This is a genomic window from Bradyrhizobium iriomotense (assembly GCF_030160715.1).
In the GTDB taxonomy this organism is placed as follows: Bacteria; Pseudomonadota; Alphaproteobacteria; order Rhizobiales; family Xanthobacteraceae; genus Bradyrhizobium; species Bradyrhizobium iriomotense.
Genome location: NZ_BSOW01000009.1, coordinates 115,344 through 229,396, shown reverse-complemented (window position 1 = coordinate 229,396; position 114,053 = coordinate 115,344). Strand labels below are relative to the sequence as shown.

The window sequence follows — 114,053 nt, the reverse complement described above, 5'->3', positions numbered from 1 at the left end:
ATCCAGGACGTGATCGACGCGCTGCCGTTCGAGCCGGCCGATCAGCTCAACGCCGATCCGAACACCACCGGCTTCCAGCAATTTTTGGCCGGCATCGGCTCGATGATCCCCTGGTGGGGCGACATCGGCCAGGTGGCGAAGGCGAGCGACACCTCGGTGATCGGCGATGTCGTCGGCTTCGACATCCTGCCGGGCTCGGACGACGTCTACAATTCCAAGACCGGGCAATGGGACAAGCTTGCGAGCGGCCCGAACCATGCGCCGAACTGCGCCTATCTCGGCTGGGGCGTCTATGTGATGGCCCGCGTCAATGGCGACGAGAAGAAGCACAAGGCGGCCTGGAGCGCGGCAGCGCATCTCGGCGGCAAGGACCTGTCGCTCTGGATGGTGATGTATCCGTCGGGCTTCCAGGCTCACCGGATCAGCCACTTCCAGTTCGACGAGTGGGTCGCAGCGGGCTATGACAAGAAGTACATCACCTCGTACCTGAACTCGCAGCTCGCCTCCTACAACCACCCCAACCGGGCGGTCGAGCCGCGCATCCCCGGCATCTTCCAGTATTACAGCATCGCGGAAGACGAGCTGACGAAGATCTTCGCCGGCAAGGTCGACGCGCAGGCCGGGGCGAACAACATCGCAGCGGCCTGGGAGAAGCTGACCGACCAGATCGGCCGCGAGCGGCAGATCGGGCTCTATAAGGCCTCGCTCGGCGTGTAGCGCGCCCACGCGAGATCATCTACCCTCGGCTGGCGCTCCCGGCGCCAGCCGAAAACTTGCCCGGCGATAGAACCGGCACTGACTGCGGCTCATCTCGATGCAGAATTCCGTACCCATCAGCGACGATGCGCACCACCAGCCGGTGGCGAAGCGCGCACCCGGCAGCAGGAAGGCCGTGGGCCGCGCGCTTGTTCTGCTGGCTTCGCTAGGCTTCCTGCTCGTTCTCCTCATTCAGGTCTTGCGCACGACGGGCACGATCACCGCCGGATTTTCCGATTGGCGACCGATCCTCATCGCCTACCTCGTCTGGGCCGCTGCATTTGGCGTCGGACAAGTTCTGACCCGCGGCGAGCGTGGCCAGCGCGCGCTGTTCCTGCTGCCGGCGGTGTTCTTCACCGTCGCCGTCGTGATCTTCCCGACGATCTTCGGAATCTACATCGCCTCGCTCGACTGGAATCTCAGCTCGATCGAAGGCCCGCGCTTCAGCGGCTTCGACAATGTCAGGGGCATGCTGAACGACACCTATTACTGGAATGCGCTCGGCAACATGGTCTTTTACACGGTCGCGGTGCTCGGCGAGTACGCGATCGCGTTCGGACTGGCGCTGCTCCTCAGCGCCGAGATCCGCGCGCGAAAATTCTTCCGCGTGGTCTTCCTGCTGCCGATGATGCTCAGCCCCGTCGCCGTGAGCTGGATGATCGGCAAGTCACTGCTGGAATATCGCTTCGGCCCAGCGGCGACGCTGGCGCGCTATCTCGGCTGGGACAACCCGGCATTCTTCGCCTCGCCGTGGATGGCGCGCTTCAGCATCCAGGCGATGGACGCCTGGGTCTCGATTCCCTTCATCATGATCATCCTGCTCGCAGGTCTGCAAGCGATGCCGAAGGAGGTGCAGGAAGCGGCCAAGGTCGACGGCGCGAACGGCTGGCAGTCGTTCTGGCACGTCACCTTCCCGATCATGCTGCCGGTCAGCATCACGGTCCTGATCATCCGCATCATCTTCAAGCTGAAGCTCGCCGACATCGTGATCAACGTGACGGCCGGCGGCCCCGGCGGCGCGACCGACACGGTGTCCAGCTTCATCTACCGCGTCTACCGCGACCGCTCGAACGTCGGATACGGCACGGCGCTCGCCATGGTCTATCTGCTGCTGATCATCGTGCTGCTGACGCTAATGTTGCGCGCCTCGAAGCGCTGGACGCAGAAGGTCGAATAGGTCGGAAAAGGAGTTTGAGCGCTTGGTTATCTCGACGGTGGCATCGAACCCGATCCGAAAACGGCCTGCAGCGCCGCGCGCCAGGCGGATGCTGGGCCGCGCGCTGATCTACGCCGCATTGCTGCTCTGGACCTTCATCTGCCTGTTCCCGATCTACTGGACCGTCACGACCTCGTTCAAATCGGCGGTCGATGTGACGCAGGCGCACCTGATCCCCTGGGTCGATTTCCAGCCGGACTGGAAGGGCTGGCGCTCGCTCGGCCTGTCGCCCGATACGCTGTTCGGGACCTCGACGGCGCGTTCCGAATTCATGAACCGCTTCGTCAACAGCATTATCACGTCGGTCGGCGCATCGCTGCTCGCGCTCGTCCTCGGATCGCTCGCCGCCTACGGCTTGAGCCGCTTCCGCTACAAATTCGCCTGGATGCGCAATGACGACATCCTGTTCTTCTTCATGTCGCAGCTGATCCTGCCGCCGGTTGTGCTCGCGCTGCCGTTCCTCGTGCTCTACAAGGCCCTGGCGCTGCTCGACACGACGTTTGGCCTGATCCTGCTCTACACGCTGACGGTGCTGCCGATCGTCATCTGGATCATGCGCGACCAGTTCAACGCGATTCCGATCGAGCTCGATGAGGCCGCCTTCGTGGACGGCCTGTCGACCTGGGGCGCGTTCCTGCGCATCATCCTGCCGCTCGCAGTGCCCGGCATGGTCGCTGCGTTCATCCTCTCGCTGGTGCTGTGCTGGAACGAATATTTCTTTGCCGCCCTCCTCACCAGCACCGACGCCAAGACGCTGCCGGTGATGGTGGCGAGCCAGACCGGCTCGCAGGGCATCAACTGGTGGTCGATGGCGGCGCTGTCGACGGCGGCGATCGCGCCGCTCGTCGTGGTCGGCATCTTCCTCGAGCGCTACATCGTCAGCGGCCTGACGACGGGCGCCGGAAAATAACAGCGATCGCCCTGCTCAGGCGGGCACGGGCGCATCCGCATCCATGCTCTAGGCCGCGGAGCGGACCGTTTGGAGGAAGTCGTCAACATTCGACTTCATCAGATCCGCCTGCTGCTTCAGCGCCGCCGCCGCCGAAAGGGCAGCTTCGGCGCCGGCATCAGTCTCGCCCGCGACTGCGCGCACCTGACCGATTTCCTGAGTCACGGCCGTGGTGCCATTGGCCGCCTGTTCGACGTTGCGCGCGATTTCACTCGTTGCAGCGCCCTGCTCCTCGACCGCCGCGGCGATCGCGGTGGCGATGTCAGCCATTTCCCTGACGGTGGCGCCGAACTGCGTGATCGCATGGACCGATTGGCCGGTCGCGTTCTGGATCGTCGCGATTTGGCTGGCGATCTGCTCGGTCGCCTGCGCCGTCTGGGTAGCGAGATTCTTCACCTCGCTCGCGACGATTGCAAAACCCTTGCCAGCGTCACCGGCCCGCGCCGCTTCGATGGTCGCGTTCAGCGCCAGCAGGTTGGTCTGGCTGGCGATGGCCTGAATCAAGTGAATGATGTTGCCGATCTTTTCAGCCGCGTCCGACAGTCCATTGATCAAATCCGACGTCCGGTTGGTCTCGCCGGTCGCCCGGTTTGATATCGCGACCGAGCGTTGCACTTGGCTCGAGATCTCACGGATCGAGGCTGCGAGTTGTTGGGTGGCGGCGGCGACGGTCTGCACGTTCATCGACGCCTGCTCAGCGCGAGTCGCAACAGCTTCGGCGAGCCCACGACCGCGCTCAGCGACTCTTGCCAACTCCGAGGCGCTCCGGCCCATGTCGTCGGCACGGCCGCCAACACCGGAAATGACGCCCTGCATGCCCTGCTCGAACCGGCCGGCGAGGTCCGACATCATGCGGGCGCGATCGGCCTCGGTCGCCTCGCGCTGCGAAGCAGCCTCGCGTTCCATGCGGCGAACAGCCAGCGCATTTTCGCGGAACACCTCGACGGCACGTGCCATGCGGCCGATTTCATCGCGGGATTCGCCGCCCGGGATCGGTTCATCGAGTTCACCTGCCGCCAGTGACTGCATCCGGTCGGTCATGCCGCGAATCGGGCCGGACACACTGGCGCCGATCAGCCATGCCAGGACGGCGCCCAGCAGCAGCGCACCGGCGGCAGTCGCGATGACGGTCTGCCTGGTTTGATCGACCGCGGCGGCGGTCCTGTCACCCTGCTCGGCGCGCACGGTTCCGAGCTTCGCATTGATCTTATTGACCTGGTCGTCGATCTCGGCACTTGCCTTCTTCAATTCGGCTTGCCGCGTGCGCAGGTCGCCGGCGATCTTGATGACCTCCTCGAGCGCGGCCGCGTCGGCTGCGATCGCGGTCTTGAGCGCCGCGACCAGCGCCTTCAATTTGGCGTCGCCCGCGCCCGCGATTTCGGCCTCGGTGTCCGCGATCGCCAGCTGGACGTAGGACAATGCCTGCTTGGCATCGTCGGCGTCGCTCGTCGACAGGGTGGCGCCGTAGCGCATCACGGTGATGCGAAGCGCGTCGACGACACTAGCCAGGCGCATCGGATTGACCAGCCGTTCCGCATCATCGGAGCGGTTGGCAAGAGCGACCTGAATGCCGCCGACATTCAGTCCTGCGATTGCGCCCTGGACGTCGGTTTTCGTAGTGGCCGCGCGCAGCCGATCCGCAGCATCGGCCGCGGCGATGAACGACGAACGATAGGTTTCCAGCGCGCTCTTGACCGGGCCGATGCCGTCCGCGATCGCCGGCAACTTGCCGAACTGCTGATCGACCTGATCGGCCAGCTTGCCGACGCCGTCGATCGCCTTGGCCGCGGCGTCTTTGTCACCGACGTTCCAGGTCCGGATGAATTTCTCGACCGCGGAGTTCGCGCTCAACAGCGCGGCGCGCACCTGCGACATGCCGGCATCGCCGGCGGCGCTGGTGACCAGCTCATTGACCGTTCCGCCGATCCGCTCGACCTGGATCGTGGCGAATCCCGCGAGCAGGACCAGGAAGCTCAGGACCAGCGCGAAGCCACCAAACACACGCGGGCGGACGCCGACCCAGGACATCATGTACGACAATTTCATGGGAGTTCCGAAATGCATCAGGGAGTGGACCGGATGGCGGCGAGCAGATCCTTGCCGAACCGCTTCTCGAATTCCGGATCGAGCGATTTGACGGCATCGACGAAGGGTTGGCGATCGAACTTCTCGATCACATCCATGCCGCCGCTGCGCACCTGTTCGAGCGAGGCGGCATCGAGCTGAGCCTGCCAGGTCGCCTCCGCACCGGCCTTTGCGGCCGCCATCAGCACGGCCTGATCGGCCGGGGAGAGCTGCTCAAACATGGCGCGGTTTGCGATGAAGGCGACCGGCGCGAAGAAGTGACCGGTCAATGTCAGGTACTTCTGCACTTCATAGAGGCGCGAGCCCGCAATGGTCGGCACCGGGTTTTCCTGCCCGTCAATCCGGCCATCCTTCAGCGCGGTATAGACCAGCGGAAATTCCAGCGGGACCACTTCGGCGCCGAGCGCCTTGAACGTCATCTGGTAGATCGGGTTGGGGATGACACGAATCTTCAGGCCCTTGATATCGTCGGGCGAGCGAATCGGCCGTTTGGAGTTCGTGACGTTTCGGAAGCCCTGGCGGCCGATCGCCAGCAGCGTCAGGCCCTTGTCGGCGAATTTAGCGGCGATCGCCGCGCCGACCGGACCTTGAGCCACGGCCTTGGCGTGAGCCGTGTCGCGAAACAGGAAGGGAATGTCGAACACACCAAGTTCGGGGACAACCGCACTGACCACTGAACCCGACAGCACCGCCATATCGACGGAGCCCGTCTGTGCCGCCGCGAGAATGGTGTTCTCGCTACCGAGTGCGTTGGTGGCGCGCTCGTCCAGCACGATGCGCTTGCCAGCAGCCGCCGTCAGCCTCGAACGAAGCTCATCGGCCCCGATTTGCTGCGGGCTCCCCAACTGGGAATTGAAGGCCAGAGAGACCAATCGAGGTGAGGCGGCAACCGGATGCAGGACCTGCAGCGATAAGGCCGCGACGATCGATCCGGCCTTGCAAAATCCCAGGACTTGACTGCGCATTCAACACCATGGCGTGAAGATAGTCGTAACCATAGTGGCGAGTGATGATTGATTTCTTAAAGGGAACCCCGGCGATCATTCGACCCGATCCCGCCGGCGAAGGGATTTGGAGTTCAGGCAAGTTGCAGACGGTTTCGCCTCGCTGAGGCTCGATCTGACCTCCACCCTTGCCATCGTCGAACTCACCCGGGCACCGGCGCATCCGCGTCGAGCAGGCGCGCGGCTTTCAGGTCGGCCCAGAGTGCGCCCGGCACCTTGGTGGTGAGCGCGGCCACGTTGCGCTCGACCTCCTCCGGACTATGCGCCCCCAGCACCACGCTCGCCACCGCCTGATGGCCGAGCGCGAAGTGCACGGCGGCCGTCGGCAGCGCGACGCGATGGGCCTCGCAGACGCGCTGGATCTCGGCGACCTTCGCCAAAATCTCCGGCGGCGCGTCCTGATAATTGTATTTGGCGCCCTTGACCGCACCTGTGGCGAGAATGCCCGAATTGAAGACGCCGCCGAGCAGCACGGCAATGCCCTGCTGCACCGCCAGCGGCAAGAATTCCTTCAACGCCGGCTGCTCCAGCAGCGAATAGCGCCCGGCCAGCAGCATGACGTCGAACGTGCCGGCTTTGGCAAAGCGCACGCACATGTCGGCCTCGTTCACGCCGATCCCGATGCCTGCGACCACGCCCTCCGAGCGGAGCTTGTCGAGCGCCACATAGGCGCCGGACATCGCCTCGCGAAACCGGTCTTCGATCGCGGCAGCACCGTGCGTCCAGACGTCGACATCGTGGATCAGCAATAGGTCGATCCGGTCGGTGCCGAGCCGCAGCAGCGACTGCTCCACCGAGCGCATCGTGCCGTCATAGGAATAGTCGACCACGGCCTTGTGCGGCTGGCCGCCGACAAAGCCCGACCGGTTCTCCGGGGCGTGAAACGCGTCCATCCAGCGGCCGACCTTGGTGCAGAGGACGACATCCTCGCGGGCCACGCGCCGCAGCGCGGTGCCGCAGCGGTGCTCCGACAGGCCGTAGCCATAGAGCGGGGAGGTGTCGAGCAGATTGACGCCAAGCTCGAACGCCCGCTCCGCGGCGGCGATCGCCGTCTGGTCGTCAAGCCTGAGGAAAAGGTCGCCGAGCGGGGCGGTCCCGAAGCCGAGGACCGAGGCCTGAAGCCCGGTCCGGCCAAGTGTGCGGCGCGGCAGTTGTGATTGTGAAGTCATGATGAATGCTGCTCTTCTCTGCGCGGCTTGCCCGCCGGTCTCGTTTTAGATCGCGCGCAGCGTAGGTCTTTGCCGCCGCGTGTCAACGGGCAAGCCTGCGTCGCCATGCTGCGGAGGCCAGGCCTCACAAGGCTTCGAACACCATCGGGCGTGGCCCGGAATCCGGACGCCTCGGAGGCGTATCAGTTTGTGCGACAGCAAAGATCTCCAAGGGTTGATCGTATCCCTTGATGATCTGCTTTCCGACCGAAGCAAGGGGAATGGTGTCTCTCACTCCCTCGGCGACGACCGGATCGGTCAGGATTTGCCCATCCTTTGCGAGGCCGCACAGCCGGGACGCCAGGTTAACGACGTTGCCCAAAGCGGTGTAGTCGAGCCGACCTTCATAGCCGACGGTACCGACCGTTGCCATTCCCATCGCGATACCCACACCGAAACCGATGGCGTGGCCGGCGGCGCACCACTTTCCGGCAACCGACTGCACAGCGACCTGCAGGTCGATCGCGAGCCGAACAGCGTGGTTCGCCGGGTCGTCGCAGGCAACGGGCGCGTTGACGAGCAGCATCACTCCGTCGCCGGCAAAGCGGATCAGCGTCGCCTCATAGCGGGTCGTGACGGCCCCGACCGCTGCGTAGTACTCCCGCAGGACTGCCATGATGGCGTCCGGCTCGGCGCGTGCCGAGAAGGCGGTGAAGCCACGCAAATCACCGAACACCGCGACGACTTCCCGGCGCTGCCCCTCGAGCAGCTCGTCGGAATGCTCGACGAGTTCTGCGACTTGCGGCGCGAGGAATTGTTTCAATCGGTCGATGCGGACAGTTTTCTGATGCGAGATCGCCAGCTCCGAAGCCATCTCGTTGAATCGGACGGCCAGCTGCTCCAATTCGTCGCGACTGGAGATCTTGATGCGATGGTCGAAATGTCCGGTACCGATCCTCTCAACTCCCTCCTCCAACTGCTTGATCGGGCCGGACATTCGGTTCGCCCGCCAATAGGCCAGCGCGAGCGCGGTCAGCACGCCGAGAGCGATAAGAAACGCCGACCGCCACAACGCGGCGCGGATCGATGCGAACGCCTCCAGGACGGGCTGCATCGCAATCACCGTCCAGCCGACATCGGCAACGTGCACCGACAGCGCAACCACCGGACTGCCCCTGTCTCCGGTCAGGACCGCGCGCCCACTCGTGGTGCCCAAGAGATGCTTGATCCGACCGAAGTCCTCGGAGCCGCTACGTCCGCGCAGGACCAGGCTGATGTCGGGATGGGCGATCAGGCGACCGTAATCGTCGACCACGATGGCGTGGCCGGTGTTGCCGATTCTGATCGCGGCAATGACATCCCAGATCAGCTTCAGATTCACCTCGGCAACGGCAACTCCAGCCGACGGAAGATTTCCGGCAACCGCGATCCTCATATAGGGCTCGGACTCGTGCTGATACTGTACCGGACCGTACCAGACCTTATTGGCGCGCGCGCCGATGACCGCGGGATCCGCAGACATATCGACGCCCCGGCCCGTCCTGTTCAGACGCAGCCTGGACACGAAGACGCGCTCGGTTCCTGTTTCGTCAAGCAGCGAAACGGAGACGATTGCCGGGACCTGCTGCAACAGGCGTAACGCGTCGACCCGGTGCAGGTCATCATCTCCCTGCACCCAGGGAAACTGCACGACCCAGCCCAGCTGGTCGCGTATTTCATCCGTGAAGGCCTCTATTCTGCCCGCGGCCCCGCGAGCCTCGGCCTGGAGAACCTCGCTGATGTGGCGGCGCTGGTCGCGATAGCCGAACGATGCTTCGATCGCCGCGCCCAGGATGAGGGGCACGACAGCTGCGACGAACAGGGTGACGAAGTACTTGTAAAAGAGGGAGCGACGCGGGTTCGTTCTCCCACGGTAGCCAGGCCAGGATTTTTGCGCAGACCCTTTCGACATCTCGATCTTAGGCGATGACCTTGTTGGCGCGAAACAGTATGGCGGACGTATCCAACTCAATGCCCAGGAGCCGAGCTGTCTTGAGATTAATCACCAGTTCGAATTTTTCCGGCCGCATCACGGGAAGAACGGCAGGATCCTCGCCGCGCAGGATCCGGTCGGCATAACTCGCCAGCCAACGGTAGGTCGCACGCTGATTGGCGCCGTAGCTCAGGAGACCACCGGCTTCGCAATACTCGGACCAGCCGAACATCAAAGGCAGCTGGTGCGCCAGCGCGAACTCCGCGAGTTTCGCCCGGTCGACCATCGTCACGACATCAGGAAAAACGAGCATGGCATCGGCGTCCTCACCGCTCGCCTCTTCGAGCGCATTGTCCAGCTCGCCTGCACCGGCGAAAGGAATATAGGTGGGCTTGATGCCGAGTCCGGTGCACGTCTGCAGCGTGGCGCGCCATTCCGACGGTTCCCCGGGATGGTCGGTGTTCGAGAGCACTGCGAGCTTACGCAGCCCTGGATAGATGTCCTTGAGCAATTCGACGCGCTTGCCCGCCAATTCGAGTGAAAGAAACGTACTGCCGGTGAAATTAGTGCCGGGTTGTGCGAGGCTCTTGACCACGCCCAACGCGACGGGGTCCCCGCTCAAGGCAAACAGGACGGGGATGTCCTTGACCGTCTTCATTGCGCGCGTCGCGGGACCGCTGGACACAGCAAGGTCTACGTCCCCGCGTCTCAATTCAGAGATGACCGAGCGCAATGCCGCCGGATTTCCATAATGTTTCTCGAGAGCGACATTCTTGCCCTCGACATATCCCAGCGCGCTCAGCCCCTCGCGGAATCCGTCCAGGAACGGATCCGGTTCGGAGCCCGTGGACAACCAATGGATATGATAGACCTTTCGTGCTTCTTGCGCGCGCGCAACGGCAGGCCAAGCCGTGGCGCCGGCGACAAAGCGTAAGAAATCCCGTCGTCTCATATGAGCACCATCGTGATGACCAAGCTGCACAGAACAGGCCCATTCTGTCGCCGCCTTGGACCACCGAGGCCCGCCGAGTTCTCATTGGCGGCTCGATACGAGGCTTGATCTTGGTTCTTTCGCTCGTTCGATACCGAGCCTGTCGAAGGAGCTGCCTCCATCATTGGTCGGCGGAACAGCGCCAAAAGACGGCAACCCGATCAGATATTTGCTTTAGACCAGCTTGTTTTTTTCTTGAGACCGCCACGACAACACGTCAATGACACTTACCGAATGCGGGAACTTCCTGCCGATCGCACCACGGCGGATGATCCGGCCGCGAGAGCTTTGTGACCGGAATTTGTTGGACCAAATCATATCGTCCTGCGCTGCACGCTTTTTTTCCGCGTGCTGAAGGGGCGGTCGCTCTCGAAACGGGCCGCGGACCGGACTAACCTGAAGTTGCTCGGCCGGGATCAACCGGCCGGCGAACCCCACCGGGAGGAAGCGATGACACGCCAACAGTGCGATTCCGAACAACGCGATCCGGACACCACGCTTTCACGACGATCACTCGTCCACGGCCTTGCGATCGCTGCAGGCGCCACAATGGCTGGCGCCGGTGCCGCGCTGGCGCAGAATGCGCCGGCGGCGCCGCCGACCACGATCACGACGCCGCCGCGCGACTTCGGCCCGAACGGCGCACCGACTACCTATTTCTGGGACCCGGACATCATCGCGGTCGATCCGTCGTTCGAAAATCTCGCGCAGCCCAACACCGCGATCAAGCGGCTTCACACCGGACTGTTGTGGGCCGAGGGCCCGGCGTGGAGCGGACAGGGCCGCTATCTCCTGTGGAGCGACATTCCCAACAACAGGCAGATGCGCTGGACCGAGGACGACGGCCGCGTCAGCGTGTTCCGCATGCCGTCCAACAACTCCAACGGCAACTCCTTCGACTTCCAGGGCCGACAGCTCTCCTGCGAGCATCTCACCCGCCGTGTCACGCGCTACGAGCACGACGGCACCGCCACGGTGCTCGCCGACTCCTATCAGGGCAAGAAGCTGAACTCGCCGAACGACGTCGTCGCGCATCCCGACGGCAGCTACTGGTTCACCGACCCGCCCTATGGCGGCCAGCTCTATGAGGGCGAGCCCGATGGCCCGGGCGGCCCGAGCAATGCCGGCGGCAAGCTCAATCCGCGGATCGGCCAGCCGGCCGGCTTCGTACCGGGCAAGCGCGAGTTGCCGACCAATTGCTATCGCATCGATCCATCCGGCCGCGTCGACCTCGTGGTCACCGAGGATCAGGTGCCCGATCCCAACGGTCTCTGCTTCTCGCAAGACTTCAAGAAGCTCTACGTCGTCTCGACCGGCAAGGGACCGGGCGATACCGGCGCGGGCGGCAAGGGCGACATCCACGTGTTCGACGTCGGCAGCGACAACAAGCTTTCCAACCAGAAGCTCTTCACCGATTGCATGATCGACGGGGTGAAGTGCGGTCCTGATGGTGTGCGCTGCGACGTCAACGGCAATGTCTGGTCCTCCAGCAATGCCGGGCGCGCCGTCGGCTATAGCGGCGTGACGGTGTGGTCGCCGGAGGGCAAGCTGCTCGGCCGCATCCGCCTGCCGGAAGTCTGCGGCAACGTCTGCTTCGGCGGCCCCAAGCGCAACCGCCTGTTCATGGCCGCGAGCCAGTCGCTCTATGCCGTGTACACCGCGACACAGGGCGCAGGGCCGGGCTGAAACGGCGCGAGTCGGATCACGACGAGGCGCCGGCGTGCCCCGCCGGCGCCGAATTGTTTGGCGAGACGTGCAATCACAAATCAGCTTACTCGGTCCGCGCGGCTTAGCGCGATGACCACGGCCATGCCAATACCGATTGCGGCTTCTTGGCTTGCGACCGCTCCGGGGTTCGCGCCGGCTTTTGCATCTGGGCGACATTGGCCGCCTGCCGCGGACGTGGCAGCGGTATGTTGGGCATCACCTTTGGCTCCTCGGGACTCACCTTTGGTGGCGCTTCGGACATCGCCTCTCGCTCCGAAGGCTTGGGCTCTAAAGCCTTGGGCTCTGAAGCCTTGGGCTCTGAAGCTTTGGGCTCTGAAGCTTTGGCGATGACGCGGTCGAGTTGTTCCTGACTTGCGTTGAGCCGCTCGGTAAGCGTCGCGCTTTCGCGCGCCATCTGGATCTGGTTGGCGTTGATCTGATCGATGATACTTTTGTTGCTTGTCGCTTCGTCTCGACTCGCCTTGAGTTGGCTCGCCAGATCGTCATTGTCGCGGATCAATTGTTCTTGCCTCGCCTTGAGCTGTTCGACCGTTTGGCTCAAGGCCGCGAGATCGCGCGCCATCGGCTGGAGCTGCTGCGACGACTCGGAACGCAGGGCAACGGCAGCAGGCGCGACCGCGTCCGGCGCCCCGCGTGTCAGGAGCGCTGGGTCTGGGGGAGTCTTCATTGCCGGATCAACGGAGGACGACCACGACAAGCCGGCCACGCCAATGGATGCCGCCAACAAAGACCCGACCAAAGCCACATAGCGCCAATCCACCTCGAGCATTGCCTGGGTGATTGGAAACCACTTCATGCTGGCCGGCCGGGCCGAAGGACTAACTCCCGCTTCGCGTTCAAGGTTTGACAGCTGCTCCTCCAAGCTTGCGAGCCCTTCCGCGAGCCTGTCGTCCAGCGTAACACTCATCCGGTGCTCCGTATTAAAATGCGATCCGCCCTGCGGCGAGCTGACACTCAACGGCACGCATTGGCTCTCGAGCCTGCGAGGCTTTCCACGGATTGGCAGCAGCTGCACGTCAATGATTTTTTTCTGCCAGCTGCTCAGCACTGCGCACTTTTAACGCGGCTGAGGAGGCGGAACTATGTTCACGTCCGGAGAACTACGGAAGTACCGCTGACCCTTCAGAGGGAACTTCTCCGGCCTTGTCGATGCCTGGGGATCTATCCAAGGGAGAGAGACCATGCGCGTTATCGTTTGCGGCGGCGGTGTGATCGGCGCCTGCACCGCTTATTTTCTCAGCCGCGGCGATATCGACGTCACCGTCGTCGAACGGAGCGAAATAGCCGCGGCCGCATCCGGCAAGGCCGGCGGTTTCCTTGCACGCGACTGGTGCGCCGGGACGCCGCTCGATGCGCTGGCGCGGCGCAGCTTTACCCTTCACGCGCAACTGCCTCACGAGGTCGCCGGCGATTGGGCCTACCGCCGCATGACCGCCTATGGCGGCTACGTTGCCGGCGATGACGCGCAGCGCGACGCGCCCTCCGCGCTCGGCTGGCTGTCCAACGGCGTCGTCATCGCGCACCGGCTCGGCACGACGGATACGACGGCCATCGTTCATCCGCGCAAATTCACCTCGGCCATGATGAACGCGGCGCTCGCGCAAGGCACCAGGCTGCGCCAGGGACGTGTCACCGGCATCGTGCGCGATGCCGATGGAATGACCGTGACGGGTGTCGAGATCGAGGGCAGCGTCATCGAGGCGGATGCCGTCGTCATCGCCATGGGGCCATGGTCGCTGCTCGCGGCCCAATGGATGACGCTGCCTGCCGTATACGGCCAGCGAAGCCCGAGCATCGTGTACGACACGGGCACGGACGTTCCGGCCGATGCGTTGTTCCTGGAGCATGAGAGTGGCGGCGAGACGGTTTCGATCGAGGTCTTCCCGCGAGCGGACGGCAGCACGCACATCACGGCGTTCTCGGACATCGCTCCGCTGCCGCTGGACCCGGCCGCTGTGGTGCCCGAGCAGGACGCAATCGCGCGCCTTCAGGCAGTTTCCGAGAGGCTGTCGCCAGCATTCCGCGCCGACAGGATCATCGCGCGGCAGGCCTGCTTCCGTCCGGTCACGCAAGACGGCTTGCCGCTAATCGGCAGAGTACCGAACAGCGAAGGCCTTTACGTTGCGACCGGGCACAATGTCTGGGGCATCCTCAATGCGCCCGCGACCGGCGAAGCACTGGCGGAACTGGTCACTGAAGGCGCAGCAAGCAGCGTCGATCTGACGCCGTTCGATCCTGCCCGGCTTCGGCCGCTCGATCCGTCGTTGCTGCAAGCGCGTTGATCCTGAGCCCCGACGCCGCTCAGGCCGGCTGCGCAGATTGGCCGGCAAACGCGGCCTCCGCCTCATCTCGCAGCCGGTCCGGCGTCTCCAGATAACGCGGAGAATAGTGAAACGTGGTCATCCGCTTCACGCCCGCTTCGCGCGCGAGATATCCGGCCTGCGCGGCCGTCAGATGACGGCGCTCGGATGCAAGTTGCGCATCGTCCCCAGCAAACGCCGCTTCGATGAAGAGATGATCGGCGCCGCGTGCGAGCGCGACGATCTTCTCCGCGTTGTCAGAGGTGAAGACGACGTCGGTCACGTAGGCGACGCGCTGTCCGGGCGCGACCTTGAGTGCGCGCCGGGTCAATTCTCCAAGCGGGACCGCCCGGCCGCCGTCGATCTCGATCAACGTGCCCTCGTGTGCGCCCATCCGTACCGCGCGCTTGGCCGCATTGAGCCACGGGCCCACCTCAAGGCCGAGCTGCGCGAGACCGGCTGTCCAGACGTTGACTCGCTGGGTCTCCTGCAACGCAAATCCAAGGCAGGGAATCCCGTGATCGAGGGTCGCAGCCTCGATCCGGAGATCGCCATCCGCAAACACCAGCCCCGGTGCAACGAGTGGCTCTTCGATCGGCGAGCTATGAAACTGCCGTCTCGCGGAGAAGCCGGTCCACTCGCCGAGCCGGCCATCACGGAATTCAGCGGCGGCGATCGCGAAGTCCGGAGACTCCTCGTTGAGCAGATTCCAGCTATAGGACGCCAGCTTGCCGGCGATGCCCGCGATGAGACCGGGCGGCCCGATCACGCGTAAACGGCCCGGCTGATGATGCCTGACCCGCAGCAACTGATCGAAGCCGGCAAAGTGATCCATGTGACGGTGGCTGACGAAGACGTTGCTGACGCGCAGCAATTCCCGATTGGCCAGGGAAGACAGATCGCCAAGGTCGAACAACATGGCGCGCCGTCCGAACCTGAAATCAGCCAGCAGTCCGGGATCGGCGAACGGCTCGTTGACGAGGCGGCATTGAACGAGTTGAGCCATCAATAGGACCTTCCTCCGCAGCGCGACGTTATCCCGACAATTTCGGCGGACGAGAACGCATGCCCGCCAACGAATTCTGCATGACTGCAACGATCATGCTGCACTCTATTTGCGCAGCGCTAGACTTTAGTCCGGCTCTCACAATCCTGAATGCAGTTTCGCTTGCCGAGATTGCCCTCGCCGTTATAGTCGCGCCCAATAGCTCAAAAGAGGCTTGTTTAAGAGGAGAGAAACAACATGAAAAACATACTCCCTGGTGCATTGCGGATATTCCTCGGTGCGGCAGCGTTCGGTGCACTGATGACCGGATCAGGCGCGGCACTTGCAGCAGATTCCATCAAGATCGGCGTGATCGCGGAGGCGCAGGCGATCGCCGGCGCATCGATCCCACAGGCCGCGCAGCTCGCGGCCGACGAGATCAACGCCAAGGGCGGCGTCGACGGTCGCAAGATCGAGATCATCTCTTACGACAATCACTCCTCCTCGGCCGATTCAGTGCGCGCATTCCAGCGCGCGGTCAACGAAGACAAGGTCAATGCCGTCATCGCAAGCTATATCAGCGAAGTGGTTCTGGCGCTGGAGCCCTGGGCCTCGCGCCTGAAGACGCCCTTCGTCACACCGGGCGCCGCCTCCAACGAGATCAGCAAGAGCGTTCACGCCGACTACGAGAAGAACAAGTACACCTTCCACGGCTACCTGACCTCGGCCGCGCTGGCGCTCTCGGTCTGCGACGCCGCCAAGGACCTGCTGGTCGAGAAGATGCACATGAAGACCGCGGTCATCATGAGCGAGGACGCCGCCTGGACCAAGCCGCTCGACGTCGGCTACGAGGAATGCCTGCCCAAGATCGGGCTGAAGGTGCTCGACCACATCCGCTTCTCGCCCGACACCACCGACTTCACGCCGATCTTCAACAAGATCGAGGGCGCGAAGCCCGACGTGATCATCACCGGCATCTCGCATGTCGGCGTGCAGCCGACGGTGCAGTGGAAGAACCAGCAGGTGCCGATCCCGATGTTCGGCATCGCTTCGCAGGCGACCAACGAGACGTTCGGCAAGGACACCAACCAGGCGGCCGAAGGCGTGCTCTACCAGGGCGTCTCCGGTCCCGGCGTCGCGGTGACGCCGAAGTCGGTGCCGTTCGCGGAAGGCTTCCGGAAGAAGTACGGCAACTATCCATCCTATGCCGGCTACACCGCCTATGACGAGGTCTACTACATCGCCGACGCCGTGAAGCGAGCGGGCTCGACCGATGCCGACAAGCTGGTCGACGCGCTGGAAAAGACCGATTGGGAAGGTACCATCGGCCGCGTCCAGTTCTACGGCAAGGACGATCCGTTCACCCATTCGATCAAATATGGCAAGGGCCTGATCACCGGGCTGATGCTGCAATGGCAGGACGGCAAGCAGATCGCGGTCTGGCCCAAGGACGTCGCCAAGGTCGACATCAAGTTCCCGAGCTTCATCAAGCTCTCGAACTAGCCGGAACAGCTCCCGGGACCGCCTCCCGGGAGCTTCCACATGCACCTCCCCGCAGCACCTTCCCTCAAAGCGGCAGCCAGGCTGCCACCTGGCCAATCATAGATGCGAGCATTCCAGATCCTGATCGATGGCTTTGCCATCAGCGCCCTCTACGCCCTCGGTGCCACCGGCTTCACGCTGATCTTCGGCGTCTCCGGCGTGCTCAACCTCTCCCACGGGGCCATCATGGTGGCCGCAGCGGTGGCGGCCTGGGCCGCCGCCAGCATCCTGCACGTCGACACCTATTTTGGCGCGCTGATCGGGGTGGCGGTCGCCGTCGTCACCGCCTTTGCCACCTACTTCGCGGTGGTGAAGCCGATCCAGGATTCCCGCCGCATCCCCAATGAGGAGAAGGAGATCTTCGTCCTCACCGGCACGCTGCTCTGGGGCATCATGATCCAGGAGCTGATCGCCTATTTCTTCACCAACAACGCCAAGACCGTGCTGCCGATCGTCGAAGGCGTCGTCGACATTCTCGGCGTGCGCACGCCGCGCAACGAGATCTTCACCGCGGTGGTGTGCTGCCTCGTCATCGCGCTCTTGTGGCTGCTGGTGAACCGCACCCGCACCGGCAAGGCGGTGCTGGCAGCCTCGATGAATCCGCGCGGTGTCACCCTGCTCGGCCTCGAGCTCACCAACATCTACATCGTGGTCTGGGCGATCTACGGCGTGCTCGCCGGCATCGCGGGCGTGCTGCTCGGGATGTTCTTGGGGGTCAGCTCCTACAGCGTGGGGCCGCTGACGGCGAGCGCGTTCTCGATCGTCGTGCTCGGCGGCCTCGGCAGCGTCTCCGGCTCGCTGATCGCGGCCTTTGTCGTCGGCTATCTCGAAACCATCACGGCCTATCTGGTCTCGCCGGCGTATCGCACCATTCCGGCGCTGCTGCTTCTGGTGGTCGTCATGTACATCCGGCCCCAGGGCCTGCTGGGGAGGCGCTGAGATGTCCGGATTCTTCACCTCGCGCCTGTTCTTTGTCTCGCTCGCGCTCGTCGTGGTCGCAGCGACACTGCCGCTCTACGTCTCCGGCTATGTCCTTGGCCTGCTCACGGTCGCGTTCTATTTCGGCGTCTTCGCCATGGCCTGGGATCTGTTGTTCGGCTTCGCCGGCGAGGTCAATTTCGGGCCGACCTTCCTGATCGGCGTCGGCGCCTACACGGCGGGCATCCTCAACAACCAGTTCGGCTGGTCGGTTTATCTCTGCATCGTGTTGGGGGCGCTCGCCTCGGTCATCGCCGGCCTCGTGCTGGCCCTACCGGCGCTCAGGGTGCGGGGGCCGTATTTCGGCCTGACGACGCTGGTTGCGGTGCTCATGCTCCAGAACTTCATCGTGGTGTTCGCCGATCTCACCGGCGGCGAGATCGGGCTCACCATCCCTGACGTCATCACCATCGAGGCCGGCGCCAACTACTGGATCGCGCTCGGCTTCATGACGATCTCGGCGGCGATCCTCTACGGCCTGTCACAATCACCGATCGGGCTCGTGCTGCAAGCAAGTGGCCAGGACCCGGTGCAGGCCGGCGCGCTCGGCTTCAACATCGTCAAGCACAAGCTGGCTGCGTTCATCGTCAGCGCATTTTTCTCGGGATTGTCAGGCGCGTTGCTGGTGTTTTATTTCGGCACCGCCTCGGTCGGCACCGTCGTCGACGTCGCGGTCGGCGTCAACGTCATCGTCTCGGCCGTGCTCGGCGGCCGGCGGACCGTGCTCGGCGCGGCGCTGGGCGCGATCTTCCTTATCGTCGCCGGCGAATTCCTGAGGCCGACCGGCGAACTCGCAACCTTCATCGTCTCCGCGGTCGCCCTCCTCGTCGTGCTGTTCTTCCCCGGCGGCTTCCTCGGAGCGGCCCTCTCGCGTGAGGCGCGCTCGTGATGGATCAGAGGCTTTCAAACAGGCCCGTGCTCGAAGTTCGCGGCCTGACCAAACGCTTCGGCGGATTGACGGCGGTGAAGAATCTGGGGTTCGAGGTGAACGGCGGCGAGATCTTTGGCCTGATCGGGCCGAACGGCTCGGGCAAGTCGACCGCGATGAAGAGCGTGATGGGCATCGAGCGCCCGACCGCGGGCGAAGTGATCTTCGAGGGCGAGAACGTCGCTGGCCTTCCCGCACACAAGATCGCGCGCAAGGGATTTGGCATGGTGTTCCAGCACTCGCGGCCGCTGAACCGGCAGACCGTGCTGGAGAACATCATGGTGGCGCTGCTGCCGGACAGCCTGTTCATGCTGTTTCCCGACAAGGCGCTGGTCGAGCGTGCCAAGTGGATCGCCGACCGCGTCGGGCTTGGCGCCGTGATGAACCGCCGTCCGCCGACGCTGCCCTTTGCCGATCTGCGCCGGCTCGAGCTTGCCAAGGCGATCGCGCGCGATCCCAAAGTCGTGCTGGTCGACGAGCCCTTCGCCGGCCTGACACGCGCCGAAGTCGACGTCTTCTCCGACCTGATCCGCAGCTTTCGCGACGACGGCCGCGCGGTGATGCTGGTCGACCACAACGTCAAGAGCGTCGCGGCCCTCGTCGACCGCGTGCTCGCGATGTATCTCGGCGAGGAGATCGTGACCGGTAAGGCCGACGACGTCATGAAGAACGAGACCGTGCGGCGGGTCTATCTTGGCGGCGCAATCGAGACCCATGCGCGGCCCGAGACCAGCTTCAAGGACAAGGTCCCGCTGCTCCAGGTCGAGAACGTCAGCGTCTATTACGGCAAGGCCCAGGCGTTGGAGAATGTCTCGATTCACGTCCATGAGGGCGAGTTCGTCTCCATCGTCGGTCTGAACGGTGCCGGCAAGACCACGCTGTTCAACACCATCTCCGGCTTCCTGCCCTATGGCGGCGAGATCCTGCGCAGCGGGGAAAAGCTGCGCGGCACGAGCGCGGCGAAAATCGCGCGCAGCGGGCTGGTGCAATGCCCGGAATCGCGCGAGCTGTTCGGCGAGATGACGGTGCGCGAAAACCTCGATCTCGGCGGCCAGCATTTGACCGACGAGGCACGCGCGGCGCAGCTCGCCTGGCTCTTCGAGTTGTTCCCGATCCTGAAAGAGCGCCAGGGCCAACTGGCGCAGACGCTGTCCGGCGGCGAGCAGCAGATGCTGGCGATCGGCCGCGCGCTGATGATGCAGCCGCAAATCCTGATCCTGGATGAGCCGACGCTGGGGCTTGCACCGGTCATCCTCGAGCAATTGTCTAAGGCGCTGGAGAAGCTGCGGCAGACCACGTCGATCACGGTGCTGCTCGGCGAGCAGAACGTGACCTTCGCCCTTCCCCACGCCGACCGCGTCTATGTGCTCGAGCACGCACGGATCGTCTGGGAAGGCGATCCCGGGCGGTTCGCAGCGGAGGCCGGCGCCGGATATCTCTGACGATCGCCATAACGACAACAAGCAAGGGAGACGACCATGCGACCATCGACGTGCCCCAGTAGTGCCCTCTTCGCCTCCGCCCTGGCGCTGTGCCTCGCCGCGCCCGCCTATGCGCAATCGAACGATCCGATCAAGATTGGCGTCATCGCCGAGGTGCAGTCGATCGCGGGCGCGGCGACGCCGGGTGGCGCGCAGATCGCCGCCGACGAGATCAACGCCAAGGGCGGCGTGCTTGGCCGCAAGATCGAGATCGTCACCTATGACAACAAGAGCTCATCGGCGGATTCGGTACGCGCCTTCCAGCGTGCGGTCAGCGAGGATAAGGTCTCCGCGGTGATCGCGAGCTATATCAGCGAGGTCGTGCTGGCGCTGGAGCCCTGGGCGGCGCGACTGAAGATGCCGCTGATCACGCCGGGCGCTGCGTCGAACGAGATCACCAAGGCGATCCACCACGATTACGAGAAGAACAAGTACACATTCCACGGCTACCTGACCTCGGCCGCGCAGGCGCAGCTCGTCTGCGATGCCGCAAAGGACCTGCTCGTCGACCAGCTCAAGTTCAAGACGGTCGCGATCATGAGCGAGGACGCCGCCTGGACCAAGCCGCTCGACGTCGGCTACGAAGCCTGCCTGCCCAAGGCCGGTCTGAAGGTCGTCGAGCATGTGCGCTTCTCGCCCGATACCACCGACTTCACGCCGATCTTCAACAACATGGAGAGCAAGAAGCCGGACGTGATCGTCACCGGCATCTCCCATGTCGGCGTGCAGCCGACGGTGCAGTGGAAGAACCAGCAGGTGCCGATCCCGATGTTCGGCATCAGCGCGCAAGCCTTGAGCCCGAGCTTCTGGAACGACACCAACGGCGCGGCCGACGGCGTGCCGTCGCTGGCGGTGGCAACGCCCGACGTCGCGGTGACGCCGAAGACGAAACCGTTCGCGGCCGCCTTCAAGGCCAAGTTCGGCACGCCGCCGGCCTATACCGGCTATACCGCCTATGACGAGGTCTACATCATCACCGATGCAATCAAGCGCGCGGGCTCGACCGACCCGGACAAGCTGGTTGCCGAGCTCGAGAAGACCGATTTCGAGGGCACGATCGGCCGCATCCAGTTCTACGGCAAGAACGACGAGTTCACCCACGGCATCAAGTCCGGTCCCGGCGCCGTGACCGGTCTCGTCTTCCAATGGCAGGACGGCAGGCAGATCACCGTCTGGCCCAAGGCGATCGCGGAGGGGAAGCTCAAGTTTCCCAATTTCGTGAAGCTGTCGCAATAAGGGCGCAGGACGCAGTCCACAAAAGCAGATGCCCGGGCTTGCCCCCGGGCATTCACTTTTGCGCCACTGCACTCTTCGATGAAGCACCACTTGCAAATTTGGCGGGGGCGATCAGAGTGACGGAAAGCGGCACGCGGGCAATTTTCAGAACCTGCGGCTCATGCGGAGGACCCATGCTCCCTTATGTTACCCACGACCCGCGCTTCGAGCGGCTGGTCATCGGTCATGTCAATCTCGAGAAGCTCTTCACCGGCTGCCGCTGGGCCGAAGGCCCCGCCTATTTCCCGGCCGGCCGCTACCTCGTCTGGTCCGACATTCCCAACAACCGAATGATGCGGTTTGACGAGACCGATGCATCGGTGTCGGTGTTCCGCTCGCCCAGCTTCAATTCCAACGGCAATACGGTCGACCGCCAGGGGCGGCTGATCAGTTGCGAGCATTTCATGCGGCGCGTCACCCGCACCGAGCATGACGGCTCGATCACCGTGCTGGCCGACCAGTTCGACGGCCGCCGGCTGAACTCGCCCAACGACGTCGTGGTCAAGTCCGACGATTCGATCTGGTTCTCCGATCCGACCTACGGCATCGACAGCGATTACGAGGGACAGCAGAGCCCGTCCGAGATCGGTGCCAGCAACGTCTACCGGATCGACGGCAGCACCGGAAAGATCACGCGCGTCGTGTCCGGCCGGGTGCAGCCCAATGGCCTCGCCTTCTCGCCCGACGAGAAGCTACTCTATCTGGCCGACACAGGCGCCACGCACGTCCCCGGGCTGCCTGCAACGATCTGGTCCTACAAGGTGGAGGGACAGCAAACTACCGGCGACGCCACACTGTTTGCCACCTGTCCCGAGGGTCTCTACGACGGCTTCCGCTGCGACATCCATGGCAACATCTGGACGTCGGCAGGCCGCAGCGTGTTCTGCTACGCCCCTGATGGCAAGCACATCGGCACGATCCCGATCGGGGAAATCGTCGCCAACGTCTGCTTCGGCGGCCCCCGCCGCAACCGGCTCTACATCTGCGGCCAGACCTCGCTGTATTCGATCTTTCTCAATACAACGGCGGCGGTGTAGTGAAAGGCGTGTCGCTCAGCTCGTCACGCGCTCCCCGCGGCCATAGACCAGCAGCATGAAGATGATCACGAGGCCGTAGATCACCTGCCGGCCGGCTTCGGGCATGTCCATGATCGACAGAACGCTGTTGAGCAGCACGATCAGCACGACGCCGATCAGCGTGCCGAGATAGCGGCCGCGGCCGCCCAGGATATTGGTGCCGCCGATCACCACCGCCGCGATCGACGGCAGCAGATAGGCGTCGCCCATGCCCTGATAGGCCTTTGTGGAATAGCCGGCGAGCAGGACGCCTGCGAGTGCGGCCGCAACGCCGCAGATGACGAAGCAGATCACCGTGACGCGGCGGGTGTCGACGCCGGCCAGGTACGCCGCCGCCTCCTTGTTGCCGATGGCATAGATGTAACGGCCGAGCGCCGTGCGCTGGAGCATGACGGCGACCAGCACGGACACCACTGCCCAGACGAACAAGGCATTGGGAATGCCGAGCGTACGGTCGGCAGCGAGCGACCGCATCAAATCGGTGGCGGCCGTCTGCGGCGCATAGCCGCCGGTATGGGCAACCATCAAGCCGCGCATCACCGCATTGACGCCGAGCGTGAAGATCATCGAGGGCACGCGCAGATACGCAACGCCGATGCCGTTGACGAGCCCGACCAGAAGCCCGATCCCGAGCCCGACGGGAATGGCGAGCGGTCCGCCGATCGACGTCGCCATCATCGCCGCGGCTGCAAGCGTCCATGGCACCGACAGATCGATCTGGGCGATCAGGATCACGACCATCATGCCGGCCGCTACGATGCCAAGGAAGGCGCCGATCTGGAGCTGCTGCAACAGATAGGTCGGTGACAGCAGCGGCGCGCTGCCGAAACGCGCGAACGTATAGACGGTACCCGCCACCAGGATGACGAGGATGAACAGCGCCGCAATCAGGATCGGGCGGTCGTCGCGCGAGAGGCTGAGAGAGGCCGACGTCATCGGAAGAGCTCCAGCGTGTTCCTGACGCGCAGGACGCCGAGCGCGCCGATGCTGACCGCCGCCAGCAGGATCAGGCCCTCGAACAGCGGTTGCAGCAGGGGCGCAATATCGAAGATGCGGAAGAAGAAGGAGATCACGCGCAGGATCATGGCCCCGAAGATCGAGCCGATCGCACTGCCGGTGCCGCCGAGCAACGACGTGCCGCCGATCACGACGGAGGCGATGGAGTTGAGCGTATAGGCGCCGGCCTGCGGAATGTCCGCATTGCCCGAGGAGGTCTGGATGGCCAGAAAAAGGCCGCCGCAGCCGGCGAAGAAGCCGGCAAGCGTGAAGGCCGCGATTTTGGCGCGGTCAATGGGCAGTCCCGACATGTAGGCCGCGCCTTCGGCCGAGCCGACCGCATAGACGGCGCGACCGAGCACGGAGCGGCGGAACGGCACCCAGACGAGGAGCGCGATCAGGACCAGCAGCACGAAAGGCACCGGGATCCAGGCCACCGGCGCAAACCAGCTTGCGGCGCCGTCGTCGAAGATGTGCACGGTCGCGGCGAAATCGCCGAGCGAATTGGTCAGCGCCCAGTTGAGATCCTCGTCGATCTTTCCGCCCGGCGTCGGCCGCAGGAACAGCGCGATGCCGATATAGACCGCGCCGGTCGCGAGCGTCGCAATGATCGGCTGGATCCGTCCATAGACGACGACGCAGCCGTTGATGAGGCCGGCCAGTGCGCCGATGGCGAGGCACACCACGATCCCGAGCAGAATGCCGCTGATGCCGCCGGGAAAGGTACCGAGGGAAAGATGCAGGCCGAAGATATCGAGATGCAGCGGCGCGCCTCCCGCCGTTCCCGTGAGCAGATAGCTCGCAAAGCATCCCACCATGGTCATGACTGCGCCGACCGAGAGATCGAGCCCCGACGCCAGCACTGGGACGGTCTGGGCCATGGCCAGCATGGCTAGCGCAAAAATCTCGTCGCCGTTCTGCACCAGAACGGCCGAGGAGAAGCCCTTGGGATGCGCAAGGTTGTAGAGGACATAGAGGACGCAGAACAAAAGGACGGCGGTGACGATGCCGACGTTCTGGCGGACGCGGATGGCAACGTCGTCAAGCATGGACGGCCCCAGTGCCAGCCGGCGCTGCCGCATCGATGTTCAGCGCGCTCGCAATGATATTGGTCTCGGTAAGCTCGTCGCCCTCGAGCTCGCGCACGATACGGCCGTCGTACATGATCGCCACCCGGTCGCAGCAGCCGATCAGCTCGTCATAGTCGGTCGAGTAGAACAGGATGGCGGCGCCCTGGTCGGCAAGCTCGCGCATCAGACGGTAGAGCTCCTGCTTGGTACCGACGTCGATCCCGCGCGTGGGATCGTTGAGCAGGATGATCCGCGGCTCGGTCATCAGCCATTTGGCGAGCACCACCTTCTGCTGGTTGCCGCCCGAGAGCGTCGAGACTGCATCGCTCGCCGCACCGATCTTGATCTGGAGCCGCGCAATGGCGCGCTTGACGGCTTCGCTCTCCTTGGCACGGTCGACCAGAGGTCCGGTCGAGATTGCGTCGAGCGAGGCGACCACCAGATTGTCTGATATCGACATCGGCAGCATCAGGCCTTCAGTCTTGCGATCCTCAGGCACCAGCGCAATACCGGCCGACTTCGCGACTGCCGGGGAGCCTGGCCGCACCTCGCGGTCTTCGACCGTGACGCGCCCGGAGATGCCGCGCAGCACTCCAAAAAGCGCGAGCAGGAGGGATTTCTGGCCCTGGCCGTCGAGGCCGCCGAGGCCGACGATCTCGCCGGCGCCGACGCGGAGCGAGATGCGGTCGAGACGGCCCTCCCAGGACAGGTTGTCGAGCGCAAGCATCGGCTTCACCGAGGTGCGGGCCGGTTTAGGAGGATATTGAGTAGCGATGTCGCGACCGATCATGAGCTGAACAATTTCCGCGGTCGAGCGCCTGCCCTTGTCGAAGGTTTCGATATGGCGTCCGTTGCGGAACACCGAGGCACGGTCGGCGAGCGCCTCGACCTCATGCATGCGGTGCGAGATGTAGAGAATGGCAACGCCCTCGGATTTGAGCCGCGCCAGCATCGCATAGACCTTCTCCACGTCGGCGCTGGTGAGCGCCGATGTCGCCTCATCGAGGATCAAGAGCTGCGGCTTCTTGCCGAGCGCCTTGGCGATCTCGACGATCTGGCGGCGCGACAACGGCAGGTCGCGAACGCGCATCAGCGGGTTGACGTCCTCGCACCCGATCTCGGCCAGCAGCTGCTCGGCGCGGCGGCGCTGCGCCCGCGCGTCGATCAGGCCGAACCGGCGCGGTGGCGAGGCGATCGAGACGTTGTCCGCGACCGAGAGGTCGGGCATCAGCGACAGTTCCTGGAAGATGCAGACGACGCCCGCGGCATTGGCGGCCGAGGGAGTCGCGAAGCTCACGTCGCTCCCAGCGAGGCGCATGCTGCCGGCGTCGGGCTGCACCACGCCGGCGATGATCTTGATCAGCGTCGATTTGCCGGCGCCGTTCTCGCCCAGCACGGCGTGGATCTTGCCGCGTTCACAGGCGAAGTCGACGCCCTCCAGCGCCCGGACGCCGGCGTAGCGTTTGGAAATGCCGGACAGTTCGAGAAAGGCTCCTTGCGTCACGACGGCCCCCGGCATGGCGCTTCCCTTACGCAGCGGCGGCCCGGCAGTTGCCGGGCCGCAACCGAGACATCTCCAGCTCCGTCACTGGGTATTCTTTTCGCTTTGCGACATGATCTCCGGCGCGGTGAAATTCACGCCGCAGGGCGTGAACTGGTTCGGCGCGAAGAAGTTCGCGTTGAGATCGGGCCAGTAATTGGTGCCGGGCTTGAGATCCTTGTAGGTCGCAACCGGAATCGGGATCGAGATCAGCTGCGGCATGGGATTGCCCTGGAGCGCCGAGATCGCCGCCTTCATGGCGATGGCGACCAGCGCCGGCGACTGACCGTAGGACATGCCCTTGAGGCCGTCCTTGGCGTGATCGGCGATCTGCTTGCGAAACTCGTTCTCGCCCTCGCCCGACATCGGCACGAAGGGATGCTTGGCCGACATCATCGCCTGCACGGTGCCGTCGGAGCCGCCCTGCGTGAACACGCCGTCGAAATGACCGTGCACCGCAAGCGCGTCCGCCGTCACCTTCTGCGAGGTGCCGGTATCCCAATTGCCGACCACTTCGGTGATCTTGAAGCTGTTGCCGGGCGCTTCCATCACCTCGCGGAAGCCGATATGGCGATCGCGGTCGACGGAATTGCCGGGCAGACCGCGGACCTCGAGGATGTCGCCGGACTTCTTGCCGCTCTCATCCATGATCCATTTCGCCGACATGCGGCCCATTTCCTTCTGGTCCTCGTTGACCATCATCACCTTGTCGGTGTCGAGGATGTTGTCGAAGGGAACGACCACCACGTTGTTCTTGTCGGCGAGGCGGATGATGCGGTCGAAGCCGTCGGGCGCCACCGCGATGGTGACGATGCCGTCAAAGCCCTGATTGATGAAGTCCTCCATCGCGCCGAGTTGCGCTGCAACATCGGTGCCGGTCGAGACCACCTTGAACTCCTTGATGTTCTCCTTGATGCCCGGCTGCTCGGCAAACGCCTTCGCCGTCTTCACCATCTGGATGCGCCAGGTGTTGCCGACGAAGCCGTTGACGAGGGCAATCTTGTACGGCCCCGGCTTCTTATCCCACTGGAATATCTTGGTCTGGCTGGACCAAGGCTTGAAACATCCGGGATCGGCGCCCGGACCGGACACCACCTTGGGGCCTGCCAAAGCACTGACCGGGGATAGCAGGAGACCGGCGCAAGCCAGCCCTGCAAGACGATGCGTCCATTCCATGTCCCTTCTCCTTGAGCGTTTTGCGTTCCAACCCTTAAAACTGGCGCGATGGCCATGCCGGGAATTGGGCTTCCCATGCAATTTGCCAGGCTAGGATGGCACGCAACCTCCGACACGCACAAGCCGAATGCCGGTCGGAGCGCACGGCGCGCTGCGTATGCATCACGGCAAACCATCACAATCGCCGGAGGCATTATGGCCTCGTCCGCCGCAGCCGAAAATGTACGGCCGACAAGCGGATGTTCGCAGCAGGCTTGATGCGCGGCGAGCAGGCAAGCCGCAGCGGCGATGGGCCAGTCGGCTTTCGGCGACCTCGTCGCGAGGCACGGCGTAAAAAGAATGAGACTCAGGGAAAAGTGCGACTTTGGCGGTCGAGCGAGGTGTGCGCCGATCATGCCGGCAAGAACGACCTCGATCCTGGTAGCGGCACGTCCGAATTACCTACTGCCACGCATGTTGACTTTCCGACCACCCCTCCAAATACTCCGCGAAAACAAGCGTAAAACCCGTCTCACACGACGGTTCAAAGGGAGGATAGGATGCCGACTTCACGCAGGACGCTGCTGAAGACCTCAGCGGCTGCCGCCGCCGCGCTCAGCTTCGATTGGACACGCGCCCAGGCACAGGCTGAAACATTGCGCATCGGCGTGATCTACGATCTGACCGGCCCGTTCGCGGCGGGCGGCTCGGTCGCCTCCTCGATCGGCGCACAGATCGCGATCGACCTCGTCAACGAGAAGGGCGGCATCGGCGGCAAGACCAAGATCGTCCCTGTCGCCGCCGATTCACAGAGCAAGCCCGATGTTGCGATCAACGAGGCAACACGCCTGATCGACCAGGAGAAGGTCGACATCATCAACGGCGTCTATGCGAGCGCGCACGCGGTCCCGCTCGCGGCCAAGGTGGAGCAGCAGAAGAAGATCCTCTGGATCACGACCGCGGTCTCGACCGCCGTATTCAAGGACAAGAACCTGCAATACGTTTTTCGCGCGCAGATTCACTCCGACCAGTATGGCCAGGCCTTCGCGGGCTTCCTCGCCGAGCATGCGAAAGGCAAGCTCGGCATGGATCCGAAGGACGTCAAGGTCGCGCTGATCCATGAGGACGGGCCCTATGGCGTGGGCGTTGCCGCCGCCGACGAAGCCTATGCCAAGGAGGCCGGAGTTCAGGTGGTGCTGCGCGAGGGCTATTCGGCGTCAGCGCCCGACCTCTCGGTGCTCGTGACCAAGATCAAGCGCGCCAAGGCCGACGTCATCTCGCATGCCGGCTACAACCCCGACATCACGCTGTTCCTGCGCCAGGCGCGCGAGAGCGGGCTGCGCTTCAAGATGCTGTTCGGCGCCGGAGCCGGCTACAGCCAGCTCGACAAGCTGCGCGCCACCTTCGGCCCCGACATCGACAATTTCTGCAACATCGATCCGGTGCCGGCGCAGCTGCTCGATCCGTCGAAGCTCGCCCCCGGCATGGGCGATCTCATCAAGACCATGGTTTCGCGCTATCAGACGAAGACCGGCGCGACCGACGTGCCGCCGCACTGTTCGATGGGCTTCAACCAGACCTGGGTGCTGCTCAATAACGTGCTGCCGGTGGCGAAGGAAAAATACGGCAGCTTCGAACCCGATGCGATCCGCAAGGCCGCGCTCGACGTCGATATCCCCGCGGGCGGCACCATCCAGGGCTATGGCGTGAAATTCTTCCCGCCGGGCACGCCGCTCTCCGGCCAGAACGAGCGCTCGACACCGGTCGTGATGCAAAATGCCGGCGAGCACATCTCGGTGGTGTGGCCGACGAATATCCGAACGCAGGACCCGGTGTTTCCGCTGCCGAAGGGTTCGACCTACGCGGCGTAAGCACTGCGCTGACAGTGCACCCTCTCCCCTTATGGGGAAGGTGGCTTCGCGAAGCGAAGCCGGGTGAGGGGTTCTCTCCGCGCGTGAACCTCTCGCGATTTGAGTTTGCGGAGAGAGACCCCTCATCCGGCGCTTCGCGCCACCTTCTCCCACAAGGGGAGAAGGATGAGCACGGTGCTTCGTGGACGATCACCACGACTAAGATACACTACAACACCACCCGCCGCCCCTCCTCCGCGGCCCAGTAGCCCGCATAGTTCACCTTGATGGTCTCGAACGCCAGGGCCAGATCCGACAGCGGCTGCCGGCCGGTCGCGACGCACTCCATGAAATCCTGGATCTCCTGCAAATAGCCGCGTGTCCATTCCTCTTCGAGGCAGACATATTGCCAGCCGGTTTTGCGATCGACCTTTTCGGTGATGTAGACGGAGGCGAGCTTTTCCTCGCTGGTCTGGTAGCTCATCAGATGCGTGTTCGGCGTGATGTTGGCGAACAGTGAGCCGCCGCTGGTGTAGGTCTCGATCAGATTGCGCACGCCGCCCATGATCATGTCGCCGGAGAACACCGTCGCCTTGGTACCATCGGAGAAGGTGATGGTGAGCGTGCCCCAGTCCTCGACGTCGACCGGGTTGGCCTGGATGTAGGTGCGCTCCTCCGGCTTGAGACCGGCGGTGACGTTGCCGACATCGCAGGTGACGCTCGCGACACCGATCGTCTCGCCACGCGCTTTCGCCTCGACCTGTTTAAGGTACAGCACCGCGGAGAGCGGGTGGCAGCCCATGCGGATCAGCGAGCCACCGCCGGCCATCGCCCATTGCGCGGCGTGCGCGGCATGCGAACCGGAATGGCTCTCTTCGCCCTTCATGAACAGGATCTTGTCCTTGGTCGCCCGGATGATTTCCGCGGTCTTGGTCACCGCCGGCGCGTAGACCCAGTCCTCGGCATACATGAAGAGCTTGCCGGTGCGTTCGATGGCCGCGCGAGTCACCTCCATCTCCTCCAGCACGCGCTCATACATCAGCGCCTTCGGCACGTGCTTGCCGATCGGCTGCTTGTCGCCCTCGCGCCCGAAATACCCCGCAAACGGCTTTTCGCAGATCACGTGCTTGCCCGCCCGCATGGCCTCGACGATCATCGTCGCATGCAGATTGGGCGGCGTGCAGATATCCACGACATCGATATCGGCATCTGCAACCAGGTCGGAGAAGCTGCGATAGCTGCGCGGGATCTGGTGGCGGCGGGCGAATTCGATGACGTGGTCACCGCGCGCGGCCACCGCCGCAACCTCGACATCGACGCCATAGACGCGCCGAAACGCATACATATGCAGCTCCGACACGAAGCCGCAGCCGACGAGCCCCACCCTGATCTTTGCCATTACGACGCCCCCTCGCCATTTGGTCTGGGGGCATTATAGCCAGCTTGCCGGCAGACGCATGCCTATTGCACGGAGACCCGTACCACACCCGCGCTCATCATGCCGAGCGCGCGAGCGGCAGGGACGGATAGATCAACGATGCGACCACGGATGAACGGACCGCGATCGTTGACGCGGCATTGAATCGAGCGCCCGCCGTACGACACCGTGAGCACGCTGCCGAACGGGCGCGTTTTGTGGGCACAGGTCAGCTCGCCGTTCCTGGCGGCTTTTCCGTATCCGTAATATGAGGCAAGTCCGTTTTCAGCATGCGCTAGGGAAAAGGTGGCAAGACAGAACAATAAAGTCGTCAGCGCTCGCACGGCACCCCTCCGGGTTCGCCCTGCCCGGCGCTGCAAACGCGGATCTGTTCCCGGAAGTTCCAGAAGCACTGCCGGTCCGAGCCCGGCAGTGCCATCACACATTGTTACTGTTTGTGAAAAACCAGCGTGCGCAGCTCGATGCTTTCGCGCGGCGGCGCATCGGCCGGCGTGGTCGGATCGATGCTTGAGTGTTTGTGAGGTCTCGTGCCCCGGACGTAGCGCATCACGCAGTGGTGCGCTGCTGAGCCGGGGCCCATGTTGCCGAAAGCCGACGTGCGACATGGGTCCCGGCTCTGCGCCGCAGCGTTGCACGCTGCGCCGCGTCCGGGACACGAGACCTACAATCCCGCCTTGGCGATCGCGTCCGAGAAGGAACGATCGACGATCTCGGCGGCGTCGAGCTTCTGCTTGATCAGACCCCAGCGGAAATAGAGATCGATCGTGGCCTGCTCGTCCACGACCACGCTGTCATCGATCGGCGTGATGCGGATTCTTGCGCGCGAGAGCCAGTTTTGCGGGACCGCGGTCGGGATGTTCATCAGCCTGCCCCACGTCTCGGCATAGCCGTTCACGTTGTCCAGAGACCAGGCCCGCGCTGCGGTGAGGCGCCGGATGAAATCGGTCAGCTCGGCGCGCTTGTCGCGGATGGCCTCGGGCCGCGCCACCTGAAAGCTGAGGCCCGGCGTCAGGCCTTCCGAGGTGATGATACGGCGCGACTTGAACAGCACCTCCTCCTGGCTGACATAGGGCTCCCAGGTCGACCACGCATCGACCGATCCCTGGCTGTAGGCGATCTTGGCATCGGACGGAGCGAGGAATGCGATCTGCACGTCGCTCGCAGCCCAGCCGTTCTTTTCCAGCGCCGCGAGAACGAGCTGATGGCCTATCGAGCCGCGCCCCGTTGCGATCTTCTTGCCGCGCAGATCGTCGAAGCTCTTGATGGGCGAGTTCTCGGGCACGAGGATCGCAAGCCCCTCGCGCGTCTGCCGGATCGCCGCGATCGCCTTCACCGGCCCGCCCGAGGCCGCGGCAAAGGTGAATGGCGCATCGCCCACGAGGCCGGTCTCGATCGCGCCGGCGCTGAGCGCCTCGAGCAGCGGCGCCGCCGCCGGAAACTCCTTCCACTCGATCCTGTAGGGCACGTCGTTGAGCTGCCCCGCCGCTTCCATCACGGCCCGTGCATTGCCCTTCTGGTCGCCGACGCGCAGGGTGGTTTGCGCTGCTGCAAGCTCGATCGAACCGAGCAGCAGCGCGCCGGCGAGCATAAGCCGGATCATTCCGCGGCCTCACCGCGGGCGACCTGACGCTTGGCAATCAGCTCGCGCGTCAGCGGAATCAGCTCGCGGCCATATTCGATAGTGTCGATCAGGGGATCGAAGCCGCGGATCAGGAAGTGCGAGATGCCGAGATCGTAGTAGTCGCCGAAGACCTCGGCGACCTGCTCGGGCGTGCCGACGAGCGCGGTGGTGTTGCTGTTCGCACCCGTGAGCTTTGCGATCTCGGTCCAGAGGCGCTTGTCGATGCGGCTGCCCTGGTCGGCGAGGCTGAGCAGACGGCGCGCGCCGGCGGTGGCATGGCCGTCGGCCGGCTTGCGATAGCCGGTCTTGTCCTGAAGCGCAGTTGCGCGCGCCAGGATCGCTTCGGCCTTTTCCCACGCCTGCTTCTCGGTCGGCGCAACAATCGGCCGGACCGACAAGCTGAAGCGCGGCGTCGGCCGCCCCTGCCTGACGGCTGCGTTATGCACGCGCGAGGTGACGTCGCGCACCTGGGCGTAGGACTCACCCCAAAGGGCGAAGGTGTCGGCGTGCTTGCCGGCGACGTCGATCGCGGCATCCGAGGCGCCGCCGAAATAGATGCGGATGCCCTCCGGGTGATATGGTTTTACTTGCGAGAAGGCATTCTCGACCTGGTAATACTTGCCCTTGTAGGTGAACGGCTTGTCGCTGGTCCATTCCAGGCGGACGACGTCGAGGAATTCGGAGGTGCGGGCGTAGCGCGCGTCCTTGTCGTCGAGCGTGTTGCCGTCCTGCCGAAGCTCGGTCGCATTGCCGCCGGTGATGACGTGCAGCGCGACGCGACCGCGGGAGAACTGATCCAGCACGGCGAACTGCCGCGCCAGCAGCGTCGGCGCGGTGAAACCGGGACGCTGCGCGATCAGCACGTTGAGTCGGTCCGTGACATTGAGAACGTGCTGGGCCACTTGCAGGCTGTCCGGCGTCGTCGAATGAAACGCCAGCAGCGCACGATCGAAGCCGGCATTCTCATGCGCCTTGGCGACCGTCTCGATATGAACCGGATTGAGGATCGGCCCCTCGCGGACGACGGTCTCGGACGAATTGTTGTTGCTGATGTAACCGATGAACTCGATCGACATTGATCGTCTCCCTGTTGATCTCAAAGTCCGAGCGCGGCACGGCCAAGCGTGAGGCGCGTTGAATCGTCCTGCGGCGTATGCACACGGCCGCACAGCACGTCGCGATAATGCCGCTCCAGCGGATTGGCGCGGGTGAGCCCGTGGTTACCGGTGAGCGAAAGCGCGTCCTCGACCACGGCGACGGCGTTACTGGTCACCGTCAGCTTGATGACGTTGGATTCGGCAGCGGAGAGCGCGACACCATCGTCGAAATCGCCGGCAAACGTGGCGATCAGCCGGGCGTTCACCGCGAGCCGCGCCTCGATGGCGCCGAGGATCTCCTGGGCGCGCGGCAGCGTCGACAGCGGCGCACCGAGACTGACGGGGACGCGATGCTTCAAGAATTCGATCAGCCAGTCGCGTGCGGCGCGCGCGACGCCGTGATAGATCGCCGCGACGAACACGGTATGGACGGTCGCCTGCGTGACATCCGGTGCGCGCCAATCGGCCGGCCTGCGGACATCAAGTTCGGAATCCAGGGGAATGACGACGTCGTCGAAGATGACGTCATGGCTGCCGCTCGCGCGCAGGCCATGGTGATCCCAGGTCTCGACGATGCGCGTGCCCGGCAAGCCCGCTGGCACGAGGAACTGCCCGACGCGCGGCTCCGCCTCGTCGGTCCTCGCCCAGACCAGGTACCATTTCAGGATCGGCGATCCCGTCGAATAGATCTTGTGACCAGTCAGTCGCCAGCCGGTTTCGGTGCGCCGCGCGATGGTCGCCGGTAGGCCGCCGCGCGCCGGCGAGCCGAGCTCGGGCTCGACGCGTAGCGCATTGATCAGCGCAAGCCCCTCGACGCTCTCGCGTGCGAGCTTGCGCGACAGCCGCGCTGGCCACGTCGTGCTTCTCGCCATGACGAGGTGATTGATGTAGTGCATCGACAGCACCAGCGCGGTCGACGGATCGGCCTTGCCGACGATGCCAAGGATACGTGCGGCGTAGCGCGCGCCGGCTCCGGCCCCGCCGTGCGCGGCCGGCACCGTCAGCGACAGCAGACCGGCTTCCGACAGCTCCCTGAAATTCTCGAAGGGGAAGCTGGCGGTGCGGTCGTGCTCGGCCGCGCGCTCGGCGAAGCCTGCGGCAAGGACCTGGGCACGCTCGACATAGTCCGGCTCACCTTGCGCCACACGAGATTTTGCGACGGAGTTTCCCTGTGGCGTCACCATGTGGCATCGAGCCCTAAGAGGCCGAGGATCTGGCGGCGCAGATCGGCAAGATACGGATCGCCACGATGTCGCGGATGGGGCCGATCGACGCGAATGTCCGCCTTGACGCGCGCCGGACGCTCGCTGAACACGATGACGCGGTTGGCGAGCACCAGCGCCTCCTCGGCGTCATGGGTCACGAGCAGCGTGGTAAAGCCCTTGCGCTGCCAGAGCGAGACGAGCTCGGCCTGCATCGTGATGCGGGTGAGCGAGTCGAGCTTGCCCAGCGGCTCGTCGAGAATGAGGATCTTGGGATCGTTGACGAGCGCGCGTGCGAGCGCAACGCGCTGCGCCATGCCGCCGGAGAGCTGGTGCGGATAGGCGTTGCGGAACGCCGACAGCCCGACGAGCTCGAGCGCAGCATCGACGCGCGAACGCTGGCTCTTCAGGATGCCCTGAGCCTCGAGGCCGAGCGCGACGTTGTCCCAGACCGTGCGCCAGGGAAACAGCGTCGGGTCCTGGAACACGACGACGCGCGAGGGATGCGGGTGCGTGATACGGCTCTCGTCCTCGCGCAAGGAGCCCGCCCGCGGCTTCTCGAGGCCCGCGACCAGCCGCAGCAGCGTGGACTTGCCGCAGCCGGACGGACCAAGCAGCGCAACGAACTCGCCGGGCTCGACGGCGATGCTGACATCGCTGAGCACCGGAAGCTCCGTGCCGTCGATGTCGAAGGCGTGGCTGACCTGCTCGATGTCGAGCGCGGCGCCGGCGGCGGGATAGGCGATGATCTCGGCAGTCGCTACCATTTGACGGTCCCCTTCTGCCAGACCAGCAGGCGATCGCGGATCGCAAACAGCAGCGTGATCGCGCCGGAGCAGAGCAGCGACATCACGATCAGCGCCGCATACATGTTGGCGTAGGCTGCCCAGCCCTGCGCCCATTGCAGGTACCAGCCGAGCCCCGCCTTGACGCCAATCATCTCGGCGACGACGAGCACGGCAAAGGACGCGCCGAGCCCCATGAACAGGCCGACAAAGACGTGCGGCAGTGCTGCGGGGATCGCAACCTTCAGCACCAGGAAGGACGGCTTCGCGCCGAGCGTGCGCGCCACGTCGTAATAGGCGTTGCTGACGCTCGCGACGCCCGACCAGGTCAGCACCGTGACGGGAAAGCCGGTCGCAAGCGCAATCAGGAAGGTCGAGGCACTCCAGCTCGACGGGAACGTGAAGAAGGCGATCGGCAGCCATGCGGTGGCCGGCAGCGGGCCGATGAAGCGCAATACCGGATGCACCCAATAACCGACCACGCGCGACCAGCCGATCGAAACGCCGGTGACGAAGCCGACGGCTGCACCGATGACATAGCCGCCGAGCTGGAGCCTGACGGAAGCAAAGACGCTGTCGAGCAGCTTTGGCAGATCGTCGGTATAGATCTCGATGATCGCCTGCGGTGGCGGGAAGAACGGTAGCGGCAGCCACGCGAATTTTGCAGTCGCGACCTCCCACAGCGTCAGGATCAGGCCGAGTGCCAGCAGCCACGGTGCGCGCTTGCGCAAGGCGCGTCCGGCAGAACCGAGGTAATCGGCACCGACCGTCCCGAACAGGGCGAAGGCGGCGATGATGAAGGCGGCGATCCCAAGTGAATGCGTCCGCGACCAGTCGCCGACGTCATCCCAGAGCAGGCAGGACAGACCGAAGGCGATCCAGGCGAGGCTCGCCACGACACCGGAACCGGACTCCTTCAGCCAGCCAGCAAGCGCAAGCTCGCGCGGCGCGGCCGACGGCAGGCCGTCAGACAGCGAATACGTCGACATAGATGCGCTCCGCGAATTTGGCGGTATCCGTGCTCGGCTTGAATACCGAGACGCTCTTCAGATCATCCGCATAGGCCTTGAGCTCGCGTTTCAACACTTCGCCGACCGGATGGTGATGGTGGGTGTGGTAGCGCACCATGCCTTCGAGGTCGGCAAGCGTCGCCGCCTTCGGCGCATAGGGCTGGAACGATTTTGCCGCCTTCTCCGGGTTCTGCGAGGAAAACATCGCAGCATCGAGCAGTGCCTGCGTGATGGCGCGTGCAACCTGCGGCTCCTCGCGCACCAGGCTGCCGCGCAGCCCCAAGATGCAGCAGCTCTTGTCGCGATATTCACCGTCGAGATTGGAGGCGACCTCCTGGTACTGGGTGTCCTTGAGCCAGAGATAGGCGAGCGGATCGGACGACAAGAAGGCCTGCACCTCGCCCTTCTCGACTGCGACGTTGAGCAGGTTGCCGGGATAGGCGCGCCAGTCGACATCCTTGATCGAATCGATGCCGAGCTTGGAGAGCTGAATCGAGAAGAAGTTCTTGTCGGGACCGGCGAGATCCCCGACAGCGACGATCTTGCCCTTGAGATCGGCAAGCTTGCTCACGCCGGAGTCGGCGCGCGAGAGGACGCGCATGCAGCCGCCATGGGTACCGGCAGCGATCTTGACGTCGAAGCCCTGCTCCAGCGGCTTCAGCCAGCGCAGCGCCATGCCGAGACCGGCGTCGCTCTTGCCTGTTGCGATGGCTTCCAGGAGCTGATCCGTCGAGCCGGAATAGTTGACGAGCTCGACGTCGAGATTTTGCTTTTGGAAAAAGCCATGCTCGATCGCCACCGGGACCGGCGCGAGGCAGACGGCACCTGCGTTCCACGACAGTTTCAGCTTGCGCGGCGCGCCGGTGGGCGCCGGCGCATCGGAGGCTGTCTGGCAGAGCGGAAACTGCGAGAAATCGATCGCCGGCGCAGCTGCGCGCGGCGTGAATGCTTGCGCGCCGAGAGCCCCGAGCGGCGCAGAAAATGCCGCCGCAAGGCCCGCCCGCAGCATATAGCGCCGGTCGAAGTCCGACCCGCCGCGCTTGTCCTCGTCGTTGCTCATCGGCACCTCATTGCCCCAACACTCCGCCGTTTACGCAACGCGTCGCGTTGCGCATGTTCCGTGCGGAGCTGCGATAAGAGAAAAACCTTCTCGAGGCGAACACGCCGCCTCTTGATTGCGATGCGCAAATGATGCGGCGCGTCGGCCGCATCGTCAATGAAATGGAATTTCGAATGTTGCGAGCAGCGCAGACATTCTCTCCACCAGCGCGCGCATCAACGACGAAAGGATTTTTCCGCCTTCACCGCATCGCGATGATGCGTCGCGACTCCGTCGTTTGCACAATCTCCGCGCAGATCAGACGTCGGACATATCGCGTTCTGGCAGACACTTGTTTCGAGAAACGTCCTTCTGGCAAGCGCACGCAATTCGGTTAGCCGTTTCATTGACTGCATGTCGCGCGTTCATAGACTTGATCGTCTCGCAGCATCGTTCGCTCACGCGTCGTGAGCAAGGACAACAAGAAGCATCACATGAGCATCAACTCCCACTCTCACGATCGTTCTCTCACGCGCCGACTCGCGACATCGCTGTTCGCCGCCGCAATCACACTGTCGACGGCGGCTGCGTCGTTCGCAGCGGATACGATCGTGCTGCGCGTCGGGGACCAGAAAGGCGGCAACCGTTCGCTGCTCGACATCTCCGGCTATGCCAAGGACCTGCCCTACAAGATCGAATGGTCGGAATTTCCCGCGGCGGCACCGATCCTCGAGGCACTGAACGCAGGCGCGCTCGACGTCGGCTATACCGGCGATCTTTCCTTCCTGTCGGTCTATGCCGCCGGCGCGCCGATCAAGGCGATCGGCGGCACCAGATCGGACGCGAAGACGCAAGCCATCCTCGTGCGGCAGGATTCACCGATCAGGTCGGCCGCCGACCTCAAAGGCAAGCGTCTCGCCGGCACCCGCGGCGGCTGGGGCCAATTCCTGATCGACGCGACACTCGAGAAGGCGCAGATCAAGCTCGACGACGCGACGTTCGCGCCGCTCGGACCGGTCGACGCCAAGATCGCGCTGCTCGCCGGCTCGATCGATGCTTGGGCGGTGTGGGAGCCCTACGTGTCCTTTGCAACGCTGAAGGACAAGGCGCGCGTCATCGCCGACGGCGAAGGATTGACGCCGACCATCACCTTCATCGTCGCCTCCGACAGCGCCATCGCCAGCAAGCGCGCCGCCGTGCAGGATCTGGTGCAACGCCTGAACAAGGCGCGGCTGTGGTCGCTCGATCACCTCGGCGATTATGCGAAGAACACCGCGGAGCTGACCAAACTCCCAGAAGACGTGCTGTTCAGCGCCTACACCGCGCAGCGCACCAGCCCGATCGTGATTGACGAGAACGTGGTGAAGGAGGTGCAGGAGGCCTCCGACCGCGCCACCCGCTACGGCATCCTGCCGAAGAAGCTCGACGTCAGCCAGGCCGTCGACCGCAGCTTCACCGCGGCCGCCGCAGGATCGAACTGAGGCAGCCCGAAGGATGAGCGGTCCGTCTCTCAAGGCCGGACCGCTTCACCTCGCGGCGATCGTGCTGCTGCACCTCGCCCGCATGGCGGCGATGCTCTGGCTCTCATTGTGAGGGCGACCGCGTTTAAGAGAAAGATGAGAAGAAGATAAGCCGCGCTTAAGGACTCCCGGCCTGCCTCCGCCCTAGCATCGCGTCCGGTGACGTCCATGCCTCATCTCCGCATCAATCGGGAGACCGCGTGGCGCCGTATTTCAGGAGGACTTGATCATGACCATTTCAGCACGCAAACCTTCTCCCTCGCATTCGGACAACAACACTGTCAGGAGCCGCTACCGGATCGCCGCCCTCTATGCCTTCCTGACGACCTGCGTCTCCGCGACCAGCCCCGCAATGGCGGCGATGGAATGCGCCCCCGGTTATGTCTGGCGCGTCGCCGTTCCAAGCGACCTCGTCTGCGTCACGCCGGAGTCCAGGAGCGTCGTCGCAAGCGAGAATGCAAGGGCCGCCAGCCGGCATCTGCCCGCCAGCGACACATGCCAGTCGGGATATGTCTGGCGCGAGGCGTATTACGGCGACAAGGTCTGCACCACGCCTGAGCGCCGCAGCGAGGTTCGCCAGGAGAACATCGTTGCATCGCAGCGCGTCGCGCAATAGCGGCGACTGAAAAGTTGCGACGGAAGGGGGCGTCAGAGCAGCCGGAATTCGTCTTCCGGTTGCTCGCGCGGCGCGCGCGCGTCTACAATGGAACTCGCCCAGCGGCCGCCACCGTTCGCGACGGGCAGGCGACCCGCGGGCTGGAGATCAGCGCCATGTCAGCCGATCAATATCTTCGCTACGACCCCTCTATCGAACAACCGAGTCCCGAAGAGACCGATGCGGTCCGGGCCATCGTCGCCTCGATCGAGCGGACCAGCGACGCCACCTTCAAGCGATTTAGCCACGGCATTCGCCAGCAACACGCCAAAGGCGTCGGCTTCCTGCGCGGCGAACTGACCGTCTACGACAATCTGCCGGCGCATTTGCGCCAGGGCCTGTTCGCAAAGCCCGCCCGTTATCCGATCATCGTCCGTCTCTCCACCGCCTTCGGGCTCAAGAGCGATCGCGTTCGGGCACCCCGCGGCATAGCGATCAAGGTCCTGGGTGTGTCCGGCGACAAGGCGCTGGCGGACGACACTTCGACCAACCAGGATTTCCTTCTCGTCAATCACCCGAGCTACATGGCCGATGCCAAGGCTTATTTGGCGGCCCAGCGCAACGTCGAGCGCAACCTGAATACCCCCGACATCGGGTTCAGGGTCGTGGGGTTCTTCTCCCGCATCGCTCTCACGGTTTCGAACGCGACTGGCGCCCCGATTCCATTGCTTGCGAAGGCGCTTGGCGACCCCGGCAACAACATCCTCGGCGAAACCTTTCACACCGAGGGCACACTCCGCTTCGGAGACTATATCGCGAGGATCCGGGCGGTGCCGGTTTCGGATGCCGTGCGCAGGCTCACGGGTCAGCCCTGCCATGACGGCGACGAAATCGTGCGGGACTCGGTCACATCGTTCTTTAAGGACAATTTTGCGGAATATGAGCTGCGTGCCCAGCTCTGCACCGACCTGAAACGCACGCCGGTCGAGGATTCCTCGATCGACTGGCCAGAGGGTGTTGCGGTACCGCAGCCGCTGGGCAAGATCGCCATTCCTTCGCAGGCCGCCAATACCTCTACACGCCGCGACTACGCCAACGACGTCCTGTCGTTCGATCCCTGGCGTTGCCTGGCCGCTCATCAGCCGCTCGGCTCGATCATGCGGCTGCGCAGGGATGCCTATCGTGCGTCTCGCGAGCGCCGGCACAAGCAGAACGGACCGATCCCGCCGCCCAGAGAACCGCAGGACATCAGCGAGTTTCCCGATTGATGTCGGGCCGGCGGACACAAGTGTCCGCTGCACCGGCGATCTCGCCGCTGGTGAAGAATGACAGCGAGCGCAGCGGATCATCGGGCGCGAGCGAACACGCAAGCGAATTCACGACCTTATCTGAGTGACCTCTCCAGTTCGCTGCCTTCCGTGCCTCTCCACGGCTCGCGTAAAACTCCGCGAGCGAGGCGTAGACCCGCCATGCCGCGTAGGGCAGCCCTGCATGGTGAACCGTCGAGACGGCCTCGGACAGGTGCCGCCGGGCGATCTCCGCATCGCCGCTCAGCAGCGCTATTCTCGCCATCACCTCCTGACACAGCGCGAGGAACGGCCGATCGGGAGCCGCGCTCGTCACCTCGTGAAGCCGGCTGGACGCCGCCCTTGCCTGGTCGAGGTCGCCGGCCTCGATCCAGTACTCGCAGCAGTTCAGCAAGTATTGCGGCATGACCAGCGACTCGATCGGCACACCATCGACCGCCATCCGCCGCTCGACGGCATCGAGATGCTGCCGCGCCGAAGCGAGATCGCCCATCCCGAGATGGGCGCGCACCAGCAAATTCCTGCCGAGGAAGAAGGTGAACGGGTTTGCCTCGAGCATCGGCCCGACGACTTCCTCCGCATGTCTCGCCGCCGTCTCATGGTCCTGCACCGCGGCGTGGAGCCACCCGATCGTGAGTTGGCACAGGGCGCGTGCCTGCGGGTTCGCGTTCCGCTCCGCGATGGCGAGCGCTGAGCGAACGCCCTGCTGCAACGCCCCCCATTCGCCCGTATAGAGGGACGCGAACGCTTCGACTGACTCATAGAGCACGAAGAGGTAGACATCGCCGAGCGCGCGGGCGAGTTGCTTGCCTCTGCCCGTCGCATCCATGCAGGCCGGATAGTTCGACCTCAGGAACTCGAGCACCATTTCCATGGAGCAGCGCCGCAGCCGCATGCTAAGGTCCTGCGCTTCCGAGATCAGCGCCGACGCCTGCTCGGAGAACTCGGCGTCCTCGCGGCTCCAGCCGCGCAACATCAGCTTCAGATTCGCGACGTTGCCCCGAACCAGGGCAGCGAATGCGGCATCATCGATTGCCCGGCTCTTCGCCAGCGCCTGCTCGGCGAAGGGCAGGCATCGTCGCCGATCGATATAGAGGCAGAACCTGCTGAGATCGACCAGCGCGTTCACCTCCTCCCGAACAAGGCCGTTCTCCGCTGCATGGGCCACGATCGCGCCGAGATCCTGCAGCGAGTTCAGGAAGTCGCCGCCGGCTCGCCAGGCCCAGGCGCGCTGCAGCAGCAGCTTCAGGCGCGTCGGCACCTGCATGTCCGTCGGCAGATGCGGCACGAGATCCAAGGCACGCGTGAGGTAGTTCGCGGCCTCGCGCGTGCTGAAGCGCCGCGCCGAACCTTCGGCCGCCATGGTGAGATAGCGCATTGCCTTTGCGAAATCGCGCCCCAGCTCGAAGTGACGCGCGAGCACCGAGGCAACCTCCGCGCCTTGCGATCCATAACCGCGCTCGAGACTGACACCGAGCCGCATGTGGGTATTCACGCGGCGCGCGGGCGCCAGCCTCTGGTAGAGCATCTCCTGGTACAACGCGTGCTGAAACGCGTAGCGGCCCGAGACCTCTCCGCTCGGCCATTCGGTCGAGCCGGCCACGAGGATGATGCGGCCGGCGCGCGCCAGCTCCTCGCACATCTGCTCCACGTCCAGCACGTTCCGATCGAGTGCGCCGGCAATGTGCAGCGCCGAGAACTCGGCTCCCGCCGCGCTTGCGACCTCGAGCAGGCTGCGCTCCTCGGCCGTGAGGTGATCGATCTGCCGCTCGATCATGCCCTGCAAATCGCCCGGCATGCTGTCATGCGAGGCCGCCTCCTCGCGCTCCAGCCGCCACTCCCCGCCATCCTCGACGAGCACGCCCTGGGCAACGAGATGATCGAGGAGCGACGTCACGAACAAGGGCTGTCCCTCGGTTCGCGCGAAGATGCGCTCGACCAGCTCGCCGGCGAATTCGGCCGAGTTGAAGCGCAGGGCAAGGTATCGCTCGACGTCGCTCCCCGTCAGCCGATCGAGCGCGAGCTCGGTTGCATGTCCGTGAATCTGGAGGTCCTGGTGGACGGTCTTGACCGGATGTCCGCCGACGGCGACTTCCATCGGCCGATAGGTGGCGAGAACGAGGATGGCCGCCTTCCGGTCCCGCCGCGCCAGGCGCGACAGAACATCCACGGTGGCAAAGTCACTCCAGTGCAGGTCTTCCAGGATGATGATCCAGGGCCGCTTCGCGGCGATGCTTTCCAGAAGATCGGCGAACTCGCGCAACATGCGCTCCCTCGTCGCGCCAAAGATCTCCTGCTGGAAGGCGACGCGATCACCTTCACCAAGGAAACCCGGCATCTGGGCGAGCCACGTCGGCGCGTGCTCGCGAATGGCGGCGAGCATTGCGGCGTCTCCCTCGCCGCGGCATCGCTCGTTGAGGGCTTCAATCAGCGGCAGGAAAGCCTCATGGGTGCCGAACAATTCGTTGCAACCGCAATGCAGCACTCCGGGTCTCTCGCGCGCCATGCGATCGAGAGCCATCTGAACAAGTGTCGTCTTGCCTATTCCGGCTTCGCCCGTAATGAAGACGACCTGACGCTGTCCGGCTTTGACCTTCTGCAGCACGTTGTCGAGCGTTTCGAGCGCCGTATCGCGTCCCACGCGCCATTGCCGCCGCCGAGAGATCACGTCTTCGGATGTCTCCTCCAGCCGTTCGATGGCCGACGATGATGCGGTGGTGACGGGTGCGATGAAGCGGTAGCCGCGGCGCGTGACCGTTTCGATGTAGTTGGGTGACTGCCTGTCATCACCGAGCGCCGCACGCAGCGCATTCATGGCGACCGCGAGGCTCGACTCGCTGACGTGCAGATCCGACCAGACCGCGTCGAGCAGCTCTTCCTTGGTAACGAGCTCGCCGGGGCGCTTGATCAGGCAGCAGAGGACCTCGAAGGGTTTCGGCGCCAGCACAACGCGCTCCGGACCGCGCCACAGCAGCGCATTGGCGCGATCGAGCCGGAACTGGCCAAAGGCGAGCTCGTCTGTCCGCACGGCCGCAATCTCCGTGTGCTTTCCGAGCTTAAGAGAAAGCTCAGTCAAATGTAAGGACGGCTTAAGGACTCCTGCCGGTCCTCGGCGCTAGCGTCGCGCCTGGCGATGTCGTGGACATCACCAGGAAGTATTTCATCACGCTGTCTTTTTCGATCAGGGCAGTCGATGCCCAAATTTTGGCAGGGAGTTGACCATGCCAGTCCCATACCGCAGAGGTATTTCTTCAACCCGTAATTGCGAAGGCTGGTTCGTATTCGTCTACGCGATCGCCTGCGTGTTTGCCGCCGTCTATTTCTCGTCGTCGGAGCCAATCGTCATCGACGCCGGCCTTGCGATCATCGCGCTTCTACCGTGACCGGCCACGGGCGCTCGCGCGCGACAGCGCGAGCGCCGAGCCTTGCCAGGTCGACTGTCAGAACTGCCGACGCACGCTCGCGCGATCACCAATATCCGCGATAGTAGGGGCGGTGCCAGGCCCGGTATGGCCGGTAGTAGCCATAGCTGCCGTAATACGATCGATACGGGCGGTAGTAGCGGGGATAGGAATAATAGGACGAATAGGCGTAGCCCGGCGCGTAGCCGTAATAGGCCGGCGCGTAGCCATAGCCGCCATACCCGCCATACCCGCCATAGCCATAGCCATAAGGGCTGCCGTAGTATGGACCACCACCATAGTAGCCGTAGGGCCCGCTGCTTGCGATGGCGCCACCGATGATGGCGCCGGCTGCAAGCGCTCCCAATCCCCAGCCCCATCCGCCGCGCCAGTACACCTGCGTGGTGTCATCGCCGACCATGGCTTTCATCGTTGCCACATTGGTCGGCATCGGTGCCGCCGCCGCCTGCTGCACCTGGCCGGCCACAACGGCACCAGCGAGCGAACAGGCTATTGCCGTTTTCCAGATACTCATCGCCTTGCTCCTCTGACGTTTCGTTTGGAAAAAGGTCGCACGCCGCATGATCTGGCATCTTTGCGCTGAATCAAAGCATCCGTTTGCGTGCACCGCACAAGGCCTCCCGGCCCGCCGTCGATCCCGACCGCCTCAAACCTCAGAAAGCCGGCACGGATCGCGCCAGCTCTGCCGCGGGCGCTGAAATGCCGCAGGACAAACGCCCGCAAGCCGTGCCGAAGCGGCTACTTCGTTCTTGCGCCCGGATCGGTCGCCCATGCCATGAGATCGCCTGCCTCGCGGCTGCCATGCGTAAACCAGCTCTGGCGCAGATCGACGTTTCTGAGCGTGCCCGAGCCGAGCAGGCAGCCAGCCGCCGTCGGGACCACGACAAAATCATTGCCAAAGGCGAGCACGTCGATGCGATAGCTGTGCGTCCCGGCATCGACGAGCTCCCAGCGGCCTTGCAGCAACTGCGCGTGGCGATAGCTCCTGGCGATGGCGGTGCCGTTGTCCTTCAGCGACAGGGTCCACGCCCCGTCGAAGGAGGCGGTATCGGCGCAGGGCGAGAGCACCTGCCAGGCCTCGGCGAGATCGCGTTGCTGTACGGGGTGATCCGGGGTGCCGGTCAGGTAGGCCAGCCCGACTGAAAGCAGCCGCAGCAGGCCGAACATTTCGTTGGCGCAAGGCATTGGATGAATCCAAAAAATATGAACACGGTCTGAAATAGCCCTCAGCCTACCACCCTTTCGGGGCGATCGGGAAGACTCGGCAACGGAAAAAGCCGGGCCGCGGGGCGGCCACGACCGATGGCAACCAACAGGCCACTTTCCGAATTGTTATCCGTGCCGCTAGAATTCTGCTTCGATGCAGCCGCCACCGGCTTCCCGCGACGGAAGTTTCGGGGCGATAAAACGGGGCCCTCGGGAGGACAGAATGAATCGTGTTGGAAATGAGCCACTCGCGCGCCAGGCCCTGGCCTTCGTTCTCGCTGGCGGACGAGGAAGCCGTCTTCTCGAGCTGACCGACCGGCGTGCCAAGCCTGCGGTCTATTTCGGCGGCAAATCCCGCATCATCGACTTCGCGCTGTCGAACGCCGTGAACTCCGGCATCCGCCGCATCGCGGTCGCCACCCAGTACAAGGCCCACAGCCTGATCCGGCATCTCCAGATGGGCTGGAACTTCTTCCGGCCCGAGCGCAATGAGAGTTTTGATATCCTGCCGGCGAGCCAGCGCGTCTCGGAAGCGATGTGGTACGTCGGCACGGCCGACGCGGTCTACCAGAACATCGACATCATCGAGTCCCACCTCTGCCGATTCATCGTGATCCTGGCCGGCGATCACATCTACAAGATGGACTACGAATTGATGCTGCGCCAGCACGTCGAGAGCCGCGCCGACGTCACCGTCGGCTGTCTCGAAATGCCGCGCGCGGAATCGACCGGCTTCGGCATCATGCACATCGACGACGACGGCATCATCCACTCGTTCCTCGAGAAGCCGAAAGACCCGCCGCCGATGCCGGGCAAGCCCGACATGTCGCTCGCCAGCATGGGCATCTACGTCTTCGACGCCAAATTCCTGTTCGAGGAGCTGAAGCGCGACGCCGCCGACCCGAATTCGAGTCACGATTTCGGCAAGGACATCATTCCCCATATTGTCAAGAACGGCCGCGCGGTGGCGCATCAGTTCTCGAGCTCATGCGTCCGGTCCGGCGACGACAAGCGCTCCTATTGGCGCGACGTCGGGACCGTCGACGCCTACTGGGCTGCCAACACCGATCTTACCGACGTGGTGCCCGAACTCGACCTGTTCGACCGCTCCTGGCCGATCTGGTCCTATTCGGAAATCACGCCCCCTGCCAAATTCGTGCACGACGAGGAGAGCCGGCGCGGTCAGGCGGTGAGCTCGCTCGTCTCGGGCGGATGCATCATCTCCGGCGCCTCGCTCCGGCGCTCGCTGCTGTTCACCGGCGTGCGCATCAATTCCTATGCCAATGTCGAGAATGCGGTGATCATGCCTTACGTCACTGTCGGCCGCGGCGCGCGCCTGCGCAACGTCGTGATCGACCGCGGCGTCGAGATACCCGAAGGCCTCGTCGTCGGCGAGGACCCGGAATTGGATGCAAAGCGTTTCCGCACCACCGAGCAGGGCATCTCGCTCATCACGCAGTTGATGATCGACAGGCTGAACGCATGACGTTGACACGCGTCCTTGCGGTCACATCGGAAATCTATCCGATCATCAAGACCGGCGGTCTTGCCGACGTCGCCGGCGCGCTGCCGGCTGCACTGAAAGCCCATGACGTCGCGATGCGGACGCTGGTACCGGGCTATCCGGCCGTCATGCGGGCCTTGCCGAAGGCGGAGGAAATCCGGCGCTGGCCGGATTATTTCGGTGGACCCGCGCGCCTGCTCGCGGGCACGCATGACGAGCTCGAGCTCTTCGTGCTCGACGCGCCACATCTCTACGAGCGGCCGGGCAACCCTTACGTCACCGCAGCGGGGACCGACTGGCCCGACAACGGCGTGCGCTTTGCAGCGCTGTCACGCGTCGCCGCCGATATCGGCCTCGGCCTCGTCCCTTCGTTCGTGCCTGACGTCGTGCATGCGCACGACTGGCAGGCGGGATTGCTGCCAGCCTATCTGCACTATTCTGGCGGTTCCCGTCCCGGGACCGTGATGACCATTCACAACATGGCCTATCAAGGCAGGTTCGCCTACGAGATGCTTGCTTCGTTCGGCCTGCCACCGGAGTCCTTCAGCGTCCACGGCGTCGAATATTTTGGCTGGATCAGCTTCCTGAAGGCCGGCCTGCAATTCGCCGACCGCATCACCACGGTGTCGCCGACCTACGCGCGGGAAATCCAGGGCGACGAGGGCGGCATGGGGCTCGGCGGCCTCTTGCGCGAGCGCTCCGGCGTGCTCAGCGGAATCCTCAACGGCATCGATATCGGGGTCTGGAATCCCGAGACCGACGCGCACATCGCTTATCGCTTCGGCGCGAGGGACCTGCAATCCCGGGCCGCCAACAAGGCGGCGCTGCAGAAGCAGTTCAATCTCGCGCCGTCGACGAATGCACTTCTTCTTGGCGTGATCAGCCGCCTGTCCTGGCAGAAGGGCCTGGATCTCCTGCTCGAGACCATTCCGACGATTCTTCGCGAAGGCATGCAGCTCGCACTGCTCGGCAGCGGCGATGCCGATCTCCAGGACCGCTATCAGGCCGCAGCGCGAGCCTATCCCGGCCGCATCGCGGTCGTGATCGGCTATGACGAGATCCTTGCCCACCTCATCCAGGCGGGCTCCGACGCGCTCGTCGTGCCGTCGCGGTTCGAGCCGTGCGGCCTCACCCAGCTGTGCGCGCTTCGCTATGGCGCCGTGCCGGTCGTCTCGCGCGTCGGCGGGCTGGCGGACACGGTGGTAGACATCGGCGAGGCCGACAGCAGCCGGCACGATGCGACCGGATTCAAGTTTGGACCGGTCACATCGGAAGGTCTCGCCGGCGCGCTGCGCAAGGCGAACCTCGCCTTCCACGACCATTTGACCTGGCGCAGGCTGCAATTGAGCGGCATGACGACCGACGTCTCCTGGCGCAACCGGGCGGGGGATTATGCCGCACTCTATCGCACGATCGTCGCAGCCCGCCGGTCATGATCCGGGTCACCTGACACGTGTTCATCGTCGATTCCGTGCTATAGAGCCGCCCATGGAATCGTTTCTCATCAAGCTGCTCGGGTTCGCGGCGGCAACCTGCACGACCCTCGCCTACGCCCCGCAATTCATCAAGGTCCGGAAGACCCGCTCCACCGAGGACATCTCGCTCGGCATGTTCCTCGTGCTGCTGCTGGGCCTCGCGCTCTGGCTCATCTACGGCCTGCTCTCCGGCGACGCGCCGCTGGTCGCCGCCAACGCGGTCACCATGGTGCTCGCGGGCGGCATCCTGTTCATGAAGCTGAAATACGGGTGAGGGCTCTGCGCGCTTCGTAGGGTGGGTTAGCCGAAGGCGTAACCCACCGTGTCACCGCGGCAAGATTGGCGGATTACGCTACGCTAATCCGCTCTACGCACCACCGAACTCGTACGACGCCATCGCGACGCTCGCGACCTCGTCGACGAACAGACGGCGTCCGGTATCGCCATCCGCCGCGCCGGCTGCGACCATCAGCGGCAGCAGATGGTCCTCGCGCGGATGCGCAAGGCGCGCGCCCGGCGCGTTCTGCCAGTCGATCAGCATGGCATTGCGCCGTGCAGCGTCCGGCTGGCCGATCGCCTCGTTCAGATAGGCCTCGAACTCATACGACACGGGCTTCGATTCCGCGCGTCCGAAGCCGCGCATGTTATGGTAGGTGAGACCACTGCCGATGATCACGACGCCTTCATCGCGCAACGCGGTCAGCGCCTGGCCCACCTTGATATGCTCGGCCGGATCGTAGGTCGCCTTCAGCGACAACAGCACGATCGGCATATCGGCGTTCGGATACATCAGGCCGAGCGGCACGAAGGTGCCGTGATCAAAGCCCTGATTGGCGTCCTCGCGGCAATCGACGCCGGCACAATCCAGAAGCTCCTTCACCCGCGCGGCCAGGGCCGGTTCGCCCGGCGCGGGATACTTGAGGTGATAGGTATGCTCGGGGAAACCGTAGTAGTCGTAGACCATCGGCGGATGCGCCGAGGTCGAGACCGTGAACTGGTCCGCCTCCCAATGGCCGGTGATGACGAGCACCGCCTTCGGCCGCGACGGCAGCCGCTCGGGTAGCCGGCCGAACTCCTGCGCGGTCTTGGCATATTGCACCCGCCTATCGTCCATGAACGGCCAGGGGCCACCGCCATGTGACAGGAAGAAGGTCGGAAATCGCGTCATCGCCTTTGGCTCATCTCTCTCGCAACAGGCGCGGCTAAAGCATGATCCGGAAAAGTGCGAAGCGGTTTTCCGAAAAGATCATGCGCAAACAACAACCTAAAGCGCGATGACGATCATCCTAACCTCATCGCGCTTTGGGCTTACGCGCTTTTCGGCGGCGAGCATAGGGAAACGCGCATGGTTAGCAAGTCGTTAACGATTTGCCTTCCAAAATCCGCGCCCGGGGTCGAAGCACTCGGCCGGTTGGTTTTTGCGGGAAGTAAGATGGCAAAGTTTGCGCTGGGGGATGTCGTCAACAGTGACAAGGGTCGCCGCGGGGTCGTCCGCGCCGTCTACATGTCGAGAGAAGGCCGGCAATGCTACGCCGTCGAGAAAGAGGGCGCGATGGACTTCCTGGAGGAAGAGAAGCTGACGGCGGCGCCCCGCGTCGAACTCGCCGCGTAGGCTTTTCGCGCAGCTCTTCGCTCAACCTTTGGGACTGCGCCGTTCAAGGCGATCCAGGCGATCCGACCAGTCATCGTCGCCGCTCCAGACGCGATCGTTCGAGATCTGAAGCAACCGCTCGCCTTGTGATGTCGCGTCCCAACGCGGCAGGCCCGCCCCGTTGGGGTCGCCGCTCCTTGCGAAATTGGTCCAGTAGCTGCGCAACTGACCCGCAAGCTCGCGGTCGGCGCGCGTGAAGGGGCTCGCGCCCGGCACGCCCTGGGCGCCGAAGATGAACTGTAACTCTCGCCCGTGACCGCCATCACCGTTCGCGCGCTGGGCTTCGCCCACATAGGAAAAGCGGTAGCGGTAGGTCGGTGCGCCGGTCGCCGCGTGCAGCCGCGCGAGGAAACGCGCGGGCTCCGTGAAGACCCTGTCGGTGTAGAGTCGGGCGGCAAGCTCCGCGGGCTTACCGGAAATGCCGGGATAGAGCGACTTCAATCGATCGGCGGATTCACCGGCGAGGCGGAGCTCCTCCTTCAGATCGGGCTCGTCGACAAGACTCGTCTCGTCCTCGTTCGAGCCGATGATCAGCGGGATTCGGCTTTCATGCGCGGCACCGAAACCGCTCGCGATGTCCTCCGTCACGAGCCGGCCGTCCAGCACCGGGCCGAAGCTGCCTGCGGATTTGGCGAACAGCAGGGTTTCGGCCGCGAGCAGCATTCTCGTATCCGACGCACGCGGATCAGACGTAGTTCTGTCGCGCGCGACCAGGGAGAACACGCGTTGCCCAATGGCCTCGGCCTCTTGCAGCGACGGCACGCCTTGACGCGCGGGCAGCGACTGCAAGATCGCCTTGTGAAACAACTCGCGTGCCTGCGGGCAAAGCATCAGAAGGGCAATCGAGGTCGCGCCGGAGCCCGAACCGAACAACGTGACGTTGCTGGGATCGCCGCCGAACGCGGCGGCATTGTCATGAACCCAGCGCAGCGCAGCGATCTGGTCCATCATGCCGTAATTGGCGCTTGCGCCGTCGGGCGCATTCACGGCGAGCGCGGGATGCGCCAGCCAGCCGAACACGCCGAGACGATAATTCACCGTCACGACAATGATGCCAGCCTGCGCAAGTTTCGCGCCATCGAAGAGAGGATCATTCGCTGTGCCCGTGACGAAGCCGCCATCATGGAAGAAAACCATCACCGGTAACGGTCCATCGACGCCGAAGGGTCGGAAGACGTTCAGCGTCAGACAATCCTCGCTTGCCTGCGGCATCGCAGGCTGCAGGCACGCCGGACCAAAATCGTAGGCGGTCCGCATCTCCGAGCTCTCGGGAAGCGCCTCTGGCGCGCGCCATCGCAGTAGCCCGAGAGGCGCCGCCGCGTACGCCAGTCCCTTGAAAGAGGACACCTCGCCCTCGACAGCGCCGAGCATCTGGCCCTCATGCGTCAGGGCAAACGGGTATTGCCCGGCCAGCTGGGCCGCGGCCGAGCCGACCTGTCCCAGGACCACTGAAGAGACCATCGAAGCCGTAGCGAGCGCCAGCAAGGACCGCATCGGCGAAATCTCAATGCGCAGTAGTTGCGTCCAGTACTTTTACGTCCGCCTGACGCGGTGAGGCAAGCCTCACCCAGCGTCGTGCGATTGACAGCGAGCGCGCTTTGGGTCACTTTTTCGTCCGGTTGATACGACCTGCCGGTTGCACCCTCCAGGGGACGGTGAACGTATCGAAGCCTTTTCGGCCTCCCTTTGCCCGAGCGACCGGGTCAGCAACGCAACCACCTGACACGCCTGGTTCGCTCATTGCAAAGGACGACACCGATGCGCGATTTTCGCGACGCCAAAGCTATGGCGCAAACCTTGCGCGACTCCCTCCAGATCAAGTCCATCAGCATAAGTCACGGCGAGAGCCTGGAGCTGGTCTCCAGGATGTTCGGCCTCGCCGACTGGAACACCATGTCTGCAATGCTCCTGGCCGATCGACGCGACGGCAAGACGCCGCCCGCAAGGGCGCAGGCAACAGGACTTCAAACCGGAATCACAAGCTACCCCGCCGTTCCACTGCGCGACCTGGTCCCCTTCCCGACCGCGACCTATCCCCTGTTCGTCGGACGCCCAAAGACCATGCAGGCGCTCGACCATGCGTTCGAACGGCAGCGCGAGGTGGTGCTGGCGATCCAGAAGGAGTCAGGCACCGACGAGCCTGGAGAGGGGGATGTCCATGCGATCGGCGTTCTCGCCCAGCTGCTCGAGCTTGAAACGCTGCCTGACGGGACGCTGAAGGTGCTGACTCAGGTCAACCGCCGCGTCCTGATCCACCGCTTCGTTACCGGCAGCGGCGCATTCGAGGCGGAGGTTGCCGCTCTCGGCGAGGGGCCGATCCCCGACGCACCCGAACTGATCCTCCGCGCAGTCAAGCGCTTCGAACGCTATGCGGCGGCCCGTGACATCCGCATTCCCGGGATATGGCCCCTGCTCGAACAGACCCGCGATCCGGGACGCGTCGCCGACATCATCGCGACGCGCCTGCGATTGCCGATGGGCGACAAGCAGAGCCTGCTGGCAACGCTCGATCCTGTGGCGCGGCTGAAACAGGTCGATGCCTTCATGGACTTTGGACGCCCACTATCGCCGGCGCTCCAGGCAACAAAGCTCCGCGCTCTCGGCTACGCCACGGAAAGGCACCATCAATACGCCACGCTGGAGCATCTCCTGCTCGCACTGCTCGACGATGCCGACGCCTCCGCCGTGATGCAGGACTGCAATGCGGACCTCGACGCCATGAGAACGAGTCTCAAGGCCTATGTCGATCGCGGGCTCAACAACATCGCCGCCCAGGATGGCAGGGAGGCCAAACCCACCGCCGCTTTCGAACGCGCCGAACAGCGTGCGGAAATCCATGCGCATGAGCTGGGCCGCACTGCTGTGACCGGGGCGAACATGCTGATCGGCATATTTCCGGAGACGCGGAGCCCTGCAGCGCAGTTGCTCGCCGAACACAGGATCTCGCGCGCCCGCGTGGCCGAGCTCATCACTGGCAACGCAAGCGAGACCTGAGGCACCGCAGCCGGACCGGGCGCTCGGGTCCGGCTGTCCCATCCACAGCTGGAGCATGATCCGGAAAAGTGTGAAACGGTTTCCCTCGCGACAAACGCGGAACGCGTTTGCGCGGAGATCATGCTCAAACAATAGCCTAAAGCGCGATGACGATTCATCCCAATCTCATCACGCTCTAGGCACTATCCCTGGCCGCTCTTGCCGGTCAGCTCCGCGAGCGCGCGGCGCGCGACGATGCCGAGCTCTCCGAGCGTCGAATGCCCGGCTTCTGCCGCCTTGATCAAGCGTTCGGCAATGAACCTGCGGCTATCGTGGTCGCCGCCATGCGGCAGTTGACGGCAGGTTTCCTCCAGCACCACGTCCATGTTTGCCTTGGTTCGCTCGCTCAGCTTCTTCATGGCGTTTCGTGAGAGCCTTGGTCTCTAAAAACCTCGAGGGCCTTTTCTCCGAGGCAATGGCACGGACTCGGCATCGAAGGAACAACAGCGTGATTGCGTCGAAAAATCAAGCGCTCACGGCGGTTGCTGCGGCGCGGCGTACGCTACGCGAGCCGCAGCGCATCCATCTATCGCTACCCAAGATTGAACTTTGCGATGATGACAAACCATTGCTGCGGCGATAGCCTGTCGACAAAGCAAAATGCTCGGGAGGATAATCGCATGGCTGAGGCAATGGTTGCAGCACGTGCTTCGGAGGAAACCCGGAAAGCCCAACAAGTGGACGTCGCCGTGGTCGGCGCAGGCTTTGCCGGTCTCTATCTTCTCCACCGGCTGCGCCGGGCAGGCCTGACGACAGTCGCGCTGGAAGAGGCCGACGATGTCGGGGGCACCTGGTACTGGAATCGCTATCCCGGCGCACGTTGCGACATTCAGACCATCGATTACAGCTACACGTTCGATCCGGATCTCGAGACGGCCTGGACCTGGTCGGAGAAATACGCAACCCAGCCGGAAATCCTGCGCTATCTCGGCTTCGTAGCCGATCGTTACGACCTGCGGCGTGACATCCGCTTCAAGACCAAGGTCATGGAAGCGAAGTGGGACGAGGCCACCGAACGCTGGCAGCTCACGACCAGCAACGGCCCGGCTGTCTCCTGCCGCCACTACATCATGGCGACGGGCTGTCTCTCCGCGCCAAAGCCGCCGGAAATCGACGGCGTCAAGGATTTCGAGGGCGAGGTCTATTTCACCGGGCGCTGGCCGCACGAGGGTGTCGATCTCGCGGGCAAGCGCGTCGCCGTGATCGGCACGGGCTCCTCGGGCATCCAGTCGATCCCGATGATCGCCGAGCAGGCCGCACATCTGACGGTGTTCCAGCGCACGCCGAATTTCGCGCTGCCCGCCCACAACGGTCCTGCGCCGGCGGACCGGCTCGGCCTGCTGCAAGGCGACCGCGCCGCCTATCGCGAGCAGGCGCGCTGGTCGATGGCCGGCGTGCCCTATCCGCAGCAGACCTCCGTGAGCTGGCAGCTCAGCGAGGCCGAGCGCCGCGAACGCTTCGACAAGGCGTGGGCCGCCGGCGACCTCGTCCATATCCTGTCACAGCTCTGGGCCGATCAGGGCGTCGATCTCGACGGCAACAGGCTGGTTGCCGACTTGATCCGGGAGAAAATCCGCGAGGTCGTGAAGGACCCCGAGATCGCCGCGGCACTGACGCCGCACGATCATCCGTTCGGCGCCAAGCGGCCCTGCCTCGATACCAACTATTATGCAACCTACAACCGGCCCAACGTGACGTTGGTGAATCTGCGGCAAGAGCCGATCAAGGCGATCACCGCCAACGGCATCACCACCGACAAGCGCAGCTTCGAAGTAGATGTCATCGTGTTCGCGACGGGCTTCGATGCCATGACCGGCGCGATCCGGGCCGTGCACCCGATCACCGGGCGCGGCGGCAAATCGCTGTCCGACGTCTGGGCGGACGGGCCGCAGACCTATCTCGGCCTGACGGTCGCCGGCTTCCCCAACTTCTTCATGATCACGGGACCTGGCAGCCCGTCGGTGCTGTCGAACATGGCGGTATCGATCGAGCAGCATGTCGACTGGGTGGTCGAGCGCCTCGCCGCACTTCGCGACGCCGGCTTCACCACCATCGAGGCGACCGAGACAGCGCAGGCCGGATGGGGTCAGCACATGGCCGACTGCTCGATGCTGACGCTGCATCGGCTCGCCAACACCTGGTACACGGGCGCCAACGTTCCCGGCAAGGTACAGGGCCTGATGCCCTATACCGGCGGCGTCGGCCCCTACCGTAGCATCTGCGACGAGATCGTTGCCCGCGGCATGCTCGGCTTCGAACTCACCGGGCCCAACGTCGCCGCGCAGCGCAATGACGGTGAGGTCGTGCGCCTGCAGCCGGACGTGCGCATCGTGCTCGGCATGCTGGCACAGCTCAACCTGCCGCCGATCGAATCGATGGGCGCGCTGGGTGCGCGCGCCTTCGTCAACGAGTTCAACAAGTCCCGACCCGCGGGTCGGCCGGTCGGCGAGGTCGTCGACGGCACGCTTCAAGTCGCTGACGGCCCGCTGCCCTACCGCCTCTATCGGCCGGCGACACCGGGGCCACACCCGATCGTGGTCTATTTCCACGGCGGCGGCTGGGTGCTCGGCGACGAGCAGTCCGACGATCCGTTCTGCCGCGACATGTGCCGGCGCACGGGCATGATCTTCGTCAGCGTCGGCTACCGGCATGCGCCGGAGCACCGCTTCCCGGCGGCAGCCGAGGACGGCTATGCGGCGACGCGCTGGGTCGCGGCGCATGCGGCCGAGCTCGGCGGCACGCCGGGCCCGGTGCTGGTCGCGGGCTGGAGTGCCGGCGGCAATATCGCCGCCGTCACCTGCCAGCTCGCGCGCGATCGTGGAGGCCCGCAGATCTCCGGCCAGCTTCTGGTGTGCCCGGTCACCGACTGCACATTCGACCGTCCATCCTATGAGGAGAATGCGGTCGGCTACTTCCTGACACGCTCGCTGATGTACTGGTTCTGGGACATCTACTGCTCGCCCACCGAACGCACCGATCCGCGGGTCTCGCCGCTGCGCGGCAAGGTCGCCGGCCTGCCGCCAGCGTTTGTGGTGACCTGCGAGTTCGATCCTTTGCGCGACGAAGGCATCGCCTACGCGGAGGCGCTCGCGGCCGCTGGCGTTCCGGTCGAGCAGTTGCAGGCACGCGGCCATTTCCACTCGTCCTTCGCCATGGTTGACGTGGTGATCACGGGCGTCACTGGACGGGTGCAGATGGCGGACGCCTTGCGCCGCTTTGCCGGCCTTCCGCCGGAGGCACGGCGCGGCGAAGACGCGAGCCGCGGTCACGCACCGCCCGCGCACAAGATCGCGGCCGCCGCGAGCTGACTGCGGGTGTCGCGGCCCTGATGACGTGTCTGTGGGCCTGGACCGGCCCGGGGCTCCGCAGATGCGGTCAAAAATGGTTTCGTCGACGGGGAACGAATCTTGGCCGCGGGCGTTGGGGATACGTGGCATAGAGATGCAGCGATAGGTGTGGACCCCGGCACGCGACCATGCGTGCTGGGGTTCTTTTTTGCGTGAGCTGCGTGGCAGGGGCAGATGTCTTCCGAGTCCAAAGTGAACTTCGGCGCAACCGCGCGCTTGCGCAAATGGCCCTCGCTCGGAAATCAACGGAGAGAGGATCGGGACACCTATTTGGTGCTCGAAGGAACGCTTGACCAATGCATCACGGCCTTCATGGACAAGCCGCAGGCAACCCGGCACCTCTATGAGATTCATACGTCGCCGCAACCGCCGCTGGTGACCGCGATTCTCTCGCCTGAACACGTCGTCGAATTGTCGCGCTTGCGCGAGTTTCTCTGACGCCACCGATCACGAACTGCGGCGCAGGGAACGCTTTTCCGTTTTTTCCCGTTAACGGGATACGAAGCAAACGGTGTGAGTGCCCCAGATGCTTGAAGTCGTCCCGTTATCTCTCGATGTGCCCTATGGCGCGGACCAAACGCTGTTCGTCGTGATCGATCGGATCAGCGGCGCGAGAGAAATCCGCATGGAGCGCGCGGACCTCGACGGGACCATCGGCGAGTTCATCGCAGGCTGCTTCAGCGATCCCGTGCGGGTCATTTCGTTCAACACGCTCGAGCATTGGATCAAGGACATATCCGCCGACGTCGCCCTTGAAATCCAGTCCCGCTGCGACATCGACGGCACCGACCTGCCCGACCATCTCCGGGACTTCGTCGAGCGCCACATCTGCGCGAGCTCCTGCTCTCCGCCCGGCCTGTATGCCGCACCCCGTGCGCGGATTGCGGCGCGCTAGATCGCGCGCCACCAGTGACTACATACCGGGAAATCTTGGTGTTGGGGATGATCAGGCCTGCCGGCGCCTGCCGACCATCGCCTCGATCTCGCGGCGACGATCGCCCGCGAAGGACAACAATTTCTCGACCGTGAGCGTATCCGTGATCCGTTTCGCCAGCCGCTCGGCACGCGCAGCCTGGTCCTCAAGATACTGGATCGTGTTCACGCGCCCTCCCCTAACCGTCGAAATTGTCTAGCCCGCCATGCTGCTTCAGCGAGACTAACAACCGGTTAAGCGCGGTATGCGGATTCGATCACCTACCCTGGACTCCTGCGACGCGGCGGCTACTGCACCACGTCGAGCTTCACATTGGTGACGCCCTTGTTGACCATGCCGAGCGCCTCGGCAGCCGAATAGGAGACGTCGACCACGCGCCCGCGGACATAGGGGCCACGGTCATTGACGCGGACCGTCACCGAGCGGCCGGTGGAGACGTTGGTCACGCGCAGGCGCGTGCCGAACGGCAGCGTGGGATGGGCGGCTGTGAGTTCGTGCTTGTCGAACTTCTCCCCGCTCGCGGTCTCCTGATCCTCCGAGTAGAAGCTCGCAACGCCCTGCGAGGCCGTGTGTGTCTCGACCGCCCGCACGGGCGAATGGTGCCGCGGCCGCGCGTACACGCCGGCGAGCCTTCTCGGCTCGCGATGGCGCTCGACCACGGCCTGCCTGCTTGCGGTCGCAAATTCGGATTTCTGCCGCGCCACCGGGGACTGCGCACAGGCCGCGAGCGATGCGGCACCGATAACGGCGAGGACAAGCCGAGCCGCCTGCCCGCGCGGGGAACCTCGGCTTGCGCCGATCTGGTGAACGGTTCTGGCACATTCGAAGCGAGACATGATTGCGCGCCTCCGACCGGCCGCTAGTTCGTCGGTCAATGGAGGCAGAACCTTGTCGGAAAAAAAGCCGCCGGGAGGCCGGTGCAGTTTCACTTGGGCTGTTGCGATTCCACCACAGGGGCTGCTTGTGCCGAATCGAGGCTGGGCACGCGAACGCGCCGAGGTCAGCCGGCTGGTTCCCGCCAGAACATCGCCTGCGCCTCGCACTGCACCTCGCGCACGGCGTTTTCAGTGCAGAGCCGCGCGAGCTCGAGCCAATAGAGCTTCCGCCATCGCCGTCGCAGGCCGGCCAGGAACTCGATCTCCCGCTGGGTCAGAAAGCACATGACGACCCCAATCCCGATTCCGCGCAGCGCGCGCGGCTCCTCATCCGCTACCGACAAGTCCACTCATCGGCGCGACATCCGCGCTGTCGGGGAACACGGTGCTGGCAAGCACGCTGTCCTCGACACGCAGGTGATCGAGCAGCAGCCCCTTCAGCACGGCGCGCAGATCCGTCGTCGGCTTGAGGTCGCGATCTTCAAAGAGCTGTGCCGGCTTCAATCCCGGCCAGTCCGCGATCACGCGGCCGCCCTTGAGCGCACCGCCGGTGAGGAATGCGACCGTGCCGGTGCCGTGGTCCGTTCCCTCCGTGCCGTTGATCCGCGCGGTGCGGCCGAACTCGGTGACGACGGCAACGACGGTTTCGTGCCAGGCCGCACCCATGTTGGTCTCGATCGAGGCGAGCGCCCCGTCAAGCGCGCCGAGCAGGTTGAAGAGCTGCCCCGAGGCTGCGCCTTCAGCGATGTGCGTATCCCAACCGACGAAGCCCATGGCGCCGACGCGCGGGCCGTCCGGCCTCGCAAGATAGCGCGCGGCCGTACCGGCGGCCTCGGCGAAATAGGCGCGCACGCGCGCGATGCCGGGCGGCATCAGCGTCGGGTCCTCCGACATCGGGTCGCCCATGCCCGCAGGGCCTCCGAGCGAGGCCAGCCGCATCCGCGCCTGGAGCACGGCGGCGAGCTTCGGATCGGTGTGCTGATAGAGATCGAGCAGGCGGTTCTGCGTGTCCTCGCTCGCCGACAGAAGCTTTTGCGGCACCCACGACATGACGGGTGCCGAGCCGCGCACCACGAGCGGCGTCACCGCGCCGACGCCGAGCGCCCGGCTGCCGCGCGGATCGACGCGGCCACCCGATTCCAGCGCGACCAGCGCCCGATTGAGCCAGCCGGAGCCGATCGCACCGGGCTTTGAGATTCCGCTCTCGAGCACGTCCTGGCCGTCGAAATGCGAGCGTTCGCGATACGGCGTCGCCGTGGCGTGCACGATCAGCGCCTGCCGGCTGTTGTACAGCCGATGCAGGTTGGGCATCGCCGGATTGAGCGCGAAGAAGGCATCGAGCGGCAGCGCGGGCGTCTTGCCGTCGAGCACCAGCGCGCGCTCGCCGCGCAAGGAGATCCAGTCGGGATCGCCGACAGGCGCGACCGCGCCGAGGCCGTCGAGCGCGCCCCTCAGGATGATGACGAGCAGGCGCGGATCGCGCCCTTCCGCGCGCGCGAGCTTCGGCATCTGGCTCCACGCAAACAGCGCGCCCGATCCGATCAGCAGCTCGCGCCGTGTCGGCAGGTGGTTGGCCAAGCTCATGCTCACCTCCTCTGGAAGTCCGCCGACATGAACAGGAGCGCGAGCGCCTGCTGCCGGCTTTCGGCGCGATTGACCGCCAGCTTCACCTCGGACGAGACCTGTGATGCGAAAACGGTCTCGATGATGTCCTGCGGATCGGCCCTGCTGGCCTCGCGCTCGGCGAAATTATTGGCGATGTCGAGCCGCCGTCCCACGCCGTCGATCCAGCTCGCCTCGTCGTCCGGATAACCCTTCGGGGCCGGCGGCCGCCACAGCGCCTCGCCAAGCAGTTCCTGGCCGCCCGTGAAGCGCGCAGGATCGGCCTGCGTGATGCCGGTCGCGCGCACCATGCCGATGACCCATTCACCGGGCCGCTTGAGCTTGGACGGCGGCTCGCTCCACGCCTCGGGCGAGGACACCATCGTCTTCGCGACCTCCTTGAGATCGCCATCGGTCTCGCGAAATGTTTTGGCCATTTGCTCGACCAGCGCAGGCGGCGGTGTCTCGGCAATGAAGTGCCGCGCGAGCTTGGTCGCGACATGGGTCGCGGTCGCAGGATGTGCTGCGAGGTCGCGAAGCACGGCGCGCCCCTGCTCCACGTCGTCCTGGTCATAGAGCTTGCCGAGCACGGTCTGCGCGCCGGGCTCATGGAGCCGCGGGTTGAAGGTGAACTCACCGCCACGCTGGGGATCGTTGCCGGGCGGAATCAGGGTCCAACCCGTCAAGACGTTGGCAAACGCGATCACGTCGTCCTGCGTGTAGCCGCTGCGCACACCGAGCGTGTGCAGCTCCATGATCTCGCGCGCAAAATTCTCGTTCAGGCCGCGGCTGCGGTTGATGCCTGCAATCGAGTTCGCGCCCATCGAGCCGAGATTGTCGAGATAGAAAAGCATGGCCGGATGGCCTTCGGCAGCCTGCAGGAGATCGTTGAAGCGGCCGAGCACATGCGGGCGGATGGCCTCGCGCTCATAGGCACCCGACATGCTCTGGATCTTGTTTGCGGAGATGCAGAAGTGGTTCGACCAGAACCATACCAGCCGCTCGGCAAAGCCGATTTCCGCGGCCAGCGCCGCCTCGGTGCGCACCTTTGCTTCCTCGAGATAGATCGGTCGCCCCGGATCGGGAACGGCATCGGCGGCCTTCTTGGCCGCCATCTCGGCAGCTTCTGCGCCCTGACCTTGGCTTTGACCTTGGGCCTGTCCTTGCTTCTGGGCCTGGTTCTGTCCCTGACTAGCGTCCTGGCCCTCGGCCATGACGGGAGCTGCGGCCATCTGCTGCTTCTTGGCTTCCTGCTTGGCCCGCGCCGCACGCTTGGCGTTGGCGTCTGCGACCGTTCGGTAGGCCTTGGCGCTGGAGGGCAGGCTCGCCGCGGCTGCCAGCACCAACGGCCGGTCGAGTTCGGCGATCAATGCTGCGCGCACGTCCGTCTCGATCGCGGCAATCGATCCCGGTCGCGGCCCCATGCCGAAGCGATGGAGAGCCAGCACGGCTTCGGCCCTTGCAGAATTGCTCATGGCAGACGCCCGATCCTTGAAGTCCCGGAGAACGGCGGCCGGGCCTTGCATCCGGCTACACCATGTAATGCTACATATCGTAACACTTGAGGCCAAACCGCGCAAGCTCAGATTGAGCGGAGTGAACCGGCCCGTTCGGCGATCAGGCCCCGTCAGCACGGCTGACGGGGCCTGGCGCGCGTCTTAGAAACTTGGCCCGAGCGCGATTTTCGTGATGGTGCCGTTCTTCACCCCGATCCGCCATTCGGCCGAGCCGTTGGCGAATTGCGCGATGTAGATGTCGCTGTCGAGCGCGGTGACGCCACGGAACGACATCGCACGCAACGTACCGAGCCGCGTCAGGATCGCCTGGTCGAACGGAAGCTGCTGACGCGTCTGCTCGGCGACCTCGGTGGTCATGTGGTCATAGTCCGGGCGGCCCTTGCCGACGCTCTCGATGTACTGCCGCAGCATCTCCTCGCCATTGGCGATCGGCATGTTCCGCCGGGCGACGCGCCCTAACCGCGCACCGGGATGCGGCGCGTCGACATTGTAGAAGCGCGTCTGACGTCCCGGCAGCAGGATCTCGCGACACTGTCCCGATCGATCGGCAATTACCCAGGGGCTGTTGACCGTGGTGAGGAACCACGACGTCATGCTGCTGCCGATGGTTGTCTGCACACGCCGATTGCCGTCCGCATCAAGGTTGAAGACCTGGATGTCGTCGCCGGTGTCGTTGTAGATCATGATCCTGATCGGCGAGGTGCCGGCCTGGCCGCGAACGGCGGCTTGCTCCGAGCAGGCAACGATGCCGCCGAGTTCGTCATTGCCGTCGGGGCGGAAGATCACGTCGCCGGCCTTGCCGTCCGGGTCGATCAGCAGGCGAAACTCGGCCATGCCATTCTCGAATTTCGCACCATAGATGTCGTAGCCGCCGGGGCCGACGCCGCGGAAGAAGATCGATTCCACCGGCCCCAGCGCCAGGAACGTCGCGTGCAATTCGCCGACCTGCCGATGGATCTTGGCGGCGAGCGGCGCGCTCATGGCGTCGTAGTTCGGCGTACCGCGGCGCAGATCCTCGATCCCGCGGAGAATCATCTCCTTGCTTCCCGGCGCCGGGACCTGATCCCTGAACCGCTCCGGAACTTCCGCGATCCGCCGCAGGAAGTCGGCCTCGATGCTGCCTGCGACGGCCGCATCGATGCGTCCTGCCAGACGCGGGCCCGACGCGGGGCTGTGCAGCAGGACCCGCGCCACTTGGGCCTGATCGTCGCGCAGGAAGACCACGAGATCGTCGCCCCTGATCGAGAACGCATCGGCGCCTTCGGCCATCAGGGCAAAGGCCGGTCGGCCGGTTTCGTGCACCAACAGCCGATCGCCATCGCGCTTGACGGTCAGCACCCGGTTGGATGCGATCTTGTACCAGCCGACATACTGGTCGAGCGTGGCCGTATCGACGGCTGGAGCCGGCATCTCGGCGACGCGGGTGGCGCGGACGTCGCGACCGTTCACCCGCATCATCAGCTCCGAGGACCGACGCTCCGCATCGACCGGGAACGTGATGTTGCCGAACGAGGCGACATAGGACGCGATACCATCCTGCACCGTCAGTCGCAGCTTGCGCTGCCCGGTCCACTGCCCGAACACCTCATCGCCGTCGCGGAAGATGGCGAATACCGACGTCGGGCCAAGCGCATAGAAATTGACGAACGCGCGGTAGTGCTGGGCGCTGCCTGTCTCGCCGGCATCCTCCACGGCCGGACTCGCCTCCGGCGTGCGATAGGCGATCATGCCGGTCGAGACGATCACGGCGGGCACGATCATGGCCGCGATCCAGACGCGCTTGCGCCAGCCGACCGCAGCGGGCATCGCCGCTGCTGCAATGATACGCTCGACGCGGGCGCGCACCGTCGATGCCCGCGCCATCGCGAGCTCCATCGGACGCGGCTTCACAGAGGTTGCGACATCAAGCAGGATCTCCGCGTAGGACAGCCTGTCGTCGATCGCCTCGATCGCCTGGACGTCGCTGATGATCTCGGCAAGCTCAGCGAGATGCGCGAGCTGCCACCACGAGAACGGGCTGAACCAGAACACGGCGCGGTTGAGCGAGGCGAGCAGCAGGACGTAGAAGTCGCGATTGGCAACATGCGCGCCCTCATGGGCGAGCACGGCGAGCCGCTTCCGCGCATCCCAGTCAAGAAACTGTGGCGGCACGAGAATGGTCGATCCGAAGGTGACGGGACCGCCGACGTCGCGGCTGACGCGCACCTCGGCATTGACCACCCTGGGACCGCCGATCGGCTTCGCAGCCCGCGCCAGACGAAAGGTCAGCCAGAGGCCGACGAGAAGCCGCAGCAGCAGGAAGCCGGCGACGCCGGCATAGGTCATCGTGGCGATGGCCCACCAGTTGAGCGGCGCCGCGCTTTTCACTGGCGGCACCAGGGCTGCGCCGTGCTCGGCGGACAGCAAGGGCGGCAGCGCCTCGGCCATCGGCGCTTCAGCCGGCCAGATATTGTCCGGCGCCGCCACCGGCAACGGCAGGCGGGTGATGGTGAGCGTCGGCCAATGCATCACGAACGGCATCGCGAGCGAGGCCAGCAGCACGACGACCCACGCAGTCATGTGCACGTGCGGATTGCGCACGCGAAAGAGATAAAGACCAAACCAGACGACGCCTCCGAGTACAAAGGAGCGCAGCGCCGCCTCTGCCAGAGTTGCGATCATTCTTTCTTCACTCCCCTCACCTTTTTTGCCTTGGCCACCTGGTCGGCCAGCGTCCGCAACTGTTGCTGATCGAGCATCGCATTATCGACCATGCCGACCAGTACCTCCTCGATCGAGCCGTTGCAGAACCAGTCGACGATGCGCTGGACCGCCTTGGCCGCGACGCGCGCGCGGGGCTCGACCGCCTGGTAGACGTAAGTGCGTCCGTCCACAGTGTGCCGCGCGTAGCCTTTTTCTTCCAGCCGGCGCAGGACAGTGCGGACTGTCGACTCCTTGAGACGGCGCGGCAACCGTTCACGCACGACTTCGGCCGTCACAGGCCCGTGAGCCCAAACCAATTGCATGACCTCGCGCTCGAGGTCGCCCAGTTCGGGCAAACGATCGTCCATGGTGTGTGACCTTGCGGCTTGAGAATTTCTTGTAACGCTACAGATCGTCGCATATACGGCCGCGCCGCGCAATGGCGTTCCACCTCAGATGGTGCCGTGGTGCTGACCGATCCGTCCACTCAGGCGGACGGAGACGTCAGTAATGCGGCTCGTACATCTGCGACCGGATGAGGCCCATCACGTCATTGGGCGCCGGCCCTTCCGCAAGTCCGCGCTGATAGGCAACCTGCGCGACCGCGGCCGCGATCCGCGCGGAGACCTCGCGGATGCGTGGCAGCGCCGGATAGAGGCTACCCTGGTCGAGATCGTCCTTGCCGACACAATCGGCGAGCGAATGTGCGGCGGCCATGAACATCTCGTCGGTCACGAGGCGCGACCGGCTGGCGATCACGCCGAGGCCGACGCCTGGGAAGATGTAGGAGTTGTTGCCCTGGCGCGGAACGAAGGTCCTGCCCCCCAGCGTCACCGGGTCATAGGGACTGCCGCAGGCGAACAGCGCGCGGCCCTCGGTGTAGCGGTAGGCGTCCTCGGCCGAGCACTCCGCCTTCGAGGTCGGATTGGAGAGCGCGAACACGATCGGATGCGCGTTGAGCTTCGCCATCGCCTTGAGCACGTCAGGCGTGAATGCGCCGCCGACCGCCGCGACGCCGATGATCGCGGTCGGCTTCAGCGTTTCGATCGCAGCGAGGAAGTCCGCGATCTGCCCATGGTCGTGGGCGTAGCGCAGCTTGTGACCGGACAGGCCGGCCCGCCCTTTGACGACGAGGCCGCGGGAATCCACCAGCCAGTTGCGCCCCAGCGCTTCGGCTTCCGACGCGCCCTCCGCCATCATCGCCGAGACCACGAGATCGGCGATGCCGGTCGCCGCCTCGCCCGCGCCCAGGAACAGGATGCGTTGATCCCTGAGCTTGCTGCCGTTGACGCGCAGCGCCGAGAACAGGCCGGCAAGCGCCACCGCCGCCGTGCCCTGGATGTCGTCGTTGAAGACGCAGGCCTCATCCCGGTACTTGTGCAGAAGCTTGAACGCGGAGTGGTTGGCAAAATCCTCGAACTGGATCAGCACGCCCGGAAACGTCTTGCGCGCGGCCTGCATGAACTCGTCGACGAAGCTGTCGTAGGCTTCGCCCGCGAGGCGCCGTTCGCGCAAACCGAGATAATAGGGATCGCGCAGCAGCTCCTCATTGTTGGTGCCGACGTCGAGCACGATCGGCAGGCACTGCTCCGGATGCACACCGGCACAGGCCGAATAGAGCGAGAGCTTGCCGACCGGGATGCCCATGCCGTTGGCGCCGAGGTCGCCGAGACCGAGAATCCGTTCGCCATCGGTCACCACGATCAGCTTCGCCGGATAAGGCCAGTTCTTCAGGAGCTCGGCAATCTGGCCACGGTCGCGCGAGGAGATGAACATGCCGCGCGGACGCTGGAAGATCAGGCCGTATTTCTGGCAGGCGAGCCCGACCGTCGGGGTGTAGATCAGCGGCTGGATCTCATCGATATTGTCGCAGACGACGCGAAAGAACAGCGCCTCGTTGCGATCATGCAACGCGTTCAGCGCAACATACTTCTCGAGGTCGCTCGGCAGATTGCGCAAGTTGATCAGGACGCGCTCCGCCTGGTCCTGCATCGTCAGCACGCAAGGCGGCAATAGGCCACGCAGGCCGAGTGCGGCCCGCTCCTGTTCGGTGAAGGCGGTGCCCTTGTTGAGCAAGGGATCGCGGAGCAGCGTCATGCCGCGCGGCGAATCGGAAGGCGTAGAGTGGGCGCTGACCCGGTCAGGTCTATTCACGAATTCCCCCAAGAGTTTCTTATGTCGGAACGAACATTGTCGGCCACCCCTCGATTGAGATCAAGGACGTTACAGGTCAAGACCCGATTGTGATCTCGCACCGCAGCGATGCACGTTATGATGAAGAATGATGCGGGCTGGCGCTGCATCGCGCCGGCCGCAAGAGTTGACGCCGCGCCCTACTCCGCCTTGATGTCGGCGATCCTTACGATACGCCACCATTTGTCGATCTCGGCTTTCTGGAACGCTGCGAGTGTGGCGGGAGCCTGCTGCTCGCGTGGCGGGATCTCCTGACCGAGTTCTGCAAAGCGCTGGCGGACCGTGGGATCGGCGAGCGCGGCGACGATCGCCGCATTGAGCCGCTCGACGATGTCCCTGGGCGTGTTCTTCGGCGCCCATAATCCGTGCCAGTAGGAAATGTAGAGGCCGGGGAGGCCCGCTTCGTCGACCGTCGGAATGTCGGGCGCGGAGGCAAGCCGCGTCGGCGAGGTCACCGCAAACGCCTTGATCGTGCCGTTCTTGATCTGCGGCAGCGAATTCGACGCCTGGTCGAACATCAGGTCGATCTGCCCGGCCACGAGGTCGATCATGGCCGGCCCCGCGCCCCGATAGGGCACGAACTGGAATTCGGTACCGGTCCTCGTCTTGAAGAACACGCCGGCGACATGCGCGCCGGAGCCTGCGCCGGCCGTCCCGGCGGACGCCTTGTTCGGGTTGTCCTTCAGCCAGGCGATCAGCTCCTTGAGATTGCCGGCCTCCAGAGTCTTCCTGCCGACGATGAGTTGCGGCCCGCTGGCAACCAGCGCGATCGGTTCGAAATCGGCAAGCACGTCGTAGCTGAGCTTGTAGACCGCCCCGTTCAGCACATGCGTGCCCCAATGACCGATGGTGATCGTGGTGCCGTCAGGCGTAGCCCGCGCGACGCGCGCGCCTGCGATGCTGCCGGACGCGCCGACCACATTCTCGACCACGATCGTTGCGTGAAGATCGGCCGCCATCCGTTCGGCGAGAATCCGCCCCAGCGTGTCGGTCGGCCCGCCCGCCGCAAAGGGCACCATCAGCGTAATCGGCCGCGACGGAAATGGCTGAGTCGTCCCTGGTGCGGCGGACGCAACAAGTCCGATCAGTGCGCAAATCGCAGTGACCCAGCCGCGCAATCCGGCCGACAATCCACCCATCATTCCCCAGCCTCTCGCTTCCGTCCGCAGTTGACCTGCGGGCAGTTTTGCGGAGAGAAGTGAACGACGTCGCCGTCCAGGAGGCAAGGACGAAAATCAGCCGGTCGCTCGCCGCAAGGTCAGGTTCGAGGCCGTGTCGGCTGGCGCGGCAATCTGCATCAGGATGGTTTGGGCGGAGGACGCGATCTCGATTCCGTTTTCCTGGAAGCGCAGCTTCATGCGGCGATTGAACTCGCGCTGAACCGGCCAACGGCCGCTGTCGGTGCAGCGGATCTGACCGACGATCGACACCATCGAACCATCCACCTTGTCGATGCCCCAGAGCTCGAGATCGCCGCGGATCGCGGCACGGAATTCCGCCTCCCGACGCATGTCATCGACGATGTCCTTGAGGATTTGTCCGGCGCGATCGGTATCCTCCTTGTAGGCGACATTGACGCTGACTGATGCATTGCCCGCGCCACGGCTTGAATTGGTGATGGTGGTCACCGCGCTGAACGGCACGATGTGCAGCGATCCATCCCCTGCCCGCAGGCGAAGAGTGCGGATCGAGACGTTCTCGACCACCCCTGTCAATCCAGACACACTGACGGTGTCGCCGACCTGGACCGTATTCTCCAGGAGAAGAAACAGGCCGGTGATGAGATCCTGCACAAGCTTCTGCGAGCCGAAGCCGATGGCGATACCGACGATGCCGGCCCCCGCCAGGAGCGGCGCGACATTGACGCCGATCTCGCTGAGCGCGGTGAGACCGACGACCGTCGCAATCAGGCAGAGCAATGCCGTCCGCAGCATCGGTTGAAACGTGCGCAGACGCGCCGCACGGGCATAATGGCCGTCGCGCGACAGGACGTTGACCTGCCGGTCCATCAACGCGTTGCTGGCTTCCCAGATCGCCGCCGCGATTCCGGCGGCAATGCCGATGGTCGCGACCGCGGACAGAAGCCTGCTGCCGATCTGACCGCCATAGAACCAGACGATGGCATCCACGCCCCAGACCTCCAGCACGGCTACGAAACCGATAAAGGCGATGATGCCCGAGACGATCTTGCGCAGCAGGGGCAGATAGCGGTTGGCGCGGATCTCGAGACCGGGAAAGCGCTGGAGGATCTCCGGCTTGATGCGGAAGCCGCGGTCGATCAGGCTCAGCGTCACCATGATGGCAACGCGCGTGATCAGCGCAACCGCGATGGTGCCGACGAAATACTGAAGCAGCAGCGAATAACCGTTGCGAATGTTGAGCGCCCAGACGGCCCAGAGCGCGAGATCGAGCGCGATAGCAAGATAATGCCAGACACTGGCAATGCGATTGCGCACCCTTGTCGCAAGGCCCTGTCGGCCGGCGGGCGCGCGAATGGCATCGGCGACCTGGCGGCGGCATTGCAGGATGATAACCACGATGAAGAGATGCACGATCAGCATGACCATGCGCAGCAAGGCCGCATAGCCGGCCCGATGCAGGCCGAGCAGCAGCGCTACATTGGCAAAGGCGATGCCGGACACGCCAACGCCGACGATGCGCCGCGCCCAGATCTCGATATAGGCCGCGGTCTCGGCGCGAACCGGAAACAGGCCGAAGGGCCCCGCCAGCGCCCGGATCAAACAGATGAGTCCTCGCGAGAAAGCGTAGGCGTTGACGACGGCGAGGATGACGAGGCGGACGGTTGCCGGCTCGCCGATCTCGGTGCCGAGCAACGTCGTAGCGATGCCGACAAAGACGAACACCGGAAGCAATTCGATCGCGAGGCGGCCGAGCACGAAGGGCAGACGGAGCAGGAGCTGCCAGGCCCGGGCCAGACTGGCATGGCGGCGATGCAGCTCGGGCTCGGCGGCCACGGACAACGGCGGATCAATGATGGGAGACGCCTGCGTCAGCACGTGCGGTGCCTGCGGCACGCGCGCCTCCAGGAATGCGACCGGACGCCTGATCAGGCGGAAGATCAGCCACTCGGCGCAGAAGGCGCAGCCGAACACCAGCGCCAGCTTCCATGCGATCTCGATCAGCAGGTTGTAGGCGGCGGGATCGTTCGCCGTCCGCACGATCCAGTAATAGAACGCCGGAAAATGCGTGATCGTCCGCGCCATGTCGGCGACCTGACGCGAGATCTCACCGATCTCCTCCGAAACCGTCAGCAGGAGCTGCGCGCCGAGGCCGTCCGCCGACAGCGAAGCCGGCGACTTCTGTTCTGCAGCGGGAGGCGCCGCCTGCGGCTCGGCGGAGGACACGGTGGCGATTGCGCGCAGCGTGTCGATCATCTGGGCACGCTTCTGATCGTCCTGCAGCGTGTCCAGCGCGCGCCGGGCCTGCTCTGGCGACAGCGTTGCAGCACTGCCGGTGGCGGGCACAGGCGGTTCGGCGCGAGCGCCGGAAACAGCTGAGATTGCGAGAAAGAGGCAGGTCGCGAGAAGGACCGGAGAAAACCTGTGCGACACGATGATTCCCTGGAAATAGCTACAACGGCGGCGTCGGAACCGGCACCGCCTTTGCGTATGAGTCATGTCGGATCGTCGCTATTCGCCCCGATCGTGTGTCGGAAGTTTGCTGTCGGGGCGACTTTCTCTTGGCATTTGTTGCGGCGCATGAATCGGGAACCGCGCCGTAGCCGACGCTTATGTGAAGAACATACAGGAGCTCTTTGCGGTGACGGCGAGCCTTTACCTTTGGGGCAATGTCGATCGCCTGCCGTTCAACCGCAGCAATCTGCGCGACAAGCAGCCGGTCTGTTATCGATGGCTCGGTGATCTCTTCGGCGTGCAGAAGACCGTCTGACAACACGTATTGTGATGCCTCAACGGCCTCACCTCTTGGTCCAATGCGTTCGTTGGCTCAAAATTACAGCGCCGGGAAGGTAAGGGGCCATGCCTCACTGATGCAGCCCGCTTAACCTTGACCCGGCGTGCCGTTCGCGGATTTTGCCGCTATGCGATAGTCCGAACGAGCTCCGTCGCACTTAACGCGGCTGGATCTGCGGAGGTGGTGTCATAGACCTCCCCTTGCTCATGACATGGACGTTACGCGTCGCGCTGGGCGACCACGAGCATGCTCCTCCCGCGACATAAAACTGTCAAGCGGGAACGGAGGCGCAGCGAGCAAATGTGAAGCGCCGAAGCACGTGTTCCGCGATCGGAATAAATTGGTTCCGCCGGCGTTTGTGTCGACAAGATCTTCCGCTCGCATGCACCACAATTCCCAGCCGGAAAAATCACACATGAAAATCGTCCATCGCCTCATTGTCCTTGCCGCGATCTTCACCGCAATTGGCTCCGCGTCCGCACAAAATCCCCCACAGGTCTCGACCAGGAAGGTCGAGGGCACCGAGAACGTCTACATCTTCCGCTACGGCGGTCACCAGTCGATGTTCGTCGTGACCCCGCAGGGCGTGATCGCCACCGATCCGATCTCGTATGAGCGTCCCGCAAAGCCCTATATCGACGCCATCAAGGCCGTCAGCGACAAGCCGATCAAATACGTCATCTACAGCCACCATCACTACGACCACGCCGCTGGCGGCCAGGCGTTCAAGGACCTCGGCGCCACCTTCATCGCGCACCGGCGGCTGAAGGAGCGCTGGCTCGAATTGAAGAAGCAGAACGCGCTGCTGGCCGATGTCGTGATGCCGGACCAGGTCGTCGACGACAAGAAGACCATCACGCTCGGCGGCACCACGCTCGAGCTGGTCTATGTCGGCCGCAACCATTCGGACAATTCGCTGGTGATGCGGCTGCCGAAGGAGAAGCTGGTCTTCGTCGTCGATTTCGCGCCGATCGAGTCCATCCAGTTCCGCAACATCCCCGACAATGCTTCGCCGCTGGAATATATCGCCTCGATGAAGAAGCTTGCCTCGCTGGACTGGGAGCGGATGATTCCCGGCCACCCCTATGCCGGCGGACGCCTCGGCACCAAGAAGGACGTGCAGGACGACATCGCCTACATGGAAGATCTCTCCGCCGAGGTAAAGAAGGCCGCGGACGGCGGCAAATGCTTCGACACCGCGATGAAGGAGGTCAAGCTGCCGAAATACGAGAAGTGGGCGAACTACGAGAACGGCCTTGCCGCCAACGTCGAGCGCTTCTGCTACTGGTGGGGCCGCGGCTATTAACCGAAACGACCTCTCCGCCCTTCCCTGCAGTTGCAGGGAGGGCTCAGAGAAACATCTCGGTCAGATCGACGGTCGAGGCATTGCCGATCTGGTCAAAGTGCCTGTCGAGCCAGCTTCGCGCCGCCTCGCGGCCTTCGTCGCGCAACCGGCACAACAGGCTCCATTCCGGGTGGAATTGCGTCGCAGTCCCGAGCTGCGACATCAGCTGGTCGTTGCCGATCCAGTGCATGAACATGCGGCTGTGCTTGTCCTTGTCCAGCTCGCCGCTGTCGATCAGCCGCGTCGCGAAGGCGATCGCGCGCATCTCGCGCATTAATGACGAGTTGAAGCTGATCTCGTTGATGCGGTGGAGTACGTCGGCGGCGCTCGCCGGCAATTCGTCGCGCCGGATCGCGGTCACCTGCACGATGATGACGTCGTGGCTGCCCTTGCGATAGATCAAGGGAAAGATCGCGGGATTGCCGAGATAGCCGCCGTCCCAATAATGCTCGCCGTCGATTTCGACTGCCTGGAAATAGGGTGGCAGGCACGCCGAGGCGAGCACTGCGTCCGCGCTCAGCAGCGGCGTCTGGAACACCTTGATCTTGCCGGTCCGGAGATTGGTGGCGTTGAGAAAAAGCTGCGGCGCGTCCGGCGAGGAATTGAGATGGTCGAAGTCGACGACGCGCTGCAAGAGCGAACGCAGCGGATTGAAATGGAAGGGATTGAGCAGGTTCGGCGGAACCGTATGCGTCAGGGTATGGATGAAAGAATGGACTGGATGGTATTCCGGAGGCAGCTTGAGCGCCTGAATCCACTGATTGAGGGGCGAGAAGAAGTCATACACCATGTCCATGCGAGAAACCTCGTACCAGAACTGGTGCAGATTCTCCCGCGCAGCCTCATTGCCGCCATGCGCCATGCCCGAGGCCATCGCCACCGCATTCATCGCGCCGGCGCTGGTCGCACTGATCGCCTCGATCGCGAGCCGTCCATCCTCCAGCACGAGGTCGAGGACGCCCCACACGAACGCGCCGTGCGCCCCGCCGCCCTGTAGCGCGAAGTTGACGTTCTTCACGTTCGTGGTACGTCCATCTTTCACTTTGCGCGCCTGCTGCCTCCCTTCGCTTCACGCTCCAGAGCTTCCCGCACCGCCTCGAACTCACCGAGCGAGGCCCTGTCGGCGCGAGGAAACCGCAGATCGAGCCGCTCAAGCGCGGCGACCATGACGGATCCGATCACGACACGCGCGAACCATTTGTGGTCGGCGGGAACGACATACCAGGGTGCATGGGTCGTGGCGGTGTGCCGGACGATGTCCTGATACACCGCCTGGTAGCGCGGCCACAGCGCGCGCTCCTTGATGTCGTCCATCGAGAACTTCCACTGCTTGGAACGGTCCTCCAGCCGATCGAGGAAGCGCTGGCGCTGCTCCTCCCTGGAAATATTGAGGAAGAATTTCAGGACCACGGTGCCATTGCGCGCGAGGTAGCGCTCAAAGGCGGAAATGTCCTCGAAGCGCTCGCGCCAGATGTTCTTGGTGACGAGCCCCGGCGGCAGCTTTTCCTTGGCGAGGATCTCCGGATGCACGCGGGTCACCAGGCATTCCTCGTAATGTGACCGGTTGAAAATTCCGATATGGCCGCGCGCCGGCAGCGCGACCACGTGGCGCCAGAGAAAATCATGGTCGAGCTCGTGGCTGGTCGGCTGCTTGAACGCAGTGACCTCGCAGCCCTGCGGGTTGATACCTTCGAACAACGCCTTGATCGCGCTGTCCTTGCCGGAGGCATCCATGCCCTGGAAAATGATCAGGACCGACCAGCGGTCCTGCGCATAAAGCCTCTCCTGGAAGTCCGCGAGATGTTTCTTGTTGGCCTCAAGGATCTTCTGTCCCTCGTCCTTGTCGAGATCACCCTTCTCGTTCGTCTTGTGCTCCTTCAGGTGAAATTTGCCCGAACCGTCGTAACGGAAGGGCGTGATGAATTTGGCGAGCTCTGCGGCGAGCGTTTTGGCGGGTTTCTTGTTCATGAGCTCGGAGATGGTTTGCGTTGCGGTTTCAATCGTTCGAGCAGGCTACCAAGAATGCCCTTGGGGAGGAATATGATGAAGAGGACGAGCAGCACGCCATAGACGAGGTTGTCCCAGCCGACGGCCCTGGTTCCAAATCCGATGCGCAAGCTTTCGGCGAGCAGGATGGTGATGATGGCGCCGACCGTCGGCCCGAGCGAGACGAACAGGCCGCCGACGATCGCTGCGAACACCATCTGGAGCGACACGGCGATGCCGCTCACGGTGTCGGGCGTGATGAACATCTGGTACTGGCAGTAGATCGCACCGGCTAGTGCCGTCATCAGTGCGCTGATCAACGTGATCTTCAGCTTCTCCGCGGTGACGTCGACGCCCGCGGCGGCCGCAGCGTCCTCGTCCTCCGAGATCGCCTCCAGCGCGTAGCGGCTCATGCTGCGATCGATCCAGTGCCAGACCACGAGCCCCACGACCCAGACCGCAAGCGCGACCAGATACCAGGTCGTCTTGTCATCGAACTGGAGCGCCCAGAGCTTGTTGCCCGTTGCGCGGTTGGGCGTATAGCCGAGCGAGCCGCCGGTCCAGTCGCGTGTCGCGGTAATGACCTGGAGCACGATGCCTGACAGCGCCAGGGTCACCAGAACGAAATAGTGCCCGGTGATCCGGAAGCGGAAGCAGGGATAGCCGACGATCAGCGCCAGCGCACCGGCCGCAACCATGCTGACGGGGATGCCGACCCAGGGCGACAACCCCAGATGATTCCACAACAGCGCGGTGACATAGGCGCCGATCCCCATGAAGCCGCCATGGCCGAGCGACACCAGGCCGAACCGCCCCATCATCGACCAGGACGTGTAGGCGAACGACCAGATCAGGATCAGCACCAGGATATGCAGGTGATAGGGATCGCGATAGACGAACGGCAGCATGACGAGTGCCGCAAGCCCGACTGCCCATGCAGCAAGATGCGCCTGTCTCGTCATCTGCGCCTCGCGAGCAGGCCGGCGGGCCGGATGAACATCATGACGATGAAGAAGGCGAACGCCAGCACGTAGCCCCATTCGAGGTCGGAGAACAGGCCGCCGAGCGAAATGATCTCCGCGAAGACGAAGGAGGCGATGAAGCCGCCGATGAAATTACCGAGGCCCCCAAGCACGCAGATCAGGAAGGTGATCGGCCCGAACGACAGGCCGACGAAGGGATGCACGTCATATTGCAGCACCAGGAGGCAGGCGGCGAGGCCAGCGAGCGCGCCGCCAAGCGCCGAGGTGATGATGTAGATCCTCTTGGTATCGACACCCATCAGCGCCATGATCTGGCGGTCCTGCGAGATGGCGCGGATCGCCGTTCCGGTGAAGGTGCGCGTCATGAACAGATAGACGGCGACCATTCCGACCAGCGCCGCAATGAAGGACAACAGCCGGGCATAGCTGAAATTCATGTCGCCGAACGCGAGCACGGGCAGGCGGATGCCGAGATTTCGGAAATCGATGCCGAAGGCGACGGTGGCGAAGCTCTGGAGCACGAACAGCACGCCGCCGGTTGCAAGCAACTGGTTGATCGGCGGCGCGGTCAAGAGCGGCGCGATCACGAGATAGTGCAGCGCCGCGCCGAGCAGCGCGACCAGAAGGATGGTGAAGGGCGCGGCGATGAAATAACTGACGCCGTAGTACTGGACCATGAAATACATGGCGTACATGCCGATCATCACGAGCTCGGCGTAACAGATCCAGGTCACGTCGATGACGCCGAAGATCAGGTTCAGCCCGAGCGCGAGCAGCGCCAGCACGCCGCCGAGCAGGATCCCGTTGATCACGGCCTCCAGCAAATAGATGTCGAAGATATCGAGAAATGCCTGCATGCGCCCACCCGCCCTCACACCCCGAGATAAGCTTCCTTGACCGTGTCGCTCGCCAGCATCTCGGCCGAGCTGCCGGACGCGCGGATCGATCCGGCCTCGATCAGATAGGCGCGGTCGACCACGCGCAGCACCTGCTGCACGTTCTGTTCGACGATCAAAACCGTCAGCCCGCTCGCGCGAATGCGCTTCACGAGCTCGAAAACCTGCTGCACGACCACCGGGGCGAGCCCCGCGGAGGGCTCGTCCAGCAGCAGGAGCTTTGGATCCGACATCAGCGCGCGCCCGATCGCGCACATCTGCTGCTCGCCGCCCGACATGGTGCCGGCCATCTGGTAGCGGCGCTCCTTCAGACGTGGAAACAGCTCGAAGACGATTTCGAGCCGCTCGGCATATTTGTGGCGCGCCTCCTTCATGAAAGCGCCCATCTTGAGATTGTCATCGACCGAGAGCTGCGGAAACAGCCGCCGGTTCTCCGGTACATGCGCGATGCCGAGGCTGACGATACGGTGCGCCGGCGTCGTCAGAACATCGACGCCTTCCATTTTGATCGATCCGCGCGCAGGACGGATCAGGCCCGAGATCACCCGCATCAGCGTGGTTTTGCCGGCACCATTCGGGCCGATCACGCCGACCGCCTCCCCGGCCTTGACCTCGAGATTAACGCCGAACAGCGCCTGAAAGCTGCCATAGCCGGCATCGACGGATCGAAGCTCCAGCATGGTCTACCCTCCGGCGCGGCGGCGCGCTTCGGCGGCCGCGGCTTGCGTGGTCTCGGCGTCGGTGCCGAGATAGACCTCGATCACCCGCACGTCGCTGGCGACTGCGCTCGGCAGCCCCTCCGAAATCTTCTCGCCGTGATCGAGCACCATCACGCGATCGACCACGCGCATCAACACGCCCATGATGTGCTCGACCCAGATGATGGTGATGCCGAGATCGTCGCGGATCTTTCGCAGCATGTCGGCGGCCTGGTCCATCTCGGCTTCATCAAGGCCACCGAGGCTTTCATCGGCGAGCAGCAGCTTTGGTCCCGTGGCGAGCGCCTTTGCCAGTTCGAGCTTCTTCAGCCCTGCGGCACCCAGGCCATCGACGTTCGCATGCCGATCGGTCGACAGACCAACCATGGCGAGCGCGCGCTCCGCTGCCTCTTCAGCCTTGGCGCGGCTGTGCCGACCTTGCCCGTAATAGCCGGCGAGCGCGACGTTCTCGAACATCGTCAGGCGGCGAAACGGCCGCGGGATCTGGAAGGTACGGCCGATGCCGCGATTGATGATCCGATGTGGCGCGAGCCCCGCGATCTCCGTTCCCGCGAACACGATCGAGCCGGCTGTCGGGGTCAGCGTGCCCGACAGCATGTTGAAGATGGTGCTCTTGCCGGAGCCGTTGGGGCCGATCAGGCCGAGAATCTCGCCCTGATCGACCTTGAAGGAGACGTTGTTGACGGCCGTGAAGCCGCCAAAACGTTTCACCAGCCCGCGAACTTCCAGCACCGCATCCCTCCACCGCGCCTAGCGCTACTGGTTGCTGTAGGTGGAGCCCTTCGGCAGTGGCAGCACGGCCTCGCGCTGCGCCTGACTCTTCGGCCACACCACATAGGATTTGTCGTCGAGATACTGGATCACGACAGGGAACGATCGCTCGTTCTGGCCCGCCATCGGCGTGCCCTCGCCATAGAATTTCACGCCGAAGCCGAGCATCGTGCCGCCTTCGGGAATGTCGGTATCGAGCGCCGCCTTGCGCAACGCGTCGGGATCGATGCCGCCATACTTCTTGATCGCGCGCGGCAGAACGTCCGCCATGAAGACGTAGGTGTTGGAAGCTCCGATCCCGACATGGGCGGAACGGATCGCGACGCCCGGCTTGATCTTGTCGAACTCCTCGCCGACCATCTTGATCACGGGCGCGAGCTTCGGATCCATGGTCTTCTGATTGGCGAGCCAGATCGAGATCGGGTCGGTGTTGAAGATGTTGTTGGCATCAGCGCCCATGCCCTCCTTCAGCTTCTCATAGACGCCATAGCCCGCGCCGTGCCCCATCAGCGCGCCGAATTTCAGGCCCTGCTCGCGCGCCTGGCGGAGCAGGAGCGTGATGTCGGGATTGTAGCCGGTGTGGAAAATCACGTCGGGCTTGGCACGCTTGAGCTTCGTGACCAGCGCGGAAAGGTCGGGCGCAGTCGCGGAGTAACCCTCCTTCAGCACGACGTTGAAGCCGGCCTTCCTGGCGCCGGCCTCGTTGCCCTTGGCGACGTCGACGCCGTAGGCACCGTCCTCGTGGATGATCGCGACGCGGAGATCCTTCGGCTCCTTGCCGAACTTTTCCTTCGAATTCTGCGCGATGAAGTCCATCGTCATCATGCCGAACTGGTCGCCGCTCGCCTGCGGGCGGAACACGTATTTGTAGTTCTTGTCGGCGACCACGGCGGACGAGATGCAGGTCGTCATCCACATGAACTTCTTCAACTGCTCGACGCGCGCCGCGACAGGGACGCATTGCGCCGAGGAGAAGAAGCCGAGCACCATGTCGACCTTCTCCTGCTCGAGCAGGCGGACGGATTCGTTGATGGCGACGTCTGGCTTGCTCTGCGCATCGGCGTAGACGGCCTCGACCGTGTAGCCCTCGACGCCGGACTTTGCGAACTGGTCGAGGATGATCTTGGTGCCGATATATTCGAGCTCGGACCCGCCGCCGGCGAGCGGTCCGGTCAGGTCGAAAATCACGCCGATCTTGATCTTCTTGTCCTGGGCCTGGGCAGACGCCGCCAAGCCCGTCGCCGCAATCGCGACCATCAGCCCAGGTACTATCAGCCCAAGTACTATCGGCCCAAGTACCATCAGCCCAGGTACCAAACGGGCAGCCATGCGCATGCGCATCAAAACCTCCCTGGACGATTGTGCATTGCAGTCTTTTTGCTTTTACTTTTTTGCCCATCACATGGGCTGGGAGATGCGATGTCAAGCCGAATAGCGTCGCGGGCTTAACGCGTCAGCGCGCGGCGAACTGCTGCTCGATGAAGGCGGTGACGAAGCGCGGCATGGTCGGCGTCAGATCACCGAGCCCGCGGACCAGGTGAATGGCCGACAATTCGGGTTCGGCCTGGGCCGCCAGATTGGCCTCGATCCGGGCGCGCGCCATCTCGCCGGGCAGGTCGAGGTCGAGGATCCGGATCATCGCAATCGCGTGTCCCGTCATTACGCAATGCCAGTCCGCATCCGCCCGGTAGTCCTCGGGCTTCAAACCCGTCTCCTCCTCGATCTCGCGGACGACGCTGCCGGGAATGTCGAGGACGCCGTCCCTGACGTCGTCAAGGTCAGGCGTGCCAGAGGGGAAATAGATGCGCCCGGCATTCACGGTACGCTGGCTCATCTCACCCATGACAAAGGCGCCATCGGAGGCGCGTAGCGCGCCCATGCCAAAGCCGTTGAACACCGCCTTGTCGGGAAAACCCCAATCGCGCCAGGCGAGGAAGCTGGCGAAATCGGCTTCGAAATAGCTTGCGGCAAGGTGGCCGTCGGAGAGCACAGGATCGCGCCCGAGCAGGATGCGGCCATTCCAGATCTGCGGCCGCTCGCGCTGCTTGTCGGCAAAATGCGCCGCGATCTCGGCGCGACGTTCTTCGGCGAACGGCCAGGCCTGCGATCGCACGGTGAGATCGAGCGTCGTGATACGATGAATAGCAGGGGATGTCATGACGCCTGCATATCAGGGCTTCACGTCATTTGCTTGGCATTGCTATTTCGAGTTCATCCCCGTGGTCTTCTTGGCCTGCTCGACGAACTTGTTCGTGAACGTCTTGCTGACGTCGATCTTTGCGTTCGCAACCTCGGGCGAGCCGACGCTGAACACCGCGAGCACGGCATCCGCGCCCTTCGGGTCCATCTTGCCGGTTTCCGAGAACATCGGGATCGTGTTCTTCAGCGCGGCGAGATAAAGCTCCTTGTTCTTGCCGACCATCTCCTCGGGCATCTTCGCCATGATGTCTTCCGGCGAGTGCGAGTGGATCCAGGCGAGCGTGTTCAGGATCGCATTGGTCAGCGCCTGCGTCTCCTTTTCGTGACCGGCGACCCAGGCCGCGGTCGAATACAACGCGCCACCCGGATACTCGCCACCAAAGGTCTCGAGCGTATCCTTCTGCGTGCGGGTGTCGCTTAGGATGCGTAGGTCCTTGTGGCTGCCCTGGAGCACGGTGACGGAGGGATCGAGCATCACGGCCGCATCGATCTGGCCCTGCTCCATGGCCGCGACCGCGGTCGCGCCGAGGCCGACGCCGATCACGGCGGTGCCGGCGGGATCGAGGCCGTTCTTCTTCAGGAGATATTTCAGGAAGAAGTCGGTCGAGGAGCCGGGCGCGCTGACGCCGACCTTCTTGCCGGCGAGATCCTTCACCGACTTGATCTCGTTGGTATGCGAGGGCGCAACCACCAGCACGAGGCCGGGATAGCGGTCATAGACCACGAAAGCCTGCAATTCCTGCTTCTTGGCGGCCAGGTTGACGCAATGGTCGAAATAGCCTGAGACGACGTCGGCACTGCCGCCGAGCACGGCCTTGAGCGCATCCGAGCCGCCCTTGAGGTCGACGAGGTCGACATTGACGCCGGCCTTCTCGTACTCACCGAGTTGCTTGGCCAGCACCGTGGGCAGATAGCACAGGCAGGAGCCGCCGCCGACCGCGATGGTGACCTTGCTCTGCGCTGCGGCGAAGCCGGTGGTGAGCGTGAGCGCGAGCAGCGCGCCCGCGAGCCTGGCAATCGTGTTCTTCATTGGTTTCCTCCGTTCGGCTGGCGGCACATTAGAGCAGCGGATTACGCTTGAGAAGGCGACTTACGGATACACCTACCCTCGCCCGTCCGCCGCCGTCGGCCGCCACACGAGAAGCCGGCGCTCCACCATCGTCACGCCCATGTCGATCAGGAGGACGAAGGCCGACAGCACGAACATCCCGGCGAACACGCCGGCGACGTCGAACACGCCTTCGGCCTGCTGGATCAGATAGCCGAGGCCCGCGGCAGAGCCGAGATATTCGCCGACGACGGCGCCGACCACGGCAAAGCCGACGGAGGTGTGCAGCGAGGAGAACATCCACGACAGCGCCGATGGCCAATAGACGTGCCGCATCAACTGCTGCTCGCTCATGCCGAGCATGCGGCCGTTGTCCAGCACCGTGCGGCTGACCTCCTTGACGCCCTGATAGACGTTGAAGAACACGATGAAGAACACCAGCGTCACGCCGAGCGCGACCTTCGACCAGATGCCGAGGCCGAGCCACAGCGCGAAGATCGGCGCAAGCACCACGCGCGGCAGGGCGTTGACCATCTTGACGTAGGGATCGAACACGGCGGCGACCAGCGGCTGCCGCGCGAACCAGAAGCCGACCAGCACGCCGCCGAGCGAGCCGATCACGAAGGCGAGGATCGACTCCCACAGCGTGATCCAGAGATGCTTCCAGATCACGCCGCTCGCGAACCATTTCACGATCTGGCTGAACACGTCGACCGGATTGGAGAAGAAGAACGGCGGCAGCAGGATCTTGCCGAATACCGGCACGGTGGAGAGCACCTGCCAAAGCACGATAGCGACCACGGCGACCAGCAATTGCAGCGAGAGCAGCGTGAGGCGCGACATCAGACCGCCTCCGCCTGGGTCGATTGCGCGTAGCCCTTCATCACCTCGTCCTTGAGCACGCTCCAGATCTCGCGATGGAGCGCATGGAACTCCTTGTCCAGCCGCACTTCGAAAATGTCGCGCGGGCGCGCGAGCTCGACGCGCCAGTCGCCGATGATGCGCGAGGACGGCCCCGCCGACATGATCACGACGCGGTCGGCGAGCGCGATCGCCTCCTCGAGGTCATGGGTGACGAACAGTACCGCCTTGCGGTCGGCGCTCCAGAGCTCGAGCAGGAGATTGCCCATGACCTGCCGGGTCTGGGCATCGAGCGGGCCGAACGGCTCGTCCATCAGCAGGATTTTCGGATCGCGGATCAGCACCTGCGCCAGCGCCACGCGCTTGCGCTGGCCGCCGGAGAGCATGTGCGGATAGCGGTTGGCAAACGCCCCGAGCCCGACCGAGGTCAGCCATTTTTGCGCCCGTGCAAGCGCCTCGGGGCGCGGCGTGCCCTTGATCTCGAGGCCGATTGCGACGTTGTCGATGGCCGTTTTCCAGGGGAACAGCGCATCGGCCTGGAACAAATAGCCGGCATCCCGGTTCAGGCTGGCGAGCGGACGGTCGAATACCTTGACGCTGCCGGCGGCGGGCTTCAGCAGCCCCGCGGCGACGTTGAGTAGTGTGGATTTGCCGCAGCCGGTCGGGCCGACAATCGCGACGAACTCACCCTGGCCGACGGTCAGCTGCGCCTCTTCGACCGCGGTATAGACGCGCCCGTCCCCCAGCCGGAATGCGACTTTGGTATCCTCGAGCGCCACCGCCGTGGTTGTCATCTGCCGATTTCCTCCCAGCTCTTGGCGGATGCCTTAGCTGCTTGCGCCGGCAAGTTCAATCGAGCGGCCAAGCGTGCTACGCATGCGGGGTCGCCTCCATCAATCTCCCCCTGCGGGAGTGCAAGGTTGGGTCCGTACCGATGCCCTCCAAGCCCGTGATCGGCTATGCGCGTGTCGCGAAAAACTTCGGCCCGGTCGTGGCCGTGGACGGCGTTTCGCTCGACGTCGCCGAGGGTGAGTTTCTGGCCATCGTCGGCGGCTCCGGCTCGGGCAAGACCACCCTGCTGCGGCTGACCAACCGGCTGATCGAGGTCGACCGTGGCACGATCACCGTCGAGGGCGCGGATATCAGCCGCGCCGACCCGGTGGAGCTGCGGCGCCGCATCGGCTACGTCTTCCAGAGCGGCGGGTTGTTTCCGCATCTGAGCGTCGCGGACAATATCGGCATCACGCCGAAGCTGCTGGGCATTCCGCAGGGAGAGATTGCCGCACGCGTGGATGAGCTGCTCGACCTCGTGCGGCTCGACCGTACCCAGCATCGCGATCGACTGCCGCAAGACCTGTCCGGAGGACAACGCCAGCGCGTCGGCGTGGCGCGGGCACTCGCGGCACGTCCACGCATCGTGCTGATGGACGAGCCGTTCGGCGCGCTCGATCCCCTGACCCGCGATGCGCTCGGCGAAGACTATCGCGCACTGCATCACAAGCTCGGCCTGACCACGGTCATGATCACCCATGACATGACGGAAGCGATCTTGCTTGCCGACCGCATCGCGGTGATGCGCGCCGGGCAACTGCTCGCGCAGGGCACGCCGGCGGAGCTCGGCCGAAGCGACGACGCGTACGTGCTGGAGCTGTTGCGGACGCCGCGGCGCCAGGTCGCGCGGCTGAACGAGCGGCTGCCGCAGGGTGGTGCGGCATGAGCCTGATCTCCGATCCGCGCTGGGGCGAGGCGCTGTCGCATCTGCCGGACTATCTCGGCAATCATGTGAGGGTGAGCCTTGCCGCGCTCGCGCTCGGGCTCATCGTCAGCCTGCCGCTCGCGATCCTCTGCCGCAACCGCCCGGTGGCGCGCAACATATTGCTTGCGCTTGCGAGCATCGTGCAGACCGTGCCGGGGCTGGCGCTGCTTGCGCTGTTCTATCCGCTCCTGCTGCTCGCGGCCTCCGTGACGCTCGCCTGGTTCGGCGTCGCCTTCTCCGCCTTCGGCTTCCTGCCGGCGATGCTCGCGCTCGCGCTCTATTCCATGCTGCCGGTGCTGCGCAATGGCATCACCGGGTTGAACGGCATCGATCCCGCCTTGCTCGAAGCGGCCCAAGGCGTCGGCATGACGCCGCGACAATCGCTGCTGACGGTTGAACTGCCGCTGGCGCTGCCGGTGATGATGGCCGGCATCCGCACTGCTGCGGTGTGGGTGATCGGCACGGCGACCTTGTCCACGCCGATCGGGCAGACCAGCCTCGGCAACTACATCTTCGCCGGCCTGCAAACCCAGAACTGGGTGTTCGTGCTGTTTGGCTGCTTTGCCTCGGCCGTGCTGGCGCTTGCGGTCGATCAATTGCTCGGCCTGATCGAAGCCGGCTTGCGCAATCGCAGCCGCCTGCGCACGACGCTCGGCGGCGTCGGGATTGCGGCGCTGGTCGCCGCGACGCTGGTGCCCTCGCTTGGGCGTTCGTCGCCCGCGTACATCGTCGGCGCCAAGACGTTCGCCGAGCAATACGTGCTGTCGGCCCTGATCCGGGATCGCCTGGCGGCGGCGGACCTGCCGGCGACGACGCGGTCCGGCCTCGGCTCCAACGTCGCCTTCGAGGCGCTCAAGGCCGGCGATATCGATCTCTATGTCGACTATTCCGGCACACTCTGGGCCAACCAGCTGCACCGCACGGACATCAAGCCGCGCAAGGAGCTGATCGACGAGCTGAAGACGGCGCTCGCCAAGCAGAATATCACACTGCTCGGCGAGCTCGGCTTCGAGAACGCCTATGCGCTGGTGATGCCGCGAAAGCGCGCGGAGGCGCTTGGTATCCGTTCCGTCGCCGATCTCGCCGCGCACACGTCAGGTCTGTCGATCGCCGGCGACTACGAATTCTTCTCGCGCCCGGAATGGGCGGCGTTGCGCGATGCCTACGGGCTCGCGTTCCGCGCCCAGCGGCAGATGCAGCCGGATTTCATGTATGCGGCGGTCGCAAGCGGCGAGGTCGACGTCATCGCCGGCTACACCAGCGACGGCCTGATCGCGAAATACGATCTCGTGGCGCTCGACGACCCCAAGCGCGCGATCCCACCCTACGACGCCATTCTGCTGCTCGCTCCCAAGCGCGCCGGCGACGAGCGGCTCAAGGCCGCACTGAAACCGCTGCTCGATCGGCTCGACATCGCCGACATGCGCGAAGCAAATCTGCGCGCCAGCGGCAACGACGCGAACTCGTCGCCGGACGTTGTGGCGAAGTGGCTGTGGGAGAAGATCAGCAAGCGGTAGGACCGTGCCATTAATTCGGAGTCGTCCTGGCGAAGGCCAGGACCCGTCCACACCATCAACCCAGGGCTTAGTCATGTGGGCGGTACTGCCCCGCGCACTTCAATTGATAGATCACGCGGTATCGGTCCCGGCTTTCGCCAGGACGACATTGGAGAGGCATACGCGCTCTCACGACACCGACCTTACGCAGAGCGTCGAAGCGCTACAGCCCGTGGATCATCCCGGCGTTGATCAGCAGGCGGTTGAGGCGGCGCGCCTCGGCACCGTCCTTGCAGCCATAGAAGATGCCCTTGCAGCGTAGCATGACGTCCTTCTGCGCGGCGAAGGATGGGTCGAGCGGGATACCGGCGGCTTCCTGGATCACCAGCGGCAAATAGGCGCCGTCGATCGTGTCCATCACCGCGTCGCTTCTCACCGGCTCGAAATTGATGGCGTCGATCGCATAATAGGTGGCGTAGAGACGCGGATCATAGGCGTCGAGCTTCTTGCCGAGGCTGCCTTCGTCGAGCCCGGGCTCGAGGATGTGCGGCGCGAATTCCGGCTGATGATCGCCGTAGCGCACGATCAGGAACGGCTCGCCGGGAAACTTCTTCTTCAACCCGGCCAGGAAGGCCTGGTATTGCTCGGCGCTCATCGCCTGGCGGCGCAGATATTCGTCGAGCGACGGCGTATTCCCAAGCGCGCGCCAGCTTGGCGTCAGGTCGGGACGGAAACGCGTCTCCCAGGGGAAATGATTGGCGCCGAGATAGATGAAGCTGAACAGCGGCTTGTTCGGCGGCTGCTGGCTCATCAACTGAAGCGCCTTGTCGTAGAAGAAGGAATCCGGCTCGACGTCCTTCGCGCCGAGGTCCTTAACATCATAGAAGTGCTCGATGCCGGTCGTCAGCTGGAAGCTGCGCGCGCTCATGAAGGCGCCGTAGGCGGGATAGAGCGACATCGTATCGTAGCCGCAGCGGCGCAAGCTGAGCGGCAGGCCGCGCTCGACGCGTCCCGAGGCGATGCGCGTCACGAAATAGGCGAAGCGACCGAACGAGCGCGACGACAGGCCGGCGAGCACGTTGTATTCGGTGAACCAGCTCGGGCCGCCGTTGCTCTCGGCGAGGAAGGTGCGAGCCTTGCCATCCCAGGATTTGAAGTGGCTGCCGTAGCCTGGTGGCACCTTGATGCCTTGCGCGGCGCGGATGTCGAAACTGGATTCATCATGGATCATGATGATGTTCGGCCGCCGCCCGGCTGGATGGCAGGCATCGACCAGCGGCATGTTGAGACGCTCGTTGGTCGAGGCGGCCGACTCCATGAAGCCGTATTGCACGAAGTCGGAGACTGCCGTGACGCCGGAGCGAAAGAATTTCGAGAGATAGCCGTCGTCGTAATAGCCGCGCCAGGCTTCATCCGGATGATAAAGGGAATAGCCGACCAGCGCGGAGAGGCAAGCGAGCTTGCAGGCGAGCGCCGGCAGGCGGCGGATGCGGAACGGATCGAGCCACCACAGCGCATACATCAACGGCAGGATGACGAGGCAGACCCCGATCACCGACCAGCGCAGGTTCGGAAAGATCGTGAACAGGAATGCGACGGTGTCGCGGTCGATCATCATCAGGTCGATGAAGTTGACCGTCATCTGCACGACGTCGTGCTTGAGCCGCGACAGCAGCACCAGCACCACGACCATGGTCAGCGACAGCGCGCCCGACAGCGCGGGGCGGCGGAGCAGCGTGATCCAGAAGAAATTGAGGATGCCCCAGGCAAGCGCGAAGCCAAGGCGCGAGCTGAAATCGATCTCGGTCTCGTACATCAGCGCGAGCGCGGCCAGATGCGGCGCGGCGACGGCGAGGAGGCGCCAGATGCCGATCGCGGCAACGCTCGCCAGCACGGCGGTGGCGGCGGAAGGACCTGGGTTGGGCGCGGACGCCATCGACGACACGCTGAACACGCTCCGGCGCGGTGATGCCAAGCCCTCTGGCCAGCCTGCTGGCGGCCAGAGCGTCCGGCGCCGCCGGAGAGCGCCGTGTCATAAAACTGTAACGGAACAGTCGTGGGCAGGCAACGCGACGTGCCGTCCGACCTTCGCTTAATATTAGCAGGCGGCGAATGCGGCTTGCGCCCCAAGCCCCGCTTGCTCTCCTCACCCTGAGGTGCCCGCGAAGCAGGCGTCTCGAAGGGCGAGGCCGGATCGGGCAGCCGGGCCTGCATGGTTCGAGACGGCGCGGAGCCTGTCATCGGGCCGCGCTTCGCGCGGACCCGGTGGCGCCTCCTCACCATGAGGGTTGGACAGCGTCAGCCGCCGCGCTTGGGCTTGGCGATCCCGGCGATGAAGACGTCGATCACAGCTTCGGCCATCTTCTCGATCTCGCCTTCCTCCACGCCCCAGCGCGGGAAATGGCCGTCAAGGTTCATGCGCGCAAACCCGTAGACCAGGGCGCGGGCGGCAATCTGGATCGGCTTAAGCTCGCCCTGTCGCAGCAGGCCCCGCTCCGCGGCCTCACCCAGCATCCGCTCGGTCAGCGCGATGAGTTCGGCATTGTCGCGGGTGAGCTCAGGCGAACTGCCATGGGCGAAGTAGCGCCCTGTCGAGATGATCTCGAAATGGGCGGGGTTGCGCATCGCCCAGCGCAGATAGGCAAGGCCGAAGGCGCGGAGACGCACGAGCGGTTCGGCTGGCGGCGTCTGCGCAAGTGCCGTATCGATCTCCGCACGAAACCGGCGCTGCGCCTCTCCCGCCACTGCCGCCATCAGTGCGTCCCGGTTGGGAAAATGCCGGAACGGCGCCCCCGGCGACACCGCCGCCCGCCGCGCCGCCTCGCGGACAGAAACGTCGCCGCCCTCGGCCGCCAGTTGCAGCGCAGCATCGATCAGCACGCGGCGGAGATCGCCGTGATGGTAGGGCCGGGCTTCGGCGGCGCGGGAGCGGCGCTTTGGGGGCTCACGGGCGGGCATCGAAACCTCCTAGCATCACCCGAACGTGAATGTAAGCGGCGATTACACTGTTGACCAAAACAGGGCCTCCAAATGTAATCGTTGATTACATAACGGAGGAGACCGTCGTCATGTCGCAACGTCAAAGCTGGTTCGAGGGTTGGCGCCTACTCGCCCTGCTCAGCCTGAGCCTGATCGTCCTGTGTACCTGGATCGCCGCGATGCGGCAGTTCGAGGTCGAGGGGGTGCGCATGGTGGTCCGATTCACGGCGCGCAGCTCGCTCCTCCTGTTCTGCCTCGCCTTCAGCGCCGCCGCCCTGGCACGGCTCCGGCCCAACGCCTGGACGCGCTGGCAGCGCCGCAACCGGCGCTATCTCGGCCTTGGCTTTGCAGTCTCCCACGGCGTCCACGCAGTTGCGATCATCGCCTTCGCCAAGATGGATCCGGCCGGCTTTACGGCAGCGACCTCGGCCGCGTCCTATGTTTTCGGCGGCATCGGCTACGCCGTCATCATCGCGATGGCCGCGACCTCCTTCGACCGAACGGCCGAGCTGCTCGGCCGCCGTGCCTGGCGCGCCCTTCACCTCGTCGGCGGCTACTATCTCTGGCTCCAGTTCATGGTCTCGTTCGGCAAGCGCGTGCCGGCAATGCCGCTCTATGCGGCATTCCTCGTCCCCCTCCTCGCCGTTATTGCGCTGCGGCTGATCGCGATGGCCGCGAGCTCGCACCCGAAGCCGGTCGCCGCGGGCTAGATCTGCGCAGCGTAGCGTCCATCTGCGATGGCCACCAAGCATCTCGATCGGACGTCAGCTCTTAAGTTGATGCAGCACGCGAAGTCGTCCCGTAGATCCCGCGCGGACGATGACATCGCAGATGAAGAGCCGAATCCTAGACTCTGAAGTCGCTTGGCTTTTGCGGATTGGAGAGGCGAACAAAAGGCCTCTGAAACAGCGTGAGATCAAGAATGTGCTTTAAGCGTCAGTTCTTGGTCTTCAGACTGCACTTCAACATCGAAGAATTTGAATGAAGCACCAGCGCTTGCCGCTGAAGGGAAGGAGAGAGCGAGACCGCATGCTGCGATCTCGCTCGGAAGTTAGCCGCAAGGGCTTAAGATTTGGTGTGCCGAGAATTTCCGCACGCAACGCTTGCGCGTCGCACGGTCAGTTCTTCGACTTGTCGACCAGCGCGCCCTTCTTGATCCAGGGCATCATGTCGCGCAGCTTCGCGCCGACTTCCTCGATCGGGTGGGCGGCGAGCTTGGCGCGGGTCGCCTTGAACGAGGTCTGGTTGACCTTGTTCTCGAGCATCCAGTCACGCGAGAATTTGCCGGACTGGATGTCGTTGAGAACCCGCTTCATCTCCTTCTTGGTCTCGTCGGTGATGATGCGCGGGCCGGTGACGTATTCGCCGTACTCGGCGGTGTTGGAGATCGAGTAGTTCATGTTGGCGATGCCGCCTTCATAGATCAGGTCGACGATCAGCTTCACTTCGTGCAGGCACTCGAAATAGGCCATCTCGGGCGCGTAGCCGGCTTCGACCAGGGTCTCGTAGCCGCCCTTGATCAGCTCGACCAGGCCGCCGCAGAGCACCACCTGCTCGCCGAACAGATCGGTCTCGCACTCTTCCTTGAAGGTGGTCTCGATGATGCCGGCGCGGCCGCCGCCGACCGCCGAAGCGTAGGAGAGGCCGAGGTCATGGGCATTGCCCGAGACGTCCTTGGCGATCGCGATCAGGCAGGGCACGCCGCCGCCGCGCTGATACTCCGAGCGCACGGTGTGGCCGGGGCCCTTCGGCGCGATCATCAGCACGTCGAGGTCGGCGCGGGGATCGAGCAGGTTGAAGTGGACGTTGAGGCCGTGCGCGAACACCAGCGCCGCGCCCTTCTTCATGTTGTCGTGCAGGTGCTCGCGGTAGATGTCGCCCTGGAGCTCGTCCGGGGTCAGCATCATGACGAGGTCGGCCCATTTGGCGGCCTCGGCGACTTCCATCACCTTGAAGCCGGCGTTCTCCGCCTTCTTGGCCGAGGCCGAGCCCTTGCGCAGCGCAATCGCCACCTCCTTGACCCCGGAGTCCTTCAGGTTGAGCGCATGGGCGTGGCCCTGGCTGCCATAGCCGACGATGGCGACCTTCTTGCCCTTGATCAGGTTCAGGTCGGCGTCGCGATCGTAATAAACACGCATAGTCGTTTCCTCATTGAGGGCCGAAAATCGGCCAATGGTCAGGTGTCGAGGGGTGAAATTTGCGGATTTCGGGGGCTGTCTAGAGCATTTTCCGCCCCGAAGGAAACCCGTTTCTGCATGGAAATCCGCGACATCATGCATCCATGAAAACGGGGTAGAGGGAGGCAAGCAGCAGGACCGCCATCAGGATATTGAAGGCGCGGACCAGCCGCTCGGAGGTCAGGACCGGCCGGAGCGCGCTCCCGAACACGGCCCAGACCACGGTCGAGACCGTACCGACGATCAGGCTGATCACGGTCTGGATGGCGATATTAATGGGGAATTGGGCAATCGCCGCATAGGCGGTGATGGTGCCGATCACGATCACCCATCCCTTGGCGTTGATCCACTGAAACATGGCCGCGCCCCAGAAGGTCATCGGGCCGCGGCCGCTGTCGCCGCCCGGCGTGGTCGGGCCGGACATGGCGATCACTGCGGCGAGGTAAATCAGGTAGGCTGCGCCGGCATATTTCAGAATGGTCTGGAGGATCGGATAGGCCAGAAACACGGTGCCGAGCCCGAGCCCCACCGCGGCCACCATGAAGGCAAAGCCGATGACGATGCCGGCGATGTGCGGGATGGTGCGCCGGAAGCCGTAGGTCAGGCCCGAGGCCAGCAGCATGATGTTGTTCGGCCCGGGGGTGAAGTACATCACCACCATGAAGGCGAGAAAGGCATAGAAGAGCGAGTTGGCCATAGTCACCTCACGCGGTCTTCGCAAGCGGCTGCGGGCGCTTGGCCAGCACCATCACCGCAATGCCGCCGATCACGGTCAGCATGCCGGTGAGCCGCAGGGGTCCGAACCGCTCGCCGAACACGATGCTGGAGGCCGCCGAGCCCACGAACGGCACCAGCAGCGCGAACGGCACGACCTGCGCAGCCGGATAGTCGCGCAGCAGCCGGCCCCACAGCCAATAGGCGATGCTGGTCGAAATGCCGCCCAGCGCCAGCATGCAGAGCGCCGTGGTCAGCGACATGTGCGTCAGCACTTGCCAGGTCGGCGCGGGACCATCGGCAATCAGCGCCAGCGCGAACAGCGGCACCGCCGACGTCAGGCACAGCCAGGCAAACAGGTCGAACATCGGCACGCCGCGGGCGCCGCGCAGCAGGAGATTGCCGATCGCGAACGAGATCGGCGAGATCATCAGTACCGCGAAGGCACCGACGCTGAAATCATAGCCGACGGTGCCGCAGATCAAGAGAAGGCCGACCGCGGCAATGGCAATGCCTGCTGTCTGCGCCGGCGTCGGCCGCTCGCCGAAGGCGAGCACGGCAAAGCCGATGGTGAACAGCGCCTGGCTCTGCACGACGACGCTCGTGAGCCCCACCGGCACGCCATGGGCGATGCCATAGGCCTGGGACAGGAACTGGCCGAGGAACAGCGTGAAACTGATCGCGATCAGCAGCGGCCAGGCGATCTTTGGCTTGCGGATGAACAGGCAGGGCACGGCAGCAACCGAGAAGCGCAGCGCTGTCATCAATTCCGGCGACAATTCGTCGAGCGCCAGCCGGCTCGCCACGAAGGCAAGTCCCCAGACGATCGCCACCATGACGGCGATGAGGATGTCGGCCGGCTTCATTGTTGTTCTTCTTCGGGCTCTGTTCCGCTTGCGTGTTCTTGTCGTTCAGCCTTGCTCGCCGGCGCTTACGTAGAAGGGTTGGGTTTGCGCAGCAGATAGGTGCCGTGCATCGGGGCGTGGTAGTCGGCCGAGACCAGCGTGAAACCGACGTCGGTCAGCATGCGCTCCATCACCCAGCCGAAGGTGGAATATTCGTCGCGCATATGCGTGACCACGCTCTCGCGCGAAAAATCGTGGTTCTTGATCTGGAACTCGGCCCATTGCTCGACGTCGCGCTCGGCCGCATCGGGCATCGAGACGAAGACGATGTCGCGCAAATAGAAGCTCGCGCCCGGCTTCAGCGCACGATAGATGCGCGAGAGCGCAACTGCCTTCCAGAAATCCGGCAGGTGATGCAGCGTGAATTCACTGACGATCAGGTCGTAGGATTCGGGCCGGTACGCGAAGCTGAGCAGGCCGGCCGATTGCGTCGCGACCTTGGCCTTGCGGTCGCGGGCATAGATCTCGGCGAGGGCCAGCATCGCCGGCGAGATGTCGATGGCGTCGACCTCGGCGCCCAGCAACGCGGCCTCGGTCGCGAGCACGCCGTTACCGCAGCCGATGTCGGCGATGCGCCAGCCGCGCTGGACGCCGAGCATTTTCAGCGCGGCGCGCGCGCGCAGATCGGCGTCATCGTGATTGTCGTAGATCGAGGCGACCGCGGGCTCGATGCCCATCCGGTTGCGTTCGTTGTAGTACCAGTCGCGCGCCAGCATGGTTCACATCCCTTCAGGCCCGCGACCGATCGCGGCAACCCCGGTGCGCGACACCTCGACGAGGCCGATGGGGCGCATCAAGTCGATGAACTGGTTGATCTTGTCCGTATTGCCCGTGATCTCGAACACAAAGCTCTCGGTGGTGGCGTCGATCACGCGGGCGCGGAAGGCGTCCGCGAGCCTCAGCGCCTCGACGCGATGCTCGCCCTCCCCGCGCACCTTGACCATTGCAAGCTCGCGCTCGATCGAGCGTCGGGTCTGCGTCATGTCGACCACGCGATAGACCGGGATCACGCGGTCGAGCTGGTGCTTGATCTGCTCGATCACCATCGGCGTGCCTGTCGTCACGATGGTGATGCGCGAGAGATGCTTCTGGCTCTCGGTCTCGGAGACCGTGAGGCTCTCGATGTTGTAGCCGCGGCCCGAGAACAGGCCGATGACGCGCGCGAGCACGCCGGGCTCGTTCTGCACGAGCACCGAGAGCGTATGCGTCTCGTTGGGATCGTGACGGTCCTCGAGGAAATAGGCGGATGCGGGCTGGTTCATTGTCGTCCCCTCTATTCTTTGTCGTCACGCCCCGCGAAAGCGGGGCATCCAGTAGTCACCGGCGCCTGAGTTTCCCACGACTGCCGCGGCGTACTGGATCGTCCGGTCAAGCCGGACGATGACAGCGGTGTATTTGGTGAGCGCTCGCGTCATCATGCGACCACCCATTGCTTGAAGAGATCGAAATCGATATTGCCGCCCGAGAGCACGAGGCCGACATTGCGGCCCTTCAACTTGCTCTTCTCCTGCAGCGCAGCCGCAAGCGCGGCTGCGCCGGCGCCTTCGGCGAGATTGTGCGTGTCGGTCCAATAGGCGCGGATCGCCGCGCACACTTCGTCGTCGGTCACCTGCACGATGCGCGAGGCGCCCTTGCGGATGAGTGCGAGCGCGTCGGCGTCGGGAATGCGCGTCGCCATGCCGTCGGCGAGCGTGTTGCTGGTCTCCGTCGTCACGACCGTGCCGGCCGCAAACGACAGCGCATAGGACGGCGCCTCCGTCGACTGCACGCCGACGATCTCGGTCTTCAGGCCGAGCAGGTCACGCGCCATGATGCAACCGCAGATGCCGGAACCCTGGCCGATCGGCACGTAGAGAATGTCGAGGTCAGGCGCAGCCTTGAACAATTCCAGCGCGTAGGTCGCAACGCCCAGCACGAGGTCCGGGTGGAACGACGGCACCATGTGCAGGCCTGCGAATTGCGCACGACGCTCGGCCTCCTCGCGGGCGGCCTGAAAGTCCTCGCCGTGCTCGACGAGCTCGGCGCCAAAGGCCTTCATGGCGCGGTTCTTCTCGACTGAGTTGCCGCGCGGCACGTAGATGACCGCGGGCACGCCGTGGCGGCTTGCGGCAAACGCCAGGCTCTGCCCGTGATTGCCGCGCGTTGCCGAGATGATGCCGGGCGTGTTCGGCCGCTCGCGCTTCAGCCGCTCGAGATAGACGAGCCCGCCGCGCACCTTGAAAGCGCCGATCGGCGTGTGGTTCTCGTGCTTGACCACGACGCGGGTGCCGAGCCGCTGGCTAAGCAACGGCCAGGCGTGCGCCGGCGTCGCCGGCACCGCCTGCCCCACGATCTCATGTGCGCGTTCGAGCTCCTTCAGGTCGAACATCGCATCACACCAGCGCCTTGCCGCCGGCGAACGCGGTGGCGGTGGCCTCATCATTGGCCTGCTCCGGCAACAGCATCTCGTTGTGCGCCTTGCCGGAGGGGATCATCGGGAAGCAGTTTTCGAGCGCCGCGACGCGGCAGTCGAACAGCACCGGGCGCTTGACCGAGATCATCTCCTTGATTGCGCCGTCGAGATCGGCGGGCTTGTGCGCCTGGATGCCGACGCCGCCATAGGCTTCCGCGAGCTTGACGAAATCCGGCAGCGCTTCGGAGTACGAATGCGACAGGCGGTTGCCGTGCAGCAATTGCTGCCACTGCCGCACCATGCCCATGTACTGGTTGTTCAGGATGAAGATCTTGATCGGCAGCTCGTACTGAACCGCCGTCGACATCTCCTGGATCGTCATCTGCACCGAGGCATCGCCCGCGATGTCGATGACGAGGCTGTCCGGGTGGGCGACCTGCACGCCGACCGCGGCCGGCAGGCCATAACCCATGGTGCCGAGACCGCCGGAGGTCATCCAGCGGTGTGGTTCCTCGAAGCCGAAGAACTGCGCCGCCCACATCTGGTGCTGGCCGACCTCGGTGGTGATGTAGACGTCCTTGCCGCGCGTCAGCTCGAACAGGCGCTGGATCGCGTGCTGCGGCAGGATGACGTCGTTGTTCTTCTTGAAGTACAGCGAATTGCGCGCACGCCATTGCGCGATCTGCTGCCACCACGGCCTGATGTCGGGCTTCTTCGCCTCCGCCTTGAACACCTGGAGGATGTCGCCGAGGATGTTGCCGCAGTCCCCGATGATCGGAACATCGACGCGGATGTTCTTGTTGATCGAGGACGGGTCGATGTCGATGTGGATCTTCTTCGAGCCCGGCGAAAACGCGTCGACGCGGCCGGTGATGCGGTCGTCGAAGCGCGCGCCGACGCACAGCATGACGTCGCAGTCATGCATGGTCATGTTGGCTTCGTAAGTGCCGTGCATGCCGAGCATGCCGAGCCAGTTCTTGCCCGACGCCGGATACGCGCCCAGACCCATCAGCGTCGAGGTGATCGGAAAACCCGTGACCTCGACCAGCTCGCGCAACAGTTTCGAGGCCTCGGGGCCGGAATTGATCACGCCGCCGCCGGAATAGATCACCGGGCGCTTGGCATTGGCGAGCAGCGAAACGGCTTTGCGGATCTGCATCGCGTCGCCCTTCACGCGCGGCGCGTAGGAGACATGCACGTCGGACTTTCGCGGCGGATGGTAGGTGCCGGTCGCGAACTGCACATCCTTCGGCACGTCGACCAGCACCGGACCCGGCCGGCCCGAGGTCGCGACGTAGAACGCTTCGTGCAGCACCTTTGCGAGATCGTTGACGTCGCGCACCAGCCAGTTGTGCTTGGTGCAGGGCCGCGTGATGCCGACGGTGTCGCATTCCTGGAACGCGTCGTTGCCGATCAGATGGGTCGGCACCTGGCCGGTGATGCAGACCAGCGGGATCGAATCCATCAGCGCGTCCGTCAGCGGCGTCACCATGTTGGTGGCGCCGGGGCCGGAGGTCACCAGCACGCAGCCCGGCTTGCCTGTCGAGCGCGCATAGCCTTCCGCGGCATGGCCCGCGCCCTGCTCGTGCCGGACCAGGATGTGCTGGATCTCGCTCTGCTGGAAAATCTCGTCATAGATCGGAAGCACCGCGCCGCCGGGATAGCCGAAAATATCCGTCACGCCATGATCGATGAGCGCGCGCACGATCATCGCGGCGCCGGTCATCTGGTTCGGATCGTGGCTGTTCTCGGTCATTGTCTTGCTCCGGATGCGCTGTTGTCAGCGGCTTCTTTGAGGTCTGGTTCGGGAAATAAAAAAGGGCCCCAAGAGGCCCCATGCGCACCGCTCGGTTTTGGATGGCCGCTAGCCATCCCCGGCGATGCGCCTGGGTACGACGACGATAAGGAGTTTGGTAATAATGTTACGCATGAGGTCGGCCCGGCTTCCCAAAGGTTGCGCGAACCATAGCGGCCAAAGCCCGGATGTCAAGGCAATGCGGCCATTTTCGCGCGATTTCGAGAATTGTAGCGGCGTTCCCGGCATTCGGCGAGAGGGAATTTGCGGCGGAGCCACAAAAGCTCGTCATTCCGGGGCGCTCGCGGAAATCGAGCGAGCCCGGAATCCATAACCACAGGCCGTGATGAGGCGCGAAGCGGTGGCCGGCAGTCATCGCCACACAACCGTCTGGGATTATGGGTTCCGGGCTCGCGCTGCGCGCGCCCCGGAACGACGGCTGAATGAGCGGCGCCGCCCTCACCCCGCGCCCACGGCCGCCAGCCACCCCCTTGCCTCCTCCGGCTTCACCCATTCGAACTCGGGCAATTGGTGGCGGAACCAGGTGAACTGGCGTTTGGCGTAGTGGCGAGTGTCGGCGCGGCCGATGGCAGCCGCCTCGTCCCGGCTGATCTCGCCACGCAGGTGCCGGATCAGCACGGGCACGCCATGGGCTTTCATGGCCGGCAACAGCGGATCGAGATCGCGCGCGACGAGCCGCTCGACCTCGGCAAGCGCGCCGGCGCCGAGCATGGCCTCGAAGCGGGCATCGATGCGGGCGTAGAGCTCATCGCGCTCGGGGGCGAGAAACAGTGCGCGAAAACTGTCTTCCGGCAACAGCGGCGGCTGGCCCTCGCGGTGCCAGTCGAGCAGCGAGCGGCCGGTCGCCTCGACCACCTCGAGCGCCCGTGCGATGCGGGTGCGGTCGCGCACATTCAGCCGTCCGGCGGCGACCGGATCGCGGCTCGCGAGTTCCGCATGCAGCGCCTCGACGCCGTTGCGCTCGAGCCGCGCGCGCACGCTGTCGCGCACCTCGGGCGGGATCGGCGGCACGGTCGAGAGGCCCCTCGTCAGCGCCTTGAAATAGAGCCCGGTGCCGCCGATGAAGATCGGCTGGCCGCCTTGCGCCCGCGCCTCAGCCAGCGCGACGGCCGCATCCGCGAGCCAGGCGCCGGTCGAAAAATTCACGGCCGCGTCGACATGGCCATAGAGACGATGCGGAACCTGCGCCTCCTCGTCCCGCGTCGGGCGCGCCGTGATGATGCGCAGATCACGATAGACCTGCATGGAATCGGCGTTGATCACGACACCGCCGGCACTCAGCGCAAGTTCGAGCGCCAGCGCCGACTTGCCGCTGGCGGTCGGGCCTGCGATAAGCACGGCCTTGCTCACTTGCCCCTCGCTCACGAAAACCTCAAATGTCCCTCGTCGCCACGCTGATCTGCAATCCCAATAGTCCCGCGCTCGACAGCACCATCGTCGACGGCGCCCGCGCCGTGCTGCCCTCTGCGGCGCCCGCGCATTGGCTATTCGACGGGGTTGCGGTCGACATCCCCTTCGGCGCTCAGGAAAACCTCGAAGGCGATCGTCACGCCATCGAAGAGCGGCTACGCGAGCTCCGCGGCGACCTGCCGATCGACATCGTCGTGCAGCCTGTCGGCTTCCGGCGCAAGAGGCTTTTTCTCGCCGACATGGATTCCACCATGATCGGCCAGGAATGCATCGACGAGCTCGCCGATTTCGTCGGGCTCAAGGCGCATGTCGCAGCCATCACCGAGCGCGCGATGCGCGGCGAGATCGAGTTCGAGCCGGCCCTGCGCGAGCGCGTCGCGCTGCTCAAGGACCTGCCCGTCGGCGTCGTCGACGAAGTGCTGGCCAAGCACATCACCCTGACGCCGGGCGGCCGCGAAGTGGTCGCGACCATGCGCGCCCACGGCGCCTACACCTGTCTCGTCTCCGGCGGTTTTACGCTGTTCACCAGCGCGGTCGCTGCCAAGATTGGCTTTCAGGAGAACCGCGCCAACGAGCTGATCGTGCGCGACGGCAAGTTCACCGGTGAGGTGAAGGAGCCGATTTTAGGCCGCGCGGCAAAGCTCGCGACGCTGGTCGACCTGATGGAGTCGTTCGATCTCGACGATATCGATACGCTGGTCGTCGGCGACGGCGCCAACGATCTCGCGATGATCCAGGCGGCCGGGCTGGGTGTCGCCTACCACGCCAAGCCTGCCGTGGCGGCTGCGGCAGCCGCGCGGATCGATCATGGCGATCTCACCGCGCTGCTCTATGCGCAAGGGTATACGCGCAAGGAGTTTGTGGAGGGCTAGCCTCCCCTCCGCTGTCATCACCCGCCTTGTGCGCAATTGCGCACTGGAGCGGGTGATCCAGTATTCCAGAGACAGCGACGGGTACGGAGAAGCCGCGGCGTGCTGGATGCCCCGCTTTCGCGGGGCATGACAGCGAGTATGCGGCCAAACGCGTGCCTTACTGCACGCTCAGCGCCACGAACCGCAATTCGCCATCGCCGTTGGAGACGAGCAGCAGCACGGACTTCTTGCCGTCCTTCTTCAGCTGGTCGATGCGCTTCTGGACGTCGGCGCCGCTGGAGACGGCCTCCTGCGCCACCTCGACGATGACGTCGCCGGCAGAGAGCCGCTTCTCGGCAGCGTCGGAATTGGCGTCGACATTGGTGACGACCACGCCCTTGACGGTGTCCTTGATCTTGTAGCGCGTGCGCAGGTCCTTGCTCAGTGTCGCCAGATCGAGGCCGAGCGCCTTCTGCGTCACCGGCTTCTCCGGCACCGGCTCGTCAGTCTTCACCGCGGCCTGGACCTTGTCGGGATCCTGCAAGCGGCCGAGCTTGACGCGCTTGGTCTCCTCCTGGCCCTTGCGGATGACGACGACGTCGACCTCCTTGTCGACAGCCGTATCGGCGACGACGCGGGAGAGATCCTTCGGGTCCTTGATGTCCTTGCCGTCGAACTTGACGACGACGTCGCCGGGCTCGATGCCGGCGGGCTTTGCCGGGCCCTTCTCGTCGACGCCTGCGACCAGCGCGCCGCGCGGCGGCTTGATGTTGAGGCTTTCGGCGATCTCGTCCGTCACGCTCTGGATGCGCACGCCGAGCCAGCCACGGCGCAGCTCGCCGAACTGGCGAAGCTGGTCGACGACGCCAGCGACCGTCTTCGACGGCACGGCGAAGCCGATGCCGATCGAGCCGCCGGACGGCGAGATGATCAGCGTGTTGACGCCGATCACTTCGCCTTCGAGGTTGAACAGCGGGCCGCCGGAATTGCCGCGGTTGATGGCGGCGTCGGTCTGGATGTAGCTGTCATAGGGGCCCGACGAGATGTCGCGGTTCTTGGCCGAGACGATGCCGGCCGTCACCGTGCCGCCGAGGCTGAAGGGGTTGCCGATCGCGACCACCCAGTCGCCGAGGTGCAGCTTGTCGGAGTCGCCGAACTTCACCGAGACCAGCTGCTTCGGCGGCTTGAACTTCAAGACGGCGAGGTCGGTCTTCTTGTCGACGCCGACGAGCTCGGCCTTGATCTTGGTGCCGTCGTTCAGAATGACGTTGATCTCGTCGGCATCCGCGATGACGTGATTGTTGGTGACGACGACGCCGGAGGTGTCGATGATGAAGCCGGAGCCGAGCGAGTTGGTCTTGCGCGGCGGGCCGCTGTCGCCTCTGTCGCCACCCTTGCTGCCGCCGCCGGGACCGCGGCGGTTCTTGAAGAAGTCGTCGAAGAATTCCTCGAAGGGCGAGCCGGGCGGCAGTTGCGGCATGGTGTTGGTGCCGCCGCCCTTGGCCTCGACGGTCTGCGAGGTCGAGATGTTGACGACCGCATCGATCACCTTCTCGGCGACGTCGGCGATGCCCTCCGGTCCGCGCGCGTAAGCCGGCGAGCCGAACGCACTGAACGCGCCGATGGCGATCGCAGCCAGCCCAAGTCGCACGCAATGGCGCAAACGGGTCGTGGCAATGGTGGCAGCGGTCATTGTGATCTCCGAAAGAGAATTAAGGATTCGATCTCCAGACTGCGCTCGAACGGGGTGGCGGCGCAAGCACGGAGGTTAACGGGCCTCAAGACCCGGATAATACGGCGAAAAACCGGCGGCTTTGCTTCACTTTAGCGTTCGCGCTGGAGATGCCGGGCTCAGTGGCGCCGTATCCACCAGATCAGGATCAGGCCCGCCACGGCCGAGGCGATGCCCACGCCACGCAGGATGTGATCGGGAGTTGCAAGCGCGCTCTTCATCGCCTTGCGCATCCAGGCGGGACTCGCCGCGAACATCAAGCCTTCCAGCACAAACAGGATGCCCAAGCCGATGAGGAAGTCGGCAAACGCTATGGACCTCATCGGACTGGAACCTCCCCTTGTGCCGTTCTTGTTCTGCGAAGGGGCGGCGCCGGGGCCGCCCCTTGTTCCGTCTTATTGTTTCGGCGCCGCCTGCGCTTCGGCGCCCGCCTTGCCGCTTGGGCTACCGAAGTACCGGAAGAAATCCGAGTTCGGCCGCAGCAGATAGCGAGTGTCGCTCGAGCGCAGCCCGGTCTCATAGGCCGACATCGAACGGAAGAAGGCGAAGAAGTCCTGATCCTTGCCGTAGGCTTCCGCGAACAGCCGCGTGCGCTCCGCATCGCCCGCGCCGCGCGTCTGCTCAGCCTGCGAGTTGGCTTCCGCGATGATCACGGTCGCCTCGCGGTCCGCCTTGGAGCGGATTTCCTGCGCCTTCTGGCCGCCCTGCGCACGGAACTCGGCTGCTTCACGCTGGCGCTCGGTCTTCATCCGGTCGTAGACCGCCTGGCTGTTCTGCTCGGGCAAGTCGGCGCGGCGAATCCGGACGTCGACGACCGAGATACCGTAGCCGTCAGCCTCGCGGTCGAGCTGCTCGCGGATGCGGCCCATCAGCTTCTCGCGTTCGTCCCGCACGACCGTGATGAAGGTGACCTCGCCGAGCACGCGGCGCAGTGCCGCGTTGAGCAGCGTCGTGAGCTGGAGGTTGGCGGCCTGGATCGAGCCGACGCTCTGATAGAAGCGCAGCGCGTTCTTGATTCGGTAGCGCGCAAAGGCGTCGACCACGAGCCGCTTCTGGTCGGAGGCGATCACTTCCTGCGACGGGTTTTCCAGATCGAGGATGCGCTTGTCGATGCTGATCACGCTGTCGATGAACGGCGCCTTGAAGTTCAGCCCGGGCTCGGTGACGACCTTGACGGGCTCGCCGAGACGGACCACGAGCGCCTGCTCGGTCTGCTGCACCGTGAAGACCGAGCTGTAGGCCACGATCAGGATGAGCAGCAGGACGATCAGCGAGACGATGCCTGTAACCGGAGACCTCATCGGGTGCCTCCGGTCTGTTGGCCGGAGGTGGCCGCCGGCCGCTTCGCTGTCAGCTCGTTGAGCGGGAGATAGGGCACGACACCGCCTTGTCCGGTCGCGGCGCCGTCATAGACGAGCTTTTCCGAGCCGCCGAGCACGCGCTCCATCGTCTCCAGATAAATCCGTTCACGCGTCACGTCGGGGGCCTTCTTGTATTCCTCGTACACTTTCAAAAAGCGCGCGCTCTGGCCCTTGGCCTCGGCGATCACTTGTTCCCTGTAGCCCTCGGCGGCCTGGAGGATCTGTGCGGCGCGGCCGCGCGATTCGGGCACGACACGGTTGGCATAGGTCTGGGCCTCGTTCTGCAACCGCTCGAGATCGGCGCGCGCCGCCTGCACGTCGCGGAAGGCGTCGATGACCTGCGCCGGCGGGTCGACCTTCTGCATCTGCACCTGGGTGATCAGAATGCCGGAGCCGTAGCCGTCGAGCGTCCGCTGCATCAGCTCCTGCACGCCCTGCTCGGTGGTGTTGCGGGCGCCGGTCAGGATCGGCTGGATCTGCGAGCGGCCAATCACCTCGCGCATCGCGCTTTCGGCGACCGCCTTCACTGTGCCCTCGGGATTCTGGATGTTGAACAGGAAGTCGCCGACACCATCCGGCTTGATACGCCAGAGCACGGTGAAGTCGACGTCGACTATGTTCTCGTCGCCGGTCAGCATCAGACTCTCTTCTGGCACGTCGCGGATGGTACGGCCGCGCCTGGAGGGATCGTCGATCAGCGTCATGCCGATGGAGATGGTCGAGACACGCAGCGCCTTCGGCAGCAGCACCGTCTCGATCGGATAGGGCAGATGGTAGTTCAGGCCCGGCTGCACGGTGCGCACATGCTTGCCGAAGCGCAGGACGACCCCGAGCTCTTCCGACTGCACGCGGAAGAAGCCCGAGGCGAGCCAGATCGCGGCGATGAACAGCACGATGACGGTGATGCCGATGCCGCTGAAATAACCGCCCGGCAAAAGCTGCTGGAGCCGGTCCTGGCCGCGCCGCAGAAGGTCTTCCAGATCCGGCGGCCTCGGCCCGACCGGTTGCGGGCCTGTGCCCCATGGCCCTTTCGGGCCAGAGCCCCACGGGCCACCGCCCTGATTCTTCCACGGCATTCGACAGTCTCCTCGGCAGGGTCTGGAATTGCCCCCGCCCGCTTTGTCCGGTCCGGCTTTATAGGGGACGCCTTGCCCCCTTACAACGCACGCCTGACCGTCTCCGAGCTATGCCGCGCTGAGGAAAAGTCAATGTAAACATTGGTGAAAGCGGTTAATGTTACGGCCGCCGACGATATGTCACATAGGAGAAATCGGCGCTGTCGTCGCCTCCCGCCGGATGACGGACACGCGCGACCTCCTCCCACTCTGCCTGATTGATCTCAAAGACAGTATCGCCCTCGGGGCGCGCATGCACCTCGGTGACTTCGAGGCGGTCGGCGCGATCGAGCCATTGGCGATAGATTTCGGCGCCGCCGATCACGGCAATCTCGGCGACCGACCGCCGCAGGGCATCGCCGCGCGCGATCGCATAGGCATCCGCCGAGGACGTGGTCACGACGGCGCCAGCCGCGCGGAAGCCCGCATCGCGGGTGATGACGATGTTGGTGCGACCCGGCAGCGGCCGGGGCAGCGACTCAAAGGTCTTGCGGCCCATCACCACCGGCTTGCCGATGGTGAGCGCCTTGAAGCGCTGCATGTCGGATTTCAGCCGCCACGGGATGGCGCTGCCGGCGCCGATGACGCCGTTCTCCGCGATGGCCACGACGAAGACGATCTCCATCTCAGGGCGCCTTCCCTGCAAGCCGCGTCAGTGCGTCACCGGTGACGCGGCACAGCGTCCAGTCATCCATCATGACGGCGCCGAGCGACTTGTAGAACGCGATCGACGGCGCGTTCCAGTCCAGCACCGACCATTGCAGCCGTGACCAGCCGTTGTCGACGCATTCCTTGGCGAGATAGTTGAGCAGCGCCGTGCCGATGCCCTTGCCGCGATGCGAGGGCCGCACGTAGAGATCCTCGAGATAGATGCCGTGGCGGCCGCTGAAGGTGGAGAAATTGACGAACCACACCGCGAAGCCGACCGCCTCGCCGTTCCATTCGGTGATCGCGCAATAGAGCCGCGGGTTCGCGCCGAACAGCGCCTCCGCAATCATCGCTTCCGTCGCTTCCACCTCGTGCGAGAGCTTCTCGTACTCGGCGAGCTCGCGGATGAAGGAGAGAACGAGCCCGGTCTCATCGGATCGAGCGCGACGGATCAGAAGCGACATCGGCGCTAGACCGCGACTTCCGCCTTGATGTGCGGATGGGGATCATAGCCGACAAGCTCGAAATCCTCATAGCGGAAGGAGAAGATGTCCTGCACGTCCGGATTGATCCGCATCACCGGCAGCGGGCGCGGCGTCCGCGTGAGCTGAAGCCGCGCCTGCTCCAGATGATTGGAATAGAGATGCGTGTCGCCGAGCGAGTGCACGAAGTCGCCAAGCTTCAGCCCCGTGACCTGCGCGACCATCATCGTGAGCAGCGCATAGGAGGCGATGTTGAAGGGCACGCCGAGGAAGACGTCGGCCGAGCGCTGATAGAGCTGGCACGACAATTTGCCGTTCGCGACATAGAATTGGAACAGCAGGTGGCAGGGCGGCAGCGCCATCTTCTCGACGTCGGCGGGATTCCAGGCGGTGACGATCAGCCGGCGTGAGTCCGGGTTGCGCTTGATCATGTCGACGACGTTGGCGATCTGGTCGATGCTGCGCCCGTCAGCCGTAGGCCAGGAGCGCCATTGATGACCGTAGACTGGCCCGAGATCGCCGTTGGCATCGGCCCATTCGTCCCAGATGGTGACGCCGTTGTCCTTGAGGTACTTGATGTTGGTGTCGCCCTTCAGGAACCACAATAGCTCATGCACGATCGCCTTCAGCGGCAGCCGCTTGGTGGTCAGCATCGGAAAGCCGGCCGCGAGGTTGAAGCGCATCTGATGGCCGAACACCGACAGCGTCCCGGTGCCGGTCCGGTCTCGCTTCTCGACACCGTCTGAGAGAATCCGCTCGAGCAGGTCCTGATACTGGTGCATGCGTGCGCTATGGGCCTTTTGGGGGACGGCGAACTTAGCGGCCGGTCCCGTGCCGCGACAGCAGCGATTCGCTGCTGCACACAGATTATACCCGGAAAAGTGAGCGTTCCGCCGGCAAACGACAAGGGGCGGAACTTGCGTCCCGCCCCTTGCCTATCAGCTTGATCGGACTGCTTAAGTCGCCGGCTTGAGCACCGGGGTCCACTTCGCGATTTCGGCTTTGACGAGGGCGGCGAGCGCTTCCGGCGTCCGCTCGGCAGGTGCCGGGATGACGCTGCCGAGGTCGAGCAGGCGCTTGCGCACGGCCCCATCGTCGAGCGCCTTGGAGGCGGCTGCGTTCAGGCTTGCGAGGATCGCGGGCGACGTTCCCTTCGGCGCAAAGATCGCATTCCAGGCCTGGGCCTGGAAGGCCGGCAATCCTGCTTCCGCCGTGGTCGGGACGTTCGGCAGCGATGGATTGCGCTCGGCGGTCGCGATCGCATAGGCCTTGATGGTGCCGGCGTTGATCTGCGGCACGGCGTTGACGATCTGATCACACATATAGTCGACCTGACCAGCGACCAGCGCGTTCATCGCCGGTCCCGTGCCGTTGAAGGGCACGCCCACCGGCTTGATGTCGAGGATCGAATGCAGGAGCTCGCAGGACACGTGCGAGACCGAGCCGACACCGGCATGCGCAGCGTTGACCTTCTCGGCATTGGCCTTCACGTAAGCGACGAACTCCTTCAAATCCTTCGGCGGAAAATCCTTGCGCGCCAGGATCAGGATCGGCGTGCCCGCCAGCAGCGCGACCGGCTCAAAGTCCTTCTCGGGATGATAGACGAGCTTGGGATAGAGCGGCACGGAGGCGGCATGCGTGCCCATATGCCCGGTGATCAGTGTATAGCCGTCGTTCGCGGCGCGCGCGGCGCGCGTGGTGGCAGTGGTGCCGCCTGCACCAACGACGTTCTCGATAATGATGCTCTGTCCGAGCGTCTGCGCCATATGCGCCGTGACGATGCGCGCGACGACGTCGGTCGGACCACCGGCCGCGAACGGCACGATCATAATGATGCTGCGCGTCGGATAGCTTTGCGCGGCCGCCGGTGCGACAAAGGCGCACAGCGCGGCGGTCGCAGCGACACACGCGCGCGCAAGCAGGCGAACGGACTTCATCTCGGTTCCCTCTGAGCACAAACAAAAAAGCCGGCCAATGCGGCCGGCATTTTCATTTCACGAAGCAGCACCGAGGGTCTATGCGGCGCGCCGACGCAGGCGCGACAGGATCAGTTCTCCGATTCCGTGAACACCTCGTCGCGCTTGGCGCGCAGCACCGGCAGAACCGTGAGCACCAGGAGCGCGGCTGCGACCGCAAGCAGCACGGCGGAGAGCGGACGCGTCACGAACACGCTCCAGTCGCCGCGCGAGATCAGCAGCGCGCGGCGCAGGTTCTCCTCCATCAGCGGTCCGAGCACCATGCCGAGCAGCAGCGGCGCCGGCTCGAAATCGTGCTTGATCAGCCAGTAGCCGACGAGGCCGAACACGCCTGCGAGAATGACGTCGACCGGCGCGTTGTTCACCGAGTAGATGCCGATCGCGCAGAAGATCACGATCGAGGGGAACATCAGCCGGTAGGGCACGCGCAACAGGCGCACCCAGATGCCGACCAGCGGCAGGTTGATGATGATCAGCATCAGATTGCCGATCCACATCGAAGCGATCATGCCCCAGACCAGGTCCGGCTGCTTCTGCATCACCTGCGGGCCCGGCACGATGCCGTGAATCGTCATCGCGCCGACCATCAGAGCCATCACCGCGTTCGGCGGAATACCGAGCGTGAGCAGCGGGATGAAGGAGGTCTGCGCCGCAGCGTTGTTGGCGCTTTCCGGCGAAGCCACGCCTTCGATCGCGCCGCGGCCGAACCGCGACGGATTCTTCGCGATCTTCTTCTCCAGCGTATAGGCGGCGAAAGACGCGATGACCGCGCCGCCGCCCGGAAGGATGCCGAGGATCGAACCAAGGATGGTGCCGCGTCCGATCGCGGGCGCCGAGTCGATCAGGTCTTTCCTGGTCGGCATCAGCCCCGTGATCTTCTGCTGCACGAGATCGCGGTTCATCTCCGCGCCGGCGTCGAGGTTGCGGATGATCTCGGCAAAGCCGAACACGCCCATCGCGACCGTCGCAAAGCCGAGGCCGTCGGCGAGCTCGGGGATGTTGAAGGCCATGCGCGAGGCGCCGGTCTCGATGTCGGAGCCGACCATCGACAGCAACAGGCCGAACACGATCATGGCAATCGCCTTGAGCACCGAACCTTTCGCCAGCACAACCGCGAAGATCAGACCGAGCACCATCAGCGAGAAGTACTCGGCCGGGCCGAAGGCCAGCGCGAGCTTGGTCAGGGGCGCGCCGAGAACGGCGATCAGGACGGTCGCCACGCAGCCGGCGAAGAACGAGCCGATCGCCGCGATCGCCAGCGCCGGACCGGCACGGCCTTGCTTCGCCATCTGATGGCCGTCGATGGCCGTCACGACGGAGGTCGCTTCACCGGGAATGTTGACCAGGATCGAGGTGGTCGAGCCGCCATATTGGGCGCCGTAATAGATGCCCGCGAGCATGATCAGCGCGCCGACCGGCGGCAGCCCGAAGGTGATCGGCAGCAGCATGGCGACCGTTGCGACGGTGCCGATGCCCGGCAGGACGCCGACCAGCGTGCCGACGAGCGCCCCGATCAGGCACATCAGGATATTGATCGAGATCGGAAGCGACAAACCGAAGAGCCACCAGGGTGACCACCAGCTGACTTGAAACACGACACCGAAGCCGAGGCCCAGATTGTGAAAGAGATCGACCATCACGCCCTCACTGGACCAGGAATCGCGGGAACATCGGCATCGGCAGTCCCAGCACGTAAGGGAATAGCAGTGCGCAGCCGAGCGTCAGGAAGGCGCCGACGATGACGGCCTCGGTCCAGCGCGTCTCGTGCGAGCCGGCCGCCGCGATCAGGAAGCTGGCGAACGCGCAGACGATCAGGCCCAGCGGGCGGATCGCCAAGGCGAAGAAGACGATCGCCGCCATCACGAACAACGGCCCGCGCCAGGAGTAATGCGAGAGCCCCGCCCCCTCGTTCAGAAGTCCCGTCAGCGCGATCGCGGCGGCCAGCGCGACCAGCAGCCCGCCGAACATGCGCGGCGCGGTGCCGGCGCCGAACTTGAAGCCCTGCATGCCGTGCAGGTCGCTGGACGCCCAGAGCGCGAACAACGCTACCGCCATCAACACGATGCCGCCGATATAGTCCTGCGGCGCGCGGATGGTCATGAAGAGCGTGAGGATCGCGACCGCAAACAGCGGATAGGAGTAGATCAGCGCCAGCAGCACGTCCGAGGACAGCGCCTTCTTGGCATCAGCGCCGAACGACCCGAACGCAGCGCCGGGCGCCCCCGCCAGAAGCGCGGTCGCATGGCTGATCAAGACGGTCGCCGGGCCGCGCCCGCTCCCCCATCCGAAGAGGGTACCGATCGACCAGATGAATTCGAAGATCTGCGGCGCGAGCGCCAGCAGGACGATGCCGATTGCGAGCGATGTGTTTCGCGTCGCTGTCGCCGAGTGGCCCATCGTGTCGGCCATGCATGTCTCCTCCGCGACCCCTAAGTCACGAGTCTTGTTGTTCTATTAGATGGAATTGGATCCCCACCACCAGCATCATTGCCTAGCGACTTTCATCACACAACGCCAGCAAAACCCAAGACGCCCCCGGCAAGCAACAGCCAGAGCGGATTGACGCGCGACACCGAGGCAAGCACCGCAACGCCGGCCATCAGCAGCGCGGCAATCACGGTGTGCGTGGTGGATTGGGCAAGGATCAGGGCGCTTGCCGCCATCAGGCCGATCGACAACGGAACCAGGGCAGCCTGGATCATGGCGGGCCAGCGCGATTGGCTGGGACGATTGAGGAGACGGCTCACATAGTAGGCAAGCAGGGCCGTGGGCAGGCACATCGCGAGCGTTGCCGCGAGCGCGCCGGGAATGCCGGCAACCGCATAGCCGATCAGCGTGACGATCAGGACGTTCGGTCCGGGCGAGAGCTGCGAGATCGCAAAGGCGTCGGCGAACTGCTTGTCGGTCATCCAATGGTGCACGTCGACGGCGATGCGGTGCATCTCCGGCACCGCGGCGGCCGCGCCGCCGACCGCGAACAGCGACATCAGGCCGAAGGTCGAGATCAGCGCCCAGATCGGGTTTTCGCTGTTCATGCTGCTACCTTCCGTCGCAGGGCTACCGTAACGGCGATACTGGCGGGGATCGCGACCAGCAGCACGGCTTGCAGCGGCAGCCGCAGCACTCCGATCGCGACGAACACGGCGGCCATCAGGACGAGGGCGATGGCGTCGGCCCGCTTCAAGAGCGGCATCATCATGCGAAAGACCACCGCGATCAGGAGTCCAACCGCGGCACAGGACACCCCGGCAAGGGTCCGGCGCAAAACCTCGAGCTCGCCGAAATGGGCGTACAGCACGGCGAGAGCCGTCATGATCAGGGTCGGCGGCACCAGCAGCCCGGCAAAGGCGGCAACGCCGCCGGCAAGCCCGCGCAGCCGCGAGCCGAACACCATCGACAGGTTGACGATGTTGGGCCCCGGCAGGAAGTGGCAGAGCGCAAAGGTCTCGTTGAACTCGTCCGCCGTCATCCAGCGGTGATCGTCCACGATCGCCCGCCGCGCGAACACCAGGACGCCGCCGAACCCGGCCAGCGACATCCTGGCGAAGGCCATGAACAGGGCGAACAGGCCCGGGGGGACGGTCTTGGCGGGCATATCCGGCTCTTGAACGGCCGGTGCGGAATCCGGGGACATCGCGGCAGCTTAAGGGGGCCACTATCCCCGCGCCAAGGCCGGCCTTGCCGGCGCCCGAAGCTATCCAAAGGAACTCGCGCCAAACCCCTGTCTTTCCCGACCTTTGCCCCCTATATTAGGGGTGCCGGCTTGCCGGCTATGGAAATAAACGGTCGTCGCAATAAACCATTCGGACCCGGGGGCGGTACCCGGCGCCTCCACCAAAGCCCACCAGCGGGCTACCCCAGAGCGGGCTTTGGCGGGGGCGAAATAGGATCGACGAGGGCGTAAAGGGCGTACTTTTTCCCGGTATTGTTCCGCCGTTATCGGGCTACTGCAATAGTTGCCAACGACAACTTTGCTCCGGTTGCTCAGGCTGCGTAACGCAGTTTGAAAGACCACTCTAAAGTCCTAGCGGGTTAAGCTCCGCTAGGCGGGGTTCGGAGGCACCTGGCAACAGAAGCCTCCACTTCCATTTTTCTCCCGCCTACTTTTTCTCGCGGGCGGGACTCCTGCCGGGCGGTCGGGCGCGGTACCATTGCAGCTCGGCGAGTCGGCGCGGCACTGGCTCGAACGAATGCGACAGGACCGATAGTCAGGATCGATAATGGCGACCGATCATATCCGATACGACGTGCTGGCACGCGACGCATTGCGCGGCGTGCTGCGGAAGGTGCTGAGCGATGCCGCGGCGCACGGATTGCCGGGCGAGCATCACTTCTTCATCACCTTCGTGTCGAAGGCGGAGGGCGCAAAGCTGTCGCCGCGGCTGCTCGCGCAATACCCCGACGAGATGACGATCATCCTCCAGCATCAGTTCTGGGATCTGACCGTGCTCGAAGACCGCTTCGAGGTCGGCCTGTCCTTTGGCGGCATTCCGGAGCGGCTGGTGGTGCCGTTCAGCGCGATCAAGAGCTTCCTCGACCCATCGGTGAAATTCGGCCTCCAGTTCGACACCTCGGATGTCGCCGAAGTGCCGCCCGCAGCACTCCCTGCGGCCCCTGCTCCCTCGGCTGTCTCGGTCCCCGCTCCGGCTGCCGAGAAGGCGGAAGCTGAGGACGAGCCGACTGCACCCAACCAGGGCGGCGCCGAGGTCGTGCGACTGGATCGCTTCCGCAAGAAATGATGTAAGGCCGCAACGCGCGACAATCCAAGCGCGGCCAAACCACCTATATAGATGTGCATCGAGAAGCTGCGCGCGTTCCGCGCGGCAGAATGGATGCGCTCATGGACAAGACGACCCGCCTCTCAAACCGGTCTTCCACCCGGATCGAGACCGACAGTTTCGGTCCGATCGAGGTCCCCGCCGACCGCTACTGGGGCGCGCAGACCGAGCGCTCCCGGCAGAATTTCCGCATCGGGGAAGACCGCATGCCGATCTCGCTCGTGCATGCGCTCGGCATCGTCAAGCTGGCCGCAGCCCAGACCAATCGCGAGCTCGGCCTCATCGACCAGCGCCGGGCGAACGCGATCATCCGCGCCGCGCGCGAGGTGGTCGAGGGCAAGCTGGACGACCACTTTCCGCTGGTGGTGTGGCAGACCGGCTCGGGCACCCAGAGCAACATGAACCTCAACGAGGTGATCGCCAACCGCGCCAATGAGCTGCTCGGCGGCGAGCTCGGCGCCAAGAAGCCGGTTCATCCCAACGACCACGTCAATATGAGCCAGTCGTCGAACGACTCGTTCCCGACCGCAATGCATATCGCGGCAGCCGGCCGGATCACGGCCGATCTCATTCCCGCCCTGTCCGAGCTGCTCGGTGCGCTGCGCAAGAAGGAGAAGGCGTTCGCAAAGATCGTGAAGATCGGCCGCACCCATACCCAGGATGCGACGCCGCTGACGCTCGGCCAGGAATTTTCCGGCTACGCCGCACAGGTCGAAAGCGGCATCGCGCGGTTGAAGGTTGCGGTGAAGGACCTCTATCCGCTGGCACAAGGCGGCACCGCGGTCGGCACCGGACTCAACTCGAAGCCGCGCTTTGCAAGACTGTTCGCCAGGCACGTCGCTTCAATCACGAAGCTGCCCTTCACCAGCGCCGCCAACAAGTTCGAGGCGCTGGCCTCGAACGATGCCTATGTGCTCGTACACGGCGCCATCAATTCGGTGGCGACGGGGCTGTTCAAGATCGCCAACGACATCCGCCTCTTGGGATCGGGCCCGCGCTCGGGGCTGGGCGAACTGATCCTGCCCGAGAACGAGCCCGGCTCCTCGATCATGCCCGGCAAGGTCAACCCGACCCAGTGCGAGGCGATGACCATGGTGTGCTGCCAGGTGTTCGGCAATCACACCGCGATCACACTCGCCGGCAGCCAGGGCCATTTCGAGCTCAACGTGTTCAAGCCCGTGCTCGCCTACAACATGCTGCATTCGATCCGGCTGCTTGCCGACGCGGCGCGCTCCTTCACCGAGCATTGCGTCTCCGGCATCCGCGCCGACGAGAAGCGGATCCGCGAGCTGATGGAGCGCTCGCTGATGCTGGTGACGGCGCTGGCGCCGAAGATCGGCTACGACAACGCGGCCAAGGTGGCCAAAACTGCACATGCCAACGGCACCACCCTGAAGGAAGAGGCGCTCCGGCTCGGCTTCGTGTCGGCGGACGAGTTCGAGCGGCTGGTCCAGCCCGAGAAAATGACCCATCCCGGCTGAATTCCGAATTCTGATAGGCCTCCGTAATCGTACGGAGGCTTAAACCCCAGGAAAAATGAGGCCGGAATGGAGGGATTTGATTACCGTCAATGTTCTGGGCCTGGCGCATGCTAGGCGGGTATTTGCCCTGACCCGGCGAAAATTGATTGTTTGATGGTATCAGAGGCCGATTGACGAGGACCAAATGGCGATCAAGTCTCATGGTGCGCGGCACAGCGCTTTATTTTCAAAGATTTTATCCTGCCTGCCGAGGATTGGCTGATGGAGACGCGGCATGGGGAACGTCATCAACTTGAACCGCTTCCGGAAGCGCGCCGAGCGGGAAGCCTCGGAGAAGCAGGCGGAGGCCAACCGGGCGAAGTTCGGCCGCAGCAAGGCCGAGCGATCGGCGGAGGAGAAGCGCGAAGCCCAAGCGAAGGAGCGCCTGGATCAGCATCGGATCGAGCGCGAGGAACAGCCATGAAATCGCCCGTCGTCAAGCGATCGATTGTCGTCGCCGGCCACAAGACCAGCGTCAGCCTGGAAGAGGCCTTTTGGAACGGCATGAAGGAGATCTCCGGCCTGCGCAACATGACGCTGTCGGAGCTGGTCGGCGAAATCGACAGCAATCGCCAGCAGGGCAACCTGTCGTCCGCGATCCGCCTGTTCGTGCTCGATTACTTCAAGAGCCGCGCTATGGCCGTCCTGTCCGAGAAGGTCCCGGCGCAATAGAACGCCCCCAGGCGTTCGACAAGAAAGGCCCGCACTTTAAAATCACTCTAAGGTGCGGTCCTACCTGCGTGAGCGCGCTTGACCTGTCTCGCTGCCGTTGAAAATACAGGGCATGACCGACGACAAGACCACGCTCCCGCAAACCTCCGCAGACACGCCCTCGGGTTCGCCTCTGGGGCTGGCCGAGCGCGGCTATTCGGGCGTCATCCAGCATCTTTCCGCCGGCGGTGCGGGCTCGGCCCTGTCGGATGTCGAGCTGGAAAGCCGCCTGATCGAGCTCGGCTTCGTCGAGGGGGCCAAGGTCGAGATCCTGCACGAGGGTATCGTCGGCCGCGACCCGATCGCGGTGCGCGTCGACAACGTCACCATCGCGGTGCGCCGTCGCGAAGCCATGGCCATCATCGTCGCCTAATGCGCGACCGGACCTCCGACCCAGGCCTTTGATCCAATGGAAGCTCCCCTGCTGCATCTGGCCCTGGTGGGCACGCCGAACAGCGGCAAGACATCGCTGTTCAATGCGCTGACCGGCAGCCGGCAGAAGGTCGCGAACTATCCCGGCGTCACCGTCGAGCGCAAGGAAGGCTTTTTCGTCACCCCCTTGGGACGCCAGGTCTCGGTGGTCGACCTGCCCGGCACCTATTCGCTGCGCGGCCGCAGCCCGGACGAGGAGATCACCCGCGACATCGTGCTCGGCAAGGCGTCCGGCGAGACGAGGCCAGATCTCGTGCTGTGCGTGGCCGATTCCACCAATCTGCGCCTGACCATCCGCCTTCTGCTCGAACTCAAGCGCACCGGACGGCCGATCGTGCTGGTGCTCAACATGTTCGACATCGCGACCCGCCGCGGCATCACGGTGGACGTGACGCAGATGGCCGACGCGCTCGGCGTGCCCGTGGTCACCTCGATCGCGGTACGCAAGGGCGGCACCGCCGACCTGCTCAAGCTGACCGACGAGATCTCGGCGGGGGTAGCGCCGCAGCCCCAGGAGAACAACTGGCGACCGCTCAGCGTCGCCGAGCTGCGCGCCACCCAGCGCGAGGCCGACCGGATCATCGCCTCCACCGTCAGCCTGCCGAGCCGGCCCGACACCTGGACCGCACGCATCGACGCCGTGGTGCTGCATCCCGTCGGCGGCCTCATCGTGCTCGCCCTCATCCTGTTCGTGATGTTCCAGGCGGTGTTCGCCTGGGCGCAGCCGCTGATGGAGCTGCTGTCCTCCTCGTTCGACGCGCTCGGCCAGTTCGTGCACGACACCCTGCCCGCCGGGTTGTTGCAGAGCTTCCTTCAGAACGGCGTGATCTCCGGCGTCGGCAGCGTCATCGTGTTCCTGCCGCAGATCATCATCATCTTCCTGTTCATCCTGCTGCTGGAAGATTTCGGCTACATGGCGCGCGCCGCGTTCCTGATGGACCGCATCATGGGCGGCGCCGGGCTGCACGGCCGCGCCTTCATTCCGCTGCTGTCGAGCTTTGCCTGCGCCATTCCCGGCATCATGGCGACGCGCGTGATCGACAACCGGCGCGACCGGCTGACCACGATCCTGATCGCGCCGCTGATGACCTGCTCGGCGCGCATTCCGGTTTACACGCTGATCATCTCCGCCTTCATTCCGCCGAAACAGGTCTGGGGCTTCATCAACCTCCAGGGCCTCGTGATGTTCGGCCTTTACGCTGCCGGCATCATCAGCGCGCTTCTCGTCTCGTTCCTGATCAAGTTCTTCATGCTGCGCGACTATGCGCCGGCGCCCTTCATGCTGGAGCTGCCCGACTACAAGATGCCGCGGCCGAAATCGATCGCGATCGGCATCTTCACGCGCGCCAAGATGTTCCTGCAGCGCGCCGGCACCACGATCTTCTCGATGATGGTCTTGATCTGGTTCCTGGCCTCGTTCCCGCAGCCGCCGGCGGGTGCCGCGGACCCCGCCATCAACTACAGCCTCGCCGCGATCCTCGGCAAGGCGATCGCGCCGCTGCTCGCGCCCGTCGGCTTCAACTGGCAGATCGCAGTGGCGCTGATCCCGGGCATGGCGGCGCGCGAGGTCGCGGTGGCGGCCCTCGGCACGGTCTATGCGATCGAGGGCGGCAAGGAAGCGGCCGAGCAGATCGGCCAGGTGCTGGCGACCAAATGGTCGCTGGCGACCGCCCTGTCGCTGCTCGCCTGGTACATCTTCGCCCCGCAATGCGCCTCGACGCTCGCGGTGATCAGGCGCGAGACCGGAAGCTGGAAATGGATGGCGACCACCTTCGCCTACATGCTGGCGCTCGCCTATGCCGCGAGCCTGGTGGTGTACAACGTCGCCGTGGCGCTGGGCGCGGGATAGCCTTCCGACAAAAATATCGAAAACAACCCCATGCAAAGGAGCCGAGGGCTGCCTGCGCGAATTTCGGATTTTAGAAAAAATCATTTGACGCGTCGGGCAAATCACCGGCACAATGGCATCATCGACAGTCGC

103 protein-coding genes, 1 other RNA gene and 1 pseudogene (1 of these 105 only partly in view) are annotated in these 114,053 nt (G+C 64.4%); 37 read left to right on the top strand and 68 right to left on the bottom strand.

Annotation, left to right across the window (positions count from 1 at the left end; translation table 11 throughout):
- The 3 genes from QQL28_RS15300 to QQL28_RS15290 all read left to right on the top strand — a co-directional run.
- Positions 1-717, top strand: the 3' end of a protein-coding gene (locus QQL28_RS15300) for a type 2 periplasmic-binding domain-containing protein (RefSeq protein WP_284266590.1). Its footprint begins 942 nt before the window's first position; 717 of the gene's 1,659 nt are visible here — the last part of the coding sequence; its start codon lies off the left edge, out of view; its stop codon occupies positions 715-717.
- Positions 718-814: 97 nt separating this feature from the next.
- Positions 815-1,933, top strand: coding sequence for a carbohydrate ABC transporter permease (locus QQL28_RS15295; RefSeq protein WP_284266588.1), 1,119 nt, complete (start codon positions 815-817; stop codon positions 1,931-1,933).
- 88 nt (positions 1,934-2,021) lie between these two features.
- Entirely contained in the window at positions 2,022-2,882 is an 861-nt protein-coding gene (locus tag QQL28_RS15290) for a carbohydrate ABC transporter permease (protein WP_284266681.1), read from the top strand.
- A gap of 48 nt (positions 2,883-2,930) precedes the next feature.
- On the opposite strand, the gene QQL28_RS15285 is transcribed toward QQL28_RS15290, so the two are convergent.
- From QQL28_RS15285 to QQL28_RS15265, 5 genes are all read right to left on the bottom strand, one after another.
- Positions 2,931-4,967 carry a methyl-accepting chemotaxis protein gene (locus QQL28_RS15285; protein WP_284266586.1) on the bottom strand — a complete coding sequence of 679 codons (2,037 nt, stop codon included), beginning with the start codon at positions 4,965-4,967 and terminating at the stop codon, positions 2,931-2,933.
- 17 nt (positions 4,968-4,984) lie between these two features.
- Entirely contained in the window at positions 4,985-5,971 is a 987-nt protein-coding gene (locus QQL28_RS15280; protein WP_284266584.1) for a TRAP transporter substrate-binding protein, read from the bottom strand.
- A gap of 182 nt (positions 5,972-6,153) precedes the next feature.
- Entirely contained in the window at positions 6,154-7,179 is a 1,026-nt protein-coding gene (locus tag QQL28_RS15275) for an aldo/keto reductase (protein WP_284266582.1), read from the bottom strand.
- A gap of 124 nt (positions 7,180-7,303) precedes the next feature.
- On the bottom strand, positions 7,304-9,109 hold the full coding sequence (locus QQL28_RS15270) for an adenylate/guanylate cyclase domain-containing protein (RefSeq protein ID WP_284266579.1): 1,806 nt from the start codon (positions 9,107-9,109) through the stop codon (positions 7,304-7,306).
- Between the two features lie 7 nt (positions 9,110-9,116).
- On the bottom strand, positions 9,117-10,082 hold the full coding sequence (locus QQL28_RS15265) for an ABC transporter substrate-binding protein (RefSeq protein ID WP_284266578.1): 966 nt from the start codon (positions 10,080-10,082) through the stop codon (positions 9,117-9,119).
- Between the two features lie 489 nt (positions 10,083-10,571).
- Here QQL28_RS15265 and QQL28_RS15260 point away from each other — a divergent pair, with 489 nt between their 5' ends.
- Positions 10,572-11,807, top strand: coding sequence for an SMP-30/gluconolactonase/LRE family protein (locus QQL28_RS15260; protein WP_284266576.1), 1,236 nt, complete (start codon positions 10,572-10,574; stop codon positions 11,805-11,807).
- Between the two features lie 103 nt (positions 11,808-11,910).
- Here QQL28_RS15260 and QQL28_RS15255 read toward each other — a convergent pair whose 3' ends face one another.
- Positions 11,911-12,897 carry a hypothetical protein gene (locus QQL28_RS15255; protein WP_284266574.1) on the bottom strand — a complete coding sequence of 329 codons (987 nt, stop codon included), beginning with the start codon at positions 12,895-12,897 and terminating at the stop codon, positions 11,911-11,913.
- A gap of 133 nt (positions 12,898-13,030) precedes the next feature.
- Here QQL28_RS15255 and QQL28_RS15250 point away from each other — a divergent pair, with 133 nt between their 5' ends.
- Positions 13,031-14,131 (top strand): NAD(P)/FAD-dependent oxidoreductase, encoded by a 1,101-nt coding sequence (locus QQL28_RS15250; protein WP_284266572.1) that lies wholly within the window; start codon positions 13,031-13,033, stop codon positions 14,129-14,131.
- 19 nt (positions 14,132-14,150) lie between these two features.
- Here QQL28_RS15250 and QQL28_RS15245 read toward each other — a convergent pair whose 3' ends face one another.
- Positions 14,151-15,155 carry a ribonuclease Z gene (locus QQL28_RS15245; RefSeq protein ID WP_284266569.1) on the bottom strand — a complete coding sequence of 335 codons (1,005 nt, stop codon included), beginning with the start codon at positions 15,153-15,155 and terminating at the stop codon, positions 14,151-14,153.
- Positions 15,156-15,392: 237 nt separating this feature from the next.
- On the opposite strand from QQL28_RS15245, the gene QQL28_RS15240 reads away from it, so the two are divergent.
- From QQL28_RS15240 to QQL28_RS15215, 6 genes are all read left to right on the top strand, one after another.
- On the top strand, positions 15,393-16,637 hold the full coding sequence (locus tag QQL28_RS15240) for an ABC transporter substrate-binding protein (protein ID WP_431309605.1): 1,245 nt from the start codon (positions 15,393-15,395) through the stop codon (positions 16,635-16,637).
- 102 nt (positions 16,638-16,739) lie between these two features.
- Positions 16,740-17,615 (top strand): branched-chain amino acid ABC transporter permease, encoded by an 876-nt coding sequence (locus tag QQL28_RS15235; RefSeq protein WP_284266567.1) that lies wholly within the window; start codon positions 16,740-16,742, stop codon positions 17,613-17,615.
- Between the two features lies 1 nt (position 17,616).
- A complete protein-coding gene (locus tag QQL28_RS15230) occupies positions 17,617-18,543 on the top strand; it encodes a branched-chain amino acid ABC transporter permease (RefSeq protein WP_284266565.1) in 927 nt (308 codons plus the stop codon).
- The gene (locus QQL28_RS15225; protein WP_284266562.1) at positions 18,543-20,024 is read left to right on the top strand and encodes an ATP-binding cassette domain-containing protein; all 1,482 of its coding nucleotides are present in this window, start codon (positions 18,543-18,545) and stop codon (positions 20,022-20,024) included. Before QQL28_RS15230 ends, QQL28_RS15225 begins: the two co-directional genes overlap by 1 nt.
- A 36-nt stretch (positions 20,025-20,060) precedes the next feature.
- On the top strand, positions 20,061-21,299 hold the full coding sequence (locus QQL28_RS15220) for an ABC transporter substrate-binding protein (protein ID WP_284266560.1): 1,239 nt from the start codon (positions 20,061-20,063) through the stop codon (positions 21,297-21,299).
- A gap of 173 nt (positions 21,300-21,472) precedes the next feature.
- Positions 21,473-22,375 carry an SMP-30/gluconolactonase/LRE family protein gene (locus tag QQL28_RS15215; RefSeq protein ID WP_284266558.1) on the top strand — a complete coding sequence of 301 codons (903 nt, stop codon included), beginning with the start codon at positions 21,473-21,475 and terminating at the stop codon, positions 22,373-22,375.
- A gap of 15 nt (positions 22,376-22,390) precedes the next feature.
- Here the strand turns inward: QQL28_RS15215 and QQL28_RS15210 are convergent, their stop codons facing one another.
- From QQL28_RS15210 to QQL28_RS15195, 4 genes are all read right to left on the bottom strand, one after another.
- Positions 22,391-23,350 carry an ABC transporter permease gene (locus QQL28_RS15210; RefSeq protein ID WP_284266556.1) on the bottom strand — a complete coding sequence of 320 codons (960 nt, stop codon included), beginning with the start codon at positions 23,348-23,350 and terminating at the stop codon, positions 22,391-22,393.
- Entirely contained in the window at positions 23,347-24,459 is a 1,113-nt protein-coding gene (locus tag QQL28_RS15205; RefSeq protein ID WP_284266553.1) for an ABC transporter permease, read from the bottom strand. The genes QQL28_RS15210 and QQL28_RS15205 overlap by 4 nt, the downstream gene beginning before the upstream one ends.
- Positions 24,452-25,999 (bottom strand): sugar ABC transporter ATP-binding protein, encoded by a 1,548-nt coding sequence (locus tag QQL28_RS15200; protein WP_284266551.1) that lies wholly within the window; start codon positions 25,997-25,999, stop codon positions 24,452-24,454. The genes QQL28_RS15205 and QQL28_RS15200 overlap by 8 nt, the downstream gene beginning before the upstream one ends.
- Before the next feature lie 66 nt (positions 26,000-26,065).
- Positions 26,066-27,196, bottom strand: a complete 1,131-nt coding sequence (locus tag QQL28_RS15195) for a sugar ABC transporter substrate-binding protein (RefSeq protein ID WP_284266549.1) — start codon at positions 27,194-27,196, stop codon at positions 26,066-26,068.
- Between the two features lie 539 nt (positions 27,197-27,735).
- On the opposite strand from QQL28_RS15195, the gene QQL28_RS15190 reads away from it, so the two are divergent.
- Positions 27,736-29,046, top strand: coding sequence for an ABC transporter substrate-binding protein (locus QQL28_RS15190; protein ID WP_284266547.1), 1,311 nt, complete (start codon positions 27,736-27,738; stop codon positions 29,044-29,046).
- 208 nt (positions 29,047-29,254) lie between these two features.
- Here the strand turns inward: QQL28_RS15190 and QQL28_RS15185 are convergent, their stop codons facing one another.
- The 8 genes from QQL28_RS15185 to QQL28_RS15150 form a co-directional block, all read right to left on the bottom strand.
- Positions 29,255-30,424 (bottom strand): Gfo/Idh/MocA family protein, encoded by a 1,170-nt coding sequence (locus tag QQL28_RS15185; protein ID WP_284266546.1) that lies wholly within the window; start codon positions 30,422-30,424, stop codon positions 29,255-29,257.
- Positions 30,425-30,486: 62 nt separating this feature from the next.
- Positions 30,487-30,786: a septal ring lytic transglycosylase RlpA family protein gene (locus QQL28_RS15180; protein WP_284266543.1), complete on the bottom strand. Its 300-nt coding sequence runs from the start codon at positions 30,784-30,786 to the stop codon at positions 30,487-30,489.
- Between the two features lie 338 nt (positions 30,787-31,124).
- A complete protein-coding gene (locus QQL28_RS15175; RefSeq protein WP_284266541.1) occupies positions 31,125-32,063 on the bottom strand; it encodes an ABC transporter substrate-binding protein in 939 nt (312 codons plus the stop codon).
- On the bottom strand, positions 32,060-33,160 hold the full coding sequence (locus QQL28_RS15170) for an LLM class flavin-dependent oxidoreductase (RefSeq protein ID WP_284266538.1): 1,101 nt from the start codon (positions 33,158-33,160) through the stop codon (positions 32,060-32,062). Before QQL28_RS15170 ends, QQL28_RS15175 begins: the two co-directional genes overlap by 4 nt.
- Before the next feature lie 20 nt (positions 33,161-33,180).
- Positions 33,181-34,365: an acyl-CoA dehydrogenase family protein gene (locus QQL28_RS15165; protein ID WP_284266535.1), complete on the bottom strand. Its 1,185-nt coding sequence runs from the start codon at positions 34,363-34,365 to the stop codon at positions 33,181-33,183.
- Complete coding sequence (locus QQL28_RS15160) at positions 34,359-35,150, bottom strand: ABC transporter ATP-binding protein (RefSeq protein ID WP_284266533.1); 792 nt, start codon at positions 35,148-35,150, stop codon at positions 34,359-34,361. The genes QQL28_RS15165 and QQL28_RS15160 overlap by 7 nt, the downstream gene beginning before the upstream one ends.
- Entirely contained in the window at positions 35,144-36,157 is a 1,014-nt protein-coding gene (locus QQL28_RS15155; RefSeq protein WP_284266531.1) for an ABC transporter permease, read from the bottom strand. Before QQL28_RS15155 ends, QQL28_RS15160 begins: the two co-directional genes overlap by 7 nt.
- Positions 36,135-37,238, bottom strand: coding sequence for an ABC transporter substrate-binding protein (locus tag QQL28_RS15150; protein WP_284266529.1), 1,104 nt, complete (start codon positions 37,236-37,238; stop codon positions 36,135-36,137). Before QQL28_RS15150 ends, QQL28_RS15155 begins: the two co-directional genes overlap by 23 nt.
- Before the next feature lie 473 nt (positions 37,239-37,711).
- Between QQL28_RS15150 and QQL28_RS15145 the strand changes: the two genes are divergently transcribed.
- The 3 genes from QQL28_RS15145 to QQL28_RS15135 all read left to right on the top strand — a co-directional run bounded on the left by QQL28_RS15145 (position 37,712) and on the right by QQL28_RS15135 (position 40,600).
- Positions 37,712-38,698 (top strand): ABC transporter substrate-binding protein, encoded by a 987-nt coding sequence (locus QQL28_RS15145; protein ID WP_284266527.1) that lies wholly within the window; start codon positions 37,712-37,714, stop codon positions 38,696-38,698.
- Positions 38,699-38,966: 268 nt separating this feature from the next.
- Positions 38,967-39,353 (top strand): hypothetical protein, encoded by a 387-nt coding sequence (locus tag QQL28_RS15140; protein ID WP_284266525.1) that lies wholly within the window; start codon positions 38,967-38,969, stop codon positions 39,351-39,353.
- A gap of 155 nt (positions 39,354-39,508) precedes the next feature.
- Positions 39,509-40,600: a catalase family protein gene (locus QQL28_RS15135; protein ID WP_284266523.1), complete on the top strand. Its 1,092-nt coding sequence runs from the start codon at positions 39,509-39,511 to the stop codon at positions 40,598-40,600.
- Here QQL28_RS15135 and QQL28_RS15130 read toward each other — a convergent pair.
- On the bottom strand, positions 40,581-43,667 hold the full coding sequence (locus QQL28_RS15130; protein WP_284266521.1) for an AAA family ATPase: 3,087 nt from the start codon (positions 43,665-43,667) through the stop codon (positions 40,581-40,583). The two genes, QQL28_RS15135 and QQL28_RS15130, sit on opposite strands and share 20 nt — an antisense overlap.
- A 193-nt stretch (positions 43,668-43,860) precedes the next feature.
- Here QQL28_RS15130 and QQL28_RS15125 point away from each other — a divergent pair, with 193 nt between their 5' ends.
- Positions 43,861-44,022 (top strand): hypothetical protein, encoded by a 162-nt coding sequence (locus tag QQL28_RS15125; RefSeq protein ID WP_284266519.1) that lies wholly within the window; start codon positions 43,861-43,863, stop codon positions 44,020-44,022.
- 85 nt (positions 44,023-44,107) lie between these two features.
- Here the strand turns inward: QQL28_RS15125 and QQL28_RS15120 are convergent, their stop codons facing one another.
- Both QQL28_RS15120 and QQL28_RS15115 read right to left on the bottom strand, forming a co-directional pair.
- Positions 44,108-44,575, bottom strand: a complete 468-nt coding sequence (locus tag QQL28_RS15120) for a hypothetical protein (protein WP_284266517.1) — start codon at positions 44,573-44,575, stop codon at positions 44,108-44,110.
- 224 nt (positions 44,576-44,799) lie between these two features.
- A complete protein-coding gene (locus QQL28_RS15115) occupies positions 44,800-45,246 on the bottom strand; it encodes a hypothetical protein (protein ID WP_284266515.1) in 447 nt (148 codons plus the stop codon).
- Between the two features lie 244 nt (positions 45,247-45,490).
- Between QQL28_RS15115 and glgC the strand changes: the two genes are divergently transcribed.
- Genes glgC through QQL28_RS15100 form a run of 3 tightly spaced genes read left to right on the top strand, consistent with a single transcriptional unit; the run spans position 45,491 to position 48,520 of the window.
- Positions 45,491-46,753: a glucose-1-phosphate adenylyltransferase gene (gene glgC / locus QQL28_RS15110; protein WP_284266513.1), complete on the top strand. Its 1,263-nt coding sequence runs from the start codon at positions 45,491-45,493 to the stop codon at positions 46,751-46,753.
- Positions 46,750-48,207: a glycogen synthase GlgA gene (gene glgA / locus QQL28_RS15105; RefSeq protein ID WP_284266510.1), complete on the top strand. Its 1,458-nt coding sequence runs from the start codon at positions 46,750-46,752 to the stop codon at positions 48,205-48,207. The genes glgC and glgA overlap by 4 nt, the downstream gene beginning before the upstream one ends.
- Before the next feature lie 52 nt (positions 48,208-48,259).
- Positions 48,260-48,520 carry a SemiSWEET transporter gene (locus QQL28_RS15100; protein ID WP_284266508.1) on the top strand — a complete coding sequence of 87 codons (261 nt, stop codon included), beginning with the start codon at positions 48,260-48,262 and terminating at the stop codon, positions 48,518-48,520.
- A 93-nt stretch (positions 48,521-48,613) separates the two neighbouring features.
- On the opposite strand, the gene QQL28_RS15095 is transcribed toward QQL28_RS15100, so the two are convergent.
- A complete protein-coding gene (locus QQL28_RS15095) occupies positions 48,614-49,414 on the bottom strand; it encodes a DODA-type extradiol aromatic ring-opening family dioxygenase (protein ID WP_284266506.1) in 801 nt (266 codons plus the stop codon).
- Between the two features lie 264 nt (positions 49,415-49,678).
- On the opposite strand from QQL28_RS15095, the gene QQL28_RS15090 reads away from it, so the two are divergent.
- Positions 49,679-49,858 carry a hypothetical protein gene (locus QQL28_RS15090; protein WP_284266504.1) on the top strand — a complete coding sequence of 60 codons (180 nt, stop codon included), beginning with the start codon at positions 49,679-49,681 and terminating at the stop codon, positions 49,856-49,858.
- Positions 49,859-49,879: 21 nt separating this feature from the next.
- Here QQL28_RS15090 and QQL28_RS15085 read toward each other — a convergent pair whose 3' ends face one another.
- Positions 49,880-51,391, bottom strand: a complete 1,512-nt coding sequence (locus QQL28_RS15085; RefSeq protein WP_284266502.1) for a carboxylesterase/lipase family protein — start codon at positions 51,389-51,391, stop codon at positions 49,880-49,882.
- 264 nt (positions 51,392-51,655) lie between these two features.
- On the opposite strand from QQL28_RS15085, the gene QQL28_RS15080 reads away from it, so the two are divergent.
- Positions 51,656-52,891, top strand: a complete 1,236-nt coding sequence (locus QQL28_RS15080; RefSeq protein ID WP_284266500.1) for an LON peptidase substrate-binding domain-containing protein — start codon at positions 51,656-51,658, stop codon at positions 52,889-52,891.
- Positions 52,892-53,073: 182 nt separating this feature from the next.
- Here QQL28_RS15080 and QQL28_RS15075 read toward each other — a convergent pair whose 3' ends face one another.
- Positions 53,074-53,289 (bottom strand): hypothetical protein, encoded by a 216-nt coding sequence (locus QQL28_RS15075; RefSeq protein ID WP_284266498.1) that lies wholly within the window; start codon positions 53,287-53,289, stop codon positions 53,074-53,076.
- A 261-nt stretch (positions 53,290-53,550) separates the two neighbouring features.
- Between QQL28_RS15075 and QQL28_RS15070 the strand changes: the two genes are divergently transcribed.
- The 3 genes from QQL28_RS15070 to QQL28_RS15060 all read left to right on the top strand — a co-directional run bounded on the left by QQL28_RS15070 (position 53,551) and on the right by QQL28_RS15060 (position 57,172).
- On the top strand, positions 53,551-56,238 hold the full coding sequence (locus tag QQL28_RS15070) for a flavin-containing monooxygenase (RefSeq protein ID WP_284266496.1): 2,688 nt from the start codon (positions 53,551-53,553) through the stop codon (positions 56,236-56,238).
- 213 nt (positions 56,239-56,451) lie between these two features.
- Entirely contained in the window at positions 56,452-56,715 is a 264-nt protein-coding gene (locus QQL28_RS15065; RefSeq protein WP_284266494.1) for a hypothetical protein, read from the top strand.
- Positions 56,716-56,803: 88 nt separating this feature from the next.
- Positions 56,804-57,172 (top strand): hypothetical protein, encoded by a 369-nt coding sequence (locus QQL28_RS15060; RefSeq protein WP_284266492.1) that lies wholly within the window; start codon positions 56,804-56,806, stop codon positions 57,170-57,172.
- Between the two features lie 51 nt (positions 57,173-57,223).
- Here the strand turns inward: QQL28_RS15060 and QQL28_RS15055 are convergent, their stop codons facing one another.
- The 10 genes from QQL28_RS15055 to QQL28_RS15010 form a co-directional block, all read right to left on the bottom strand.
- Positions 57,224-57,379, bottom strand: a complete 156-nt coding sequence (locus QQL28_RS15055; protein WP_284266489.1) for a hypothetical protein — start codon at positions 57,377-57,379, stop codon at positions 57,224-57,226.
- Between the two features lie 119 nt (positions 57,380-57,498).
- Positions 57,499-58,047, bottom strand: a complete 549-nt coding sequence (locus tag QQL28_RS15050; protein ID WP_284266487.1) for a septal ring lytic transglycosylase RlpA family protein — start codon at positions 58,045-58,047, stop codon at positions 57,499-57,501.
- Positions 58,048-58,211: 164 nt separating this feature from the next.
- The gene (locus tag QQL28_RS15045; RefSeq protein WP_284266485.1) at positions 58,212-58,373 is read right to left on the bottom strand and encodes a hypothetical protein; all 162 of its coding nucleotides are present in this window, start codon (positions 58,371-58,373) and stop codon (positions 58,212-58,214) included.
- A 40-nt stretch (positions 58,374-58,413) separates the two neighbouring features.
- Complete coding sequence (locus tag QQL28_RS15040; RefSeq protein ID WP_284266483.1) at positions 58,414-59,670, bottom strand: DUF1501 domain-containing protein; 1,257 nt, start codon at positions 59,668-59,670, stop codon at positions 58,414-58,416.
- A gap of 2 nt (positions 59,671-59,672) precedes the next feature.
- The gene (locus QQL28_RS15035; protein ID WP_284266481.1) at positions 59,673-61,163 is read right to left on the bottom strand and encodes a DUF1800 domain-containing protein; all 1,491 of its coding nucleotides are present in this window, start codon (positions 61,161-61,163) and stop codon (positions 59,673-59,675) included.
- A 183-nt stretch (positions 61,164-61,346) separates the two neighbouring features.
- Positions 61,347-63,866, bottom strand: a complete 2,520-nt coding sequence (locus QQL28_RS15030; RefSeq protein ID WP_284266479.1) for a M56 family metallopeptidase — start codon at positions 63,864-63,866, stop codon at positions 61,347-61,349.
- Positions 63,863-64,255, bottom strand: a complete 393-nt coding sequence (locus QQL28_RS15025) for a BlaI/MecI/CopY family transcriptional regulator (protein WP_027524466.1) — start codon at positions 64,253-64,255, stop codon at positions 63,863-63,865. Before QQL28_RS15025 ends, QQL28_RS15030 begins: the two co-directional genes overlap by 4 nt.
- Positions 64,256-64,391: 136 nt before the next feature.
- Positions 64,392-66,041, bottom strand: a complete 1,650-nt coding sequence (locus QQL28_RS15020) for an NAD-dependent malic enzyme (RefSeq protein ID WP_284266474.1) — start codon at positions 66,039-66,041, stop codon at positions 64,392-64,394.
- Positions 66,042-66,220: 179 nt separating this feature from the next.
- Complete coding sequence (locus QQL28_RS15015; protein ID WP_284266677.1) at positions 66,221-67,219, bottom strand: tripartite tricarboxylate transporter substrate-binding protein; 999 nt, start codon at positions 67,217-67,219, stop codon at positions 66,221-66,223.
- Between the two features lie 96 nt (positions 67,220-67,315).
- Positions 67,316-69,718: a mechanosensitive ion channel domain-containing protein gene (locus tag QQL28_RS15010; RefSeq protein ID WP_431309604.1), complete on the bottom strand. Its 2,403-nt coding sequence runs from the start codon at positions 69,716-69,718 to the stop codon at positions 67,316-67,318.
- A 115-nt stretch (positions 69,719-69,833) separates the two neighbouring features.
- On the opposite strand from QQL28_RS15010, the gene QQL28_RS15005 reads away from it, so the two are divergent.
- The gene (locus QQL28_RS15005; RefSeq protein ID WP_284266470.1) at positions 69,834-69,989 is read left to right on the top strand and encodes a hypothetical protein; all 156 of its coding nucleotides are present in this window, start codon (positions 69,834-69,836) and stop codon (positions 69,987-69,989) included.
- Positions 69,990-70,428: 439 nt separating this feature from the next.
- Complete coding sequence (locus QQL28_RS15000) at positions 70,429-71,319, top strand: MBL fold metallo-hydrolase (RefSeq protein WP_284266468.1); 891 nt, start codon at positions 70,429-70,431, stop codon at positions 71,317-71,319.
- A gap of 43 nt (positions 71,320-71,362) precedes the next feature.
- On the opposite strand, the gene QQL28_RS14995 is transcribed toward QQL28_RS15000, so the two are convergent.
- From QQL28_RS14995 to QQL28_RS14945, 11 genes and pseudogenes are all read right to left on the bottom strand, one after another.
- On the bottom strand, positions 71,363-72,400 hold the full coding sequence (locus QQL28_RS14995) for a patatin-like phospholipase family protein (protein ID WP_284266466.1): 1,038 nt from the start codon (positions 72,398-72,400) through the stop codon (positions 71,363-71,365).
- Complete coding sequence (locus tag QQL28_RS14990; RefSeq protein WP_284266464.1) at positions 72,397-73,326, bottom strand: polyphosphate kinase 2 family protein; 930 nt, start codon at positions 73,324-73,326, stop codon at positions 72,397-72,399. Before QQL28_RS14990 ends, QQL28_RS14995 begins: the two co-directional genes overlap by 4 nt.
- Positions 73,298-74,306 (bottom strand): annotated as a pseudogene (locus QQL28_RS14985) (branched-chain amino acid ABC transporter permease); the annotation flags it as partial. The pseudogene QQL28_RS14985 and the gene QQL28_RS14990, both read right to left, overlap by 29 nt.
- Positions 74,303-75,184 (bottom strand): branched-chain amino acid ABC transporter permease, encoded by an 882-nt coding sequence (locus QQL28_RS14980; RefSeq protein WP_284266460.1) that lies wholly within the window; start codon positions 75,182-75,184, stop codon positions 74,303-74,305. The pseudogene QQL28_RS14985 and the gene QQL28_RS14980, both read right to left, overlap by 4 nt.
- A gap of 14 nt (positions 75,185-75,198) precedes the next feature.
- The gene (locus QQL28_RS14975) at positions 75,199-75,903 is read right to left on the bottom strand and encodes an ABC transporter ATP-binding protein (protein WP_284266458.1); all 705 of its coding nucleotides are present in this window, start codon (positions 75,901-75,903) and stop codon (positions 75,199-75,201) included.
- A 3-nt stretch (positions 75,904-75,906) separates the two neighbouring features.
- Entirely contained in the window at positions 75,907-76,674 is a 768-nt protein-coding gene (locus tag QQL28_RS14970) for an ABC transporter ATP-binding protein (RefSeq protein ID WP_284266456.1), read from the bottom strand.
- Between the two features lie 24 nt (positions 76,675-76,698).
- Positions 76,699-78,054, bottom strand: coding sequence for an ABC transporter substrate-binding protein (locus tag QQL28_RS14965; protein WP_284266454.1), 1,356 nt, complete (start codon positions 78,052-78,054; stop codon positions 76,699-76,701).
- A gap of 112 nt (positions 78,055-78,166) precedes the next feature.
- Positions 78,167-78,871: an NUDIX hydrolase gene (locus QQL28_RS14960; protein ID WP_284266453.1), complete on the bottom strand. Its 705-nt coding sequence runs from the start codon at positions 78,869-78,871 to the stop codon at positions 78,167-78,169.
- Positions 78,872-78,913: 42 nt separating this feature from the next.
- Positions 78,914-79,942 (bottom strand): ABC transporter substrate-binding protein, encoded by a 1,029-nt coding sequence (locus QQL28_RS14955; RefSeq protein WP_284266451.1) that lies wholly within the window; start codon positions 79,940-79,942, stop codon positions 78,914-78,916.
- 72 nt (positions 79,943-80,014) lie between these two features.
- Entirely contained in the window at positions 80,015-80,803 is a 789-nt protein-coding gene (locus QQL28_RS14950; protein WP_284266449.1) for an ABC transporter permease, read from the bottom strand.
- Positions 80,803-81,615, bottom strand: coding sequence for an ABC transporter ATP-binding protein (locus QQL28_RS14945; RefSeq protein WP_284266447.1), 813 nt, complete (start codon positions 81,613-81,615; stop codon positions 80,803-80,805). The genes QQL28_RS14950 and QQL28_RS14945 overlap by 1 nt, the downstream gene beginning before the upstream one ends.
- 140 nt (positions 81,616-81,755) lie before the next feature.
- Between QQL28_RS14945 and QQL28_RS14940 the strand changes: the two genes are divergently transcribed.
- On the top strand, positions 81,756-82,538 hold the full coding sequence (locus tag QQL28_RS14940; RefSeq protein ID WP_284266445.1) for an ATP-binding cassette domain-containing protein: 783 nt from the start codon (positions 81,756-81,758) through the stop codon (positions 82,536-82,538).
- Positions 82,535-84,094 (top strand): ABC transporter permease/substrate-binding protein, encoded by a 1,560-nt coding sequence (locus QQL28_RS14935; RefSeq protein WP_284266443.1) that lies wholly within the window; start codon positions 82,535-82,537, stop codon positions 84,092-84,094. The genes QQL28_RS14940 and QQL28_RS14935 overlap by 4 nt, the downstream gene beginning before the upstream one ends.
- Positions 84,095-84,296: 202 nt before the next feature.
- On the opposite strand, the gene QQL28_RS14930 is transcribed toward QQL28_RS14935, so the two are convergent.
- Positions 84,297-86,009, bottom strand: coding sequence for an LTA synthase family protein (locus QQL28_RS14930; RefSeq protein ID WP_284266442.1), 1,713 nt, complete (start codon positions 86,007-86,009; stop codon positions 84,297-84,299).
- A 362-nt stretch (positions 86,010-86,371) separates the two neighbouring features.
- The gene (locus QQL28_RS14925; RefSeq protein WP_284266440.1) at positions 86,372-87,031 is read right to left on the bottom strand and encodes a TetR/AcrR family transcriptional regulator; all 660 of its coding nucleotides are present in this window, start codon (positions 87,029-87,031) and stop codon (positions 86,372-86,374) included.
- Between the two features lie 110 nt (positions 87,032-87,141).
- On the opposite strand from QQL28_RS14925, the gene QQL28_RS14920 reads away from it, so the two are divergent.
- Positions 87,142-87,762 (top strand): hypothetical protein, encoded by a 621-nt coding sequence (locus tag QQL28_RS14920; protein WP_284266438.1) that lies wholly within the window; start codon positions 87,142-87,144, stop codon positions 87,760-87,762.
- A gap of 408 nt (positions 87,763-88,170) precedes the next feature.
- On the opposite strand, the gene ilvC is transcribed toward QQL28_RS14920, so the two are convergent.
- From ilvC to miaA, 8 genes are all read right to left on the bottom strand, one after another.
- Positions 88,171-89,190, bottom strand: coding sequence for a ketol-acid reductoisomerase (gene ilvC, locus QQL28_RS14915; RefSeq protein WP_027524440.1), 1,020 nt, complete (start codon positions 89,188-89,190; stop codon positions 88,171-88,173).
- A 133-nt stretch (positions 89,191-89,323) separates the two neighbouring features.
- Positions 89,324-89,926, bottom strand: a complete 603-nt coding sequence (locus QQL28_RS14910; RefSeq protein ID WP_284266435.1) for a LysE family translocator — start codon at positions 89,924-89,926, stop codon at positions 89,324-89,326.
- 7 nt (positions 89,927-89,933) lie between these two features.
- Complete coding sequence (locus QQL28_RS14905; protein WP_284266433.1) at positions 89,934-90,809, bottom strand: EamA family transporter; 876 nt, start codon at positions 90,807-90,809, stop codon at positions 89,934-89,936.
- 65 nt (positions 90,810-90,874) lie between these two features.
- Complete coding sequence (locus QQL28_RS14900) at positions 90,875-91,564, bottom strand: class I SAM-dependent methyltransferase (protein WP_284266431.1); 690 nt, start codon at positions 91,562-91,564, stop codon at positions 90,875-90,877.
- Positions 91,565-91,567: 3 nt separating this feature from the next.
- Positions 91,568-92,110, bottom strand: coding sequence for an acetolactate synthase small subunit (gene ilvN / locus QQL28_RS14895; protein ID WP_284266429.1), 543 nt, complete (start codon positions 92,108-92,110; stop codon positions 91,568-91,570).
- 152 nt (positions 92,111-92,262) lie between these two features.
- Complete coding sequence (locus QQL28_RS14890; RefSeq protein WP_284266427.1) at positions 92,263-93,216, bottom strand: threonine dehydratase; 954 nt, start codon at positions 93,214-93,216, stop codon at positions 92,263-92,265.
- 4 nt (positions 93,217-93,220) lie between these two features.
- Positions 93,221-94,996 carry an acetolactate synthase 3 large subunit gene (locus QQL28_RS14885; RefSeq protein ID WP_284266425.1) on the bottom strand — a complete coding sequence of 592 codons (1,776 nt, stop codon included), beginning with the start codon at positions 94,994-94,996 and terminating at the stop codon, positions 93,221-93,223.
- Positions 94,997-95,494: 498 nt separating this feature from the next.
- Entirely contained in the window at positions 95,495-96,421 is a 927-nt protein-coding gene (gene miaA / locus QQL28_RS14880) for a tRNA (adenosine(37)-N6)-dimethylallyltransferase MiaA (protein WP_284266422.1), read from the bottom strand.
- An 11-nt stretch (positions 96,422-96,432) separates the two neighbouring features.
- Here miaA and serB point away from each other — a divergent pair, with 11 nt between their 5' ends.
- Entirely contained in the window at positions 96,433-97,338 is a 906-nt protein-coding gene (serB, locus tag QQL28_RS14875; RefSeq protein WP_284266419.1) for a phosphoserine phosphatase SerB, read from the top strand.
- 157 nt (positions 97,339-97,495) lie between these two features.
- Here the strand turns inward: serB and QQL28_RS14870 are convergent, their stop codons facing one another.
- The 12 genes from QQL28_RS14870 to QQL28_RS14815 form a co-directional block, all read right to left on the bottom strand.
- Positions 97,496-99,010 (bottom strand): Do family serine endopeptidase, encoded by a 1,515-nt coding sequence (locus QQL28_RS14870; RefSeq protein WP_284266417.1) that lies wholly within the window; start codon positions 99,008-99,010, stop codon positions 97,496-97,498.
- Between the two features lie 158 nt (positions 99,011-99,168).
- Positions 99,169-99,372 (bottom strand): DUF2065 domain-containing protein, encoded by a 204-nt coding sequence (locus QQL28_RS14865; protein ID WP_284266415.1) that lies wholly within the window; start codon positions 99,370-99,372, stop codon positions 99,169-99,171.
- Positions 99,373-99,444: 72 nt separating this feature from the next.
- Positions 99,445-100,350 (bottom strand): protease modulator HflC, encoded by a 906-nt coding sequence (gene hflC, locus QQL28_RS14860; RefSeq protein WP_284266413.1) that lies wholly within the window; start codon positions 100,348-100,350, stop codon positions 99,445-99,447.
- Positions 100,347-101,486, bottom strand: a complete 1,140-nt coding sequence (hflK, locus tag QQL28_RS14855; RefSeq protein ID WP_284266411.1) for an FtsH protease activity modulator HflK — start codon at positions 101,484-101,486, stop codon at positions 100,347-100,349. The genes hflC and hflK overlap by 4 nt, the downstream gene beginning before the upstream one ends.
- A 160-nt stretch (positions 101,487-101,646) precedes the next feature.
- The gene (locus tag QQL28_RS14850; protein ID WP_284266409.1) at positions 101,647-102,150 is read right to left on the bottom strand and encodes a dihydrofolate reductase; all 504 of its coding nucleotides are present in this window, start codon (positions 102,148-102,150) and stop codon (positions 101,647-101,649) included.
- A 1-nt stretch (position 102,151) separates the two neighbouring features.
- A complete protein-coding gene (locus QQL28_RS14845) occupies positions 102,152-102,637 on the bottom strand; it encodes a GNAT family N-acetyltransferase (protein WP_284266407.1) in 486 nt (161 codons plus the stop codon).
- Between the two features lie 5 nt (positions 102,638-102,642).
- Positions 102,643-103,437, bottom strand: coding sequence for a thymidylate synthase (locus tag QQL28_RS14840; RefSeq protein WP_284266405.1), 795 nt, complete (start codon positions 103,435-103,437; stop codon positions 102,643-102,645).
- 174 nt (positions 103,438-103,611) lie between these two features.
- Complete coding sequence (locus QQL28_RS14835) at positions 103,612-104,592, bottom strand: tripartite tricarboxylate transporter substrate binding protein BugD (RefSeq protein ID WP_284266403.1); 981 nt, start codon at positions 104,590-104,592, stop codon at positions 103,612-103,614.
- 110 nt (positions 104,593-104,702) lie between these two features.
- Positions 104,703-106,268: a tripartite tricarboxylate transporter permease gene (locus QQL28_RS14830; RefSeq protein ID WP_284266401.1), complete on the bottom strand. Its 1,566-nt coding sequence runs from the start codon at positions 106,266-106,268 to the stop codon at positions 104,703-104,705.
- Between the two features lie 7 nt (positions 106,269-106,275).
- Positions 106,276-107,040, bottom strand: coding sequence for a tripartite tricarboxylate transporter TctB family protein (locus QQL28_RS14825; protein WP_284266399.1), 765 nt, complete (start codon positions 107,038-107,040; stop codon positions 106,276-106,278).
- 95 nt (positions 107,041-107,135) lie between these two features.
- A complete protein-coding gene (locus tag QQL28_RS14820; protein WP_284266397.1) occupies positions 107,136-107,666 on the bottom strand; it encodes a chromate transporter in 531 nt (176 codons plus the stop codon).
- On the bottom strand, positions 107,663-108,265 hold the full coding sequence (locus QQL28_RS14815) for a chromate transporter (protein ID WP_284266395.1): 603 nt from the start codon (positions 108,263-108,265) through the stop codon (positions 107,663-107,665). The genes QQL28_RS14820 and QQL28_RS14815 overlap by 4 nt, the downstream gene beginning before the upstream one ends.
- Before the next feature lie 84 nt (positions 108,266-108,349).
- On the opposite strand from QQL28_RS14815, the gene ssrA reads away from it, so the two are divergent.
- From ssrA to feoB, 7 genes are all read left to right on the top strand, one after another.
- Positions 108,350-108,715, top strand: a transfer-messenger RNA (tmRNA) gene (gene ssrA / locus QQL28_RS14810).
- Between the two features lie 136 nt (positions 108,716-108,851).
- The gene (locus QQL28_RS14805; RefSeq protein WP_027524421.1) at positions 108,852-109,370 is read left to right on the top strand and encodes an SspB family protein; all 519 of its coding nucleotides are present in this window, start codon (positions 108,852-108,854) and stop codon (positions 109,368-109,370) included.
- Between the two features lie 89 nt (positions 109,371-109,459).
- The gene (gene fumC / locus QQL28_RS14800) at positions 109,460-110,890 is read left to right on the top strand and encodes a class II fumarate hydratase (RefSeq protein ID WP_431309603.1); all 1,431 of its coding nucleotides are present in this window, start codon (positions 109,460-109,462) and stop codon (positions 110,888-110,890) included.
- Between the two features lie 274 nt (positions 110,891-111,164).
- Entirely contained in the window at positions 111,165-111,353 is a 189-nt protein-coding gene (locus QQL28_RS14795; protein WP_284266386.1) for a DUF4169 family protein, read from the top strand.
- The gene (locus QQL28_RS14790; protein WP_284266384.1) at positions 111,350-111,601 is read left to right on the top strand and encodes a ribbon-helix-helix domain-containing protein; all 252 of its coding nucleotides are present in this window, start codon (positions 111,350-111,352) and stop codon (positions 111,599-111,601) included. Before QQL28_RS14795 ends, QQL28_RS14790 begins: the two co-directional genes overlap by 4 nt.
- A 112-nt stretch (positions 111,602-111,713) precedes the next feature.
- Positions 111,714-112,013 carry a FeoA family protein gene (locus QQL28_RS14785; protein WP_284266382.1) on the top strand — a complete coding sequence of 100 codons (300 nt, stop codon included), beginning with the start codon at positions 111,714-111,716 and terminating at the stop codon, positions 112,011-112,013.
- Between the two features lie 36 nt (positions 112,014-112,049).
- Positions 112,050-113,921 carry a ferrous iron transporter B gene (gene feoB, locus QQL28_RS14780; protein WP_284266380.1) on the top strand — a complete coding sequence of 624 codons (1,872 nt, stop codon included), beginning with the start codon at positions 112,050-112,052 and terminating at the stop codon, positions 113,919-113,921.
- The last annotated feature ends 132 nt before the right edge of the window (positions 113,922-114,053 follow it).

What these genes read in the sequence shown, in the direction of transcription:
- QQL28_RS15295 (WP_284266588.1), top strand. Translation starts at nt 815, where the DNA reads ATGCAGAATTCCGTACCCATCAGCGACGATGCGCACCACCAGCCGGTG.
- QQL28_RS15290 (WP_284266681.1), top strand. Translation starts at nt 2,022, where the DNA reads ATGCTGGGCCGCGCGCTGATCTACGCCGCATTGCTGCTCTGGACCTTC.
- QQL28_RS15285 (WP_284266586.1), bottom strand. Translation starts at nt 4,967, where the DNA reads ATGAAATTGTCGTACATGATGTCCTGGGTCGGCGTCCGCCCGCGTGTG.
- QQL28_RS15280 (WP_284266584.1), bottom strand. Translation starts at nt 5,971, where the DNA reads ATGCGCAGTCAAGTCCTGGGATTTTGCAAGGCCGGATCGATCGTCGCG.
- QQL28_RS15275 (WP_284266582.1), bottom strand. Translation starts at nt 7,179, where the DNA reads ATGACTTCACAATCACAACTGCCGCGCCGCACACTTGGCCGGACCGGG.
- QQL28_RS15270 (WP_284266579.1), bottom strand. Translation starts at nt 9,109, where the DNA reads ATGTCGAAAGGGTCTGCGCAAAAATCCTGGCCTGGCTACCGTGGGAGA.
- QQL28_RS15265 (WP_284266578.1), bottom strand. Translation starts at nt 10,082, where the DNA reads ATGAGACGACGGGATTTCTTACGCTTTGTCGCCGGCGCCACGGCTTGG.
- QQL28_RS15260 (WP_284266576.1), top strand. Translation starts at nt 10,572, where the DNA reads ATGACACGCCAACAGTGCGATTCCGAACAACGCGATCCGGACACCACG.
- QQL28_RS15250 (WP_284266572.1), top strand. Translation starts at nt 13,031, where the DNA reads ATGCGCGTTATCGTTTGCGGCGGCGGTGTGATCGGCGCCTGCACCGCT.
- QQL28_RS15245 (WP_284266569.1), bottom strand. Translation starts at nt 15,155, where the DNA reads ATGGCTCAACTCGTTCAATGCCGCCTCGTCAACGAGCCGTTCGCCGAT.
- QQL28_RS15240 (WP_431309605.1), top strand. Translation starts at nt 15,393, where the DNA reads ATGAAAAACATACTCCCTGGTGCATTGCGGATATTCCTCGGTGCGGCA.
- QQL28_RS15235 (WP_284266567.1), top strand. Translation starts at nt 16,740, where the DNA reads ATGCGAGCATTCCAGATCCTGATCGATGGCTTTGCCATCAGCGCCCTC.
- QQL28_RS15230 (WP_284266565.1), top strand. Translation starts at nt 17,617, where the DNA reads ATGTCCGGATTCTTCACCTCGCGCCTGTTCTTTGTCTCGCTCGCGCTC.
- QQL28_RS15225 (WP_284266562.1), top strand. Translation starts at nt 18,543, where the DNA reads ATGGATCAGAGGCTTTCAAACAGGCCCGTGCTCGAAGTTCGCGGCCTG.
- QQL28_RS15220 (WP_284266560.1), top strand. Translation starts at nt 20,061, where the DNA reads ATGCGACCATCGACGTGCCCCAGTAGTGCCCTCTTCGCCTCCGCCCTG.
- QQL28_RS15215 (WP_284266558.1), top strand. Translation starts at nt 21,473, where the DNA reads ATGCTCCCTTATGTTACCCACGACCCGCGCTTCGAGCGGCTGGTCATC.
- QQL28_RS15210 (WP_284266556.1), bottom strand. Translation starts at nt 23,350, where the DNA reads ATGACGTCGGCCTCTCTCAGCCTCTCGCGCGACGACCGCCCGATCCTG.
- QQL28_RS15205 (WP_284266553.1), bottom strand. Translation starts at nt 24,459, where the DNA reads ATGCTTGACGACGTTGCCATCCGCGTCCGCCAGAACGTCGGCATCGTC.
- QQL28_RS15200 (WP_284266551.1), bottom strand. Translation starts at nt 25,999, where the DNA reads ATGCCGGGGGCCGTCGTGACGCAAGGAGCCTTTCTCGAACTGTCCGGC.
- QQL28_RS15195 (WP_284266549.1), bottom strand. Translation starts at nt 27,196, where the DNA reads ATGGAATGGACGCATCGTCTTGCAGGGCTGGCTTGCGCCGGTCTCCTG.
- QQL28_RS15190 (WP_284266547.1), top strand. Translation starts at nt 27,736, where the DNA reads ATGCCGACTTCACGCAGGACGCTGCTGAAGACCTCAGCGGCTGCCGCC.
- QQL28_RS15185 (WP_284266546.1), bottom strand. Translation starts at nt 30,424, where the DNA reads ATGGCAAAGATCAGGGTGGGGCTCGTCGGCTGCGGCTTCGTGTCGGAG.
- QQL28_RS15175 (WP_284266541.1), bottom strand. Translation starts at nt 32,063, where the DNA reads ATGATCCGGCTTATGCTCGCCGGCGCGCTGCTGCTCGGTTCGATCGAG.
- QQL28_RS15170 (WP_284266538.1), bottom strand. Translation starts at nt 33,160, where the DNA reads ATGTCGATCGAGTTCATCGGTTACATCAGCAACAACAATTCGTCCGAG.
- QQL28_RS15165 (WP_284266535.1), bottom strand. Translation starts at nt 34,365, where the DNA reads ATGGTGACGCCACAGGGAAACTCCGTCGCAAAATCTCGTGTGGCGCAA.
- QQL28_RS15160 (WP_284266533.1), bottom strand. Translation starts at nt 35,150, where the DNA reads ATGGTAGCGACTGCCGAGATCATCGCCTATCCCGCCGCCGGCGCCGCG.
- QQL28_RS15155 (WP_284266531.1), bottom strand. Translation starts at nt 36,157, where the DNA reads ATGTCGACGTATTCGCTGTCTGACGGCCTGCCGTCGGCCGCGCCGCGC.
- QQL28_RS15150 (WP_284266529.1), bottom strand. Translation starts at nt 37,238, where the DNA reads ATGAGCAACGACGAGGACAAGCGCGGCGGGTCGGACTTCGACCGGCGC.
- QQL28_RS15145 (WP_284266527.1), top strand. Translation starts at nt 37,712, where the DNA reads ATGAGCATCAACTCCCACTCTCACGATCGTTCTCTCACGCGCCGACTC.
- QQL28_RS15140 (WP_284266525.1), top strand. Translation starts at nt 38,967, where the DNA reads ATGACCATTTCAGCACGCAAACCTTCTCCCTCGCATTCGGACAACAAC.
- QQL28_RS15135 (WP_284266523.1), top strand. Translation starts at nt 39,509, where the DNA reads ATGTCAGCCGATCAATATCTTCGCTACGACCCCTCTATCGAACAACCG.
- QQL28_RS15125 (WP_284266519.1), top strand. Translation starts at nt 43,861, where the DNA reads ATGCCAGTCCCATACCGCAGAGGTATTTCTTCAACCCGTAATTGCGAA.
- QQL28_RS15120 (WP_284266517.1), bottom strand. Translation starts at nt 44,575, where the DNA reads ATGAGTATCTGGAAAACGGCAATAGCCTGTTCGCTCGCTGGTGCCGTT.
- QQL28_RS15115 (WP_284266515.1), bottom strand. Translation starts at nt 45,246, where the DNA reads ATGCCTTGCGCCAACGAAATGTTCGGCCTGCTGCGGCTGCTTTCAGTC.
- glgC (WP_284266513.1), top strand. Translation starts at nt 45,491, where the DNA reads ATGAATCGTGTTGGAAATGAGCCACTCGCGCGCCAGGCCCTGGCCTTC.
- glgA (WP_284266510.1), top strand. Translation starts at nt 46,750, where the DNA reads ATGACGTTGACACGCGTCCTTGCGGTCACATCGGAAATCTATCCGATC.
- QQL28_RS15100 (WP_284266508.1), top strand. Translation starts at nt 48,260, where the DNA reads ATGGAATCGTTTCTCATCAAGCTGCTCGGGTTCGCGGCGGCAACCTGC.
- QQL28_RS15095 (WP_284266506.1), bottom strand. Translation starts at nt 49,414, where the DNA reads ATGACGCGATTTCCGACCTTCTTCCTGTCACATGGCGGTGGCCCCTGG.
- QQL28_RS15090 (WP_284266504.1), top strand. Translation starts at nt 49,679, where the DNA reads ATGGCAAAGTTTGCGCTGGGGGATGTCGTCAACAGTGACAAGGGTCGC.
- QQL28_RS15085 (WP_284266502.1), bottom strand. Translation starts at nt 51,391, where the DNA reads ATGCGGTCCTTGCTGGCGCTCGCTACGGCTTCGATGGTCTCTTCAGTG.
- QQL28_RS15080 (WP_284266500.1), top strand. Translation starts at nt 51,656, where the DNA reads ATGCGCGATTTTCGCGACGCCAAAGCTATGGCGCAAACCTTGCGCGAC.
- QQL28_RS15075 (WP_284266498.1), bottom strand. Translation starts at nt 53,289, where the DNA reads ATGAAGAAGCTGAGCGAGCGAACCAAGGCAAACATGGACGTGGTGCTG.
- QQL28_RS15070 (WP_284266496.1), top strand. Translation starts at nt 53,551, where the DNA reads ATGGCTGAGGCAATGGTTGCAGCACGTGCTTCGGAGGAAACCCGGAAA.
- QQL28_RS15065 (WP_284266494.1), top strand. Translation starts at nt 56,452, where the DNA reads ATGTCTTCCGAGTCCAAAGTGAACTTCGGCGCAACCGCGCGCTTGCGC.
- QQL28_RS15060 (WP_284266492.1), top strand. Translation starts at nt 56,804, where the DNA reads ATGCTTGAAGTCGTCCCGTTATCTCTCGATGTGCCCTATGGCGCGGAC.
- QQL28_RS15050 (WP_284266487.1), bottom strand. Translation starts at nt 58,047, where the DNA reads ATGTCTCGCTTCGAATGTGCCAGAACCGTTCACCAGATCGGCGCAAGC.
- QQL28_RS15045 (WP_284266485.1), bottom strand. Translation starts at nt 58,373, where the DNA reads ATGTGCTTTCTGACCCAGCGGGAGATCGAGTTCCTGGCCGGCCTGCGA.
- QQL28_RS15040 (WP_284266483.1), bottom strand. Translation starts at nt 59,670, where the DNA reads ATGAGCTTGGCCAACCACCTGCCGACACGGCGCGAGCTGCTGATCGGA.
- QQL28_RS15035 (WP_284266481.1), bottom strand. Translation starts at nt 61,163, where the DNA reads ATGAGCAATTCTGCAAGGGCCGAAGCCGTGCTGGCTCTCCATCGCTTC.
- QQL28_RS15030 (WP_284266479.1), bottom strand. Translation starts at nt 63,866, where the DNA reads ATGATCGCAACTCTGGCAGAGGCGGCGCTGCGCTCCTTTGTACTCGGA.
- QQL28_RS15025 (WP_027524466.1), bottom strand. Translation starts at nt 64,255, where the DNA reads ATGGACGATCGTTTGCCCGAACTGGGCGACCTCGAGCGCGAGGTCATG.
- QQL28_RS15015 (WP_284266677.1), bottom strand. Translation starts at nt 67,219, where the DNA reads ATGGGTGGATTGTCGGCCGGATTGCGCGGCTGGGTCACTGCGATTTGC.
- QQL28_RS15010 (WP_431309604.1), bottom strand. Translation starts at nt 69,718, where the DNA reads ATGACTCATACGCAAAGGCGGTGCCGGTTCCGACGCCGCCGTTGTAGC.
- QQL28_RS15000 (WP_284266468.1), top strand. Translation starts at nt 70,429, where the DNA reads ATGAAAATCGTCCATCGCCTCATTGTCCTTGCCGCGATCTTCACCGCA.
- QQL28_RS14990 (WP_284266464.1), bottom strand. Translation starts at nt 73,326, where the DNA reads ATGAACAAGAAACCCGCCAAAACGCTCGCCGCAGAGCTCGCCAAATTC.
- QQL28_RS14980 (WP_284266460.1), bottom strand. Translation starts at nt 75,184, where the DNA reads ATGCAGGCATTTCTCGATATCTTCGACATCTATTTGCTGGAGGCCGTG.
- QQL28_RS14975 (WP_284266458.1), bottom strand. Translation starts at nt 75,903, where the DNA reads ATGCTGGAGCTTCGATCCGTCGATGCCGGCTATGGCAGCTTTCAGGCG.
- QQL28_RS14965 (WP_284266454.1), bottom strand. Translation starts at nt 78,054, where the DNA reads ATGCGCATGCGCATGGCTGCCCGTTTGGTACCTGGGCTGATGGTACTT.
- QQL28_RS14960 (WP_284266453.1), bottom strand. Translation starts at nt 78,871, where the DNA reads ATGACATCCCCTGCTATTCATCGTATCACGACGCTCGATCTCACCGTG.
- QQL28_RS14955 (WP_284266451.1), bottom strand. Translation starts at nt 79,942, where the DNA reads ATGAAGAACACGATTGCCAGGCTCGCGGGCGCGCTGCTCGCGCTCACG.
- QQL28_RS14950 (WP_284266449.1), bottom strand. Translation starts at nt 80,803, where the DNA reads ATGTCGCGCCTCACGCTGCTCTCGCTGCAATTGCTGGTCGCCGTGGTC.
- QQL28_RS14945 (WP_284266447.1), bottom strand. Translation starts at nt 81,615, where the DNA reads ATGACAACCACGGCGGTGGCGCTCGAGGATACCAAAGTCGCATTCCGG.
- QQL28_RS14940 (WP_284266445.1), top strand. Translation starts at nt 81,756, where the DNA reads ATGCCCTCCAAGCCCGTGATCGGCTATGCGCGTGTCGCGAAAAACTTC.
- QQL28_RS14935 (WP_284266443.1), top strand. Translation starts at nt 82,535, where the DNA reads ATGAGCCTGATCTCCGATCCGCGCTGGGGCGAGGCGCTGTCGCATCTG.
- QQL28_RS14930 (WP_284266442.1), bottom strand. Translation starts at nt 86,009, where the DNA reads ATGGCGTCCGCGCCCAACCCAGGTCCTTCCGCCGCCACCGCCGTGCTG.
- QQL28_RS14925 (WP_284266440.1), bottom strand. Translation starts at nt 87,031, where the DNA reads ATGCCCGCCCGTGAGCCCCCAAAGCGCCGCTCCCGCGCCGCCGAAGCC.
- QQL28_RS14920 (WP_284266438.1), top strand. Translation starts at nt 87,142, where the DNA reads ATGTCGCAACGTCAAAGCTGGTTCGAGGGTTGGCGCCTACTCGCCCTG.
- ilvC (WP_027524440.1), bottom strand. Translation starts at nt 89,190, where the DNA reads ATGCGTGTTTATTACGATCGCGACGCCGACCTGAACCTGATCAAGGGC.
- QQL28_RS14910 (WP_284266435.1), bottom strand. Translation starts at nt 89,926, where the DNA reads ATGGCCAACTCGCTCTTCTATGCCTTTCTCGCCTTCATGGTGGTGATG.
- QQL28_RS14905 (WP_284266433.1), bottom strand. Translation starts at nt 90,809, where the DNA reads ATGAAGCCGGCCGACATCCTCATCGCCGTCATGGTGGCGATCGTCTGG.
- QQL28_RS14900 (WP_284266431.1), bottom strand. Translation starts at nt 91,564, where the DNA reads ATGCTGGCGCGCGACTGGTACTACAACGAACGCAACCGGATGGGCATC.
- ilvN (WP_284266429.1), bottom strand. Translation starts at nt 92,110, where the DNA reads ATGAACCAGCCCGCATCCGCCTATTTCCTCGAGGACCGTCACGATCCC.
- QQL28_RS14890 (WP_284266427.1), bottom strand. Translation starts at nt 93,216, where the DNA reads ATGTTCGACCTGAAGGAGCTCGAACGCGCACATGAGATCGTGGGGCAG.
- QQL28_RS14885 (WP_284266425.1), bottom strand. Translation starts at nt 94,996, where the DNA reads ATGACCGAGAACAGCCACGATCCGAACCAGATGACCGGCGCCGCGATG.
- serB (WP_284266419.1), top strand. Translation starts at nt 96,433, where the DNA reads ATGTCCCTCGTCGCCACGCTGATCTGCAATCCCAATAGTCCCGCGCTC.
- QQL28_RS14870 (WP_284266417.1), bottom strand. Translation starts at nt 99,010, where the DNA reads ATGACCGCTGCCACCATTGCCACGACCCGTTTGCGCCATTGCGTGCGA.
- QQL28_RS14865 (WP_284266415.1), bottom strand. Translation starts at nt 99,372, where the DNA reads ATGAGGTCCATAGCGTTTGCCGACTTCCTCATCGGCTTGGGCATCCTG.
- hflC (WP_284266413.1), bottom strand. Translation starts at nt 100,350, where the DNA reads ATGAGGTCTCCGGTTACAGGCATCGTCTCGCTGATCGTCCTGCTGCTC.
- hflK (WP_284266411.1), bottom strand. Translation starts at nt 101,486, where the DNA reads ATGCCGTGGAAGAATCAGGGCGGTGGCCCGTGGGGCTCTGGCCCGAAA.
- QQL28_RS14850 (WP_284266409.1), bottom strand. Translation starts at nt 102,150, where the DNA reads ATGGAGATCGTCTTCGTCGTGGCCATCGCGGAGAACGGCGTCATCGGC.
- QQL28_RS14845 (WP_284266407.1), bottom strand. Translation starts at nt 102,637, where the DNA reads ATGTCGCTTCTGATCCGTCGCGCTCGATCCGATGAGACCGGGCTCGTT.
- QQL28_RS14840 (WP_284266405.1), bottom strand. Translation starts at nt 103,437, where the DNA reads ATGCACCAGTATCAGGACCTGCTCGAGCGGATTCTCTCAGACGGTGTC.
- QQL28_RS14835 (WP_284266403.1), bottom strand. Translation starts at nt 104,592, where the DNA reads ATGAAGTCCGTTCGCCTGCTTGCGCGCGCGTGTGTCGCTGCGACCGCC.
- QQL28_RS14830 (WP_284266401.1), bottom strand. Translation starts at nt 106,268, where the DNA reads ATGGTCGATCTCTTTCACAATCTGGGCCTCGGCTTCGGTGTCGTGTTT.
- QQL28_RS14825 (WP_284266399.1), bottom strand. Translation starts at nt 107,040, where the DNA reads ATGGCCGACACGATGGGCCACTCGGCGACAGCGACGCGAAACACATCG.
- QQL28_RS14820 (WP_284266397.1), bottom strand. Translation starts at nt 107,666, where the DNA reads ATGAACAGCGAAAACCCGATCTGGGCGCTGATCTCGACCTTCGGCCTG.
- QQL28_RS14815 (WP_284266395.1), bottom strand. Translation starts at nt 108,265, where the DNA reads ATGTCCCCGGATTCCGCACCGGCCGTTCAAGAGCCGGATATGCCCGCC.
- QQL28_RS14805 (WP_027524421.1), top strand. Translation starts at nt 108,852, where the DNA reads ATGGCGACCGATCATATCCGATACGACGTGCTGGCACGCGACGCATTG.
- fumC (WP_431309603.1), top strand. Translation starts at nt 109,460, where the DNA reads ATGGATGCGCTCATGGACAAGACGACCCGCCTCTCAAACCGGTCTTCC.
- QQL28_RS14795 (WP_284266386.1), top strand. Translation starts at nt 111,165, where the DNA reads ATGGGGAACGTCATCAACTTGAACCGCTTCCGGAAGCGCGCCGAGCGG.
- QQL28_RS14790 (WP_284266384.1), top strand. Translation starts at nt 111,350, where the DNA reads ATGAAATCGCCCGTCGTCAAGCGATCGATTGTCGTCGCCGGCCACAAG.
- QQL28_RS14785 (WP_284266382.1), top strand. Translation starts at nt 111,714, where the DNA reads ATGACCGACGACAAGACCACGCTCCCGCAAACCTCCGCAGACACGCCC.
- feoB (WP_284266380.1), top strand. Translation starts at nt 112,050, where the DNA reads ATGGAAGCTCCCCTGCTGCATCTGGCCCTGGTGGGCACGCCGAACAGC.